The organism is Caulobacter sp. CCUG 60055, assembly GCF_022750545.1.
Lineage (GTDB): Bacteria > Pseudomonadota > Alphaproteobacteria > Caulobacterales > Caulobacteraceae > PUIC01.
The window spans coordinates 337,197-449,494 of the sequence record NZ_PUIC01000001.1; the positions used below are offsets into that span (position 1 = coordinate 337,197).

Genomic DNA, 112,298 nt, shown 5'->3' on the forward strand with positions numbered 1-112,298 from the left:
TGGCCTTGATGGTCCCGTTCGGCAGGCCGAGCGCCTGCTGGGCGTGGACGAAGACGTCGTTCCACAGCCGCGCTTCCAGGCGGCTCTCCAGCTTGGGCAGGTAGAAATAGGGGCCCGAGCCGCGCTCCAGCGTCGCGCGGGCGTTGTGGAACAGGTAGAGGCCGAAATCGAACAGCGCCCCGCCGACCGTGCGGCCGTCGACCTCCATGTGCCGCTCGGGCAGGTGCCAGCCGCGCGGGCGGATCTTCAGCACCGCCGGCCGCTCGCCCAGGGCGTAGCGCTTGCCCGACTTGGGGTCGACATGGGTCAGTTCGCCCGACCAGCGGTCCTTCAGATTGACCTGGCCCTCGACCAGATTGGCCCAGGTCGGCGCGTTGGCGTCCTCGAAGTCGGCCATGAACACCTTGGCCCCGCTGTTGAGGGCGTTGATGATCATCTTGCGGTCGACCGGGCCGGTGATTTCGACGCGGCGGTCCTGAAGGTCGGCGGGGATCGGCGCGACCGTCCAGTCGCCCTCGCGGATGTCGGCGGTCTCGGCCAGGAAGTCGGGAAGCTCGCCGGCGTCGAAACGGGCCTGGCGGGCCTGACGGGCGGCCAGCAGCTCCAGGCGGCGGGCGTCGAAGCGCCGGTGCAGGTCGGCGACGAAGGCCAGGGCCTCCGGCGTCAGTATCTCCGCGGCGCGGCCCTCGACGGGGCCGGTGATCTGGATGTTGGCGGCGACGTCGAGGGGCATGTCGAAATCCTGTCGTGCTTTCCCCAGCCTAGCGCAAGGCGGGCGAGGGGAGGAGCGAAGCGTTGTCGGCGAGAACGCGCCCCGCCGATGGGGGACTGTTCGGCGGGGCGCGTTGCGTCTGTCGATCCGAAGGACCGTCAGGCGTTCTTGACGGCGCCGTTGGGCCGGACGCTCGGGACGATCTGGTCGCCCCAGTTCCCGGCGCCGTCGTGGAAGCGGGAGGAGCGGACCAGCTCGACCGAATAGCCCGCGTCGATGGCCCGACGCACGGCTTCGTTCAGGCGGTGGGCGGCCTCGGCCACCCGGCCCACGGCCCGTTCCTCGGCGGAGGGATTGGGCATGGCGGCGGGGGTGAAGTCTGGCGCGGGCATGGCGGTGCTCCTCTGGTCGAATGGGGAAGGAAGCGGCCTATTCGGCCGCGAACTGGCTCATGGTGTTGGCATGGCCGCCGGCCTTCAGGGCGCGTTCGCCGGCGACCATCTCCTTGAAGGCATCACCGAGGTCGGAGCCGACCTCGTGCTGGTGCTTCACCGCCGAGACGCCGCGGCGGATTTCCTCGCGCTGGACCGAGTTGACATAGGCCTTCATGCGGTCGGCGCCGAAGTAGCCGCGCGACAGCTCGTCCATGCTCTTGGCGGTCAGGTGGAAGGTCGGCAGGGTGATCAGGTTATGGAACACCCCGGCGCGGGTGGAGATGTCGGCCTGGAAGCGGGCCAGGCGCGCGTCGGTCTCGACGCCCAGTTCGCTGTCGTCCAGTTCGGCCGACATCAGGCCGGGGCCGTCCGGATAGGCGTCCTCGGCGATCTTGCCCTCGGCGATCCACTGGGCGCGGACCTGCTTGCGCAGGTTCAGGGTCCAGTTGAACGACGGCGAGTTGTTGTAGGTCAGCTTGGCGTTAGGCACGACCTTGCGGATCTCGGCCACCATCGAGGCGATCTCGTCGACGTTCGGGGTGTCGGTCTCGATCCACAGCAGGTCGGCGCCGCCCTGGGTCAGCGAGGCGATGCAGTCCTCGACGACGCGGGCCCGTCCGGTGCCTTCCTTGAAGGCGAACAGGCCGTTGGGCATGCGCACCGGCTTGACGAACTGGCCGTCGTGATAGAGCGCCAGCTCGCCGCTGCGGATGGGGTTGTCCGAGGTGATCGGCTCGGTCTTCAGCCACTTGATGTATTCGCTGGCCAGGTCGCCCGCGTGCTGGCTGACCGGGACCTTCTGGGTCAGGCCCGCGCCCAGGCTGTCGGTGCGGGCGACGATGACGCCGTCGTCGACGCCCAGCTCCTCGAAAGCCAGGCGGCAGGCGCGCAGCTTCTCGATGAAGTCTTCGCGCGGAACCGTGACCTTGCCGTCCTGGTGGCCGCACTGCTTGGCGTCGGAGACCTGGTTCTCGATCTGCAGGCAGCAGGCGCCGGCCTTGATCATCTCCTTGGCCAGCAGATAGGTGGCGTTCTCGTTGCCGAAGCCGGCGTCGATGTCGGCGATGATCGGAACGACGTGGGTCTCGAAGTTGTCGATCGCGGAGATCGCCGCCGCCTCGGCCTTGGCGTCGCCGGCCTTGCGGGCCTCGCGCAGGGTCTTGAACAGGTCGTTGATCGCGACTTCGTCGGCCTGGCGCAGCGAGACGTAGATTTCCTCGATCAGGTCGACGACCGAGGTCTTCTCGTGCATCGACTGATCGGGCAGGTGGCCGAAGCGGTTGCGCAGGCCAGCGACCATCCAGCCGGACAGGTACACGTAGGCGCCCTTGGTGGTGCCGCGCAGGCGCTTGACCGACTTGATCATCTGCTGGGCGTGGAAGCCCGACCAGCAGCCCAGCGACTGGGTGAACTGGTTGGCGTCGCGGTCGTAGGCGGCCATGTCGGCGCGCATGACGCTGGCCATGGCGCGGGCGACGTCCAGATGGGTCGAGAAGGTGTTCTGCAGCTTGAGCTGGATGATGTCGTCGACGGCGACCCCGCCCGGCGTCACGCCCTGGGGATAGCGGGCGAGCAGGTCTTGGCGGTGTTCGGCGTAGGTCTTGCGCTGCGTCATCGGTCCTTGGTCCCCATCGTCGGCTCGCCGGCCACTGCGGCGGAGCGGGAAAAGCCTATGGAGCCGAGCTAACGCCGTGTCCCGGCGGCGGTCGAACCTATTGAAGGCAATTTGTCACAAATCGACTTTGTGAAATTTGTAAATTGATGACATCATGACTTCATGGCGACGAACGACAAGAAGCTGTTCCTCGGCGGCCGGCTCAAGCGGCTGCGGCGCGACCTGGGCGTCACCCAGAGCCGCATGGCCGCCGAACTGGGCGTGTCGCCGAGCTACCTCAATCTCCTGGAACGCAACCAGCGGCCGGTCACCGCCCAGATCCTGCTGCGGCTGGCCGACGCCTACGACCTCGACCTGCGCAGCCTGTCGGCCGACGATCCCGGCGGCGGGGCCGGCCTGGAGGAGGTCCTGGCCGACAAGATGTTCGCCGATCTCGGCGTCGGCCGGCACGAGGCGGCCGAGGTCGCCGAACTGTCGCCGGGATTGGCCGAGGCCATGATGCGCCTCTACCGCGCCTATATCGACCGCGAACGCCTGATCGACCTGGGCGCCTTCGAGCGGCCCGAGCGGGGCGGCCCGATTTCGGCCCACAGCCCGACCGACTGGGTGCGCGACCTCGTCGGCGCGCAGCGCAACCATTTCGCCGAGCTGGAGGCCTTCGCCGAGACCATCCTCGGCGACCTCAAGGCCGATCCCCAGGACCTGGGACCCGCCGTCCGGCAGAGGCTGCTGGACCGGCACGGCGTCCAGTCGCGGGTGATGCCGGTCGAGGTGATGGCCGGTTCGCTGCGCCGCTACGACCATCACCGCAAGCGCCTGATGATCTCCGAGACCCTGGCCCCGGCCAGCCGCATCTTCGCTATGTGCTACCAGCTGAGCCTGCTGGAAGGCGACGCGCTGCTGTCTGGCCTCGCCGACCGCTTCAACGCCCCCGACCGCGCGACCCGGCGGCTGCTCAAGGTGTTCCTGGTCAACTATCTGGCCGCCGCCCTGATGATGCCCTACGAGCCGTTCCTGGCGGCGCTGGAGGCGTCGGGCTACGACATCGAGCGGGTGCGGCCGCGGTTCGGGATCAGCTACGAACAGGCCGCCCAGCGCCTGACCACGCTCAGCCGGCCCGGCGCGCGCGGCGTTCCGTTCTTCATGATGCGCGTGGACGGGGCGGGGAACATCTCCAAGCGGTTCGCCGCGGGGCCGTTCCCGTTCTCGCGCTTCGGCGGCGCCTGCCCGCGCTGGAACGTCCACGACAGCTTCAAGACCCCCGGACGGATCATCACCCAGGTGATCGAGACCCCTGATGGCGAACGCTACTTCACCCTGTCCCGCACCGTGCGGCGGGTGTCCGGGCTGCAGGCGGGCCAGGAGGACGAGCTGGTGGTGGGGCTGGGCTGCGAGCTGAAGTTCGCAAGCAAGCTGGTCTACGCCCGCGGCCTCGACATCGGCGCGCCGCTGGTGACCGAGATCGGGCCGTCCTGCCGCATCTGCGAGCGTCCGGCCTGTCCGCAGCGGGCCGCCGCGCCGATCAACCGCACGCTGCTGGTCGACGAGGCCAGCAAGGCGGTGTCGCCGTTCCCATTCGTCGCCTAGGCCCCGGGGAGCCCGGCGTCGCGCGCGTTCAGAGCCGCTCGTGATAGCGGGTGTGGCTGGCCGGCCGCTATACGGCCGGCCAGGTCGAATCCCGTCTAGGCGTTGTCGTCGGTCTGGCCGGAGTCCTGCGCCGCTTCCTCGGCCTGCGGCTGGCCTTCGGCGTGTTCGCCGCCGCCCAGGTGGTCCTTCAGGACCTTGACGCCTTCGAAGCCGGCGACGGCGGCGGCGGCCTTCTCAAGCAGGTTGGCGTTGGGGTCTACGGCTTCGAGCGCCTTATCGGCGGCGAAGGCGCCGGCGGCTTCTTCGGCGATGTCGAGAATGCCCATGATCAGATCCTCTTTGAATGGACCCCCCAGGCAGTATTGCTCCAGGCGCGCGTCCGCTGACAAGACGGGAACACGGGGCGAGGCGCTGTAAAGCGATCAAGAAGACGTGGGCGCGCGTCCCGTCTTGCGCTACGCCTTGGCGTGCGGGGGCGATCCGAGGGGGGCGAACGTGGCGCGTCGAGGACTGGCGATAGGCGCTTTGGCGTTGGCCGCGCTGATCGGCGCGCCGCTGGCGGCGGCCGCGAAGGACATGCGTCCGCCCGCCCATCAGGCCCAGGTCGAGGCGCGGGTCATCGAAGCCCCGCAGCCGGTCGAAGGTAGCGACGGCATTGGGCATCTGGCCTACGAACTGCAGGTGACCAGCTTCTTTTCCGGAGAAGCGCCGCTCAAGCTCACGCGCGTCGCTGTCTTCGCCGACGAGGGGACGGCGCCGCTGGCCGTGTTCGAGGGCGCCCAGGTCGAAGCCCTGCTGTCGCAGCCGTCGAAGGCGGACGGCCCGAGCGACGGCGTTCCGATCGCGTCGGGCCGAAGCCGGACCCTGTACTTCTGGCTGTCGCCGCCTTCCGGCGCGGCGCCGAAATCCCTGCGGCACGAGCTGGAGTTCGCCACCCCCGACGGCGGGCTGGAGCGGGCGAGCGACGTGCGCGCGCCGGTGACGGCGATCCCGCCGATCAGGATCGGGCCGCCCCTGCGCGACGGGCGCTGGATGGCGGTCGAGGGACCAGGCGACCATCGTTCACACCATTGGGGCGGCCTGACCGCCATCGACGGCGCGCTCACCATTCCGCAGCGCTTCGCGATCGACTGGTTCGGCCTGGACGAGGCCAACCACTCGCTGCCGAAGCAGCACGACTCGCTGGCGGCGACCGTCGACGGCGACTGGGCGGGCTTCGGCCGCGAGGTGCTGGCGGTCGCCGACGGCGTGGTGGTCGACGCCCGCGACGGAGCGCCCGACGGCAAGCCGCTGGCCCCGCAGCCGGAACCGGACGACCTCACCGCCCGGACGCTCTATGGCGACTTCGTGGTCCTCCAGATCGGGCCGAACCTGTTCGCCCACTACGCCCACCTGCGGGCGGGCAGCGTCGCCGTGCGACCGGGGGAGCGCATCAGGCGCGGCGCGGTGATCGGACGTGTCGGCCAGACCGGCGCGGCCGGCGCTCCGCACCTGCACTTCCATGTCAGCGACAAGCCGACGTTCGAGCGGTCGGAAGGCGCGCCGTTCGTGATCGACGCCTTCCTGCTGCACGGTCGGGGAACCATCGAGCAGACGTTCGATCCGTCGAAGCCCGCGCCTCCCGGCGCGGCGCCGGGCCGGCCGCGCGCGAACGAGATGCCGCTCAACGGCGACGTGGTGACGTTCCGCTAGCCGGACCGGCGCATGCTCATGATCGGTACGGCGGGCTTCAGCCACTGGCCGCGCTGGTCGGCGTACTTGGTCTTGCCGTTGGTCGGCAGCGACAGGATCTTTTGTACGACCGCCATGCCGGAGACCACCTGGCCGAAGGCGGCGTAGCCGAGATTGTCGCCCGGCGCGCCGGGGTGCGCGTCCAGATAGGGCTGCGGGCTGGCGCAGATGAAGAAGTTGTTCGTCGCCGTTCCCGGCGCGAAGCGGCCGAGCGAGAGCGTGCCGGCCAGATGCTTGAGGCCGGTCTTGGTCGTGCTCTCGTGGCGGATTGGCGGGAAGGGGTGCATCTTCGGGTTCGGGCCGCCGACGATCACGCCCTCGGTCGGCGTGACCGGGTCGCGCGCGGCGCGATAGAAGGTCCCGCCGTCATAGGCCTGGGCGTCGACATAGCGCAGGAAGTTGGCCGAGGTGAGGGGGGCCTTCTCGGCCTCCAGCTCGACCACGATGGTCCCGTGGTTGGTCTTGATCTGGACCCTGGGCTTGGCCTGGGCGGCGAACGCCGCGCCCGCGTCGCTCATCAACAGCCCGGCGCCCACCACAAAGCTCCGCCGCGCGACCTTGACGCCCGTCATCCGCATTCGCTCCCAGCAAACTTCACACAGCAAGTTCCGCAGCCACCGTAGCGGTTTGCATGGCGATGTGCATGCGCCGCCGGATCGGCCGCAGCAAGTCCGTCAGGCCGGGCGCTCGGCGAGAACCGCCTCGGCGCGCGCTAGGGCGCGGCGTCCGGCCGCACGAGGGCCTCGGTCAGGGTGCGGGAGAGCCAGTCCTGGTGCTGGTCGGGGCTCCAGCCGCCATCGTGGACGAGCATGCGATAGACGTCCCGGCTGGTGTACATCCACATCACGCGGCGGCCCTGGGCGAGGTCCAGCCCGGCCCTCTGCCGGCCGGCGGCGAACAGGGCGCCGGCGGCTGACCAGGTTCAGGCGTCAGCGGCCGGCGTAGGCGTCCAGCCCGGCGCGCAGGTCGCCGATCAGGTCGTCCGGCCGCTCCAGGCCGATGTGCAGGCGCACGACCGGGCCGCCGCGATCGGCGCGGAAGCGGCGCTTGTCGAATTGCGGGTCGCAATGGATGGCCAGGCTTTCGAATCCGCCCCAGGAAAAGCCGAGGCCGAACAGCCGCAGCCGGTCGAGCATGGCGTGGACAGCCGCCGTCGGGGCCGGCCTCAGCACCACGCCGAACAGGCCGCAGCATCCGGAATAGTCGCGGGCCCAGAGCGCGTGTCCAGGCGCGCCGGGCAGCGCGGGGTGCAGGACCTCGATCACCTCCGGCTGCTCGCGCAGCCAGGAGGCCACGGCCAGGCCGCTTTCCTGGTGGCGCGCCATGCGGACGGGCAGGGTGCGCAGGCCGCGCAGCATGTCGTAGGCGGCCTCGGGCGCCACCGACCAGCCGATGTCCCAGGCCGAATCGCTGAGCGTGGCCGCCAGGGCCGGGTCGGCGACGGCGGCGGCCCCCATGAACAGGTCCGAGTGGCCGCCGACATATTTGGTCAGGGCCTGGATGCTGATGTCGACGCCGTGGGCCAGCGGCTTGAAGACGAGGCCCGCGCCCCAGGTGTTGTCCATCGCCGTCGTCACCCCGCGCCGGCGGGCGCCGGAGACGATCGCGGCGACGTCCTGCATCTCGAAGGTCAGCGAGGCCGGCGATTCCATGAGGATCAGGCGGGTTGCGGGAGAGATCATCGCCAGCACGTCTTCGGCCGCGGCGTCGGGCCGGAAGTAGCGCGGCTCCACGCCGAACCGGCGCAGCACCACGTCGCAGAACCGGCGGGTCGGGTTGTAGACCCCGTCCGACACCATCAGCTCGTCGCCCGACTTGAGCAGCGCCAGCAACACGCCGCTGATCGCCGCCAGGCCGGAAGGGTAGAGCAGGGCGTCGCAACCGCCCTCCATCTGGGCCAGGGCCTCGCGCAGGGCCGCCTGGGCCTCCAGCCCCGCACGGCCGTAGGTGGGGGCGGAGGAATGGTCGTAGAGGTCGGCCGCGCGCGCGATCAGCACGGTCGAGCCGCGCTGGATGGCCGGGCCGACGGTGCGCGGCAGGGGGCGAGGGCCGCCGCCCGCCCGGATCAGCCGGGTGGAATCGTCGCCGGAAGGCGGCGTGTCGTCTTTTCCGGCCATGTCGCTTGACGCTCCGAGGCGAATGAGGGCGAAACTTGAAGCGCTCAATTAGGGCGGTCGCCAGCCGCGAATCAAGGAGACGGGCGTGTCGAGCCGCATCCTGGCCGCCATGGCGGCGCTGACGATTCTGGCCGGGTGCGGCAAGCCGAGCGCGCCGCCCGAACCCGCGCCGCTGCTCAATGTCGGCGCGCCCAGGACCATGCATATCGACAGCCCGACCCTGAAGGCGGTCAAGGCGCGCGGGCGGCTGAACTGCGGCGTTCACCAGGGCCTGCCGGGCTTCGCCTGGCCCGACAATCACGGCGAGATCCAGGGCTTCGACGCCGACTTCTGCCGGGCCCTCGCCGCGGCGGTGCTGGGCGACGCCGACGCCGTGTATTTCATCCGGCTCGACACCAAGAGCCGCTTCACCGCGCTGCAGGCCAAGCAGGTCGACGTGCTGGTGCGCAACACCTCGTGGACCTTCACCCGCGACGCCGGCCTCGGCCTCGATTTCGCGGGGGTCAACTACTACGACGGCCAGGGTTTCCTCGCCCCGAAGTCGCTGAACCTGCAGAGCGCCGTCGAGCTGAACGGCGCCAAGATCTGCGTCGAGGCCGGCACGACGACGGAGCAGACCCTGGCCGAATTCTTCCGCAGCCGCGGCCTGAAGTACCAGCCGGTCGTGCTCGACACCGAGGAGAAGGCGAGGGATGCCTATCAGCGCGAGGCGTGCGACGCCTTCAGCGCCGACGTCTCGGCCCTGGCGGCGGCGCGGTCGATCTTCAACAATCCCCAGGCGCACGTCATCCTGCCGGACGTGATCTCCAAGGAGCCGCTGGGGCCGGCGGTGCGCCAGGGCGACGACGCCTGGGCCGACATCGTGCGCTGGACCCTGAACGCCCTGATCCTGGCCGAGGAGCTGAAGATCACCGCCAAGACGGTGGACGCGGCCCGCAAGGACGGCGACGCCGAGACGCGGCGCCTGCTCGGCGAGGACGACTACGGGGCCATGCTGGGCCTCAAGGCCGATTGGGCCTACCAGGCGATCAGCCAGGTCGGCAATTACGGCGAGATCTTCGAGCGCAACCTCGGCCCCAAGTCGCCGCTGCGGCTGGAGCGCGGGTTGAACGCCCAGTGGAACGCCGAGAAGCCCGGTCTGATCTACGCCCCGCCGATGCGCTGATCAGGCGCCGGTGACGACGGGGGTGTCGTCGCGACCGCCCCATTCGGCCCACGAGCCGTCATAGACCGGCGCGCGCCAGCGGCCGAGCCGGGCCAGGGCCAGGGCCAGCATCGCCGCCGTGATGCCCGAGCCGCACGAGGTGATGATCGGCCTGTCCAGGTCGACGCCGGCGCTGGTGAACAGCGCCTCCAGCCGGTCCTTGTCCAGCACCGTGCCGTCAGGCGCCAGCAGGGCCGACGAAGGCACGCTGAACGCGCCGGGCATGTGGCCGCCGCGCAGGCCGGCGCGGGGCTCGGGCGCCTCGCCGCTGAAGCGCGCCGCCGGGCGGGCGTCGACGATCTGGGCCTCGCCGGTCTCGATCGCCTTGCGCACCTGGTCGACGCCGCGCACCAGCCCGCCGTCGAAGCGGGCGGTGAAGTGGCGCTCGCGGGGCGGCGGCGGGATATCCTCGACGCGCCGGCCCTCGGCGATCCACTTGGGCAGGCCGCCGTCCAGCACGAAGACGTCCTGATGGCCCATCACCCGGAACGTCCACCAGACGCGGGCGGCCGAGCGCAGGCCGAGCTGGTCGTAGACCACGATGCGCGAGCCGTCGCCCAGGCCCAGCCGGCGGACCCGCGCCGAGAACTTGACGGCGTCGGGCAGCATGTGGGGCAGGTCGGTCGTGTCGTCGGCGATGTCGTCGATGTCGAAGAACACCGCGCCAGGAATGTGGGCGGCGGCGTATTCCGCCTGGGCGTCGCGCTGTTCCTGCGGGAAGTACCAGCTGGCGTCGACCACCTTGAGGTCGGGGGCGTCCAGGTTGTCGGCGAGCCAGGCGGTCGTGACGAGGGGATCGGCGATCATGGACGCGCTCACAGCCAGGATGGGACCGGCAGTCCCCGCTCGCGCAGGAACGCCGGATTGAACAGCTTGCTCTGGTAGCGCGATCCGTAGTCGCACAACACCGTCACGATGGTCTTGCCCGGGCCGAGGTCCCGCGCCAGGCGGATCGCCCCGGCGATGTTGACCCCGCTGGAGCCGCCCAGGCACAGCCCCTCGTGGCGGGCGAGGTCGAACACCTGCTCCAGGGCCTCGGCGTCGGGGATCTGATAGGCCCTGTCGACGCTCAGGCCTTCGAGGTTGGCGGTGATGCGGCCCTGGCCGATGCCTTCGGTGATCGAGGTCCCTTCGGCCTTCAGCTCGCCGTGGACGTACCAGTTGTAGAGCGAGGCCCCGAACGGATCGGCCAGGCCGACGGCGACGCCCGGATTGCGCTCGCGCAGGGCGTCGGCCACGCCGGCCAGGGTGCCGCCCGAGCCGACGGCGCAGACGAAACCGTCGACGCGGCCGCCGGTCTGCTCCCAGATCTCCGGCCCGGTCGTCTCGTAATGGGCCTGACGGTTGGCGACATTGTCGAACTGGTTGGCCCAGATCGCCCCGTTCGGCTCGCTCCGCGCCCGCTCCTCGGCCAGGCGGCCGGAATAGCGGACGTAGTTGTCGGGATTGGCGTAGGGGACCGCGTCCACTTCGACCAGTTCGGCGCCGGCCAGGCGGATGGCGTCCTTCTTCTCCTGGCTCTGGGTGCGGGGGATGACGATGCAGGTGCGATAGCCGAGCGCCGCGCCGACCATGGCCAGGCCGATGCCGGTGTTGCCGGCCGTGCCCTCGACGATCAGGCCGCCGGGCTTCAAGGCGCCGCGCCGCTCGGCGTCGCGGATGATGTAGAGCGCCGCCCGGTCCTTGATCGACTGGCCCGGATTGAGGAACTCGGCCTTGCCCCAGATTTCACAGCCGGTGGCGGCGCTGGCCCGGTTGAGCCGGATCAGGGGGGTGTTCCCGATGGCGTCGACGACGCTGCGGCAGACGATCATGGACTCGCTCGCGAAGATGGCCGGCGGACGCTAATGCGCGCCGGGCCGAGGGGGAAGCCCGCGAAGGCCGGCCGGTCGGATCGACTTGGGGCGCGGCGGCGGCGGCCGCAAGGCCCGGCGCCTTAGGTCCGCGCCAGGCTGAGCTGAATGACGTTGGTGCGTTCGGTGCGGAAGCCCGCCTCGCAATAGCTCAGATAGAATCGCCACAGGCGGCGGAACCGCTCGTCGAAGCCCAGCTTGCGGATGTCGTCCCAGGCGCCCTGGAACCGATCGGCCCATTCGGCCAGGGTGTCGGCGTAGTTCTGGCCGAAGCGGACCAGGCCCGCCCATTCCAGTCCGACGCGGCTGGTCTCCTGGCGCAGGCGCTCCTCGCTCGGCAGCATGCCCCCCGGGAAGATGTACTTCTGGATGAAGTCGGCGCGGCCGCGATAGTGCTCGAACAGCTCGTCGCGGATGGTGATGATCTGCAGTCCGGCCCGGCCGCCGGGGGACAGCACGTCGCGGATCTTGCCGAAATAGGTGGGCCAGTATTCCTCGCCCACGGCCTCGAACATCTCGATGGAGGCGACGCGGTCGAACTGGCCCTCGACGTCGCGATAGTCGACTAGGCGGATGTCGGTCTTCTCGGACAGCCCCTGTTTGAACAGCCGCGCCTTGGCGAAATCGTACTGGGCCTGGGAGATGGTGATGCCGGTGACCCGGGCGCCGATCTCGCCGGCGGCGAATTCGGCGAAGCCGCCCCAGCCGCAGCCGATTTCGAGCACGTGGTGGTCAGGACCGAGCTGCATCGACTTGGCCAGGGTGGCGTACTTGTTGCGTTGGGCCGCCGTCAGCGCCTGGCCGGGCTGCTCGTACTTGGCCGACGAATAGGTCATGCTGGAGTCCAGCCAGCGGCTGTAGAAGGCGTTGCCGAGGTCGTAGTGGGCGTGGATGTTCTTGCGCGAGCCGGACCGGCTGTTGCGATGGAGCAGGTGGGCGACATAGTTGACGAAACGCGTCACCGGGTTGCCGTCGACCAGGCGGGCCAGCCGGTCGAAGTTGCGGGTGAACGCCTCCAGCAGGGCCGACAGGTCGGGGGTGTCCCACTCCTCGGCCATGTAGCCTTCGGCGAAGCCGATGTCGCCGGCCGACAGCACGCGTGCGACGAACCGATAGTCCTTCACGATCAGCTCGGCCTGAGGGCCGGGCTGGGCGCCGACGATCGGCACGCGCCGTCCGCCGGGCAGCACGAAGGTGATCGATCCGTAGAGCCAGTTTTCCGCCGCCAGCCGGACGGCGGTGCGGAAGGCGCCGGGCGCCTGGCGCAGTTCAGGCGCGGCCTTGGTCAACCTGGCCATATCGCCGGACAGGTGGGTTCCATCGTTCATAACGGCCTCCCCAGGCAACAGCGAAGCTTAACACCGGATACGTCCGGAGCGAGAGCTTAGATAGGAAGCTCATTCGTCCGCGCCCGTACGTATCCGCTCGAAAGCCTCCAAAGCCCTCCGGCGGGCGGCGGCGTGGTCGACGATGGGGCGCGGGTAGGTCCGGCCCAGCTCGACGCCGGCCGCGGCCAGCACGGCGGCCGGCGCTTCCCAGGGACGATGCAGGAAACGGTCGGGCAGCCGCGCCAGTTCCGGCGCCCAGCGCCGGACGTAGCGGCCGTCGGCGTCGAACTTCTCGCCCTGGAGCACCGGGTTGAAGATGCGGAAGTACGGGGCGGCGTCGGCGCCGCAACCGGCGACCCACTGCCAGTTTGCGGCGTTCTGGGCGATGTCGGCGTCGACCAGCGTGTCCCAGAACCAGGCCTCGCCCGCCCGCCAGTCGAGCAACAGGTGCTTGGTCAGGAACGAGGCGACGATCATCCGCACGCGATTGTGCATCCAGCCCGTGACCCAAAGCTCGCGCATGCCGGCGTCGACGATCGGATACCCCGTGCGGCCCCGCGACCACGCCGCCAGGGCGGCTGGGTCCGCGCGCCAGGGAAAGGCGTCGAACGCCGGCTTGAAGGCGTCGGTCGGCAGCGTCGGGCGATGATAGAGGACGTGGTGGTTGAACTCGCGCCAGCCGAGTTCCGACCGGAACTTTTCGGCGGCGACGCCGTCGGCGCCATGATCGGCCAGGGCCCGCCATATCTGACGCGGGCCGATCTCGCCCCAGTGCAGGTGCGGCGACAGGCGCGAGGTCGCCGGCTCGGCCGGGCGGTCGCGGCCTTCAGGATAGTCCGCCAGTCCGCCATCGAGGAAGCGCCGCAGCGCCGACCAGGCGCCGGCCTCGCCCGGGGTCCAGGCCGCAAAGCCGCCCGACCAGTCGGGCCCGTGCGGATGCAGCGCCCAATCGTCGAGCGTGTCCGAATCCGGATGGGCGGCGGGCGGGGGCAGGGCGCCCGGGGCCGGCTCGGGCTCGACCAGGCCGACCTGGCCAAGGGCCGCGCGCCAGTAGGGGGTGAAGACCTTGTAGTCGCCGCCGGTCCCGGTCTTGACCGTCCACGGCTCGTTCAACAGGGCGGCGGAGCCAGAGGCCGCCTCTACGCCGACGGATTTCAGCGCCGCCTTCAGGTCGCCGTCGCGTTCGATCGCCGCCGGGTCGTACAGCCGGTTCCAATAGACCCCGCTTGCTCCGGTCTCGGCGGCGAGGGTTTCGACGATGCGGGCGGCGTCGCCCCGCCGCAGGATCAGCCGGCCGCCGCGCGCGGCGAGGTCGGCCGAAAGGGCGCGCAGCGATTTGTCCAGCCACCAGCGCGCCGCCCCGCCCAAGGGGCGGAAGGCCGGATTCTCCTCCAGCACGTAGAGCGGGATCACCGGCCTGCCGCTCCGTGCGGCGGCCGCCAGGGCGGGATTGTCCGCCAGCCGCAGGTCCTGTCGAAACCAGACGATCACCGGGCCTGTGGTCACGCTTCCTCGCTCCGTGGGCGGCCGGCGGCCGCTTCGCTCTTGTGTCCGACGGCCCGCCGCGCCACTTGTGGGCGGCTCCCGCCTTTCAGAAACACGGACGCTTCGACCTTGACCCAGCCTAACGCCGTCGTGGATGTCTCAACTACGGACGGAATCGCCGTTCGGATCGGCAACCGCGAAAAACTCTCGATCATCGCGGGGCCCTGCCAGCTCGAAAGCCGCCAGCACGCGCTGGAGACCGCCCACGCGTTGAAGGAGATCGCCGGCCGGCTGAAGATCGGGCTGATCTACAAGACCTCCTTCGACAAGGCCAACCGCACCTCGGTCAACACCGCCCGCGGCATCGGCCTGGCCGAGGCCCTGCCGATCTTCGCCGAGATTCGCGAAGTCACCGGCCTGCCGGTGATCACCGACGTGCACGAACCCGAGCAATGCGCCCAGGCGGCGCAGGCGGTCGACGTCCTGCAGATCCCGGCCTTCCTGTGCCGCCAGACCGATCTGCTGCTCGCCGCCGGTCGCACCGGCAAGGCGGTCAACGTCAAGAAGGGGCAGTTCCTGGCCCCGTGGGACATGAAGAACGTGGTCTCGAAGATCACCAGCGTCGGCAATCCCAACGTGATGGCCTGCGAGCGCGGCGTCTCCTTCGGCTACAACACCTTGGTGTCGGACATGCGCGCCCTGCCGATCATGGCCGAGATCGGCTGCCCGGTCGTGTTCGACGCCACCCATTCGGTGCAGCAGCCGGGCGGGCAGGGCGCCACCAGCGGCGGCCAGCGCGAGTTCGTCCCGGTGCTGGCTCGCGCGGCGGTGGCCATCGGCGTGGCGGCGGTGTTCATGGAGACCCACCCCGATCCGGATCACGCCCCGTCGGACGGTCCGAACATGGTGCCGCTCGGCCAGTTCGAGGCCCTGGTCGCCGAACTGCTCGACTACGACGCCCTGGCCAAGCGGCGGCTGGCCGCCTGAGCCTGTTTTGCCGACGCCGCTCAAACGTTATAGCCGGGCCTTGACCGCCTCTGGGTCAAGCCGGACAGACTGACACGTCATGGACCTCTCGACCCTGCAATCCCTGCTGGGCGCCGTCGCGGGCGTCCGCGTCGCCTGCATCGGCGACCTGATGCTCGACCGCTATGTCTATGGCGAGGTGGCGCGCATTTCTCCGGAAGCGCCCATCCCGGTCCTGGCCCGCAAGCGCGAGACGACGATGCTGGGCGGGGCGGGCAACGTCGCCCGCAACGTCGCGGCCCTCGGCGGCTGCGCGCCGCTGACCGGCCTGGTCGGCGACGACCCGGCGGCGCGCGAGGTCCTCGGCCTCATCGGCGCCGAACGGGGCGTCGAAAGCCATGTGGTCGTCGAAGGCGCGCGGCCGACCACGGTCAAGATCCGTTTCGTCGCCGGCGGCCAGCAACTGCTGCGCGTCGATTCCGAGGACGCCACGGCCGTCCAGCCAGACGGCGCCGCGCGGCTGGAGCGCAGCGCCCGGGGATGCGGCGACGGGGCCCGGGCGATCCTGTTGTCGGATTACGGCAAGGGGGTGGTCACGCCGGCGGTGATCAAGGCCTGCCTCGCCATGGCGGCCGAGACGGGCGCCGCGTTGATCGTCGATTCCAAGGCGCGCGACTTCGCCAAGTACGGCGCGGCAGACATCATCAAGCCCAACGCCGCCGAACTGTCGCGGGCGACCGACCTGCCCACCGACACCGACGCCGAGATCGAGGCCGCCCTGACGCGGGCGCTGACCCTTTGCGAATGCAAGGCCATCCTGGTCACCCGCGCCGCCAAGGGCATGTCTTTGGCCGCGCGGGGCGAGCCGGTCCGCCATTTCGCCGGCGCCCCGCGCGAGGTGTTCGACGTTTCCGGAGCCGGCGACACCGCCCTGGCCGCCCTGGGGCTGGCCCTCGCCGCCGGCCGTCCGATCGCCGAGGCGGTACAGTTCGCCATCCTCGCTTCCGGCGTGGCGGTGGAGAAGGCCGGCACGGCCGTGGTCACGCCGCCCGAACTGGTCGAGGCCGAACTGTCCGCCCATCGGGCCCCGGCCGACGCCAAGATCGCCACGCCTGAACGCATGGTCGAGGAGGTCGCGCAGTGGCGGGCCGCCGGCTTGCGCGTCGGCTTCACCAACGGCTGTTTCGACATCCTGCATCGCGGCCACGTCGCCTATCTGGCTCAGGCTCGCGGCTGGTGCGACCGGCTGATCGTCGGCCTGAACAGCGACCGCTCGGTGCGGGCGCTGAAAGGGGACGGCCGCCCGGTCAACGACCTCGAATCGCGGGCCCTCGTGCTGGCCGGCCTCTCGCATGTCGATCTGGTCGTGCCGTTCGACGAGGACACCCCGCTGGCCCTGATCGAGGCGGCCCGGCCCGACGTCCTGGTCAAGGGCGCCGACTACACGGTCGAGGGCGTCGTCGGCCACGACATCGTCCAGGCCTATGGCGGCGAGGTGAAACTGGCGCGGCTGGTCGACGGTTATTCGACCACGGCGGCCATCAAGAGGATGTCGGAGAAAGCTCGATGACGCGGCGCATCATCTTCGTGACCGGCGGCGCCGGTTTCATCGGCTCGAACATCGTGGCCAGGCTGGCCGAGGATCGTTCGCTGGACCTCGTGGTCTGCGACCGGCTCCACGAAGCCGACAAGGGCAAGTGGCGCAACATCGCCAAGCATCCGATCGGCGACTTCGTCCATCCCGATTCCATGTTCGACTGGCTTGAGAAGCGCTGGCGCGACGTCGAGGTGGTGGTCCACATGGGCGCGATCTCGTCGACGACCGAACCGGACGCCGACAAGATCATCGACACCAACTTCCGCCTGTCGCGCGACCTGTTCCGCTGGTGCGCCGATCGCCAGCGCCGCTTCGTCTACGCCTCGTCCGCCGCCACCTATGGCGACGGATCGCAAGGGTTCGCCGACCGTGACGATCTGGAATCCCTCGCCGCCCTGCGGCCGTTGAACGCCTACGGGTGGTCCAAGGCGCTGTTCGACCTGTTCGCCGCGCGGCAGGCGGCGCGCGACTACCATCCCCCGCAGTGGGTGGGCCTCAAGTTCTTCAACGTCTATGGCCCCAACGAGGAGCACAAGGACTCGATGAAGTCGGTCGTCGCCCAGATCTGGCCCAAGGTGGCGCAGGGGCGGGGGGTTCAGCTGTTCAAGTCGCACAACCCGGACTATTCCGACGGCGGCCAGCTGCGCGACTTCGTCTATGTCCGCGACGTGGCCGAGGTGGTGGCCTGGCTGGTCGCCGCCGAGAACGTCAACGGGGTCTACAACCTCGGCTCGGGCCAGGCCCGTTCGTTCGCCGACCTGGCCAGCGCCACGTTCCGCGCGGCCGGCCGCGAGCCGGACATCGAGTATTTCGACATGCCGCCGTCGCTGAGGGAGAAGTACCAGTACTTCACCCAGGCCGAGATGGGCCGCCTGCAGGCCGCCGGCTACAACCAGCCCTTCACCCCGCTGGAAGAAGGCGTCACCGACTACGTCCAGCGCTATCTGGCGCAGCCCGACCCCTATCGCTGACGTGGCGTAGCCTGACCTTGGGTCACGCTTGCCCGGCCTCGTCAGGCGCTTAAAGTGACCTGACATCGAGGTCAGGGAGAGCGGCCGTGGTCGGCATTTCCGCCTGGGGCGCCTATGCGCCCCGCTTGCGCCTGAGCCGCCGCGCGGCGGCTTCGGCCAACGCCTGGATCGCGCCGGGGCTGGCGGCCAAGGCCAAGGGCGAGCGCGCCATGGCCAACTGGGACGAGGACTCCCTGACCATGGCCGTCGAGGCGGCGCGCGACGCCCTGGGACCGGGCGACGACCGCAGCCATGTCGACGCGCTCTATTTCGCCAGCACCACCGCGCCCTTCGCCGACCGCCTGAACGCCGGCGTCGTCGCCGCCGCCCTGACCCTGGAGAAGACGGTGGCGGCCGCCGACGTCAGCGGCTCGCAGCGGGCCGGGCTGACCGCCCTGGCCCAGGCCCTGGCGGCGGTGAAGGCCGGCGCGGCCGAAACGGCGCTGGTGGTCGCGGGCGAGCACCGCCAGGCCAGGGCCGCCTCCTCGCAGGAGCTCGATTTCGGCGACGGGGCGGCGGCCTTCCTCGTCTCTGAAGACGCGGGCGCGGCCGAGTTCCTGGGCGGGGCTTCGATCACCGACGATTTCGTCGACCACTTCCGCGCCGCCGACGGCGACTTCGACTATGGCTGGGAGGAGCGCTGGATCCGCGACGAAGGGGTCGTGAAGCTCGCGCCGCCGGCTATCCGCAAGGCGCTTGAAAATTCTGGCGTAAGACCAGAACAAGTCACGCATTTCTGCTTTCCCACGACGTTCTCGGGGCTGGGGGCGACCTTGGCCAAGACCTGTGGTCTGCGGGCCGAGGCGGTGCGCGACGTCCTGGGCGCCCAGATGGGCGAGGCGGGAGCGGCGCACGGCCTGATCCTGCTCGCCCACACGCTGGAGAACGCCAGACCGGGCGACGTCGTGCTGGTGGTTCAGTTCGGCCAGGGCGCCGAAGCCCTGGTGTTCAGGGTTGGCGAGCAGGTCGAGGCCCGACGCCCGGAACGCGGCGTGACGGGCTCGCTGGCCGATAGAAAAGAAGAGAATAACTATCTGAAATTTCTATTTTTTAATGGCCTCGTCGAATGGGACAAGGGCATGCGGGCCGAAAAGGACAACAAGACGGCCCTGACCACCCTCTATCGCAACTCGGACATGATCCTGGGGCTGGTGGGCGGCCGCTGCCGCGAGACGGGCGTGGCGCAGTTTCCGCGCACGCGCATTTCGGTCGCGCCGAACAATCCGGCGGTCGACACCCAGGAGCCCTACAAGTTCGCCGAGCGCAAGGCGCGGGTGTTGTCCTGGTCGGCCGACTACCTGACCTTCTCGATGGCGCCGCCCAACCACTACGGAATGATCGTCTTCGACGGCGGCGGCCGGATCATGATGGACATCACCGACGTCGAGCCGGGCGACGTCGACGCCGGCCTGCCGGTGAAGATGGTCTTCCGCCTGAAGGAGGTCGACGAAAGGCGCGGGTTCCGTCGCTACTTCTGGAAGGCGGCGCCGGACCGGTCGGCGTCGGCCAAGGCTGCGGCGGTCGCGGCGGAGTAGTCCCATGAAGTTCGTCGATCCCCGCGACTTCACCGGATCGCGCGCCTGGGAGGCGCTCGACATCGCCGAGATCGACGGCGCGACGGTGCGGCTGCACTGGGCCGACCGTCCTTATGACTGGCACGCCAACGACGGCGACGAGGTGTTCGTCGTCCTTGACGGCGCCGTCGACATGCATTTTCGCGACGCCGACGGCGAGCATGTCCGCGCCATGGCCGCCGGGGACATCTTCTACGCCGGGGCCGGCGTGGAGCATGTCGCCCACCCCGCGCCCGAGGCGCGCATCCTGGTCATCGAAAGAAAGGGAAGCGTCTAGCTTCCAGGAGGAAACCCATGCCCGCCGGAATCAAGGACAAGGTCGCCGTCATCGGCATGGGCTGCTCGAAGTTCGGCGAGCGATGGGATTGCGGGCCCGACGAACTGATGGTCGAGGCCTATGTCGAGGCGCTCCAGGACGCGGGGATCGAGCCGAGCCAGCTCGACGCCGCCTGGTTCTCGACGCACATCGACGAGATCGGCACGGGCAAGGGCGGCACGCCGCTGTCGGTGGCGCTGCGTCTGCCGAACATCGCGGTGACGCGGGTGGAGAATTTCTGCGCCTCGGGCTCGGAGGCGTTCCGGGGCGCGGTCTACGCCGTCGCGGCCGGGGCCGCCGACATCGCCCTGGCCGTCGGCGTCGAGAAGCTGAAGGACACCGGCTATGGCGGCCTGCCGGTCGGAGCGCCCGGCACCCTGATCCCGCAGATCTCGCCCAACGGCTCGGCTCCCGGCAACTTCGCCCAGTTGGCCAGCGCCTATCGGGCCAAGCACGGGGTCTCCAGGGAGGACCTCAAGCGCGCCATCGCCCACGTTTCGGTCAAGAGCCACGCCAACGGCGCCAAGAACGCCAAGGCCCACCTGCGCAAGCCGATCACCGAGGAGCAGGCCCTGAACGCGCCGATGATCGCCGAGCCGCTGGGCCTGTTCGACTGCTGCGGCGTGTCGGACGGTGCGGCGGCGGCCATCGTCACCACGCCCGAGATCGCCCGGGCGCTGGGCAAGCGCGACCTCGTCATGGTCAAGGCGCTGCAACTGTCCGTCTCCAACGGTTCGGAGGCGCAGTACAACGGCTGGGACGGCAGCTATTTCCACACCGCCCGCATCGCCGCCGGCAAGGCCTATCGCGAGGCCGGCGTCGAGCGGCCGCGCGAACAGATCTCGATGATGGAGGTGCACGACTGCTTCTCGATCACCGAACTGGTGACCATGGAGGACCTGTTCATCAGCGCCGAGGGCCAGGGCTGGCGCGACGTGATGGACGGCTTCTACGACGCCGACGGCGGGGTGCCGTGCCAGATCGACGGCGGCCTGAAATGCTTCGGCCACCCGATCGGCGCCTCGGGCCTGCGCATGCTCTACGAGATGTACCTGCAACTGCAGGGCCGCGCCGGCGAGCGGCAGCTGCGCGACCCGGTCCTGGGCATGACGCACAATCTCGGCGGCTCGCCCTCGACCAATGTCTGCTCGGTGGCCATCGTCGGCCGCGAAGGCGCCTAGACCCTCTGAGAAAGGACGTCGCACCGCTCTCGCGGTTCGTGTATCGCTTGCGGCATGGCGGAAGGGCAGGTCGGGTTCAAGCGTTGGCTTCTGGCGGGCGGCGTCGCCATGGCGGCGATCGTCCTGACCGCGGCGTTCGTGTGGCGGGACGACATCCTGCAGGCGGCGCTCGATCCCAAGGTGCCCTATCAGACCTACCGTCCGCCGCCGCCGCCCGACTACGGCCAGCGCAAGAGCTGGGCGCTGATACCGGACCGGCCGGCCATCTGGACCGCCAACGACCTGCCGGCCGACGTCTTCTTCATCCATCCGACCACCTTCGACGGCGGCCGCGACTGGAATGCGCCGATCGGCGCCTCGCAGGCCGACCGCCTGCTCAACCGGGTGATGCTGCCCAACTACGCCGGGCCGTTCTTCCGGGTCGGGCGCCTGTTCGCCCCCAAGTACCGGCAGGCCAGCCTCTACAGCCAGCTGACCTTGCGCGACGACGCCCGCGACGCCCGGCGATTCGCCTATGGCGACGTGCGGGAGGCCTTCCGGTACTATCTGGAGCACTATAATCGCGGCCGGCCGCTCGTGCTCGTCGGGGTGGAGCAGGGCGGCCTGATGGCGCAGCGGCTGCTGCGTGACGAGATCGCGCCGGATCGCAAGCTGGTGAACCGGTTGGCGGGGGTCTATCTCGTCGATGTCGCTGCGCCGCGGACCGACTATGACGGCCCCAAGGCCGGCCCGATCCCGTCCTGCTCTCGCCGCAACCAGGCGCGCTGCGTGGTCGGCTGGATCGACGTCTGGGACAACGACCACGACGCCGCCCAGCAAGCCCTCGACCGGGCCCTGGTCTGGAAGGGCGACCAGCTGGTCAACCTGGACGGCCGCGACGCGCTCTGCGTCAACCCCCTGGTGGGCAAGGAGACCGACGAGAAGGTTCCGACCCGCGCCAACCTCGGCGCGGCCAATGTCTCGGGTCTGGAATGGGGCACGCGTCCGGCGTTCCTGGTGCGGCAGGTGTCGACCCAGTGCGTCGGCGGGGTGCTGCGGGTGTCGAAGCCGAAATCGCCGTCGCTGAAGGAATCCGGCGGCTGGGCCGACCGGCTGAAGGAACCGGCCTTCAACCTGTTCTACGCCGACCTTGAAGCCGACGCCCAGGCGCGGGTGGCGAGCCTGCTGAACCTTCCGGACTTCCCCAAGCCGGCCCCGCCGATCGAGAAGTCGATCGAAGTCGGGATGGCCCCGGTGCACCGCATCGACTAGCCGCCGCCGGGCTCGCCCAGCAGGGCCTTGAGGCCGGAATAGCCGGGCTGGTCGATGCCGACCTGCTCGGCGGCGCAGCGTTTCAGGTGATCCATCAGGCCCGGATGGTCGAGCGTGATCTCGCCGGCGCGCAATCCGTCGCAGAGGGCGGCGTTCAGGGTCTCGAAATCCCCGTCTCGCCCCAAGAGCCCGCGCAGGCGCTCGCGGGCCGCCGTCTCGGCCGCCGCGCCGGCCTCCAGCTCGCGCCGGACCACTCCGAGAGCGTTGACCGCCACCCGGGCGTGAAAGGCGTCGCGGTCCTTGAGCGCAGGCGCGGCCCGCTCCTCGATGAAGCGGGCGACGGCGTCGATCAATTCCAGGGCGGTGGGGTGGCGGATCATGCGGCCCGTTCCAGCAAGGCGACGAGGTCGATCTCGGTTTCACTGGCCCGGCGGCCGATCATCGCCCGTTCGACCGACAGGTCGGCGCCGGCGGCGTAGCTGGCGTACATCATCAGGCACATGACTCCCCATTTCAGCGAACCGAGCATCTGCCAGTAGAGCAGCCGCTCCAGCGACGGCGGCTCGCCGCCGGCGGCCGCGTAGCCTTCCAGCAGGTCCTCGTAGGTCCCGAAGCCGCCGACGGGCTTGCGGTGCTCGCCGAAGCGCCAGGAGTTGACGCAGATCCAGCCGAGATCCTCGGCCGGGTCGCCCCGGTGCGCCAGCTCCCAGTCGAGCACGGCGGCCAGCCCGCGTTCAGGGTCGACGATCAGGTTGCCGTTCCTGAAATCGCCATGGGCCAGGACCGGGCGGACCAGGGGCGGAGCGTGGGCCTTCAGGTGCGCGAAGGCGGCCTCGAACACCGGACGCCGGGCGTCGAGGCCGCGATAGACCGCCTCGTAACGGGCCAGCTCGCTGGCGGCGTCGGACATCGGCAGCTCGGCCAGCGGATCGAGGGGCGTGGCGTGGATGCGGGCCAGGACCTCGCCGCATCGTCGCGCCAGGCCGGGGCGGACCTTGGCGAAGGCCTCGTTGCGCACGATGCGGCTTCCCAGGGTCTCGCCGGCGACGCGCGCCATCACATAGGCCTCGCCGAGGCCGTCTTCCACCGCGCAGACATGGACCACGTCCGGCGTCGGGGCGCCCTGGGCCGCGGCGGCGCGGATCAGCCGGGCCTCCATGGCGAGCGGGAGCGCGCGGCCTTCGGCCTCGCCCAGCGCATGGGCGGGGCGCCGGCGCAGGATCAACGGCGTCGGCCGGGCGCCGTCATTGACGACGAAGGCCCAGGTCTCCTGGCTGGCCCCGCCGGACAGGCGGCGCAGGTCGCCGATCTCTCCGCCGCCGGGAACCAGGCGCGGCGCCAGGGCTTGCAGGGCGGCGTGCATCGCTTGCGGGTCCAACTCGACCTCCCGGGATCGGGCCATGTTGGCCCGGCGCGAGGATGTCGCCAAGCCTCACCCGGCGTCAGTCAACGGCCCGCCCGGACGCCAGTCGAACAGTTGCTGCAACAGGCGGACGGCCTGGCCGCGCGGGCTGGTCAGGCCAGGGTCCCTGGCCAGGATCAGCCGGGCGTCGTCGGCCGCCGTGGCGATCAGGCCGCGATGGGCGACCGGATCGACCAGCCGGTAGGCCGGAAAACCGCTCTGCTTCAGGCCCAGGGGGTCGCCGCCGCCGCGCAGCTCGAGGTCCTTCTCGGCGATGACGAAGCCGTCCTCGGTCTTGCGCAGGATGTCGAGCCTCGCCTCGCCGGCGGCCGACAGCGGCGGATCGTAGAGCAGCACGCAGCTGGATTCGCGCACGCCCCGCCCGACGCGGCCGCGCAGCTGGTGCAGCTGGGCGAGGCCGAACCGCTCGGCCTGCTCGATGACCATGATCGAGGCGTTGGGGACGTTGACGCCGACCTCGACGACCGTCGTGGCCACCAGCAGGGCGATCTCGCCGTCGGCGAAGCCGGCCATCACCGCGTCCTTTTCGGCCGGAGCCATGCGGCCGTGCACCAGGCCGACGCGCGGCCCGAGGGCGCGACGCAGGTCCTCGGCGCGGCCTTCGGCGGCGGCGAGGTCGACGGTTTCGGATTCGGCCACCAGCGGACAGATCCAGAACGCCTGCGCGCCGCCCTTCAGCGCCTCGGACAGCCGGCCGACCACCTCGCCGATGCGCGGCGCCGGCACGGCCCTGGTCGCCACGGGCTTTCGGCCCGGCGGCTTTTCATCGATGCGGGAGACGTCGAGGTCGCCGAACATCGTCAGTTCGAGCGTGCGCGGGATCGGCGTCGCCGACATGGCCAGAAGGTGGGTGGAGGGGCCCTTGTCCTGCAGGCGGCTGCGCTCGTTGACGCCGAAGCGGTGCTGTTCGTCGATCACCGCGAGGGCCAAGGCCTTGAAGACGACGTCGTCCTGGAACAGGGCGTGGGTGCCGATGGCGACCGCGACCTCGCCGCCGGCCAGGGCCCGCAGTTTCTCGGCCCGCGCCGCGCCCTTGTCGCGCCCGGTGAGCAGCAGGCAGCGCACGCCCTGGGCTTCCAGCGGGCCGACCACGGTCTCATAGTGCTGCCGGGCCAGGATCTCGGTCGGGGCCATCAGCACCGACTGCAGGCCGGCGTCGGCGGCGTCGGCCATGGCCAGCATGGCCACCACCGTCTTGCCGGCGCCGACGTCGCCCTGGAGCAGGCGGCTCATGCGTTCGCCCGATTGCAGGTCGCCGCGAACCTCGGACAGCGCCCGGCTCTGGGCGCCGGTCAGCCGGAAGGGCAGGGCGGCTTCCAGGGCGGCCGCCGTCGGGCCCCCAGGGACGCGGACGGCGGGCTGGGCCCGGCGGGAGGCCTTGCGCTGGGCCATGGCCAGCTGGTGGGCCAGCAGTTCGTCATAGGCCAGCCGGCGGCGGGCCGGATGCTCCGGGCCAAGGTCGGCGTCGGACTTCGGCGCGTGCAACGCCTCCAGCGCGGCGCGCCAGCCGGGAAGCCCCTCGCGCGCGCGCCAGGCCTCGTCCAGCCATTCGGGCAGCTCCGGCGCGCGGGCGACCGCCTCGGCGACCAGCTTGCGCACCGTGCGCGGCGCGAGCCCGGCCGTGGCCGGATAGATCGCCTCGTCCTGGGGGATCTCGTCGATGCGCTCCACCGGCAGCAGGTAGTCCGGATGGGCCATCTGCAGTTCGGCGCCGAAGCGCTCGACCTTGCCGCTGGCCGCCCGCCGTTCGCCGACGGGGTGCTGCCGCGCCAGGTGCGGGCCGTGCCCCTTGAACCAGGTCAGGGTGATGAAGGCCGAGCCGTCGAACAGCCGCATCCGCCACGGCAGGCTGGGTCGGGGCGGCGGCGTGTGCGCCTCGACGACGCCGACCACGGTCTGGACCTGCCCCTCGGCGGCGTCGGCGATCGCCGTCAGCGGCCGCTTGACCAGGCCCTGGGGCGCCAGGAAGGCCAGGTCGCGCACCAGCGGCCCGGCCAATTTCTCGACCAGGGGCGCAACCTTGGGCCCCACGCCCTTGAGCGTGGTGGCGGGTGAAAACAGCGAATAGAGAATCTCCGGCCGCATCGCGGCACCATAGCGCGGGTGGCGGGCGGTCGCTTGGCGTTCTATATGCCCGCCTTCACCTCATGCTTTCGCCGGATCCCATGGACGACACCCGCCTCAAGAAGATTCGATTCCGCGCCTGGCATCGGGGGTTCAGAGAGGCCGACCTCATCCTCGGACCGTTCGCCGACAAGCATCTGGCCGAGCTGACGCCGACCCAGGTCGACGCCTTCGAAGTGCTGCTCGACCAACCGGACCAGGACCTCTACGCCTGGATCGTGGGGCGCGAGCCGACGCCGGAAGCCTATGACGGCGAAGTGCTGGACCTGATCAAGAGCTTCCGCTTCTTCGCCCACGCCGCCCGCGACGGCGACCTGGGAGCCTGAGGGCATGGCGCGCGATTCCGAAGCCAAACGCATCGCTACGGACCCGGGCCGGCTCGACCTGGGCAGCGCCCCCGAGGGTTTCGACGCCCTGGTGATGGCCGACATCGTGCGGGCCCGGGGCGGCCTGAACGTCTTCGTCGCCCGCGACGGCGCCAGGGCCTCGGCCTTCATCGACGCCCTGGCGTTCTTCGCGCCCGAGATCGAGATCTTGCGGTTCCCGTCCTGGGACTGCCTGCCCTATGACCGCATCGGGCCGTCCGCCGGGGTTGCGGCCCAGCGCATGGCCACGCTGAGCCTGTTGGCGCGCGGACTGGACGCCAAGCCACGCCTGCTGGTCACCCAGACGCCGGCGCTGCTGCAGCGCACGCCGCCGCGCGAGGCCGTCGGCCGCGCCGCCTATCTGGCCCGCCACGGCCAGGACGTGAACATCGCCGACCTAGAACGCTATTTCGCCGTCAACGGCTATGTGCGGGCCTCGACGGTGTCGGAGCGCGGCGAGTTCGCCATCCGCGGCGGCGTCATCGACGTCTTCCCGTCGGCGGCCGACGAGCCGGTCCGCCTGGACCTGTTCGGCGACACGCTCGATTCGATCCGGGCCTTCGATCCCGAGACCCAGCGCTCGACGCGGCAGCTCAAGGCTGTCGACCTGCTGCCGGTCAGCGAGGCCCTGCTCGACGCCGAGGCGGTGTCGCGGTTCCGCAAGGGCTATCTCGCCACCTTCGGCGCGCCCGGCGACGACGCCATGTACGCCGCGATCAGCGAGGGCCACCGCCGCGCCGGGCTGGAGCATTTCCTGCCGCTGTTCTACGAGCGGCTCGAGACCTTGTTCGACTACCTGCCGCCGGGCTGCCTGATCGGGGTCGATCACCTCGCCGCCGAAGCCCGCGACGAGCGTCTGGCCATGATCGCCGACGCCTTCGACGCGCGGTCCGAGGCGGCGCAGAAGGGACGCTATCGCGCCCTTCCGGCCACGGCGCTCTACCTCTCGGAACAGGAATGGGAGCAGCGGCTGGCGCTGCACCCCAACCGCCGGTTCTCGCCCTTCGCTAGCGAAGGCGCGGTGGACATGGGCGCGCGCCTGGGCCGCACCTTCGCAGCCGAACGGGCCCAGGACAGCGTCAACCTGTTCGAAGCCGCCGCCGAACACGCCCGCAAGCTGGCCGGCGAGGGGCGGCGGGTGCTGTTCGCCTCGTGGTCGGAAGGCTCGTCCGAACGCCTGGGGACCATGCTGGCCGACCACGGGCTGAAGGGCATCGCCTTCGCGCCGTACTGGCAGGCGGCCAAGGCCAACGACCCCAAGAAGCCGCAACGGGTGGTGCTGCCGCTCGACGCCGGCTTCGAAACCGATAACCTGGCGGTCATCTCCGAGACCGACATCCTCGGCGACCGGCTGGCGCGGCCCAAGAAGCGGCGGCGCGCCCAGAACTTCCTGGCCGAGGCCTCGGCCCTGACCCCCGGCGATCTGGTGGTGCACATCGACCACGGCATCGGCCGCTATGAGGGACTGAAGACGCTGGAGGTGCAGGAGGCGCCCCACGACTGCCTCGAACTGCACTACGCCGGCGAAGCCAAGCTCTACCTGCCGGTCGAGAACATCGACCTCCTGACCCGCTACGGCGCCGAGAGCGACGGGGTTCAGCTCGACCGGCTGGGCGGCGCCGCCTGGCAGGCGCGCAAGGCCCGGGCCAAGGAACGGCTGCGCGAGATGGCCGACGGTCTGATCCAGATCGCCGCCGCCCGCCAGCTCAAGCACACCGACGAGGTCGACCCGCCGCACGGCCTGTTCGACGAGTTCTGCGCCCGCTTCCCCTACGAGGAGACCGACGACCAGCTCAACGCCATCGGCGACGTGCTGACCGACCTTTCGGCCGGCAAGCCGATGGACCGGCTGATCTGCGGCGACGTCGGCTTCGGCAAGACCGAGGTGGCGCTGCGCGCGGCCTTCGTGACGGCGATGAGCGGCCATCAGGTCGCCGTGGTCTGCCCGACCACCCTGCTGGCGCGCCAGCACTACAAGACCTTCGTCGACCGCTTCCAGGGCTGGCCGGTCAAGGTCCGCCGCCTGTCGCGGCTGGTCCCGGCCAAGGAAGCGAGCGAGACCCGCGACGGGCTCAAGGCCGGCGAGATCGAGATCGTCATCGGCACCCACGCCGTCCTGTCCAAGCAGGTCGAGTTCAAGAACCTCGGCCTGGTCATCGTCGACGAGGAGCAGCACTTCGGCGTCAAGCACAAGGAAGCGCTGAAGGCCCTGCGCGCCGACGTGCACATGCTGACCCTGACGGCGACGCCGATCCCGCGCACCTTGCAGATGGCGCTGTCGGGCATCCGCGAGATGTCGATCATCGCCACGCCGCCGGTCGACCGCCTGGCGGTGCGGACCTACATCACCCCGTTCGACCCCGTGGTGGTGCGCGAGGCGCTGCTGCGCGAGAAGTATCGCGGCGGCCAGGCCTACTATGTCGCGCCGCGCCTGAAGGACCTGCCGGACATCGAGAAGTTCCTGCGCGAGCAGGTGCCGGAAGTGAAGTTCGTCGTCGGCCACGGCCAGATGGCGCCGACCCAGCTCGAAGACGTCATGACCGCCTTCTACGAGGGCCAGTACGACGTCTTGCTATCGACCACCATCGTCGAGTCCGGGCTGGACATCCCGACCGCCAACACCCTGGTCATCCATCGCGCCGACATGTTCGGCCTGGCCCAGCTCTACCAGATCCGCGGGCGCGTCGGCCGCTCCAAGGCCCGCGCCTACGCCTACATGACCACCCCGGCCGAGCGGCAGATCACCCTGTCGGCCGAGAAGCGCCTGAAGGTGCTGCAGTCGCTCGACAGCCTGGGCGCCGGCTTCCAGCTGGCCAGCCACGACCTCGACATCCGCGGCGGCGGCAACCTGCTCGGCGACGAGCAGTCGGGCCACATCAAGGAGATCGGCGTCGAGCTGTACCAGCAGATGCTGGAGGACGCCGTGGCCGAGCTGAAGGCCAGGGGCGGCCCCGACGCCCTGGTGGTCGATCGCGGCTGGTCGCCGCAGATCAACACCGGCGCGGCCGTGCTGATCCCCGAGAACTACGTGCCGGACCTCAATGTCCGGCTGGCGCTCTATCGCCGCCTGTCCGAGGCCGAGAAGGCCCAGGACCGCGAAGCCCTGGCCGCCGAGCTGATCGACCGCTTCGGGCCCCTGCCGGCCGAGGCCGGCCAGCTGCTGAAGGTGGTGGCGATCAAGGGCCTGTGCCGCCAGGCCAATGTCGGCAAGATCGACGTCGGCCCCAAGGGGGCGGTGATCGCCTTCCGCGACGATCACTTCGCCAACCCGGCGGCCCTGGTCCTCTTCATCCAGAAGAACGGGGCGGTGTGGCGGTTGCGGCCGGATCAGAAGGTGGTGGTCAAGGGCGAGTGGGACGAGCCCGAAGCGCGCCTCAACGCCGCCGAGAAGATCCTCGTCCAGCTGGCCAAGCTGGCCGGCGGCTGATCAGGCCCCGGCCGCCCGCGCGGCCCGGGCCTCGCTCAGCAGGCGCCGGCCGCGGATCGCCATCTCCAGCCGTTGCACGCCCAGCATGCCGACGGCGAAAACCACGAAGGCGTCGGTGATCAGCGCCACGCTCAGGTGCCAGGCCTGGGCCTCCTGCAGCATCACCGAGCGCAGGCCGAAGCGGACGGCGAACAGGGCGACCAGGAAATACAGCGCCCATGGCGAGGCCTGGACGTTCATGGCGTGGGTCTGCGGATCGACGGTGATGTTCATCATCCGGCCGCGGAACCAGCCGGCCACGGCGCCGACCGTGAAGATCAGGCCGAGCCAGAACCAGTCGAGGCCCTTGGGAGGCATCTGGCTCAGCATGGCCGCCGCCGAGGCGAGCATGATCGCCGGCATGATCCACAGCCATTCGAGCTTGAGCGGCCGCGACTGGCTCATCCGCCGCAGGCGAAGGATGACCACCAGCAGGATGAGCGGCGTGATGACGAAGGGCAGCAGCCTGGCGGAGTTGTGGTCCATCGTACGGAAATCCTCACAGGACCGGCGCGCCGGCCGGCTATCGGGGGTCAGCCGCCGGCGGGCGGGGCGGCGGCGAGCGAGTCGATGGCCTGAAGCAGGCGGTCGGGGGGCTCGGCCCCGGCCACCGCCACGCGGCCGGCGAATATCGTGAACGGCACGCCGCTGACGCCGGCGCGCACCGCCAGTTCGTGCTCGCGCGTCACGGTTTCGCGATCGGCGTCCTCGGACAGCAGCTTGAGGATCAGCAGGCGGTCCATTCCGGCCGCCGCGCCGATGGCCGCCAGCTCCTCGGGCGCGCCTATGTCGCGTCCCTCGACGAAATAGGCCCGGAGCAGCCCCTCGACCACGGCGTCCTGGACGCCTTGCCCGTGGGCCCAGCGGATCAGCCGATGCGCCGCATTGGTGTTGGGCGACCGCTCGATCCGCGCGAAGTCGAAGGCGACGCCGTCCTCGGCCCCGAGGGCGACCAGATGGTCGTGCACGGTCTTGAGCCGTGCCGGGTCGGGGAACTTGGCGGCCATGTAGGCGGCGCGGTCCACGCCTTCCTCGGGCAAGGTCGGATCGAGCTGGTAGGGGCGCCAGACCACATGCGGCTCGATGTCCGGCCGCAGGGCCAGCGCCTGGTGCAGCCGTCGCCATCCCAGATAGCACCAGGGGCAGACCACGTCGGCGATGAAGTCGATTTGCAGGGGCTCGGCCATGGCCGCAGACTGGCTCAGCCCGCCTCGCGCTGCAACGCCTTGGCGGCGGCCCGCTCAAGCGCGCGCGCAGGATTCTCGCCCGGCTCCAGCTGCGAGACCCCGATATCGAATTCGCAGACGAACGGCGGATGGTCCTCGCCGGCGTCGAAGGCGGTGCAGCCGATGACGGCGGCGATCCGCTCGCCCGCCGCCAGGGCGGCGACGTGCGGGGTGGCGGGCAGGGCGAGGGCGAAGATCTCGGGGCCCAGGCGGGCGGCGGTGTCCTCGGTGCGCACCAGGCGGCCGATCATCGAGCCGATCTGCGGGATGGCCCGGTCGACCCAGCCGCCGGCGCGGGCGCGGGCGGTCTCGGCCCGGTCGGCCACACGCAGCACGCAGACCGACAGCGAACGGCCGCGCTTGACCGCCGACTGCGACAGCCGCGCCAAATGGGCGGCGAACAGGTCGCGGGTGAACAGCCCCGTGGCGGCGTCCATCAGGCCCGAACCGCGGGCCTTCTCCAGGGCCCGGCGGATGGCGCTCTGCCGGCGATAGGCGCGGGCCAGCTCGATCACGCGGCGGGCGGATTCGGTTTCGGGCGTTTCGGGCGAGGCCACGTCCGAGACCCCGCGATGGAAGGCCTCGGACAGGGTGATCATCGACTGAGCCCGCAGATAGAGCAGGGCGGGGATATGATAGAGGCGGGTGTTGCGGCGCATGCCGGCGGCGATGGACAACGCCTCGTTCTGGTTGTCGCCCGCCCACAGCACCACGGCGTCGAAGGCGCGCTCGTGTAGATAATCGAAGGCGGTGTAGGCGGTGAAGGCGCCCACCACCTCGGCCCCGCTGCGGGCGAGGGCGTTGGACAGGGCCAGGAACTGCGGGGCCGGCTCGCCCACCGCCAGGACGCGGAAGGGCGCGGCCTCGTCCTCGACCACGGCCAGCGGCTGGCCGCGATCGGCGAAGGTCTCGCGCCGCAGGTCGTATTCCTCCTCGGCGATGGCCATGCGCACCAGGGATTCCAGGCGCAGCACGGCCTGGGCGGGATGCAGCGGCGGGGCCAGCGTCAGGTCGAAACCGTCGCCCTCCTGGTCCGGCTCGCCGATGGCGATGATCGGCGCGCGCCGCGGCGCCAGCGCCGAGCGCAGCCGTTGCAGCACCAGGGCGACGTCGGGCTCGATGGCCGCGCGATCGACGATCACCGCCTCGACCTGCAAGTCGGCGGCGGCGCTGGCGGCGGCGTAGAGCCCGCGCGCCGTGACCGTCCGCCAGCCCAGCCGGTCCAGCCCTTCGGAGAGCGGGCCGGCCAGCGTGTCGTCTTTCGCGATGATCAGGACGCGCGCGTGAACCGACACTCAAAACCCCTTCGCACCTGCCCCATGTCGCGTTTCGGGGCCTATCGAACCCGCGATAGGGTCCATCGCCGGGAATCGCAACCGCCTTCAGGATATCAGAGGCCCGGCGTTCGGACAGAGGCGGGACGTCGCGGCCGTGGGAGGAGATCATGGATAAGCCCTTGACCGGACAGGTCGCCTTCGTAACCGGGGCGTCGAGCGGCCTTGGCCGGCGCTTCGCCCACGTTCTGGCCGACGCCGGGGCGGCCGTCGCCCTGGCCGCCCGGCGGACCGAGCGCCTGGACAAGGAGGCGGCCGCCATCGCCGGGCGCGGCGGCCGCGCCATGGCGGTGGCGCTGGACGTGGCCGACGTCGGCGCGATCGGCCCCGCCCTCGACCGGGTCCAGGCCGAGCTCGGCCCGCTGTCGATCCTGATCAACAACGCCGGCGTCGGCGGGGAGGGCATGGCCCTGGACCTCAGCCCCGAAGCCTTCGACCAGACCTTCGCCGTCAATGTGCGGGGCGTCTACTTCGCGGCCCGCGAGGCGGCCCGACGCATGATCGACAGCGGCGTCGCCGGCGAGGGCCGGGCCCGCATCGTCAACATCGCCTCGATCGCGGCCGAGACGGTGCTGCCCGGCCTGACCGCCTACTGCGCCTCCAAGGCGGCGGTCGCCATGATGACCAAGGGACTGGCGCGCGAATGGGCGCGCAGCGGCGTGGCGGTGAACGCCATCTGCCCGGGCTATATCGAGACCGAGATCAACAGCGACTGGTTCCACACCGAGGGCGGCCAGAAGCAGATCAAGGGCTTTCCCCGCCGCCGGCTGATGGACGAGAACGCGCTGGACGCCGCGCTGACGATGCTGGCCGGACCGGCGGCGCGGTTCATCACCGGGACCCTGGTCACCGTCGACGACGGCCAGTCGCTCTAGAAGGTCTGGCCGGCCTTGCCTGACCGAACGTCAGCGCGCCTAGCTTGGCGGATCGGGACCGTCGGGGTCAGGGAGAGACATCATGGCGCAAGGGCCGCTCGCGGGACTGAAGATCGTCGAGTTCGCCGGCATCGGGCCGGGGCCGTTCTGCGGCATGCTGCTGTCCGACCTCGGCGCCGACGTGGTGCGCATCGACCGCAAGGGCCATGGCCGCGCCTCGCCGGCGGACGTGACCAGCCGGGGGCGCCAGTCGGTGGCGCTCGATCTCAAGAAGCCGGAGGCCGTCGAGGCCTGCCTCAAGCTGATGGAGAGGGCCGACGCGGTGTTCGAGGGGTTCCGGCCGGGCGTGATGGAGCGCCTCGGCCTCGGTCCCGACGTCGCCCTGGCCCGCAATCCCAAGCTGGTCTACGGCCGCATGACCGGCTGGGGGCAGTTCGGCCCCTACGCCCAGGCCGCCGGCCACGACATGAACTACATCGCCATCACCGGCGCGCTGCACGCCATCGGCGCCGAGGACAAGCCCGTCCCGCCGCTGAACCTGGTCGGCGATTTCGGCGGCGGGGCGCTCTATCTGGCCTTCGGGTTGCTGGCCGGCGTGATCCACGCCCGCGCCACGGGACGCGGCCAGGTGGTGGACTGCGCGATGAGCGACGGCGCGGCCTCCCTGATGGCCATGTTCTACGGCTTCAAGGCCATGGGAATCTGGAAGGAAGAGCGGCGCAGCAACCTGCTGGACGGCGGCGCGCACTTCTACGACACCTACCAATGCGCCGACGGCGGATGGGTGTCGATCGGCTCCATCGAACCGCAATTCTATGCGCTTCTTCTTGAAAAGACGGGGATATCCGACCCTGAATTCAGCGGGCAGATGAACCGCGAGGCCTGGCCGGCCCTGCGCGAGAAGCTGGCGGCGGTAATCCGCACCCGCACCCGTGCGGAGTGGACCGAGATCATGGGCGGCACGGACGTCTGCTTCGCGCCGGTGCTGAACATGGACGAGGCGCCCGAGCATCCGCACAACAAGGCGCGCGAGACCTTCGTCGAGATCGCCGGCGTGATGCAGCCGGCGCCGGCGCCTCGCTTCTCGGCCACGCCGGGCGCGGTGCAGGGGCCGCCGCCGGCCATCGGCGCCGACAACGACGGCGCGCTGTCGCGGTGGGGCTTCGCCGAGGCCGAGATCGCCGCCCTGAAAACCGACGGCGCCCTGTAGGCTTCATTCAGGCTGGGTTCAGCGCGGCGGGGCCAGGATGCGCGGCATGGACGGCCGTCGCGCTCTCCCGTCCCTCGAAGCGGCGGCCGTCCATCAGGACGAAGACACGGTCATCCTGGCGACGCGCCACCCGAAACGGTGGCGCGTCGTTTTCATTTGCACATATCGCCGCGCGAGGCGAAACACCTCGTCTTGCGAGCGAGGGAGCGCCAGGGCCTGCGCATTCTAGAACTCACCCCCCTGCGTTGGGGCTGGGCCGTCCTCAAGGTGGCCGGCAAGGCCCTGACGCGCCTGTGGGGACGCGACGTCATGCTCTATGTCGGCGGGGTGTCCTTCTTCGCCCTGCTGGCGGTGTTTCCGGCCCTGGCCCTGTCGATCGGCATCTACAGCCTGCTGTCGACGCCTGAGCAGGCCGCCGCCCAGGCCGACGCCTTCGCCGAGATCCTGCCCGCCGGGGCCCAGGGCCTGTTCGAGGCCCAGCTGACCCGGCTGGCTCACACGCCCAGCGGGGCGGCGTCCACCCAGAGCGTGCTGGCCATCGTGATCGGCCTCTACGCCGCCCATCGCGGCTTCAAGGCGCTGCTGGCCGGCCTGTCGTTCATCCACGGCGAGGAGAATCCACGCGGCTTCTTCGGCTTCAACCTGATGGCCCTGATCGTCGCCGTCGCCGCCTTCGGCCTGCTGGCCGTGGTGTCGGCGGCGTTCCTGACGGTGCGGGTCGTGGTCGCGGCCGCGGAGCTGAACCCGATGAAGGGCGTCAACTGGGTCTTCTCGGAATGGACCTGGGCCTCGTTCGGCCTGACCCTCGGCCTGATGCTGATCTACCGCTACGCCATGTCGCGCACGCCGGTGGGCTGGCGCGCCTCGGCGCTCGGCGGCGCCGTGGCCGCCCTGATGTTCATCGCGGCCTCCTGGGCCAGCGCCTACTATGTCGAGCAGATCGCCCATCTGGGCGCCACCTACGGCTCGGTGGCGGCGGTCGTGGTGTTCCTGATCTGGCTGTCCTGGAACGTCAACGCCATCTTCTTCGGCGGCGCCGTGGCCACCGAGGCGGCCATCGCCCTCGGCGACGAGAGCGACGCCGTCTACGAAGCGGGGCGGGCCGAAGTCGGCGAGCGTCCGACTAGCGCGGCCTGACCACCAGGAAGCTCGAGGTCGCGCCGTCGCTGGACTGTTCGAGCAGCTCAAAGCCGTTCTGGGCGGCGAAATGCGGCACGTCGATGCGGGCCATCGGGTCGTCGGCCAGGAGGCGCACGGCCTGGCCGGGGGCGGCCGACGCCAGCGCCTTGCGCAGCTTGAGGGTCGGCACCGGGCATTGGTGGCCCCGCGCGTCGACGATGGGTATGGCGGCGTTCGGCGAGGACATGCCACGCCTTTCATCACGACTGCGTCGATGCGTCCATGCCGCATTGGCTTCCGGCGCGAAGCGGGCTCAGATCGGCGCAAGGTTCGATCAGGAGGGCGTCGCCGGTTGCCGGCGGCGGGAATCGGGCGGCGCATGACCGGGTGGATCAAGTTCTGGGCGACGACGGCCTGCGCCGTCACGCTGTCCCTGACGCTGGCGGCTTGCGGCGGCGGCGGCGGCGGAGGTCCTGGCGGAGGCGTCACCACGCCGGCCCCGCCGTCGCCGCCGCCGTCCAACCCGCCGCCTGCGCCGCCGCCGGCCAACACGCCCAGCACCACCAGCGACGAGTTCCTCCGCAACTATGCGGTCGGGGCGATCAAGGCCGACAAGGCCTGGGCCCAGGGCGCCACCGGCAAGGGCGTCGTCATCGGCGTCATCGACACCGGCATCGACTTCGCCCAACCCGACCTGCAGGGCAACATCTCGTCGGACTCGACGGACGTCATCGCGGGCCGCCAGTCGAGCGCCCTGGCCTCGCGGCACGGCACGCGGGTGGCGGGGGTCGCCGCCGCCGCCTTCAACGGCATGGGCACCATCGGCGTCGCCTATCAGTCGACCATCCTGTCGGTGCGGGCCGAGACCGACGGCAGCTGCGCCACCGAGTGTTCGTTCAACGACGTCAACACGGCGCGGGGGATCGACTACGCCGTGGCGCACGGGGCGCGGGTCATCAACCTGTCGCTGGGCGGCCCGGACCCCAGCAGCGCCGCCTTCATCGCCGCCATGCAGCGCGCCGTCGGCGCCGGCGTGGTGTTCGCCATCTCGGCCGGCAACGATTCGGCGGCCAATCCGTCCAATCCGGCGATGCTGGCCGTGGACCCGCGCTTCCAGGGCTCGGTGATCGCCGTCGGCGCCACCACCCAGGCCGGGACCCTGGCCAGCTTCTCGAACAAGGCTGGCGCGGCGGCGCAGGACTACATCACCGCCCCAGGGGTCAACATCGTCTCGGACTGCGATGCGAGCGGCTGCTGGTCGATGTCGGGCACCTCGTTCTCGGCGCCTCAGGTGGCCGGCGCCCTGGCCTTGCTGCTGCAGGCCTTTCCCAACCTGACCGGCGCCCAGGCGGCCGACATCCTGCTGCGCACGGCCGACGACCTGGGCGACCCCGGGACCGACGCCGTCTATGGGCGCGGCGGGCTGAACCTGCAGCGGGCCTTCCAGCCGGTCGGGACCACCAGCGTGCCCACGGCGGCGGGCGCGGCCATCGCCCTGCCCGAAGGCAAGGGCGGCGGGACGATGGGCGCGGCGTTCGGCGGCGCCGTGCGCGTCGGCGCCGGCCTGACCACCATCGGCTACGACGACTACAGGCGTCTGTTCGTCGTCGACCTGGGGGCGGTCTTCCATGGCGCGGCCCGCCAGAGTCTGCGCCCCGGCCCGGCCTCGTCAGTCGTCTCCAGCAGCACGATCCAGACCGCCGGCGGCGCCCGTCTCAGCCTGACCGTCAGCCGGCCGGCGTTCGCCGACGCCGCGCCGGCCGCCCTGACCAGCCTGACCCAGGCCCAGCCGCAGCCCGAGATGCTGGCGTCGTTCCGCCAGGGCGCGCTGCTGCTCGACGCCTGGCGGGGCCAGCCGGGAGCCGCGCCCGGGTTCGAGGCGGCGCCGACCGACGCCTTCACCCTGATGGCCGGGGCCGACCATGCCGTGCGCGCCGGCTACGCCCTCGGCCCGTGGACCCTGTCGGCCGAGGAGGGCGGCGGGCCCCGCCGCGCCTTCCTCGATCCCACCATCGCCCCCACGGACCAGGGCGGCTCGCGCTACGTGCGGGCGACCGCCGGTTTCGCGCGCGGGCCCTGGCGGGCGGCCGCGTCGTTCGGGACGCTGACCGAGGACGACGGCCCCCTGGGCTCGCTGCTGTCGGCGCGGGCGGGCTTCCAGATGCCGGCGCGGACCCAGTTCGCCACCTTGTCCGGCGACTGGGACGCCGCCGACGGCGTGACGCTGTCGGCCGAGGCGTCGATGGGCCGCAGCCAGGCCGACGGCCGCGTGCTGCAACTGGCGGCCGGGGCGCTCAGCTCCAGCTGGCGGGTGGGGGCGAGGGCGGACTGCGCCCTGCTGAATCTTGGCTGCACGGGGCTGTCGCTCGACCTGTCGCAGCCTGTGCGGGTCGAGCGGGGCGCCTTCACCGCCCGCCTGGCCGACGTCCCGGCCGGCTATTTCGACCCGGTGACCTTCTCCGACCGCCGCGTCGACGCCGCGCCGACGGCGCGTGAGCTGGATCTCGGCCTCAACGCCTGGCGCGATCTCGACGCCTGGGGCGTGGTGCAGCTGCGCGGGGTGGTGCTGTTCAACGAGAACCACGACGCCGCCAACGCGCCCAACCTGGGCCTGTTCGCCACCTGGCGGGCTTCGTTCTGAGCGGGGATCGACGCGACGGGCGCTGGAGCCCGCCGCCGACGGCTGGTAAGAGGCGCGACGCAAGCTCGCCGACGGCCGATTCCGCCGGCGGCCGCGTCTGCGGACGGGTGGCCGAGTGGTTTAAGGCAGCGGTCTTGAAAACCGCCGTGGGTTCACGCCCACCGTGGGTTCGAATCCCACCCCGTCCGCCACAGGAGTACGCGGCCACATCGTAGGCCCTAGGCTGCGTGCGCCGTCGCGGGCGACGGCGGCTGGCGGTGCTCAAGCATGAAGTCCACGAACGCGCGTACGCGCGACGGCAACAGCCGCCCGTGGGGGTAGATCAAGCTGACCGGCCGTGAGCGGCCGGCGAAGGGTTGCAGCACCTCGACGAGCGAGCCGTCGGCCAGGTCCTTCTCGACCACGAACCGGTAGGTCTGGAACAGGCCCGCGCCCGCCCTGGCCAGCGTCACGCCGGCCAGCACATCCTCGGAGCAGCTGTAGTGGCTGGTCAGGAGCAGTTCCTTGTCACGGCCGTCCAGCCTGAACAGCCACGGGATCCGCCGTCCGCTGCTCGGCAGGGCGAACTGGACGCACTCATGCCGTTCCAGATCCGGCAAGGTCTCGGGCCGCCCCGCGCCCCTAAGGTATTCGGGGCTGGCGACGACGACGAGCTCGGCGTCCTCCAGGTGGCGCGCCACCACGGTTGAGTCCGGCAACGCGCGAAAACGGATCGCGACGTCGAAGTTCTCCTCATGCATGTCGATGTTGCGATTGCTGATCTGGGCCTCGACCGTGATCAGCGGATGCCGCGCGCGGAACGCGGGCAGTAGGGGCAGGAGCCTGTAGTGCCCATAGGTCGTGGGCGCGCTGACGCGGATCACGCCGCTGGGCTGCGCCTGCTCGCCGGTCACCCTGCGCTCGGCCTCGACCAGCTGGTTGAGCGCCGTGCGGCAGTGTTCGAAATATTCGCGACCGCCTTCCGTGAGGCGGATGCTGCGGGTGGAGCGCACGAACAGGCGCACGCCCAGCCGCTTTTCCAGGCGGGCGATGGACCGGCTGACGGCGGCGGGGGTGACCCCGGCGGCATGGGCGGCGGCCGTGAAGCTTCCGGCCTCGGCGGCCAGGCAGAACAGCTCGATGCTGCCCAAGACGATGTCGTCAAACTGGCGTTGCGCATTCATTACATCATGTATCCATAGAAGTGCGTCAGCCTACATTTATCAGCGCGTTGGTCATTAATAAGTTTCCTCGGTCGGCGCGCCCTGGCCATCAGCCAGGCCGTCCAAACGGACCCATCCGAGGGCCACCATGAGCAAGTCTGAAAACACCATCGTCATCACCGGCGCCGGCGGCGGCATCGGCCTGGGCCTCGCCGAGGCCTTTCTGCGCGAGGGCTACAACGTGGTCGGCACGGGCCGCTCCGCCCAGCGCCTGCAGGCCGCGGCCGACCGCCTGAAGGCCGGCGAGCGCTTCCTGGCGTCGCGGGCGACGTCGGCGCGCCCGGAACCGCCCGCGACGTGTTCGCGCAGGCGATCTCGCGCTACGGGCAGGTCGACGTGCTGGTGAACAACGCCGGCATCTTTGCGGTCAAGCCGTTCGTGGACTTCACGCCGCAGGAGATCGAGGAGCAAATCTCGACCAACCTCAAGGGCGTGCTCTACATGTCGCAGGAAGCCGCCCGCCACATGGGCGAGCGCGGGCGCGGCAGGATCGTCAACATCACCGCCGCGCTGGCGCTGCAACCGCACGCGAGCGTGCCGGCGCTGCTCGCCGTGGCGCTCAAGGGCGGCGTCAACCAGGCCACGCGCGCCCTGGCGCTGGAGTTGGCGCCGCGAGGGGTGACCGTGAACGCCGTCGCGCCAGGCGTCGTGGACACGCCCATGCATCCGGCCGAGAGCCACGCCGCCCTCGGCGATCTGCACCCGCTGGGCCGCATCGCCCGCGCCGACGAGATCGCGGCGGCGGTGCGTTACCTTGTCGGGGCCGAGTTCGTCACCGGCGCCGTCGTGCCGGTGGACGGCGGCTTCAGCGCCGGGCGCTGAGGCGCCGAACGAGCCGAGGAAAGCCCATGGAATACCTTGTGACGATGACCACCCACGTCCCGACCGGAACCTCGGAGGCGGCTGTCGAGGACATGCGCGTCCGAGAGGCGCGCAGCGCCGCCGAACTGGCGCGTGCGGGCCGGCTGCTGCGTCTATGGCGCCCGCCGCTGCGGCCGGGCGAGTGGCGGAGCCTGGGCCTGTTCTCGGCCCCGGACGAGGCCAGCCTCGAAAGGGCGCTGGCCTCGATGCCGCTGCGGGTCTGGCGCACCGACCAGCCGTCGCCGCTGTCGGCCCATCCGAACGATCCGGGAGCGCGCGCGGCCGTCCCGACCCTGGCGGCGGGCCGGGAGTTCCTGATCGTCATGACGGTCACGCCGCCGCCAGGAACGCCGCGCGCGCAGGTCGACGACGTCCTGTCGCGCGAGGCCGAACGCGCGCGGGATCTGGCGGCCCGGGGGAACCTGCTGCGGCTATGGTCGCTTCCGGCCCCGTCGGGCGAACGGCGCGCCCTCGGCCTTTGGCGCGCGGGCGACGACGCCGAAATCGCCGCGATCGTCGACGCCTTGCCCCTGCGTCCCTGGATGACCGTGGAGACCACCCCGTTGACCCCGCATCCCAACGACCCGACGGGCCGCTGATCGCCCGGGCGAGAACAAGGAGAGAGCCATGCCTTTCGTCAGCATCCGCATCACCCGCGAGGGCGTCAGCGCCGGGCAGAAGGCCCAAGTCATCCGCGAGGTCACCGACACCCTGGAGCGCGTGCTGCGCAAGCCGCCGGAATGGACGCACGTGGTGATCGAGGAGGTCGACACCGACAACTGGGGTTTCGGCGGACACACCACCACCGCCATCCGCGAAGGGCGAGCGCCGGCGCCTGGTTCCGAGCCGCGGAACAGCCGCCGAGGGCCTTAGCGCAGGGCCAGGCGGTCACGCCGGGGCGGGGCCTCCGAACCATCGCGAGGCGGCTCGGGCCGCTTCGTCTGGGTTGGGGGCTCCGTCGCTGGCCCAGGCGACGAAGCCGTCGGGGCGCACGAGAACGGCGCTCAGGCCCAGCCGCTCCTTGGGGGCGCCGGCGACATAGGCGATGCGGTCTCGCCAGCCGTCCGCCAGCGCCTGAAGCGGCGCGCGCGGGTCGAAATCCAGCAGCAGGCCGGCGCCCGTCCGGAGGAGGTCGCCGGCCCTGGTCCCGTCGCCCAGTTCGAAGTCGGGAACGCTGCGTCCCGCCAGCGCATGGCCTTCGCCGAGATCGTAGCGAAGGCAAACGCCCCAGACGCGCTCGGCGAAATAGGTCGCGCCGTCGCCGGTGGCGATGAGGTCGCGGATGATGGCTTCTAGGGCCCGCGAACTCCGGCTCGGCCGCATGATCGCCACCTGGGCCCGCGACCAGTCTAGGACGTCGGCCCCCACCGGATGGCGTTCGCTCCCATAGCTGTCGAGCAGACCGTCCGGCGCGTGGCCGCGGACGGTGGACGCCAGTTTCCAACCCAGGTTCATGGCGTCGCCAAGCCCGAGGTTGAGCCCCTGACCGCCCAAGGGGGAGTGGATGTGCGCGGCGTCGCCGGCCAGCAGCACCCGGCCCCGGCGGTAGGCGGTCGCCTGATAGGCGCGATCCGTCCAGGTGGTGGCCATTCGCAGGTCGGTCAGGACGACGTCGACGCCGGAGACGCGGCGCAGGACCGCCTGCACGTGCTCGAGCGTGATCGGCGAGCTTCGGTGGAAAGCCCCGCCGTCGAACTCGACCATCGCGATGGTCCCGGGCCGGGCGTAGGTGAACATCCCCGTGGCGGTGTAGTGGCGGCCCTCGCGAAGCTCGTCCGGATCGGCCATCTCGACCTCGACGGAATAGCCGGTGAATTCGGGGTCGGCGCCCGCGAACTCGAAGCCGCCGGCCTTGCGGACGGTGCTGCGGCCGCCGTCGCATCCGACCAGCCAGCCTCCGCGAAAGGTCTCGCCGCCGGCGCTGACGGCCACCCCGTCGTCCGACGCGGCGAGCCCCTCGACGCCAAGGCCGCGCCTGATCTCAACGCCCATGGCGACGGCGCGGGCGGCCAGGATGGATTCGATGGACTCCAGATCGACCGCCATGCGGGCGCCGGCCGGGCTCGGAAGGCGGTACGGCCATTTCGAGGCGTCGACGTCGTCGTCGTAGAACTGGATGCCGGCGAAGTGACCGCCGGGCCGGCGCGTCTGCCGCGTCCAGTGCGCCGCGGCTGAAACGCCGCCGCCCGAGGCGTCCTTGGCCTGTTGCTGCGCGGTGATGTCGTCGAGCAAGCCGCGACGGTGGAAGGCCTCGATGGTGGGCGCCGAAAGGCCGCGCAGCCCGAAGGGGAGGCGCTTCAAGGGGGAGGCTGGGTCTTCGGCTTGCTCCAGCACCAGGACCGAGAGTCCCGCGAGGCGCAGCTCGCACGCCAGGAACAAGCCGACCGGGCCGGCCCCGGCGATCACGACGTCATAGAACATGGGCGAATTCCTGGGCTTCCTTAATGGGTGGAGGCGGGCGCGCCGGCGAAGAAATCGGCGAGGCTGTAGGGCGCGCGGCCGTCGAGACAAAGCGCCAGCATCCGGTGCGAGTCCTCGGCGGCCGACCGGCTGCGCGGGAACATCGCCGCCTCATAGACGCCGAGCGCGGCCTCGATGTCGTCGGGGCGGGCGGCGATGGCTGCCCCCAGTTCGGCGCCGTCGAGCATGGCCAGGTTCGCGCCCTCGCCAGCCGGCGGCGCCAGATGGGCCGCGTCCCCGAGCAGCGTCACCCCCGGCCTGCGCCCCCATCGATGGTCGGTCGGCAGGGCATGCAGCATGCGCAGCACGGGGGCGGCCTCGCCGCCGGTGATCAGCGCGGTGAGCGCCGGCGCCCATCCGTCGAACTCGGCCGCCACTTTCGCGATCGCGGCGGCCGAGGCGAAATCGAGCCCGGCGAACCACGCGGCGGGACGGCTCAGCGCGACATAGGCGTGTAGAACGCCGCCGGCTTCGCGGTGGGTGAAAACCCCCTGGCCCGGGGCGAGCGCGAAGAGGGCGCCGCCGCCGGCCGCTTCCGCCGTCGCGGGGAACCGCGTGTCGACGTCATGCAGGTAGGTCTCGACGAACGACGTGCCGATGTATTCGGGAACCGCCTGGGACAGCAGCGGCCTGACCTTCGACCAGGCGCCGTCGGCGCCGACGAGCAGGCGGCTGGTCACGGTCGATCCGTCGGCGAAGGTCAGCGCGTGACGGCCGTCGCCCAGCGCGACGACGCGGTCGAGCTTCCTGCCCCACCGGATCGTCTCCGGGGGCAGGGATCGCAGGAGAATTCGGCGCAGATCGCCGCGAAGGACCTCGGGCCGCCCGCCGGCGCCGTCGTCGGGCTGTTCGAACACCACGCCGCCGCGCCGATCGAGCACGCGCGCGGCCTCGCCGCCCCGGTGAATGATCGCGCGGAACTCGTCGATGAGGCCGGCGGCCTTGAGCGCGACCTGACCGTCGTGCTCGTGAATGTCGAGTTGACCGCCCTGCGTCCGGGCTTCGGCCGAAGCATCGGCCTCGTAGACGGTCGCTGGGACGCCGTGCAGGTGGAGGACGCGGGCGAGGACAAGACCGCCTAGGCCCGCGCCGATGATGGTGACGGGTGTCGTCATCGCCTTCCTTCCGGATTCAATGGAACGTTGTTCCAGATGCCTTATTGGAACGACGTTCCATTCATGTCAAGATCACGCTCATGGCCACACTGACTCAACGGACCGAACGGCGGGCGAACGCGCTTTCGAAGGAACGCATCGTCGAAGCCGCCATCGAAATTCTCGACGCCGACGGGGAGGGCGCCCTGACCTTCCGGGCGCTCGCGGCGCGCCTGAAGACCGGGAGCGGCGCGATCTACTGGCACGTCGCCGACAAGAGCGAGCTGCTCGCGGCGGCCGCGGACCAACTCGTCGCCGGCCTGACGACCGGCGCGAAGACGGATTTACCGCCGCGCGAGGTGATCCGCGCGTTGGCCCTCGGGGTCTTCGACGTCATCGACGCCCACCCTTGGATAGGCGGGCAGCTTTCCCGCGACCCCTGGCAGCACGCAGTCCTGCGGATACTGGAGGGGGTGGGCGCGCAGGTTCAGGCGCTCGGCGTTCCAAGGCCTATCCAGTTCAACGCCACGACCGCGATCTTGAGCTTCATTCTCGGCCTGGCCGGTCAGTATGCGGCCGGTGCCCGCTTTTTCGCGAGCGGCTCGGATCGGGCGACGCTCCTCGGGGCCATCGCCGACAAATGGGAGCGGCTCGACCCCGTGGCCTATCCGTTCGTGCGACAGGTGGCGGCGCAGTTGCCCGAGCACGACGACCGCGAGCAATTCCTCGCCGGCGTCGACCTCATCCTCGCCGGCATCGAGACCGTCAGATAGGCGGCCGTCCGGCGCGAACGGGGCGGGGCCCTAGCCGCGGTAGATCGAGAACCCGCCGTCGACCAGGACCGCCGTTCCGGTCATGAAGCTTGAGGCCTCGGAGACCAGGTGCAGGGCAGAGCGGGCGATCTCCTCGGGGGTGGCCAGCCGTCGCAGGGCGTGCAGCCCTTCGATATAGGCCCGGCTCTCGGGCGTGTTGGCCACTTGACGCCCCATCGGGGTGTCCGTGCCGCCCGGCAGCAGGGCGTTGGCCCGGACGCCCGCGCCGCCGAATTCGGCGGCGATGACCTGGGTCAGGCCGATCAGCCCGGCCTTGGCGGCGGCGTAGGCGGCCAGTCCCTGGAAGCCGACCGTATGGCCGACGAAGGTCGAGGTGAACAGCAAGGCGCCGCCGCCGCGTTCGATCATGGCCGGAATCTGCCGGCGGGCGCAGAGGAAGGCGCTGGTGAGGTTGGTCTCTATGGTCTCGCGCCAGGCGTCCGCGTCGATCTCCGGCGTCGGGGCGACGGCGCCCGTGGCGCCGGCGTTGTTGAAGGCGATGTCGAGGCCGCCGAACCGCTCGACGGCCAGATCGACCAGCGCCGCTGAGAGGGCCTCATTGCGGATGTCGCCGGCGATGGCCGCGGCTTCGCCGCCGGCCGACCGGATTTCGGCCAGCAGAGCGTCCAGCTCGGCCTGACGCCGGCCGGTCGCCACCACCTTGGCGCCTTCGGCCGCGAACAGCCTGGCCGCCGCCCGACCGATCCCCGAGGTGGCGCCGGTGACGATCGCCACCTTCCGCTCCAACTGTCCCATGATGCGCGCTCCGTTGTTGACCGGAGGGCTTAGTGACGTCCGCGACGCCGATCCGACACCCGTATCTTGCGGTTCGCCGGCCGCTCATAATTCTACCCTGAGGGGAATTTCACCCTTTATAGTTTAAGGCAATGGTGGAGACTGCCCGTTGCGGGCGTCGGCCCGCGCAGAAGGGCGAACCATCATGAAACACCTGCTCCTGGCCGCGGCCGTCCTGGCCGGCGGCGTCGCGACCGCCCAGGCCGCCTCGGCGTCCCCCATCGTTTCGCTGATCCTGAAGAACCAGGGCGCGGCGTCGATCAGCGCCACGGACGATCTGGGAATCTTCTCCACCCAGCCCAAGGTCGTCGCGGCCATGGGGCAGGGAACAGGCTCAAAGAACTTCTCGGGCGACGTCTACAGCAACGTCACGGTGTTCGACACGTTGTCCAACGCCAGCTGCACGTTCCACACCCAGTCGGTGTACAGCAGCTTCTACGGTCACTACCAGATCACCGCGACGACGCCGGTTTCGCGCAACGCCACCGACGGCAGCGGCCGCGCCGCGACCTGCGGTCAGACCTTCACCTATCGCTACGCCCTGTCGGGGGATTACGATTCGACGATGACCGTCTCGTTCCACTGAGGCGATCCTGGCGGAGCGGGCGGTCCGCTGCGCCAGGGCCTTCAGCGCGTGGGCGGCCGCGCCAGCAGGCGCTCGGCCAGTCGCTCCATGTCGGCGACGAACCAGACGACACGTCCGCGATCGGCCTCGCGGACGAAATCGGCGAGCGCGCCGCTGGCGGCGGTCCATCGCGAGACGTCGCCGACCACGGCCAGCAGGAAGCCGTAGTTGGCGAATTTCTGGGTGATGGCTCCCGCCAGCCCGGTCCTCAGCTGGAAGAACGCCGGCGGCAGGCGGATCGCCGGCACGGCGACCGCGGCCACGTCCAGTCCGAACGCGTCGCCGATCAGGTCGGTCGCCCGGCTCTCGGCGTCTATCAGCGGCCCGTCATCCGGGCAGACCATCACCCGAACCCCGGCGAGGACCGCCACGCCGTCGGAGACCGCATGCCGGGCGGCGGTCACGACAGGGCTTCCAGCAGGGCGGCCAGGGTCTGCAACACCGCCGCCGCGTCGGCCGGGGCGGCGATGACCACCACCTTCAGTCGCCGCCGCGCCGGATCGAATGCGGTTTCGAGCCGCACGGCCTCCGGCCGCGCTTCGCGACCGACCAAGGTCGCGGTCAGCGCCGTCGCCAGGCGGTCGGCCTTGTCGGCGGGGATGTCCGGAACATCGACGATGCTGGTCGACAGCGCCTGGAGGGGAGTGCGCGCGCGGTCCTGACCGATCAGGGCCTCGAAATCGCTCCTCAGGATGCGATAGGCCTTGCCGAAGCGGACCGCACGCAGGCGGCCGTCGTGAATGAAACGCAGCACGGTCTTGGGATGCAGGTCCAGCCGGGCGGCGACCTGTTCGACCGTATAGACCTCGTCCGACATCGCTTGTCAGGCTATAATTATCCACATTAGTCTCTATATATCGCAAAATGCGGAATAATAAAGGCGATCTCGCTAGGCGATGCGGACGCCATCGCGGCGCAAGCTTCGCTTAACCAATCCTAAAAACTCCTTGTTCACCCTTCGGCGTGCCGGCGGCGGCGGTTCGCCGCCCGATGGGAGGCGCGAGTGCTCGCTGCGACCTCGAAGCGATCCAGCCTGACGCTCGCCGTCGCCTGCCTGGGCGCATTGGCTCTGGCGGCCTGCGCGACGACATCGCCGCCGCCGCGATCGACCGCCCAGCAAGCCAAGACCAAGGCCAAGCGCGTCGCCAACCCGCAGTCGGGCGGACGCTATATGGTGGGCTCGCCGTACCAGGTCGGCGGCGTCTGGTACGTGCCCTCCGAGCAGCCGAACTACGACAAGACCGGCGTCGCGTCCTGGTATGGCGAGCCGTTCCACAATCGCCGCACCGCCAACGGCGAGACGTTCGACATGTTCACGCCGTCGGCCGCCCACACCACCTTGCCGCTGCCGAGCATCGTCGAGGTGACCAATCTCGACAACGGCCGCCGGATTCAGGTGCGGGTCAACGACCGGGGCCCCTTCTACGGCGGACGCATCATCGACCTGTCCAGGGCCGCCGCCGACGAGCTCGGCTTCTTCAACAAGGGCACGGCGCGGGTTCGGGTGCGCTATGTCGGCCCGGCGCCGCTGATCCCGTCGACCGCGCGGCCGCAGCTGGCGATGAACGAGCGCCGCCCGCCCGCCGCCGCTCCCCCGCCGCCGCCTCAACCCGCGCCCCAGCCGACCCAGATCGTGTCTGGGCCGCCGCCCGCGCCCGTCCCCGCGCCTTCGCCAGCCGCGCCGGCGGGAGCCTTCGCCATCCAGGCCGGCTCCTTCTCCAGTCGCGACAACGCCGAGCGGGCGGTCGCCCAGCTTTCGGTGGCGGGGCAGGCGGTGATCCGCCCCATCGTGCGCGGGGGCTCGACGCTCTATCGCGTGGTGGTGATGGGCGGCTGGGCCGACGAGGCCAAGGCCGCCGCCGCCTTGCCGGGCGTCGCGGCGGCCGGCTTCGCCGACGCCCGGGTGGTTCCCGGCTTCTGACCGCCGGCTTTGACGCGTCGGGCCTTGCGCGCCAGACCTTGCACGAACGCGCGAACCAGCCAATGTGAGGCCCGTGGCGCGCGGTCGGTTCATAACATTCGAGGGCGGGGAAGGGGGTGGCAAGTCCACCCAGGTCCGGCTGCTGGCCGAACGTCTCGCCAGCCTCGTCTCCGAGGTGACGACAACCCGCGAGCCGGGCGGCTCGCCCGGGGCGGAAAGCATCCGCGCCCTGCTGGTCGACGGTCCGCCGGAACGTTGGTCGTCCCTGACCGAGACCTTGCTGATGTACGCCGCCCGCGCCGACCACGTCGAACGGGTCATCCGTCCAGCCTTGGCGCGCGGCGCCTGGGTGGTCTGCGACCGCTTCCATGACTCCACCCGCGCCTATCAGGGCGCCGGCGGCGGCGCGCCCCAGGATCTGATCGGCCAGTTGGAGACCTCGGTGCTGGGCTCCACGCGGCCCGATCTCACCCTGATCCTGGACCTTCCGGTGGAGGCCGGCCTCGCCCGCGCCGCCGCGCGGGGCGGCGGGGAGGCCCGTTTCGAGGCCAAGGGCCTGGCTTTCCATCAAAGGCTGCGCGAGGGCTTCCTGGCCATAGCCGCCGCCGAACCCGAGCGGTGCGTGGTCCTCGACGCCTCGGCCGCGCCCGACCACGTCGCCGATCTGGTCTGGGAGACGGTGCGCGCGCGGCTGGACCCGCCGCGATGACCGCCACGGCCGAGACCCCGCATCCCCGCGACGTGTTCGACTACAAGGACGGCTCCGGCGCCGAGCAGGCCTTCCTCGACGCTCAGGCGCGCGGACGCCTGCACCACGCCTGGCTGCTGTGCGGCCCCGAAGGCGTCGGCAAGGCCACCTTCGCCTACCGCGCCGCCCGCCGCCTGCTCGGCGCCGCGCCGGACCCGGCCCGGGGCTTGCTGGGCGCCGCCCCGAACGATCCGGTCTGCCGGCAGGTGGCCTCGCAGTCGCACCCCGACCTGCTGGTGCTGGAGCGCGCGGTCGAGGACGGCAAGACCAAGAAGTTCATCGCCGTCGACGACGCCCGCCGCATGCCGGAGTTCTTCTCCAAGGCGCCCGGCTCGGCGCCGTTCCGGGTAGCCATTATCGACTCCGTAGACGAGATGAACATCAACGCCGCCAACGCGGTGTTGAAGACTCTTGAGGAGCCGCCCGAACGCGGCGTCATCTTCCTGGTCTCCCACGCGCCGGGAAAGCTGCTGCCCACCATACGCTCGCGCTGCCGCCGGCTGACCTTCGCCAGTTGGAGCGAGGAGCGCGCCGCCGCCTTCGTGATCGACCGCACAGGTCTCGACGCCGACCGCGCCGCCAGGCTGGCTCAAATGGCGCGTGGCGCGCCGGGAAGGGCGCTGGCCCTCGCCCAACGCGGGGCGCTGGAGGTCGACCAGACCGTCGCCGACCTTTTGGGGAACCTGCCGGCGACGGACGAGGCGGCCTTGCTGGCCCTCGCCGACACCTTCCGAGGGGCGGAGGGCGCCGAACGGTTCGCCACCGTGCTCGAACGGCTGGCCGAACAGGTTCGCGAGCGCGCCCTGGCCGCCGCCACCGCGTCCGCCGGCGTGGCGGTTGATCGCTGGGCCGCCCTGTGGGAGAGGCTGACGGCGCTGCCGGCCGAGGTCGACGCGGTCAATCTGGACCGCGCCGACGCGTTCTGGAGCGTGATCGCCGACCTCAAAGCCGCCGCACGGCTCTAGCCGCCCCGGATCGCCATGCTCATCGACAGCCACGTCAACCTGCACGCGCCGCAGTTCGCCGAAGACCAGGCGGAGGTCATCGCGCGGGCGCGCCAGGCGGGCGTGGCCCTGATGGTCACCATCTGCGACCGCGTCTCGGCCTTCGAGGCCGTGCACCAGATCGCCATGGCCCACGACGACATCTGGTGCACCGTCGGAACACACCCGCACGAAGCCAAGGAAAATCCGGGCCTTATGGCCGAAAACCTGATCGCCCTGGCGCAACGCCCCAAGGTGGTCGGCATCGGCGAGGCCGGGCTCGATCTCTATTACAACCACAGCCCGATCGCCGTGCAGGAAGCGGTGTTCCGCCAGCACGTCGCCGCGGCCCGCGCCACCGGTCTGCCGCTGGTGGTCCACACCCGCGACGCCGACGCGATGATGGCCGACATCCTGGAGGAGGAGCACGCCCGCGGCGCCTTCAAGATCCTGTTGCACTGCTATACCGGCGGGGCGGAGCTGGCCGCCCGCGCGGCGGCGCTGGGGGCCTGGTTCTCGGTGTCCGGCATCGCCTCGTTCAAGGCGGCCGAGGACGTCCGGGCGGTGATTCGCGACATGCCGGCCGACAGGATCATCGTCGAGACAGACTGTCCCTACCTCGCCCCGGTTCCGATGCGCGGCCGACGCAACGAACCGGCGTTCCTGCCGCACGTGCTGGCCAAGCTCGCCGAAATTCGCGGCTGGAGCGCCGCCGAGGCCGAGGCCCGGACGGAGAGCGCGTTCTTCGCCCTGTTCGACCGAGTCGCCCGGCCATGAGCGGCGTGCTGGAGTTCACCATCCTGGGCAGCGGCTCGTCCGGCGGCGTCCCGCGCGCCGACGGCGACTGGGGGGCGTGCGACCCGGCCGATTCGCGCAACCGGCGCAGCCGATGCTCGCTGCTGGTCCGCCGGCTGTCGCCGGACGGCCCGGAGGAGGCGACCACGGTCCTGGTCGACACCGCGCCCGACCTGCGCCTGCAGACCGCCGAGGCGGGCGCCAGGCGCATCGACGCGGTGCTGTTCACCCACGACCACGCCGACCAGGCGCACGGGATCGACGACCTGCGCGCCTTCGCCCAACGGCGGCGGCGGCGGATTCCCTGCTACATGGACGCGCCTACCCACCAGTCGCTCACCCGGCGCTTCAGCTACATCTTCGAGGGGGAAGGGGGCTATCCGGCCATCTGCGACGCCTGCGCCCTTCCGCCGCTCGGCCAGGCCTGGCGCATCGAGGGGCCGTCGGGCGCCGTTCCGGTGATCGGATTCGACCAGGATCATGGCGGGGTGCGCTCGGTCGGCTACCGCTTCGGCGACCTGGCCTATTCCAGCGACGTCGTCGACCTGCCCGATTCGGCGTTCGAGGTCCTGGCCGGCGTCGACGTCTGGATCGTCGACGCCTTGCGCGAGACGCCGCATCCGACCCACGCGCATGTCGACAAGGCCTTGCAGTGGATCGAGCGGGTGCGGCCGCGTCGCGCCATCCTGACCAATCTCCACATCGATCTCGACTACGCCCGGCTCGCCGCCCGGCTGCCGCCGGGGGTCGAGCCGGCCTTCGACGGGTTGCGCCTGGAGTCGCCCGGCTAAAAAGGCGGTTTCCAGAGCCCCCGCAACCTGAAAGCGACAGGTTGTCACAGAAGCGAAACACCGGCCCAGCCCCTTCAATGAGCGATAGAATTGCCTTGAGGCGTGAGCTATTCGGTGGCGTCATCACCAAGGGGCAGGGCGCAGGCCCTCCTCGTTTGCGTACGGAAGGTTGCGGATGACCGACGACGAACTGCTGGATATTTTTGCGAGCGAAGCGCTGGTCGATCGGGCGTCGCTTGTCCGCGAAGCTTCCCTCGCCGATATCGGAATCTCGTCCCTGGACCTGATGAGCGTCCTGTTCGAGGTCGAAGAGAAGTACAATGTCCGCGTCGAAGAGGCGGACCTGGAAAACTGCAAGAATCTCGGCGATGTGCTGGACTATCTTAAGTCGCGCATCAACTCGCCGGCGGCGTCCTGAAAGACGAAATGATCTCTCCAGGCGGCAAGCGGATCGTGGTGACGGGCTATGGCGCGGTGTCCGCGCTGGGACGGTCCGTGCCTGAAACCTGGGCTTCGGTGCGGGAAGGGCGGGGCGGCATCGCCATCCGCACCATCGGCGGCGGCGAATACGGCCCCCCCAGCCAGGACGCGCCCGTCGCCCAGATCGTCGACGGCTACCAGGCCGGTCTCGACGCCCACTTCGGACCGCAGACGGCGGCCGCTCTCGACCCCTTCGCCCGCATGGCCCTGGCCGCGTCGCTGGAGGCGCTGCAGATGGCCGGCCTGGTCGGCGCGTCCGTGCTGGACGAGCAGACCGCCGTGGTCGTCGGCCACGGGCTGGTCGGGCTGGAGACCCTTGAGAAGGGCTATGAGCGCTTCTACGGCATGCGGTCGCCGCGGCTGCACCCGGCCACCATCCCCAAGGTGATGATCAGCGCCGCCGCCAGCGCGGTGGCCATGGCCTTCCAGATCCACGGACCGGTGTTCGCCACCTCCAGCGCCTGCGCGTCGTCGGCGCACGCCATCGCCCAGGGCGCCGGCCTGATCGCCAGCGGCCAGGTCCGGGCGGCGATCGTCGGCGGCAGCGAGGCCGTCGCCACGCCCGGCTCGCTGCGTTCCTGGGAGGCGATCCACGCCCTGTCGGCGACCACCTGCCGGCCGTTTTCGGCCGACCGCGACGGCATGGTCCTGGGCGAGGGCGGCGCCGTCATGATCATCGAGGATTTCGAGCACGCCCGGGCTCGGGGCGCGACCATCCTGGGCGAGCTGATCGGCGTCGGCATGACCTCCGACGCGTTCCACATCACCCAGCCGGCGCTGGCGGGCCCGGTGCGGGCCATGCGGGCGGCGATGACCCAGGCCGGGGCCCTGGACGCCGAGACGGTGCTGATCTCGGCGCACGGCACCGGAACGCCGCTCAACGATCTCACCGAAAGCCAGGCCATCCGCGAGGTCTTCGGCGAACGGGCCGCGTCGCATCCCGTGATCGCCACCAAGAGCGCGCACGGCCACTTGCTGGGCGGCGCCGCCGCGCTGCAGGCCATCATCGGCCTGGTCGCGCTGCATGAAGGCCTGGCGCCGCCGATCCTCAACTACACCACGCCGGACCCGGCCTGCGCCGGCATCGACCTGGTGCTCGGGGAAAGCCGCGCCATCGACACCAAGCTGCTGCTGCAGAACGCCTTCGCGTTCGGCGGCCTGAACGTCAGTCTGGCCTTCACCACGGCCTAGCCCATATTTCCGATAATATTCCTTAGGCGACATTCAGAGCGCCGCCGATTTGCGCGACCTCGCCGCGCACCGGCTTCAATTTCGGTTCGCCCCCCTCCTGGACTGACCGCAGAGACCTAGCGGGCGCGCAGCATGCGTGGGAAGCTTACCGTTAGAGCCCGGCCATGCTTGACCAGTTGATGATACCCGACCTCACCGCCTCTGAAAGAGAAGAGCTGGCCCACGCGGCGGCTAGCCTGCGCGCTGACGGTTGGGCCGACTTCATCACCGTTGAACGGCTGTTGACCGAATGGATCGAACTATCGCGCACGGTGGATACCTACTTGATGATCGTAGACGATTACACAAATGATGTGACGTCCCGAGATGGACTAGAACTCGCCGTCGCCAAGTGTTCACCAACGCTTAGAGCTAAGCTCGTCGCTTGCATTGAACCTGCCGATCAAACCTTCAAAAGCCGTACGAAGCTCGACACGGAAGGGGTGCTCGCTTACTTCTTCAGGATTGACGATCTGCCTGGGTGGTGGTGGAGGCGAGTCCCGGAAACCGGCCCCCTCGCCGAGGCCCTGAAGAGCGCGAATAGGGTCCGCTAACCCCCTACCCGAATTTCCGAACGTCGCTTCCCGGCAACGACCTACGTGCCTCGCGCGCCTAAAGGCGCACCCGGAAAAACTAGCTCCGAAATTGATGTCGAATGAGGATTTGCGCACCGCGAATTACGGCTGCGCAGATTCCAGCAAATATTGGAAAGAACTGCCTATATTTCAATCCGATTATTGCGGGGGCAAAGTGATCGTAGGCCAGCCCCGCGGCCAGCATCAGAAAAAATAAAATAATTATATCAAAAGCGAGCGATTTCATAAAAACCTCTGACTTGGCGGCCTCGGCCTGAAGCTTAGTTGAACGCTGCGCCTTTCACAGCGTTCACATAGCCGGGGCCGATCGCCGTGCTGCTAGGCCCCCGCCTTCGCGAGCATCGCCTCAAGTCGGAAGAGCGTCACGTATTGAGCGATTCATTCAGGTCCGCGAGACGGACTGCGAGGGCGAGCTGTCGCGCGAATTGCTCTTTGGTCGGGACATGGCGGGGGGATATGTCGTCAGTATAGGTGAGTTTCTTCTGGGCGTGACCGTAATTCACGGTCACATAGGTTTGCGTCGCGGCGCTTACGCGGCCCACCTCTTCGAGGATGGAACTGGCCTTGAGCCGCGCCTCAAGCTCAGGGGCGCGCGCGGCCATGAGTTTCAGTTTGTTGGGACCGAACCCGAGCCCGGTGGCTTCAAACCTGACGTCCCAGCTTCCCCGGCCGGGCAGGTCCATGATCTCGATCTTCAGGGCCTTGAGGCTGTAGCAGTTTTCACTGTTGTTGTTGACGCCTTCCCCCCCAACCGTAACGCGAAGCTTGCGGCCTTGACAGGTTCCGTCGAGCCATCCGTTTCTCCGGTCCACTGCGCCGTTCACCATAGGCGCCAGGGCAGACAGCAGAGATGCGCTCCGCAGGTTTCGCCATCTGTGCATGGCGCTTCCCACAAAGTAGCAGGCGACCAGGAAGGCCGCGAGACAGATGAAGCCGAGGACCATATCCGACACTCCGGCCTCCCTTCCGCTTAGAAATTAAATCTGACCGCCACTTAATTTGGCCGAGGCGCGGCGCTGCAGCCTGCACACGGCAGCAACAACCCAAGAGCCAGCCTAGCCATTGCCGCAGCATCTGGCACGTTTAGGATGAGGTCAAATCTATCGTTTGCGGTCGTCTTCGCGCCTCGCGCGCCTGTTGGAGGGCTCCGCGCCCGCCTGCTCCCCTCACCTAATTCCCTGGTGACATTTCTAACTGACCATCGGGATTCTCGCTGTCCCCGCGTTGCTGACAGTCCACGTTCGGTGTCAGCGACAGCCGAAAGGCCTTCTAGGCCGCGATGCTGATCGGCCTATGGGTCAGGTATCGGTCGACGGCGGCGTCATCCAGCTCCACGCCCCATCCAGGCCCCGTGGGCACGTGGGCGAAGCCGTCCTCGTAGACGATGCGCTCGCGGATCAGGTCGTCCTCCAGCATGATGTGGCCCTGCAGTTCGGTGGCGTGGCGGATGTCGCGCGCGCGGGCGGCGTGCATGTGCAGGACGATGGCGCTGCCGATCCCCGAGGGCTGGTTGTGCAGCACGACGTCCAGCCCGCGCGCCGCGGCGTAGTCGATCGCCTTGAGCGCGCGGCTCATGCCGCCCGGCCGCTCCGCGTTGAGGCCGAAGGTGCGCACCGCGTCCATCTCGGCCAGGGTATGGAGATCGCGCAGGCCGAACGCCCCTTCGTGGGCCATCAGCGGAATGCGGCTGCGCGACTGCAGGCGCGCCATCCCAGCGAAGTCGTCGGCGCGAACGGGCTGCTCGGCGAAATCGACCCGAAAGGGGGCGATCGCGTCAAGCACGGCCAAGGCCTCGTTCGGCCCATAGGCCTGGTTGAAGTCGACCCGCAGCGCCACCTCCGGCCCCACGAGGTCGCGCATGGCGGCCATGATCGCCACGTCCTTGACGATCCCGTCGCCGAGCTTGCAGCGGAAGGCGCGAACCCCGAGTTCGAGCCCCTGTTTCGCCAGGGCGCACACCACCGGGCCCGGCGCCAGCGGCAGCACCATGCACAGCGGAACCCGGTCGATCTGCCGCCCGCCGCAGAGGTCGTGGACCGGCCTTGAGACGCTGCGCGCCGCGACCTCGTGAAGCGCGAGGTCGAGCACGCCCTTGGCCATCTCATTGCGGGCGACGTTGTCGTCGAACTTGGCGTTGATCGCCTCGATGTCGAAGGCCGACCGGCCCAGGACGAAACGCGCGAGATGGTCGCGGATGAGGTCGGCCATCAGCATCGGCGAAACGCCGCTCTCCACCAGCCAGACGAAGGCCTCCCCTACCCCCGTGACGCCGCCCTCGGTCGTCATCCGGCAGATCAGGAAGTCGCCGCCCAGCCAGTGATCGTCGACGTTCAGGCTCATCGCCACCTTGCCGCTGCCGCCCTGCAGCGCGGCGCGGACCTCCTCGCGGAACGGCACGTGCAGCGGATAGAGGTCGATGCGGACGATCGGATCGTGTGCGCTCATGGGGTCAGTCTTTCCTCGAGATCGGGCGCGCCGAGGCCGCTCAGGGCCTGGGCGAACACCTCGCGTCCGCGCGCCAGGACGGCGGCGCGCCAGGACGGGTCGGCGGGATAGAAGGCGCGCAGCAGCCGCGCCTTGATCCGCCGCCCCCGCTCGCCGGCGGGGTCGCCGTGATGAACCAGCCAGTTGTCTTCGATCATGGCCGCCAGCACGACCTCGCTCGGCTCGGTGCCGTATTCGAGGGTCATCGGCGCGACGCGGACGCCGGCCAACTGCGTCTCCATGGCCTGGTTCATGTAGCCGCCTAGGATGGTGTCGGCGCGCGAGCGCGGCCGCGGCGTCACCAGCATCGGGCCGAACCATTCGGCGGTCAGCGCCTTGTGCGGCTCGCCCTCGTCCGCCGCCATCATCAACATCCCGACGCCGGAGGCGCCGAGCCCGCTGTGCAGATCGATCTGGACCACGACGCGGCGGTCGGCGAGCCGCCGCGCCCACAGCGCCTCGACCGTGCGTCGCGACCAGGCCGGGGCCGAGCCGCCGTACTGGACGCCGCGCGGAAAGGCGTACTGCCCGCCCGAGACCGCCTTGAGCATGCTCAGATAGTCGGTCGTCGCCCGCATCCGATCCAGCTCGGCGGTGATCGCGGCCATCGCGCCGTCGGGCAGCTCGGCCGGATTGAGCAGCGCGTCGATCGCGGCGTAGGCGTCGTTCTCCGGCGTATCGGCGGTGAAATCGACGAAGTTGCGGTTGAGGTCGACATTGTCTTCGTTCACCCGCCGCAGATGCGAGAAGCCGTAGGGATTGACGGCGTGGACCAGCATCAACGCCATGTCGGGCGGGAGAGCCGGCGCGTCCTCGACGAGCTGCAGCTGCAGGGCCGACCCGCAGAAGCCCTCGACGCCGTGGGTTCCGCTGGAGATCGTCAGGACGCGGGTCGCGTCCTGCGGCCCGCGCCATAGGACGTCCATGTAGAGCGGCCCGCCGTCGGCGCCGGCCAGCGGATGAGCGATGGCCTCGTGCGTCCAGCCGCCCAGCGCCTGAGCCGCCGAAAGCAGGCGCGTGCGCGCGGTGCGGTAGTCTTCCGAATAGCAGGTCATGGTCATCCGGCCTGTTCCGCCGTGGCGTCATCAGCGGTCTGGACAAAGGATCCGGCGATCATCGTGCGCAGCACCTTGATCTCGCCGATACGATCGGCCGGGACGTCCAGGGGACTGGCGCTGAGGATCACCAGGTCGGCGGCCTTGCCGGCCTCCAGGGCGCCCTTCTCGGCCTCCTCGAACTGGATGAAGGCGGCGTTGCGCGTGAACATCGCCACCGCCTGCTCCGGCTCCACGCCCTGCTCGGGATGGAAGCCGCCGCGATTGACCGCGTAGTCGATCGCGGCGATCACGTCGGGGTGCTCGATCGGCGCGTCCGACGAGCCCGCCAGGGGAATGCCGGCGGCGAAGAAGTCCCGGAACGGATAGACATGGCGCGTCCGCTCGGCCCCCAGCCGCGCCGGCAGCCAGTCCTTTTCCGAGCGGATGAACAACGGCTGGGTGCAGATCTGCAGTCCGATCCGCGCGATCCGCGCGATCAGATCGGGGGCGGCGATCGAGGCGTGCTCGATCCGGTGGCGATGGTCGTCCCTGGGGTGCTCCGCCAGCAGCCGCTCGAACAGCCGCACGCAGTTGGCGACGCCCTGGTCGCCGATCGCGTGGATGCAGATCTGGTATCCGGCGATGTGCGCCGCCTCCATACGGCGATAGATCTCGTCGTCGGGCAGCGTCATGTAGCCATGCGTGCAGGTCTTGTCGGCGTAGGGCTCGCTCATGCAGGCCGTGCACGAGCCGAACGTGCCGTCGGCGAAGATCTTGATCGCCCGCGCCCGGGTGGGATTTCCCGGATCGTTGAGGGGCGAGTCCACCAGCGCGCGCACGCCGTCCAGCGTCTTGCCGATGACGATGGCGTAGATGGATTGCGGCATCCGCTCCCGCACCGCCTGGACGACCAGGCTTTCCATCCGCGCGGAAGCGCCGCCGGGCCCCTCCTCGTCGCTCTGCATCATGGCCCCGATCGAGGTGACGCCGGCGGCGGCCAGCGCGGCGAAACAGGTCCGGCTCGCTTCGAGCATGCGCGCGGGGTCCGGCCCCGGCATGTGGGCCAGCGGCAGGCCGGTCGCCGCCTCGTAGAACAGGCCGTCCAGCCGCCCGTCCGCGTCACGGCCGAGCGCGCCGCCGGCCGGCGCGACCGCGTCCTCGGCGACGCCCGCCGCGCGCAGCGTCGCGGAATTGACGATCACCGCATGACCATCGCGCGTGTAGATCAGCGTCGGGCGCTCCGGAAACCAGGCGTCGAGCGTCCGGCGGTCGAGCCGCTCGGGCCCGGCCAGGCGCTTGGATTCGAACTGGACGCCGATGAGCCACTCGGCCTCGGTCAGCCGCGGCGCCAACGCGTCGAGCCTCCTCCGGACGTCCGCCAGCGAAGCCGCGGTTTCGAGATCGGCGTTGGCCGCGAAGAACATCATCGGCAGCGGGTGCAGGTGCGGGTCTATGAAGCCCGGCAGGAGCGCGCCGCCGTCGAGGTCGATCTCCTCCGGCGCCGCGCCCGTCCGCCGGGCCCGGTCGCGGGCCTCGCCCAGCGCGCCGACGAAGACGATGCGGTCCCCGGCCGTGAGCACGGCCTCGGCCCGCAGCGCCCCGTCCGCCATCGTCAGGATCGGACCGCCGTGAAACAGGTAGGAGGTAGCCACGAGCGTCCGTCTCCCCGTACATCGCAATATAGTAATTGCTATATGCGAGATCGGGACCGGTCAACCGGCGTCCATGGCGGGTTCAAGTCAGAAGAGATCGAGCACGCCGGCCAGCGCCTCGGCCGTCCGGTCCAGCACCACGGCTTCGTTGGCGAAACCGGTCTCGAACAGCATCTCGACGGCCGCGTAGCCGAGATGCAGGGCCAGCCCGGCGCGGATCGACAGCGCGTCCCGGTCCTCGGTCAGGCCCTGTTCGGCGAAATAGTCGACCAGCAGGACGGCCATGCGCTCCTGGTGGCGCAGGCGGATGTCGCGCAGCTCGGGAATGGCGCGCAGGGCCACGAGCAGTTCGAAGCCTCCGGTGAACGCCCGGCTCATCCGCAGCGACTCGCTCAGCATGTCGCGGCAGATGTCGCGCAGGTCGGCCGCCGTCTCCACGCGGCGGCCGGTGTCGGTGCGGATGGCCGCGCTCTGCGCGCTCAGCATCCGCTCGCCCAGCTCGCGCAGCAGCGCGTGCTTGTTCGGGAAGTAATGATAGAAGGTCGGCGGGGTCAGGCCCGCCCGCACCACCACGGCGTTCGAATTGACGCCCTCGACGCCCGCCTCGGCGAGAATCGCCTGCGCGGCCTCGACAAGGCGCTCGACCCCGCTGGTCTTCGCGCCGGGGCGCGCTTTCTGCTTCGAGCTCATAAGCCGATCTACGGCGGCCAGCCCGGGCGGGCAAGGCGGCGGTCAGATCGAACTGGAGTCGAGATCGCCAAACGCCGCGGTCCGGGATCGGGCCGACCATTCGACGCAAGCCCTCGCCAGGGCCAGCGTCGAATCCACAAAGCATCCGTCAAACCGCGCATAGGTCAGCAGGGGCAATTCCGTACAGCCCAGGATGCAGGTTCGCGCGCCGCGCGCCGCCAGATTCCGGACCACCCCGTCCAAAGCATGACGAACGGATGCGATGCGGCCCGCCTTGACGGCTTGGATCACCTCGACCACCCGCGCCTGGTCGGCTGGGACCGGAACGATCAGATCAAGACCCGCCGCCGCCATGGCCGAGTGATAGATGTCGGCCTGCATGGTGGCGCTGGTTCCGATCAGCCCCACGGCGGCCCCGCCGCCCACCTTCCGAACCTGATCGATGACGGCGTCGATCATGCTGATCATCGGCGTGCGAACCGAAGCCTGCAACGCGTCGAACCAGAAGTGGGCGGTGTTGCACGGCACGACGATGGCCGCCGCGCCGGCGCTTTCAAGAACCTGCGCCGCGTCGCGCATGGCCGCGAACGGAGACTCGGTTCCATGCAGGATCGCGCCGGCCCTGTCCGGAATCTGCGGCAGGACGTAGGTCAGGACCGGGATGTGCTCCTGATCGACGCTGGCGGGCGTCAGGTCCTGCAGCTTGTTGAGGAAATCGGTGGTGGCCCGCGGGCCCATCCCCCCGACGACGCCCAGAAGGCCGGAACCCCGCCTGCGATCCTGATTTCTGGAGACGGCCGACCCCATGTCAGGCCGCCCTCGCCTCGGCTTGCTGTTCTTCGCGTCCCTCGGCCTCCAGCCGCCTGACCGGCCGATCGAGCAACACGAGCACCGCGCTGGTCAGTCCCGTGGGAACCGCCATCAGCAGGAAGAACTGGGCGTGGGAGATATGGCTCCACAGAGTCCCGAGCGCGCCGGCGAACAGGTTTCCCGCGAAACAGGCGAAGAACCAGGCTGCGATCATCGTGGCCTGCATGCCCTTGGGCGCGAGGCGGCCGAACAGCCCAAGCCCCACCGGCAGGATGTAGAGCTCGCCCACGGTCAGGACCAGGAAGAAGGCGGCGAGCCAGAGCCAGTGGGCCTGCCTCGCCCCGCTGCACCAACTCACGACCGCGAGCATCACGAACGACAGCCCGACGAGGCCGGCGCCCATGGCCATCTTCGCCAGCGGCGACGGCTCGCGACCACGCGTCGCGGCTCGCGCCCATCGCATGATCAGCAGGGGGGTGATCAGGAACACGAGCAACGGGTTCAGCGACTGGAACCAGGTCATCGGAATGCTCCAGTCGCCCAGGCCGATGGCGCGATTGACCCCGTCGTCGGCCCACAAGGCCACGGTGTTGCCGGTCTGCTCGTAGGCGCCGCGGAAGACCATGACCGTGACGGCGACGCCGGCAAGCAACGCGAACCGGTTGAAACGCCTGGCTCCAGACCCCGCGCTCCGCGCCGCCGCCGCTCCCCCGGTCCGGGCCGGTTCAGGCGGCAGATGGCGCCGACCGAGGACGTAGATCGCCAGGCCGGAGACCATGCCGATCCCCGCGGCCGCGAAACCCCAGTGCCAGCCGTAGAGTTCGCCCAGCGTGCCGCAGATCAGCGGGGCCAGGAATCCCCCGAGATTCACCCCCACATAATAGACGTTGTAGGCGGACGACCGGCGCGGATCGGCGGGGCTGTACAGATCGCGGATCTGGCTGGGCAGGCTGGGCAGGAAGAGGCCGTTGCCGATCGTGATGACCACCAGGGCCAGATAGAACAGCGGCTCGAACGCCATCATGAAATGGCCGGCGGCCATGATCACGCCGCCGATGATGACCGAGGCCCGTCGCCCCAGCCAGCGATCGGAGATGACCCCGCCGAGCACCGGGGTGAAGTAGACGAAGGCGGTGTATAGCCCGTAGATGAGCGAGGCGTTTTCCTGGCCGATCAGCAGACGCTTGGTCATGTAGTAGATCAGCAGCGTTCTCATTCCGTAGAACGAGAATTTTTCCCACATCTCCGTCAGGAACAGGACCGTGAGGCCTCTGGGTTGCCCGAACCAGTCGGATGTTTGCTTGGCGGGCCTGGCCCGCAACGCGCTGATGTTCGCCATGGCTTGAACCGTTTCCGGGGGGCGAGCCCCCTCCCCTGGGTCGTCTTGTTGAAGCTGGAAATCTCGCGAACCTTCGCCGGGCGGGATCGCTGCCGAGGGCGACGAAGGGGCGACGGCGGCGTCTGTCGCCGGGGCGGGATGTCCCCACAGCTCGGGCGGGCACCAGACCGTCCCGCCGCGATAGACGGCCGGGACCGGCCTGTCGGCGGCGAGAAGAAGCGGTCCGTTCAGGGAAACGCCGTCGCACAGCTGGCCGAGCATGAAAGCCGGAGCCATGGCCAGGCTGTCGCCTCGCGCGCCGTCGACCCTCGCCTTGAGGCCCAGGCGGCGCGCCTCGAAAAGGATCGCCAGGCCCTCGGTGAGCCCCCCGCACAGATCCAGGTCGATGATGACCGCGTCCACCCGGCCCGCCAGTTTCGCCACGTCGGCGGCCTCCCGCACGGCCTGTCCCACGATCAGGGGCGTCGACGGGGCGGGTCGTCCGGGCGGGGCGTCGCGGGCTTCCGAGGCGGGCTGTTCGGACCAGAGCACGCCGGCCGCCTGCAGGCTGGACATCTGCCGGTGCAGGGCCTCATGCCTGGGCGCGACGGCCCATCTGACGCCCAGCAGGACGTCCGGTCGCGCGGCCCGGACCATTCGCAGCCGTTCGCCATCGAGAAGATCGCCGCCCAGGACGACGCTCAGCGAGCGCGCCGACGCATGGACCTGGGCCATGGTCGCCATCGTCTCGGGCCGGTCGACGTCTAGGACGTAGGTGTTGACCAGGGGCTCCGGCTGCGGGAGGCCGGCGAGCCGCCAGACGGGCTTGCCGGATCTCCTGGCCTCCAGGTCCCAGAACGCGCAGTCGAGGGCGTTGCGCGCGACGCCCGGCGGCGTCAGCCTGTTGAGCGTGGGCCGGTCCAGGCCGCCCTTGAGGTCGGTTCGCACGGCCTCGATCTGCGCCAGGACCGTGGCGACGGCGTCTGGCTGGGCCGGGATCGCGGCCTCGCCCCGGCCCGAGAACGGGCCGTCTCGCAAGGTGACGGCGACGACCTGCATTTGCGAGCCGCCGCAAGGGCCCGTCCGCGGCGAGGACCTCAGGGGCCAGGCCTCCACCGCCGCCTCGAGCGTAGGGCGGGCTTTGCGGGCGGTGTTCATGCGGCGTCTCCCGCAGCAGCAGCCTGGTACTGGACGAAGAGGCGCAGCGCGGCGGCTCCGGCTCGGGCGAGCGCGGACATGCCGGCATGCGGGCGAAGGCGTTCCCCGAGGTCGTCAGTCGACCTTCTTGAAACTCAGGTCCTTGAAGTCGAAGCTGGTGTCGGTGGACGGCGAGATGGCCTGCATCGTCATGCCTTCGACCCGGCGATCGTAGCTCTGGGTGAACCGGACAAAGGCGTCGGCGTCGAGCGCCCTGTCCTTCCAGCGCACGACGAAGATGTCGCCGCTGTAGGGCAGAAGCCGCCCTTCCAGGGCCTCGGTCCTGCTGAACTTCAGAACCAGGTGGTCGCCCTCGACCCGGACGCCGGCGTCGCCGCGCCAGGGGTCGCGATAGACGCCGGCGTAGGTCTGCAACGGCAGGGTCGGCTTGACGTCGCCGCGTTTGAGGACCGCCTCGACCTCGGTCTCCTTGGCGCTGACCTGCTCGCGCTCCTCGTCGACGGCCTCTTTGAACACCTTGACCCAGTCATGATCGGATCGGCCGAGCTGGGCGTCGACAATCTGCAGCATCAGGGCCAGCTTCGCGGCCTCGTGCTGCTGGTTGGTCAGGACGATGACGCCGAACTTTTCTTCCGGCAGCATGGACACGACCGAGCTCATGCCGGTGATCTCACCGTCGTGATAGACCAATGTGCGGCCGGCGACGTCGGCGACGCCCCATCCCAGCGCATAGGACTGGAACTTCAGCCCCGCCTCGGCGCTCAGTCCTTCACGGGCTGGCGGCAGCAAGGTCTGGGGCGTGGACAACTCCAGCGTCTGGGCCTTGCTGAGCAGCCGCTTCCCATCGGGCGCCACGCCTTCCGCCAGCAGCGTGCTCACCCATTTCGCCATGCCGGGCAGGTTGCACTGCATCGAGCCGGCCGGCCCGACCAGTTCGAGATTGTCGGCCTTGACCGCCTGCATGACGCCCGCGACCGGCACGTGGGGAGAAGCCAGATTGGCCGTGCTCTTCACGCGCCGCAGATTGACGGCGCAGGGCTCCATGGCGAGCGGGGCCAGGATGCGAGCCTGAACGAAGTCTTCCCAGCTCTGGCCGGTGACCGCCGGTATGATCTGGCCGGCGACGACATAGAGCAGGTTGTCGTAATTGTACTTGGTCCTGAAGCTGGAAGACGGCTTCAGGTTCCGCAGGCTGCGGATGATCTCGTCGCGGGTGAAGTCGCTCGACGGGACGAACATCAGGTCGCCCGCGTAGGAAGGCAGCCCGCTGCGGTGGGTCAGCAGGTCGCGGATCGTGAATTCCCGGGTGACGTAAGGATCGTACATCCGGAAGTCCGGAAGGTGATCGATGACCTTGTCATCCCATTTGATCTTCTTCTCATCGACCAGGATGGCCAGGGCCGCCGCCGTGAACGCCTTGCTGTTCGAGCCGATGCCGAAGATGGTGTCGGGATCGACCTTGTCGCCGCCGCCCAGTTGGCGGACGCCGTAACCCTTGGCGAAGACGAGCTTCCCATCCTTGACGATCCCGACCGAAACGCCCGGGACGTCGAAGGATTTCATCGCCCTGGCGACGAGTGCGTCGATCTTCGCCGGCGTCATCGGCGGAGAAGCCGAACGCCCCTCCCCCGCCGACGCAGCCCCGACGAACATCAAGACCGTCGACATCGCCAGCATCGACGCTGACGCCCAGTGCTTCCGCAGCATGATCCCTCCCAGCGCCCAGGGCGCGCTCGCCGCGTTGTGCGGTCGTCGATAGGTTTGATGCCGGAAGAAGCGAAATCATCACGCCGCAATGTTCATACATGAAAACATGGACATTATTTAATAATGACGGAGACGAGTTCTGATCTTCCGGTTATTCGAATCGATTTTAACTTGAGCTTGATCGGCCGATCATTTGCCCGTTTCGCTATCTGGGCGTCTCGGCCAGCCGGTCGAACTGCACGTTCCTCACACGGTCGCCGGTCAGGCGCAGCCCTGTGACCTTTCCACCGGAGCCCCTGACGAAGCGAACCAGCAGCCCTTCGAGGTCGAAGGCGTCGGCGTAGGATGAAGCCAGGTCGAAAGCCGCCTCCGGATGCCCCTTGATCGCCAAGGTCAGGTGATCGTCCTTCACGCCGATCAGGTAGGTCGCCCCCGCCTCATCGCTGGCGTAGGCGCCGGCGTAGGCGGCGAGCGACTGCGCGGTTGCGGGCGAAACGGCGCCTCCCCGGTGGAACGAGGCCAGGCCGCCATAGGCGTCGGCCAGGGTGAACCTGTCCTTGTTTTCGAAGCTTAGGACCGAACCCGCCGATTCAAACCGAGCGGCGGACGCGAGGGCCAGTTGCATGCCGCCCCCCACCTGCAAGGCCCCCTCCGCCAGTTTCAGCTTTACGGGAGCGCCGGTCGTCTCGTTGATGAAGACGCCCTCGATCCCCGCCATGGGCTGGATCGGAGCCTTGGGTTTCGGCGTCGCCGGCGATTTGGAGAGGAAGACGTCGGCCACGGCGTGGGCCAGGGCTTCGTTGTCCGCATCCGCCCGATTGCACAGCAGGGCGATGGACAGGCCGTCTTTGGGATACCGGCCGAGCCACGCCGTGTAGCCGGCCGTCGCCCCCGGATGGGCGATCTCGGGATGGCCCCGGTAGTCGGCCCAGATTAGTCCGCGCGCATAGTTGATCCGCCGTCCTGACGCCAGGACGCCATGCTCGGCGAGGCCGCCCGCGACATAGGCGCTGATCCGTCCATCGGTCAGCGCCGCGTTCCAGATCAGCATGTCGCCAGCCGTCGTCAGCAGGCCCGCATGACCGTAGGTGTCCTCGAAGGGCATGGCTTGGGCGAAGCCGGTCTCGGTCGGCGAATAGGCGATCGCTCGCCCCTTCTCCACCCGCCGGAAATTGTCCCGCCAGCGGGTGTTCCGCATGCCCAGGGGGGTGAAGAACTCGGCGGCCGTATAGTCCGGCAGGCTCTTTCCGCTCACCCGCTCGGCGACGATGGCCAGCAGGTTGTAACCGGTGTTGGTGTAGGAGAACTCGTCGCCGGGCGTGAAGTTCAGCGCCTTCTGCCGAACCGCGAGGTCCAGGACGTCCCGCATCGAATAGACGCGGGCGCCGCGCGGCTCGCCGGCGAAAGAGGCAAGCTCTCCCCAGTCCCGAACGCCGCCGGTGTGGTTCAGCAGGTTGAGGATGGTGACGACGTGGCCATAGTCAGGCAGTTCGGGGATGTATTTCCGCACGTCGTCGGTGAGCGACAGCTTGTGCTGCTCCGCCAGGCGCAGAACGGCCGCGGCGGTGAATTGCTTGGACGTCGACCCCGCCTCGAACACGGTCGCCGGGGTGTTGGGCGCATCGTGCTCGAGGTCGGCCACGCCATAGGCCCGGATGATCGAGGCGTTGCCCTTCTGGTCCACGCCCACGACGCAGCCAGGCGTCTGGCCCGGCTTCCATTGCGCGAAGACCTTGTCGATCCTCCCGACGACGGAAGGGAGCGCGGCGGGCCGGACGCCGACCGCCGGCTTGGCCGCGAGGGCCGGGCCGGCCGTTGTCGAACAGATCGACAGCGCGACCGCGGCGACGTTGACGATGAATGCTCGCTTCTGATTGTCGGGCATCTGATGGGGTCCTGCTTCCGGCGAGCCGGGTTTTCCGTTCGATGGGGTGATTGTCGGGTTTGCGGTTCGCTGGCCGCCACGGTCGCGGGGGCGCCTCGGCGGGCCCCATCTCCCTGCGGATGGGGCCGTGAACCGGACGGACCTCATCCGAACCTCCAGCCCAGCAGGTTCCATTGAGCAAAGAAGGCGACGACGCCGAGCGCCGCCAGCGCGATCGCGGAATGATAGAGCCGCAGCCGCAAGGTCAGGCCCTTCCGCATCCAGACCCGCACGACGGCGACCAGGGACGCCGCGGTCAGCCCGATGAAGACGATAGGCATGCCCAAGGCGAGCTTCAGGTTCAGCGGCACGCTGCTCTGCCGGGCGACCACGTCGGTCAGGATCAGGAAGACGAACAGCGCCGCGAGGGTCAGAGGCCCCCACAGGGAGACGGCGGTCGAGATCAGGATCAAGCGCCTGTCGGCGCGGGGCGCCGCCCAGATTTCACGTCGCCGATAGAGGAAGCCCAGCAACGCGCTGCCGAACAGCAGGAGGGCGACGACGAGCACGGGATACCAGAGCGCCGTATCGTCGAGCAGCGAGGCCCGTTCCAGCGGGATCGGCGACAGGAAGTCCATGAACATGTGGGTGACCGCGCCCGACCCATCGACGCGGAAGGCGATGCGGCGCTGTCCGCCGATCTCCTGGAACAGGTCCGGGCCCGTAGGCGCGAACTGGACCGCGTCATTGCCCTGGCCGACGCTCAGGCCCTCTCCAGACACCTTGACCGGCATCCGGGACAGCAGGTCGTAGACCTTGTCGACCTTGGTGTGGTTGCGGCGGGTGAACTGGTAGGAGCCGGCGTACTTCTCGAGGGAGGCCGCCTTGTAGGACGCCGGCGCGCCGCCCTGGGGCGGATAGTAACGCGCCAGCAGAGCCTTCTCGACGTTCTCGGCGGCCACGCCGCCCTCGCCGCCGCTGAACGAGATGAAGACGCCCAGATTGTGGGCCGGCAGCAGGGACAGCTCGGTGTTGAAGGCCGGATCCGATCCGCCATGGCCCACCAGCATCTGACCGCCCATCGCGGTCTCGTAGAAACCGAGGTCCATCGCTGGGAGGCGCTTGTCGTAATAGAAGGCCGGCGTTCGCATCAGGCGGGCCGTGGCCGGCAGCAGTATCCGCTTGCCCTCGTACTCGCCGTCCTGAAGCTGGGCGATCATGAACCGGGCCATGTCGGCGCCCGAGACCGCGCCGGAACCGGCGGGGCGGAAGCCCCCCTCGAAGGTCTGCTTCTGGAAGACGAAGGCTCCGTTCTCCCAGGCGTAGCCGTTGACCTTGTAAGGGACCAGCGCCGCGGGGACCGGCTCGCGCACGGTGGCGTACTTCATGCCCAAGGGGTCGAAGATGTTCCTCTGGACGTAGTCCTCGTAAGGAACGCCGGTCACCTCCTGAACGATCAGGCCGGCCAGCGCGGCGCCGTAGTTGGAGTAGGAAAGCATCTCGCCCGGCGGGCGCACCCGCGCCGGAATATGAGCGCCGAGCACCTTGGCGATCGAGGGTTCAGGTTGCAGGGCGATGCCGTAGCCGACGCTGCCTTCCTCGAACCCCGCCGTGTGGGTCAGCAGGCTCCGCAGCGTGACGGGCTTGGCGTAGGTGGCTGGAATTTTGAACGATTTCAGATAGGTGTTGACGTCCGCATCGAGATTTAGCCTGCCCTGTTCGACCAACTGCATGACCGCTGTCCAGGTGAACAGCTTGGTCGTGGAGGCGATGCGGAACAGGCTCTTGTCGGGGTCCACCCGCGCGCCCTTCTCGACGTCGGCGTAGCCGTAGCCCTTGGCGAGCAGGGTCTTGCCGTCCTTCACGATGACGATGACCGCGCCGGGTATCTTCCATTGCTCCATCTGGGCGGTCATGACGCCGTCGACGAACGGCGCCAGCGTCGTGACGTCGTCCAGGATCGGCGAGGCCGGCGCGGCGGAGGCGACCTGCGGGGCGGGCGGCGGGACGGCGGCGTCCGCCGCCCCGCCGCTGAGCGCCAATCCCGCCATCAGGCAGGCGGCGATCTTCTTCACGTTCATCATCAAGCGGACCTCTTGCAGCCCTCGGGCGGTCCGCCGCCGACTGGCGGCGGCCGCTTGCGGGGTATGCGTTGTGGGAAAATTGCGGCCAGCGAGGGCTAGAAGGCGGCGTCCAGACTCACGCCGATCGTGCGAGGCTGCAGAACCACGCCCTGGAAGTAGGAACCTACAACGCCGCCGTTCGGATAGACTCGGCGATCAGCGGCGTTGCGGACGAAGAAGCCCAAGGTCCAGCGACTGTTCGAAAGGCTGGCGTTCAGGTCGAGCGCCCCATATTCGGGAAGGCGCACCGTATTCACCCCGCCCTCGACGTCGTTGAACCGCGCGCCGATGTAGCGGTAGCCGCCCCCCAGCCGCAGCATCCAGTCGTCCGTCACCCGGGTCTCGTAGTTGGCGGTGACCGAGGCCGTCCAACGCGGCGCCGACGGCATCCGGGCCTTGTCGGCCCACCCCATCGAAGGCACCGCCTCAGTAAGGACGGCGTCGGTGTAGGCGGTGTTGAAACCGAGCTGGACGCCCTTGACCGGGATGAAGAGCGTGGAGAGTTCGACGCCCTGGCTGCGCGCGGTGCCGCCGTTGGCGCCGAAGCTGACGCTGCCGTCCGGCGTATGCGCTTCAAGCTGGATATCCTTCCAGTCGATGCGGAACACGGACAGGTCGAGCTGGAGCCTGTGCTCCAGCAGGTCCCCCTTCAGGCCGCCTTCGTAATTGATGATGGTGTCGGCGTTGACCTGGGACGGCACCCCCGGAAAGACCGGATTGGGACCGCCGGGGCGATAACCGCGGGCGACGCGCAGATAGGCGATGTAGTCGGCTCCAAGCCGATACCTGGAGCTGATGGCGTAGGTGAGGACGTCGTCCTCCGACTTGCCGGTGACGGGCCCCGTCGGCCCATTTTCGAGCAGCGCGCCGACGGCGTCCTGCTTGAGGGTTTGCCGATTGCGCGCCCACCGCAACCCCGCCGTCACGTCGAAGGCGTCCGTGAAATGATAGGTCGCGTTGCCGAATACCGCCCCTTCGCGGTACGCGCTGCGCAGGCTGCTGCGCAGCAAGGGATCGAGATCGGGAACGGGCGTCCGCGTCGCCGGGTCAAGCGCGGACAGGTACTGACCCGCCTTGGTGAACTCGTCGTCGTAATAGAGGCCCGCCAGCCACTCGAACTTGCCGGGCCTGGACGCCAGCCGGAACTCCTGGGTGTATCGCCGCAGGTCCGCCGCGTTGCGGAGGTCGGAGAGGCCCACGCTCGCATAGACGTCGGAATAGTCCGTGGTCGATCGCAGCCGCCCCTTCGAATAGCTGGTCGCGGAAATGAAATCGGCCCAGCCAAGGTCCCAGTTCACCGACGTCGCCAACAGCAGGGTGCGTTTCTTGAAGGGCTGGGCGAGGATGTTGCCGTTGGTCAGGTCTCCCCCCACCGGGCCGAGCGGGGTCGTCCCGCCCCTGGCCAGCCGCACGATGCCGTTGCCCTTCGACGCGCCGTCCTGGTAGGTCGCCGAGGCCTTGACGCTGAGCGCGTCGGTCGGCTGCCAGAGCAACGCCAGCCGCGCGCCGTCCTGGCGGCCGCTGTTCTCGCCCTTGCCGCCCGTCACGTAGTTGTCGATGTAGCCCGGCGTCTGTTCGTGAAAGACGCTCGCCCGCACGGCGAGCTCCCCCGGGATCAGCGGCGCATTGATGCCCACGCGGCCGATATAGCCCAGCTTCCCGGCCCCTTCGGTCGTGGAGACCTCGGCGCCGGCTCGGACCTCGTAGTCGTTCAGGTGCGGAGCCCGTGTGACGTACTTGAGCAGCCCGCCCATGCTGTTGGCGCCGTAGAGGGTTCCCTGCGGCCCGCGCAGCACTTCGACCCGCTCCAGGTCGTACGGCATCATGTCGAAGGAGGTCGAGGCCTCGGCCGAGTAGCCGTTGCTCGACCCCAGCGGGGCCTCGTCGACATAGGTGGCCACCATCGTGGTGTCCCCGCGCGGGTTCAGCCCGCGCATGGTGATCGTGCTCTCCCCCGGCTGGCCGCCGCTGTCGACGATGAGGCCCGGCACATAGGCGGCGTAGTCCTTGAGGTTGCCGGCGTGCAGGTCCTCGAGCTGCCGCCGCCCGAGAACGCTCACCGAGGCCGGCACGTCCTTGGCCCGCTCGGCGCGCTTCTGCGCGGTGACGATGACCTCGGCGATGCCGGTGAACTCTTCCGCGGCGCCGGCGGGCGCGGAGATGGCGGCGACGGGTTCGCCGCCCGCCTGGCTTCGCTTCTCCACCATGAAGGTGTCGGGATTGACCGTGCGCGACACCAGGCCGGTCTCGGCCAGCAGGCCTTGCAACGCCTTGCCCGGCTCGATCGTCCCGCGAACCGGGAAAGACAGCTTGCCCTGGGTTTGACGGCTGTCGAAGACGATTTCCTTGCCGCTCTGCTTGCCGAACAGCTCCAAGGCTAGGGCGAGCTCCTGGCGAGGAATGTCAAATCTGCGCTGCTGCTGCGCCTGAGCCGAAGTCGCCACCGCGGCGATGGCGACCCCCGCCATCGCCCACGACCGCGCGCCGCCGAATCTGTTGTGGTTCACAATCTTCCCTCCCGGCGCCTTTGCGACGCGCTTGCCACCTTCAGGCGGCCTCTGGAGGAAAGATGTCGGATTCAGAAAACTCCTTACTTATAATAAAATTTTCTCGAAATTCTCTCAGCCGGCCTTGCGCCAGTCCAGCACCACGGCCCCCTTGGACCTGGGCCGCTCCTCCAGCGGATAGAACGCCGTCACGGCCGCGAGGAAGTTTTCGGGGCGTGAAACATTGAAAACCCCGCTGATCCTCAGATCGCCGATCCGGGGATCCTCGATCAGGATCTGGGTTCGCGAATAGCGGTTCATCTCCTTGATGGCCTCGGACAGCAGGTCGTCCCGGAAGATGAGCCGCCCCCGGTCCCAGCTGGTGAGGCGCTCGACGTCGGCGGCGGCGATGACCAGCGGCCGATAGGGGTCGGCGATCAGCTGCTCTCCGGGCTGAAGCTCCTGGCGGTCCAGGCTCGGAACCAGTCTCGCCATTCCCTTGTGACGAAGCGGGTCGACCGTCACCCGCCCTTCGGCAAGCACGACACGCACGCCGCCGTCGCCCACGCGGACGTCGAAGGCGGTGCCGACCGCGGTGACGCGCCGGTCGCCGGCCAGCACCACGAACGGCCGATTTCTGTTCTTGGCGACCTCGAACAGCGCCTGCCCCTGCAACAGCCGGACGCTCCGCTCGTCGCGCGAATAGGCCACTTCAAGGACCGTATTGGTGTTGAGCGAGACGATCGAGCCGTCCTCAAGCGTGTATTTCGACCGCTCCCCGACCGCCGTGGCGTATCGCCTGGCTGAGGGCCCGGGCGCGGGCGCCGCCGGAGCCGCGCCCTGGATGGTCGCGTCGAGCCCGGGAACAGTTCGCTCCGAGGGGCGCGGCGCTATGGACCATGTCCCGACGCCGAGCAGAACGATGGCGGCGGCGGCGGCGGCCCGCCAGAAAATCGTGATCCGTCGGGCTTGCAGCGGCGCCGCCAGCGCCGCGTCGCGCATCCTGCGCACCTCCGGGCTCGCGGCGACGGCGCCAAAGCTCGCGATGGACGCCTCGGCCTCGTCATAGGCGGCCGCGTTGGCCGCCTCGCCCAACCAGTTCTCGAAGGCGGCCTGGTCCCGAGAGGTCATCAGCCCGAGCTGGCGGCGCGCCAGCCAGTAGGCGGCCGCTTCCCGCGCCTCGTCGATGTCCAGCACGGCCCGGTTCATCGCAGCCTCGCCCGCAGGTGCGCAATGGCCCGCATCATGTCCTTCTCGACCGTGCTGACGGCGACGCCCAGGCGGCGCGCGATCTCCACGCCCGTCAGATCCTCGAACCGGTTGAGAATGAACACCGTGCGGGCGCGCTCAGGCAGCTCCTGGAGGCTTCGCACCATGAGGTCATAGGCCTCGCGGCCCAGCAGGATCCGTTCCGGCGACATGTCGTCATAGGTTTCGGCGAAGTCGTCATCCAGCGGCTGCTGGACGTCGCGCCGACGCCGCAGCCGACGCCGCCCCCGCTCGCGCAGGAGATTGGCCGCGATCTGGAAAAGATAGCCTTCGATGTTCTCGATATCGCCCAGCCGCGCCCGGCGCAGCAGCCTGATGAAGACCTCCTGGGTGAGGTCCTCGATGTCCGAGGCTCCCGGCAACCGTCGCGAGAAATAGCGGCGCACCGCCTCGGCGTACCGGGCCGAAAGGTCGGCGACCTGCCGCGCGTCAGCCGTCGGAAGCCTTTCGGACGCTTCGCTGCTCATGGACGTTTCGACACCTGAACGGCATGGCTGGGCAAGGCGTGGAGGTCGCCTCCCGCCGGCCTTCGTCGCGACCTGTAAGCCCAAAGCGTCAACGGCCCGCCTCGCCTCTGAATCTGCGCCCGTACCTACAGATGACGGAAAGCGGCCTTACCTCATGGAATTCCACCCCAGGCTGTTATCAGCCTCGCAGCATCTCCTGACGCGCAGCTCCCGTTCCCTCGGCGAGCATAGGGCTAGTCGTCGCAGCGATGGCGAAGAATCTGCCCGGCCTTGGCTCCCGTGGCGCGGCCGGCGTTGACAGCAAGGACGCCGTTGACCAGCACATAGTCGACGCCCTCCGGAGCCGCCATGGGCGCTTCCCAGGTCGCCGCGTCCTTCACCCTGTCCAGGTCGAACACGACAAGATCCGCCTTCAGTCCTTCACGGATCATGCCTCTGTCATTCAGGCCCATGCGCGTGGCGGGCCATCCGGTCATCTTCCGAACGGCGTCCTCCACGGTCAGGACCTGACGCTTCCGGACATACTCGGACAGCACCCGCGGGAAGGTTCCATAGCTTCGGGGATGCGGCAGGTCCTCCGCGTCCAGCTGGCCGAAGACCTCGGTCGCGCCGGCGTCGCTGCCGATGCTCGTCCACGGCTGCTTCATGGCCAGTTCGATGTCCGGCTCGCTCATCATGAAGAAGAGGGCCATGGCCCGGTTTGGCAGCGCGTCCAGGACGATGTCCCAGGCGAGGTCGGCCGGGTCCTCGCCCATGGCCTTGGCGATGAAGGCGATGCTCTTGTAGCGGTAGCGGTCGTATTTCGGGTTGTAGGCGTTGGCCAGAACGATCCTGTCCCAGCCGCCCGCCGCCTGGACGAGGTTGGACCACCCGGGGACCGATCCGGCGGCGACCTCTTTCTTCAGGCGCGCCCGGATCGCCGGATCGCGCAGCCGTTCCCATCCCTTGGCCTCGCCGTCGGCGAAAATCCAGTTGGGGGCGGTGATGCTGAGCCCCGTGCCGCCGGCCGTATAGGGATACATGTCCGCCGCCACGTCCACGCCCCGCGCCCGTGCGGCCGAAATCGTCGCGACGGCCTTGGGCATCAGCTCGCCCCAGCCTGGCGCATAGCCGGCCTTGAGGTGGAAAATCTCGACCTTGGCGCCCGAACGCTCGCCGATGGCCACCGCCTCCTCGATCGCGCCGACCAGGCCGGCCGCCTCGTCGCGCATGTGCGTCACGTAGAAGCCGTCGCACCGGCCCGCCACCTTGGCCAGTTCGACCAGTTCGTCGGTTCCCTGGAAACTCATCGGCGGATAGATCAGCGCGGTGGAGACGCCGAATGCCCCGGCTTTCATGGCCTTGCGGACTTCGGCCTTCATCGGCTCGAGCTGAGCCGGGGTGGCGACGCCTTCCTTGTCGCCCATGACCGGCAGCCGGGCCTGCATGGCGTTGTAGTAGACGCCGATATTGACCCCGATCCCCTGGCGCGCGAGCTGGTCGAAATAGCCGCCGATCCCATCGGCGGCGACCGGGACGCCCGCCTCTCCGGCGATGACCGTGGTCACGCCCATCCGCAGCTTGTTCTCGGCGCGGCCGGCCTTGAGGAGCACCTCCTGCGACTGGTCCATCATGTCGATGAACCCCGGCGACACGTAGCGTCCCCGGGCGTCGATCTCTCGCGCCCCGCGCCCGCGGACCGTTCCCACGCGGGCGATCAGGCCGTCCTTGACGGCGACATCGGCGCGGACCCACGGGTCGCCGCCGCCGTCCAGGACGCGGCCGTTGCGGATCACGACATCGTAGTCGGCCGCCGGCGCCGACCAGGCCGGGGCGGCGACCAACGCCGCCAAAGCCAGCGCGGCGCTTCGAAACAGCTTCATGACGGTTCGTCCTGTCGAGAAAGGAACACGAAATGCGGGCGGCGGCGTCAGCGCGACGTCGCGGACGCCTCGCGGCGAATGGGTCGGCCGGGCTTCGTCGTCGGATCGAGCCGTCCTTCGGCGATCAGGACCTGGCCATTGACCAGGACGTAGTCCATCCCGGCCGACAGGGCGGCCGGCTGCTCGAGCGTGGCCCGCACCCTTATCCGATCGGGATCGAAGACGATCAGGTCAGCGTCGGCGCCGACCTTCAGCCGCCCCTTGTTCCGGAACTGCGGCGCGGCGGCCTCCAGTTCCCGGGCGGGAAAGTACGAGCCGGCGCGCAGGACATCCATCAGCCCGACGAGCTTCCACTTGCCGACGTAGTTCTCGATGATCCGGGTATAGGTCGCCGCGCTTCGCGGGTGGGACCAGGCGTCGGCGGGCAGAGGCCAAGTCTGCTCGGGGATGTAATGTGTCGGCGCCTGCGTCCAGGGCATGGCGTCGGAGGCCAGGACCCAGCCGGGCGTCGCCAGGCGACGGGCGGTCTCCGTGCGAAGCGACAGGTCGGCGTCGTCCGTGGCGGGGTCGAGGTTGATGATGAACGCTCTCGGGTCACGCGCTCTCAGGTCGGCCAGTTCGGCGTACGAGCCGACATGGCGGCCATAGTAGATGATGCTGTCCGGCTTCTGTCCCGCCGCCTTCAAGGCCTCCGGCGCGAGGAAGGTCGCCCCGATATAGGTGGCCCCGTGGAACCAGCCCTTGGTTTCGGGCGTGACGCGACCGCCCTGGGCGCGCACGGCCTCCAGAAGGTCGCGCTGCTCCACGCTGTCCCAATAGACGTGCATGATGTGCCATTGGGCCCCGGTCGCGGCGGCGTCGGCGACGACTTCCTGCGTCGCCGCGAAGTCTCCGACCGTGCTGCGCATGTGCACGAACACCGGAACGCCCCGGGCCGCCGCCAGCCTGGAGATCTTGAAGACCTCCTCCTCGCCGGCCCCGGGCATGTAGCCGAGCGCCAGGCCGATCCCGACGGCGCCCTCGTCGAGACCCTGGCCGACCAGTTTGAGGATGTCGCGGGTCTGCGCCGCGCTCGCTTGCGCCGTCGTGGCCGCGTGGCCCTTTTCGAGCGCCTCGGGGATGGCTTCGGCGGTCCCGTCAGGCGTCGCGCCGCCCAGCACGGTCGCCCTGGCCAGGGCCCAGGACGACGAGAAGCCGTAGTTGATGGCCCGTCCGCTCCTGGCCGCCCGGTCGTAGGCGGCGGCCACGGGCAGTTGCCCGACCTCGTCCTCCATCGCCGTCGTGACCCCGTCGAAGGCCTGGACCCGGCCGCCGAGGAGGTTCTGGGCATGGGAGTGCAGATCGACGAAGCCGGGGGCCACCACCCTGCCCCTCGCATCGATGATCCTCGTCCCCGACAGCGGAGCTTCCGAGATCGCGGCGATCCGGCCGTCTCGCACGCCGATGTCCCGCACGGCCTGCAGGCCCGTCTCCGGGTCCATCGCCAGGCCGCCCTTGAGGACGATGTCGAACGGTTCCGCCGCCAGGCTCGCCGAGAAGGGCGTCAGGCCGGCCAGCGCCAGCAAGGCCCCCCGCTTCAACAGCTTCAGGACGATCCTGGACGGGATGGCGGCGTCGGTCGAAGGCGGACGGTCCGGGCGAAAAGGCTGAGAACGCTCAGATCGATTCATGGCGGCCCTCCCGGCGCGGCCATGAAGGCTTATTTTCCAAATCCATATTTCACAATCGGAAATTCAATTCCACTCATCCGACAATCCATCCTGACTGAGAGTCTTGAATCGGCGGAGGTGATCGCGGCGGTTCGGCGGCGTTAAAGATAGTCCTTATTTAACAATGGCATGATCTCGACCTCTTCCGCCCCATCCCATTCCGATGGAAAATTTTAGCTTCGGAAAAATTTTCCATCTATGAAAAGTGACTTTGCGAAACCATTGTTCTGCGTGTTCGACCACCAGATTGAAGCGCCGCAGAGCGTGCGTGGAGCTCGATGAATCAGGGCCCTGCCCACACCGCCCAAGGCACCGACGCATTCGGCCGCCGGGTTGAGGCCGATGCCCCGGGGAGATGTTGATGAAGGTATTTGCCGCCGCCTTCGGCACGGAAACCAACACGTTCAGCGCCTGGCCGACGGGAAGACGCGATTTCGAGGAGGCCGGCGTCAGCAGAGGTCAGGCCCGCCTCGACCCCGATCGGATGGAGTCCATGGTGCTCGGCCGGTTCGAGGACCTGGCGCGCGCCGACGGCTACGCGTTTTCAGAGGGACTGCTCGCCTTCGCGCATCCGTCCGGCCCCACTCTGCAGTCCGTGTACGAAAGCTATCGCGACGAAATCCTCGCGATGCTGACGTCGGAAGGCCCCTTCGACATCGTGCTGCTGTTGCTGCACGGCGCGATGGTCTCGACGGAGTGCGACGACTGCGAGGGCGACCTGATCCGGCGCATCCGGGCGGTGGTGGGGCCCCAGGCCGCCATCGGCGCGGAACTGGACCCGCACTGCCACCTGACGCCGATGATGGTGGAGAACGCCGACGCGCTGGTGCTGATGAAGGAATATCCGCACGACGACTTCATCCCGGCGGCCGACGCCCTCTACGACATCTGCGCCCGGAAGGCGCGCGGCGAGGTCAAACCCGCATCGGCGGTGTTCGATTGCCGGATGGTCGGCTTTTACCCGACCACGGCCGAGCCCATGGCCGGGCTGCTGCGCCAAATGCGTGAAGCCGAACGGCGGCCGGGCGTGCTTTCCGTCAGTTTCGCCCATGGCTTTCCCTGGGGCGACACCCCCGAAACGGGATCGAAGGTGCTGGTCATCGCCGACGACGATCCGGCGCTCGCCAAGGAGGTGGCGCAGGAAATCGGCCTGGCGATCTACGATCGGCGGGACGCCCTGCTGCCCCGCTATCCCGATATCGAGACCGCATTGGACATCGCCGCGCGCTGCGACGGCCTTTGCGTGCTGGCGGACACGGCCGACAACCCCGGGGGCGGCGCGCCCAGCGACAACACCTCGCTGCTGCGGGCCATGCTCGACCGCGACCTGGACAACGCCGCCATCGGGCCGATCTGGGACCCGATCGCCGCGGGCGTCTGCGCCGGCGCCGGCGTGGGCGCCCGTTTCGCCCTGCGCCTGGGCGGCAAGAGCGGCCCGACCTCGGCGGACCCGCTCGACCTGCTGGCGACGGTGAAGGCGATCGCGCCGAACCACGCCCAAACCGGACTGGGCGGCTCCAGCGACCCCCTCGGCCTGACGGTCTGGGTGCAGGTCGGACGGGGCGTGGACGTCGTCATCTCCAGCATACGGACCCAAGGGTTTCACGCCGATCTCTTCACCGGGCTGGGCATCGACCTGACCGGCCGACGGACGGTCGGGGTCAAGTCGTCGCACCATTTCCACACCGGCTTCGCCCCGATCGCGGACCAGATCGTTTCGGTAGCGACGCCGGGCGCCATCGGCATGGATTTCGCCTCCCTCGCCTACCGCCGCAAGCGAGACGGAGATTTTCACCCGCGCGTCGCCGACCCCCTGAACCGAGACCTGAACCGGGACGCGAAACCGCACACGCCTTCGAATTGAGACGAGGACATAGGCAATGACCCCTTCCCCCATCCCCACCGCCGGGCGCAAACTCTCGCGGGCGGCCTTGCGCATGGCTTTCGCGGGCCTGCTGGCGGCGGCGGCCCTGGCGCCCCTGGGCGCGCACGCCGCCTCCGCGCCGGCGCCCGTCCCCGCCGAACGCGCCAAGGCGCGCGCCGCCATCGAGGCTCAGATCTTGCGGCTGTCCGAACTGTCCGGCGGCGAGGTCGGCGTGATGGCCCGCCACCTCGAAACCGGCCTCACCGTCGCCTCGAAGAGCCGCGACCACTTCCCCATGGCCAGCACCTTCAAGATCGCCGTGGCCGGCGCCGTGCTGGCCCAGGTGGACGCCAAGCGCCTGTCTCTTGATCAGATGGTGCCGGTGGACCCGGCGCTGATCGTGCCGTCGGAGGGCATCGCCGAGGTCTTTCCGTTTCCGGGAATCTCGCTGTCGGTGCGCAACCTCATCGAAACCATGATGACCAAGAGCGACAACACCGCCACCGACCTCCTCACCAGGCTGGCGGGCGGCCCCGGCGCGGTCACGGCCTGGGTCAGAAGCGTCGGGGTCGAGGACCTGCGCGTCGACGGCGACACCGCCGGCATCATCGGCCGCTTCTACATGGTTCCCCCCGGCGAAGCGGTGGTTCCCTACGTGACCAAGGCGCTGGCCGCGGACCCCGGGCTGGAGGATCGGGCCTCCGCGCCGGATGCGAAGTATGGCGACGACCCGCGCGACACCACCACGCCCGAGGCCATGGTGAAGCTGCTCTCCCGCATTGTCGACGACCACGTCCTGTCCGCCGGCAGCACCGACGTGTTGCTGGGCGCGATGGAGCGCTGCTCCACCGGTCCCAAGCGCATCAAGGGCATGCTGCCGGCCGCCACGGTCGTCAAACACAAGACCGGGACCTTGGGCGCCAGCGTCAACGACACGGGCGTCATCTACCTTCCCGGCGGCGCAGGCCGCGTGGCCATCGCGGTGTACGTCAAGAAGAGCAAGCTGCCCGAGGAGGCGCGGGAACGCGCGATCGCCGAGATCAGCCGCTCGATCTACGACTACATGCTGATCGAAAGCGCCAGCCGTTAGGTCTTGAGCCGTCCGCCCGGCGTTGCGGGGCGGACGGCCCCCCTCTTGTCACCAGGCGTAGCCGACCTGCACGCGTCCTCCCAATCGGGCGCCGCCCCCGTCGGCGGCGCCGGACACGGCCGCGCCGAGGCTCAGCGCCTCGCTGGCCTGATAGCTCCACGCCACGCCGAGCGCGGTGGCCGAGCCATATTGGCCGACGGCCGCCCCCAGCCACTGCCGCCCCGCCGCCAGGGTCGGCAGGCTGGGCATGGCCATGGCGGCGGCCACCCCCTTGGCCGCGAAGTCCTGGGCTCGCTGGCCCATCGCCCCCATCGCCTGCTGCATCTGGCCCAGGTTGACGGCGTCGCCGGGCATGACGCCGGGCGCGACATTGGTGATCTGGCGCGCGAGGCCGGTCTGGGCGTTGCCGACCGACACCGTGTTGGCGCGGTCCGCCAGCGAGCCCTGGCCCAGGGCCACGGCGTTGGCGGCGCTGGCCACGGCGTTGGCGCCCAGGGCGACGCTGTTGTCGCCGCCGGCTACGGCGTTGGCGCCCACCGCCGTGGCGGGATCGGCCAGCGCCCGTGCGCCCGCGCCGATGGCGACCGAGCCGTTGCGCGCCTGCGCGCCCGCGCCCAAGGCGGTGGTGTTGTCGCCCGTCGCCTGCGCGCCGGCCCCGATGGCCGTCGCGCCGGAGCCTTGCGCCGCCGCCCCGGCGCCGCAGCTGACGCCGCCGCCGGCGAAACTGCACAGCCCGTTGGCGAAGGCCTGGTTCATCAGCGTCTGCAGCGCCGCCACCTGCTGGGTGGTGAAGTTGTTGGCGCTGGCCAGGGCGGCCTGGCCGCTCTGCTGCACCTGGCCGACATTGGCCGCATCGGTGGCGGCTTGGCCGGCGCGCAGGTTGGTGATGGTCGCGCCGCCGGCGCCTTGCAGCGCGAGCGACTGCCCGTCGGCGCTGTATTGCGCCGAGTTCTGCGCCAGCCCCAGCGCGGTGTTGGCCGTCCCCTGGGCGGCGTTGGCGGCGCCCTGCGCGGTGTTGGCCGCGCCCTGGGCCGCCGTCGCGGCGGCCTGGATACGATACGCCTGCGCGCCGTTGACCGCGTCGGTGCTGGTCGCGGACACCGCCCCCTCGCCCAGGTTGGTGATGGTGCGCTGCTGCGTCGCCGACCCCACCGAGACGGTGTTGGTCCCCGAGGCCACCGAGCCCTGCCCCAGGGCCACCGAGTTGGCGGCGCCGGCCTGGACCACGGCGCCGGCGCCCAGGGCCGTGGCGTTGTCGGCCAGCGCCTGCGCCGCCTGCATCCCGGCGTTGGAGCCGCCGACAGCCGTGCTGTAATTCCCGCTGGCCACGGCGCCGGAGCCGCCCGCCTGGCCGGGGCTGGTCGCATTGGCGCCGCCGCCGATGGCTGTGCTGGCGACGCCGCTGGCCACCGCGCCGGCGCCGCCGTTCCCAGCATGCCCGCCGCCGGCGTTGGCGCCGGAGCCGCCGCTGCCGATGGCGGTGGCGCCGCTGTTGCTGGCCGAGGCGCCCGCGCCGCCCGTTCCGCCGGTGGCGCCGCCGCCGAAGGACGCGCCGCCGCCGCCGCCGCCGCCCAAAGCCAGCGCGCCGCCGGCCGAGGCGTTGGCCCCGCCCCCGCCGCCGCCCGCGGCGGCTGCGGGGGCGCCAGCTCCCGCCGCGCCCGCGCCGATGGCCACCGCGCCGTCGACCGCCGAACTGCCGCCGCCGCCGCCGCCGCCGCCCGCGAAGGTGTGCGCCGGATAGCCCTGGCCGCCCGCCCCCGGAGCCCCGCCGGCGGGATTGCCGTCAGCGCCGCCGCCGGCGGCGCCGGCCGATCCCGCAGTTCCGCCAGCGCCGGCGACCGTGTTGGCGCCGCCCCCGCCACCGCTTCCGCCGCCGCCGATCTGCACGCCCTGCGCCCAGGCCATGGCGGGGCCGGCCAGCACCCCCGCCAGCACCGCCCCGGCCGTCAAGGCGCGCCTGAGGTTCCTCGCCCGCCCTGCCTTCCGGCCGCCGTCGATCCGCGCCATGCCCTGCCTCAACCCAAGCCGATCCCTGATTCCGGCAGAGTAGGAAACGCGTCGGACGAGCGGTAACGACCGCGTCTCAATCGGATTGCGTCAGCGTCTCACCAGGGCGATTTTCATCGCCTCGCGGCGCAGTTCGCCCGGGCTGACGCCGAACCGGCGGCGGAAGGTCTGGTTGAAGGTCGGCGGATCGAAGAAGCCGCAGCGCGCCGCCAGCGCGGCGATGGTGGCGTCCGGTCCCGCCACGCGCAGCAGCCGCATGAACCGCTGCAGCCGCCGATCGCGGACATAGCCCGCCACCGTCAGTTCGCGGCGGGCGAACAGCCTGTAGAGCGTGGCGCGCGAGCAGCCCGCCGACCTGGCGATCCGGACGGGATCGAGATCGGGGTCGGCGAGATTGGCCTCGATGAACCGGCAGGCGGCGGCGAACTGGCCCGCCCCGACGGCCTCGCTTCCCTCGGCGCTCGCCGAACCCAGCACGCCGGCCAGGGCCGCCAGCAGCAGGTCGAGCGCGGCGTCGAACACGACCATCTGGTCGCGCTCGGGCGTTCGCCTCCATCGCCGCGCCATCAGGTCGAGCTGCCCCTTGAGGAAGGGAGCCAGGCCGGAAGCCTGAAGCGCCGTCCGAAGCTGCTCGGCGGGCGGCGGGTCGCCGCCGAAGGTCGAGCGGAGCAGGTCCCGGGGGACGGCGAGATAGATGCTTTCGTGGGCCGTCCATTCGAGCCGGCACGGCATGGCGGCGTCATAGACATAGAAGTCGCCCGCCTCGGACGAGCTTACGGTCCCGTCGGGGCCGACCGTCCGCCGCCGCCCCTTGCGCACCAGGCCGAAGCTGACCTCGTCGCAACCGTCCGCCCGGCTCTGCGCGCGCGTCCGCTCGCCGCTCAGCGGCCCCAGCCGACAGGTGAATATGGAGCCTCGCGGAGCGGCCAAGACTTCCCCCGCGCCCCGAAATTCCCTTTTCGCTTCGGCGTCCATGCGGCCGGCCGCGAAGTCATAAATGACCACCTCGCGCCAGAACTCGTAGGCGTCGTCGGGACCGAGGCTTCCGGTCGAGGCGGAAAGGCGGGCTCCGCTGGTCTTGGGGCGGCCGTGCGCCGGCGACCAGGGCCCGTCCGCGGGCGACCAGCTCCACACCTCGGAGGTATAGTCCCAGGTGAGGAGCGCCTCATGCTCGGGGTCGGCAGTCATCCCGCAACGTCGCCTCAGCCTTCATCCGTCCGATCCCCCGATCGCGCCGACATTGCTCTACTTCTGAGATATATCAAGACGGGCGCGAGGCCTGGACGACGCTGCCCGGCCCGTCAGGGGGCGGATCATGGCCTATGTCGTCAAGGCGCATATCGTCGATCCGGGGTCAGAGGTGTTCATCCTCGAGGCCCAGAAGACCATGTACGGCGGCAAGCTCATCGCCGAGGGCGACACGGTCTTCATTTTCGCCAGCGAGAACGAAGGCGGACGGGGTCTGTTGGCCCGCGGCGTCGTCACCACCGCGAAGGTCGTCCCGAGAAAGCCAGGCGTCGCGCGGCAGACGCCCAGGGTCAGCCTCTCGATCCGGCGAACGGCGCTGGCCAAGCGGCCCCTGGGGCGAAGCCAGCTCAAGTCCTACGCCGATTGGGGCGACGGCCAGCCCGGTTCCGAGCTGAACTTCAAGTTCTACCGGCAGGCCACGAACAAGATCGCCGGCGTGTCGGAGGAAGCCGCCGCGTTCCTGGCCGGGTTCTTCTGACCTGCCGGCCTTGGCCGCACCCATTCCGGCGTAGCGCTTCGACGGGCTTGAATGTTATAATATAACACTTCATAACCAGCCGGGGCTCGGGCGGATGTTCCGGTGCACGCGGATCAGGACCGTCGATCCGGGCCTCCAACCATCGAACCTGGAGACGCCCGATGGACCCTCGCCTCCCCGTCGCCGTGTTGTCGGGCTTCCTGGGCGCCGGCAAGACCACCCTGCTCAACCACGTGCTGAACAACCGCGACGGGCGGCGCGTGGCGGTGATCGTCAACGACATGAGCGAGGTGAACATCGACGCCGCCCTCGTCGGCCAGGGCGGCGGCGGCCTTTCGCGCACCGACGAGAAGTTGGTCGAGATGTCCAACGGCTGCATCTGCTGCACCCTGCGCGACGACCTGCTGATCGAGGTCCGCCGGTTGGCGGCGGAACGGCGGTTCGACTACCTGCTGATCGAATCCACCGGCGTCTCCGAACCCATGCCGGTGGCGGCCACCTTCGATTTCCGCGACGAGGCCGGCGAAAGCCTGGCCGACCTCGCCCGGCTCGACGCCATGGTCACCGTGGTCGACGCCTTCAATTTCCTGCGCGACTACGGCTCCAGGGACCATCTGGCCGACCGGGGCGAGGCCGCGGACCAGGGCGACGACCGCACCGTCGTCGATCTCCTGGTCGAGCAGGTCGAGTTCGCCGACGTGATCGTGCTCAACAAGGCCGATCTGGTTTCGGCCCAGGAGATGGGCCGTCTGCGCGGCGTCCTCGCCGCGCTCAATCCCCAGGCCCGTCTGGTCGAGGCGGCCTATGGGGCCGTGCCGTTGAACGAGATCTTCGACACCGGGCTCTACGATCCCGAGCGCGCCGAGCTCGCGCCGGGCTGGCGCAAGGCCCTGGTCGGCGAGGTCGTGCCCGAGACCGAGGAATACGGCATCTCCCACTTCGTCTATCGGGCCGACCGCCCGTTCGACCCGGCGAAGCTCGACGCATGGTTTCGATCGGAATGGCCGGGCGTCATCCGGTCGAAGGGCTTCTTCTGGCTCGCCACCCGCAACGACCGCGTCGGCTCATGGAGCCAGGCCGGCCCCGCCACCCAGGTCGAGCTCGGCGGCCGTTGGTGGGCGACCGCGCCCAAGGCGATGTGGCCCGACGATCCGCGCTGGCGGGCGAGCATGCAGAAAATCTGGCGGCCCCGGTACGGCGACCGCCGGCAGGAGATCGTGCTGATAGGCCAGGATATGGACCGTCGGGCGCTGGAAGCGGGTTTCGACGCCTGCCTGCTGTCCAAGGCCCAGTTCGCCCTCGGGCCCCAGGCCTGGTCGCGGCTGCCCGATCCCTTCCCCGCCTGGTCGTCGAACTAAGGCCGCGCCGGACCCGCCTTCACGTCCAGGCGCCCGTCGGCGTCGACCTCGCCGCGGGAGTGGCGCGCCCTGCAGGACTCGAACCTGCGACCGTCCGCTTAGAAGGCGGATGCTCTATCCAGCTGAGCTAAGGGCGCGAAAAGGGGTCAATGGGTCCAGGGCTGCTTGCGGCCGAAAGCGAAATTGTCGGCGTAGGCCTTGAGGATGCGCTTGGGTTCCTTGGCCTCGGCGATCTGGAAGGCGATGCCGTGCGCCTGGGCGTAGGCCACCGCCTCCTCGCGGGTCTCGAAGGTCAGGCGCACCTGGCCGTTCATGTCGCTCGACTGCTGCCAGCCCATCAGGGGGTCGGGCAGCCGGGCCGAGGCCGGGGCGAAGTCGAGCACCCAGTCCTTGGTCTTGGCCTTGCCGGACTGCATGGCGTTCTTGGCGGGGCGATAGATGCGCGCGAGCATGACGGTCAGCCTCTGAAATCCCTCCGATGGTCGGGGCGGCAGGATTTGAACCTGCGACCCTCTGCTCCCAAAGCAGATGCGCTACCAGACTGCGCTACGCCCCGTGGCCCTCGGAAGCGCGGTTCTTGCCATGAGCCGCGCCCCGCCGCAACGCATCAGCGACGTCAACCGACCCGTTCGCGCGCCCGACGGGGCATCAGCTTGAACACGCCGCTGGCCCGCACGACGTCGCGGCCGGCGATCATCGCCCGTCCCTCGGCGAAGGCGGTGTCGCGGGCGGCGCGGGTGAGGCGCGCCTCGCCGATCACCCATTCGCCGGCGCGCGCCATGCTGAGGAAGTCGACGGACAGGTGGATGGTCACGCAGGCCGCGCCGGTGGCGCGATGCACGGCGGCGGCCAGCAGGCTGTCCAGAAAGCTGGTGAGCATGCCGCCGTGCACCAGCCCCAGGCCGTTGCAGTGTCGCTTCAGCGCATAGAAGGCGCGCTGGAACCCTTCGTCGGCCTCGCGGTCGAAGAACGGCCCGTTGTGGGCGCTGAACGGGCCGCGCGACGGCGACGGCAGGAAGCCCGGCGGCGGGGCCGGAACCTCCGCCGCGTCAGCCACCCGTGAAAATCCGCTGACGCACCCGGTCGCCGGGGCTCAGGCCCAGCTCGGCCGCCCTGCCCCCCTTCAACTCCAGGACGCCCAGCACCGGCCCGCCGGAGGGGATCGGCGTCTCGTCCAGCGGCGCGGCGTTGCGGGCGATGGTGATGATGCGCCCGTCACGGGCGACGAACAGGATGTCGAGCGGGATGAGCGTGTTGCGCATCCAGAACGCCGTCTCCTGCGGGGTCTTGAAGTCGAACAGCATGCCCCGGTCCGGGGCCAGCGCCTTGCGGAACATCAGGCCGCGCTCGCGGCTGGCCGGCGTGTCGGCCATCTCGACCTGGAACTTGGCGACCCCCTTCGCCGAGACCACCTCCAGGGGCTCGACGCGCAGCTTCACGGCGGGCGGCGCCGGGGCCGCGGCCGCGGCGAACAGGCCGGCGAGCAGCGCCAAGGCCGCCCGCCGCGTGGAGGTCTTCAAGGACAAGACGAAACTCCCTGTGGGGAGGCGTCAGGTCGGGCTGATCTCGGCGACCACCAGACCCTTCGGCCCCTCGGCGAAACGGACCATCACGTCGTCGCCAGGCTGGAGGTCGTCCAGCCCGCTGCGGCGCAAGGTCTCGATGTGCACGAAGATATCGCCGGGCTGGCTGTCGCGCACCACGAAACCGTAGCCCTTGGTGCGATTGAACCACTTGACCTTGGCCCGCTCCAGCGGACCTTCCGCGGCCAGGGCCGGACGGCGTCCGCGGTCGGTCGGGCTGCGGAAACTGCGCGGCTCGTAACTGTCGCGCCGGCCGCCGTCGCGCTCGAAATGTCGTTGCGGTCGCTCGGAAGCCGGCGGCGCGGCGGTCTCGTCCAGTTCGACCACTTCGGCGACCTGCCAGCCCTTAGGCCTTCGGATCACGTCGCAGACGATGGAGGAGCCCTCAAGCGCGCTCTCGTGTCCGCACTGTCGCAGACTGGTGACGTGAAGAAGAACATCCTTAAGTCCGGTCTGACCGGGATCGTCAGGCACGATGAAACCGTACCCCTTCCCGGCATCAAACCATTTGACCCGCCCGCTGATGCGCACCGCCTCTTCGTGCGCATCCGCCCCATTGTAATCGAAACCAGACATGCAGCCCCTCTGGCCCGCCCGAAAACCTTAGAGGCGGGCAACACAGCATAACACTGTTCTTGGAACGGAGGGTGCGTCAACGCCGATTTTACGCGTATAGGCTGCATCGCCGCGCGCTAAGTTGTCGCAGGCTTGCAGGCCGATGGCAGTCCCTAGGGGAGTCGAACCCCTCTCTTCAGATTGAAAATCTGACGTCCTAACCGATAGACGAAGGGACCGCAGCGGCGAGGAAGGGCGATATAGCCGCGTCGGCCGGGGTGCGCAACCCCCCTCTGGAACTGTCCACAGACGATTTCAGATCGAGCGCATTCTGGGATCGGCGGCGTCCTCGATCTCGAACTGCACGCCGTTGCGGCCCTGCCAGTCGTCGGCTTTCAGTTTCCCGACCACGTGCAGCGCGCCGGGAGCCGCCAGCAGGGCGCGGCCCAGTTCGGTCTCGCCCGCCCGCCAGGCGACGGCGCGGATGCGCCCGCCGGCGCTGGTCAGCTGACAACGGATGTGGCCGCCGCGCAGGGCGCTGGCCTGCTCGACGCGGACATCGGCCAGGGCGAACACCGGTTCGGGGTTGCCCGGCCCGAACGGCGTCAGCCGCTGGAAATCCTCGTAAAGCCCCCGGTTCGCGCCGGCCGGCGTCACCAGGGCGTCGATCTCCACCGCGTCCAGCTCGGCCGCCGCCGCGCTTTCCTCGGCGAGCCGCTCCTCGATGAAGGCCCGGAAAGCCGGTATGGCCTCGGGGCGCATGGTCAGGCCCGCCGCCATGGCGTGCCCGCCGCCGGCGAGCAGATGCCCGGCCTCGTAGGCGGCCTGCACCGCCCGGCCGAGATTGACGCCGGGCTGCGAGCGTCCCGACCCCTTAGCGACGCCGGCGGCCGAATCGACGCCGATGACGATCACCGGCTTGCGATAGCGTTCGCGCAGCCGGCCGGCGACGATGCCGATGACGCCAGGGTGCCACCCCTCCCCCGCCACCACGAGGGCCGGCAGGTCGGGATCGAGATTCGAGCCGCGCTCGATCATCGCCGCCGCGGCCTCGACGACCTCGCGCTCGACCTCCTTGCGCTCGGCGTTCAGCGCGTCGAGCTGGCCGGCGATCTCGGCCGCCTCCTGCGCGTCGTCGGTGGACAACAGCCGCGCGCCCAGGTCGGCGCGCCCGATGCGGCCGCCGGCGTTGATCCGGGGGCCGAGAATGAACCCGGCGTGGAAGGCGCTGGCCGGTCCCGACGACTGGGCCACGTCGAGCAGGGCCTTGAGGCCTGGATTGCGCCAGGCCGACATCACCTTCAGCCCCTGGGCGGTGAGCGCCCGGTTGAAGCCGACGAGCTGGGTGACGTCGCAGATCGCCCCGAGGGCGGCCAGGTCGAGCCACTGCCGCAGGTCGGGCTCGGCGCGCGCCTCGAACAGGCCCCTGCGGCGCGCTTCACGATTGAGCGCGGCCAGCAGCACGAAAGTCACCCCGGCGGCGGCGAGGACGCCTTGCCCCGACCGGCAGCCCGGACGGTTGGGATTGACCACGGCGGCGGCGCGCGGCGGGTCCTCGCGCATCAGGTGGTGGTCGATCACCACCACCTCCAGGCCGATCTCGGCGGCGGCGTTGACGGCGTCATAGGCCGCCGCCCCGCAGTCGACCGTGACCACGAGGTCGGCGCCCTGCTCACGGATATGGCGGAAGGCGGTCGGGCTGGGGCCATAGCCCTCGGTCAGCCGGTCGGGAACATAGATCGGCAGCGCCTTGCCCATGGCGCGGAACCAGCGCACGAGCTGGGCGGCGCTGGAGGCGCCGTCGACGTCGTAGTCGGCGAACACCACCATCGGGCGGTCGCGCTGCAGGGCGTCGACCAGGATTTCGGCGGCCCGGTCCATGTCGGTGAAGGCCGACGGGTCCGGAAACAGGGCCTTGAGCGTCGGCGTCAGATAGTCGTCGGCGGCGGCCTCGTCGACGCCGCGCGCCGCCAGGGCCCTCGCCAGGGGCTCGGAAAGCCCCAGGCGCAGGGCGTGGCTGCGCGCCACTGCGGGGTCGGCCGGGCGCTCGCGCCAGACCCGGCCGCTGAGCGACCGCGTGACCCCGAGGAACGGCTCGGGCGCCGCCGGGCCGGTCATCAGACCGGCCGCTTCATCCGCACTTCGCGCACCGTGCGGGTGGCCGAATTCATCACCAGGCTGTGGGTGTGCACGAACCCGTTCTTGTAGCTGACGCCGTCAAGCAGCGCGCCCTTGGTCACACCGGTGGCCGCGAAGATGGCGTCGGCGCGGATGATGTCGTCGAGGTCGTACTTCTTGTCGAGGTCGGTGATGCCCCAGCGTTCGGCGCGGGCGCGCTCGTCGTTGTTGCGGAACACCAGACGGCCCTGGAACTGGCCGCCGACGCACTTGAGCGCGGCGCAGGCCAGCACGCCCTCCGGCGCGCCGCCCTGGCCGACATAGAGGTCGATGCCGGTGGCCGGATCGGCGGTGTGGATCACGCCGGCGACGTCGCCGTCGGTGATCAGGTAGACGCGGGCGCCCACGGCCCGCAGGTTGGCGATGATTTCGGCGTGACGCGGCCGGTCCATGACGCAGACGGTGATCTCCGACGGCTCGACGCCCTTGGCCTTGGCCAGGGCCCGGACGTTGTCGGCGGGCTTGGCGTCCAGATCGATGATCCCGGCCGGATAGCCAGGGCCGCAGGCGATCTTGTCCATATAGGTGTCGGGCGCGTTGAGCAGCGTGCCCTTGGGCGCCCAGGCCATCACCGCCAGGGCGTTGGCCATGGCCTTGGCGGTCAGGGTGGTGCCTTCCAGCGGGTCGAGGGCGATGTCGATCGCCGGACCGCGGCCCTGGCCGACCTTCTCGCCGATATAAAGCATCGGCGCCTCGTCGCGCTCGCCCTCGCCGATGACGATCTCGCCGTCTATGGCCAGTTCGTTGAGGGCGGTGCGCATGGCGTCGACGGCGGCCTGGTCGGCGGCCTTCTCATCGCCCCGGCCCACCATCGTCCAGCTGGCGACGGCGGCGGCCTCCGTCACGCGGACGGCGTCGAGGACCAGGCCGCGATCGAGGATCTCAGAACTCATATATGGCGTCTCCAGCCCGTTCAGGGCGCATCGTCAGGGGTCAGGGCCCAGGGTTCAGACGCGGGCGATCCGCAGCATCCGCGGCCGCTCGATGACGGCGGGCAAGGCGGCGATGCGTTCGACGGCGTCCAGAAGCACGGACTCCGGTGTTGCGTGGGTGGTTAGCACGATCGGCACCCCGCCTGCATCCTCAACCGGCTTTTGCAGGAAGCTGTCGATCGAGACGCCGGTTTCGGCGAGGGTTTCGGACACGGCGGCGATCACCCCTGGCTGATCCTTGACCAGCAGGCGCAGATAGGCCTTGCCGACGGCGCGGCTGGGATCGACGGCGACGAACGGCTCGAGCGTGCCGGCGGGGGCCTGGAACACCGGCCGCACCGCCCCGGTCATCACGTCGGCGATGTCGGCCGCCACGGCCGCCGCCGTCGGCCCGGCCCCGGCTCCGGGGCCCTGGATGAAGATGCGCCCGATGCGCCGCCCCTCGATGAACAGGGCGTTGAGCGCGCCCGTGGTCTGGGCCAGGGGATGGCTCTTGGGGGCCAGCGCCGGGTGCACGCTGACCGAGACGCCGTCGGCGGTCTTGACCGCCGAGGCGGTGAGCCGGATGCGATAGCCGAGGTCGCCGGCCAGCTTGATGTCCAGGAGGTCGACCTGATCGACGCCCTCGATCTCGGCGGCGGCGTAGTTCGGGGCGCAGCCGAAGGCCAGCGCGGCCAGGATGGTGATCTTGTGCGCGGCGTCGAAGCCGCCGACGTCCATGGTCGGGTCCGCCTCGGCGTAGCCCAGCCGCTGCGCCTCGCCCAGCACGTCGGCGAAGGTGCGGCCGGCGGCCTCCATCTCGGTCAGGATGTAGTTGCAGGTGCCGTTGAGAATGCCGGCGACGCCGACGACGTCGTCGCCGACCATGGCTTCGCGCAGCATCTTCACCGCCGGCGTGCCGCCCATCACCGCCGCCTCGAACAGCAGCGGCGCGCCCTTGGCCTCGGCCAGGCGCGCCAGCTCGGTTCCATGCTCGGCGATCAGCGCCTTGTTGGCGGTGACCACGGGCTTGCCCAGGGCCAGCGCCGCCTCGACGGCGGCCTTGGCCGGCCCGTCGGAGCCGCCGATCAGCTCTACAAACAGGTCGATGTCCGGCGAGGCGGCCAGGGCCACCGGGTCGTCGAACCAGGGATAGGGCGAGATGTCGATCTCACGCGGGCGCGAGCGCGAGCGCGCCGAGACGCCCCCGATCTCGACCTTGCCGCCGGCCGGCGCGAAGCCGGGCCGCTCGGCCAGGAACTTCAGGAGGCCGGTCCCCACCGTGCCGAGCCCGGCGACGCCGACGCGCCATACATCCTTCGCCATCACCGCCCCTATTGCGCAGCCGTCGGGACCTGGTCCCGCACGCGGCTGAGGATCTGCCCCGACTGGTCGAGGAATTTCTTCACGTTGCGCGCCGCCTGACGGATGCGCTGCTCGTTCTCGACCAGGCCGATGCGGACATAGCCCTCGCCATACTCGCCAAAGCCCAGGCCGGGCGCCACGGCGACGCCGGCCTCCTCGACCAGCAGCTTGGCGAACAGCATCGAGCCGGCTTCGCGGTACTGTTCCGGGATCGGCGCCCAGGCGAACATCGAGGCCGGCGGCGCCGGGATGTCCCAGCCCGCGCGCTTCATCGACGAGACCAGGGTGTCGCGACGGGCCTTGTAGATGCCGCGGATCTCGTCGACGCAGTCCTGCGGCCCGTTGAGCGCCGTGGCGGCGGCTACCTGGATCGGCGTGAAGGCGCCGTAGTCGAGATAGGACTTCACCCTGGCCAGGGCCGCGCACATCCGCTCGTTGCCGACCACCATGCCGACGCGCCATCCGGCCATGGCGTAGGTCTTCGACAGCGAATTGACCTCGACCGCGATGTCCTTGGCCCCGTCGACCTGAAGGATGGACGGCGGCGGGTTGTCGTCGAAATAGATCTCGGAATAGGCGACGTCGGACAGCACGAGGAGGTCGTGCTTCTTCGCCAGGGCGACCACGTCCTTGTAGAATTCCAGGTCTACCCACTGGGCCGTCGGATTGGACGGATAGCTGACGATCAGCACGTTGGGCGGCGGCACCGAGTGCTTCACCGCCCGGCTGATGCCGGACAGGTAGTCTTCAGGCGACAGGGCCGGCACGTGGCGGATCACGCCGCCGGCCATGATGAAGCCGTAGGCGTGGATCGGATAGGCCGGGTTCGGGCAGATGACCACGTCGCCGGGGGCGGTGATCGCCTGGGCGAGGTTGGCGAAGCCCTCCTTCGACCCCATGGTGGCGATGACCTCGGTGTCGGGGTTCAGCTTCACGCCGTAGCGGCGGTCGTAATAGCCGGCCATGGCCTTGCGCAGGCCCGGAATGCCCTTGGAGGCGGAATAGCGGCCGGACTTGGGGTCGCGGGCGGTCTCGACCAGCTTGTCGACGATGTGCTTGGGCGTGGGCATGTCCGGATTGCCCATGCCGAAGTCGATGATGTCGACGCCCTTGGCGCGCAGCCCCGCCTTGATGCGGTTGACCTGTTCGAAGACGTAGGGCGGCAGGCGCCGGATGCGATGGAAATCGTGCGTCATGGATGAAACGCCCCTTTCGGGGCCCAAAGAGGGACTGGCGGCGCATGGATAGCCCCCTTGCGGCGCCAAATCCACGCGAGCGAAGGCATTTTTCGCCCCCGACGCGCTTTATTTGGGCGGCGGGGGCGGTGTAGCTCGTTCCCTCAGGGCCTTGGCGAAAGCTTCAGCGTCGGCGGCGGAGCTTGCGCCGGGCGCCGGACCGACGGCGTCGAGGCCCGACTGGGCGCGCACGCGCTTGGCCCACAGCTCTGGGTCGGTCTGGTCGATAGGCGTGGCCGCGATGTTGCGGTCGAGCGCGGCCTTCTCGGCGGTCATGGCGAGGACGGAGGCGCGCCAGGCCGTGACCGGGCGCACGTCGGTCGGAACCGCGGGAATCTGCCGGAAGGTCGGGAACGGCCCCTTGGCCTTGGACGCGGCCAGCACGTCCTGCGCCACCGCCGAGGTCGGATCGACCGGCGCCGGCCCCAGCCCCTTGGGCAGATCGACGCAGCCGCCCGTCAATCCGGCGACGCCCAGGCAGAGCGCCAACCGGGCCGACGTCGACAGACGCTGAAGGGAGGCCCAAGCCATCGAAAATTCCGCAGGTTCGCCGTTCAATTCTCTTCCGGTCTTATGCGATGATCGCGCAAAGAGGAAGGGCGGGCTCGACATATGAGCGCCTGCGGAGGAAGCGATGACGGATCTGCCGACCAGCGCCCGAGCCAAGTCTCGTTCCAAGACCCCGCCCGCGCCGTCGGCCAAGCCGCCTCGCGCCCGGAAGACCGCCCAGACGACGCCCCCTTCCCCGCCGCCCGAGCCGCCGCCTGAGGCCAAGGCGCAACCCGGCCCCGCGCCGGCCGGCGACTTCATCGACGCCTTCGGCCTGCTCTCCGGCGAACAGCGGGCGGCGATCGAGGCGATGTCCGCCAATCTGGCCCGGGCGGCGATGACCGCCCAGGGTGCCATCGCCGAGGCGGCCCTGCGCCAGGCCGACCGCCCCGCCGCCCTCAGCGCCGACCCTTTCCACGTCACGCCCGCCCTCACCGAAGTGATGGGGCGGCTGGCGGCCCAGCCCGACCGCCTCCTGCGCGCCCAGGCCGACCTGTTCACCCGCTACATGGACCTGTGGCAGGCGGCGGCCCGGCGGCTGGGCGGCGAATCGCCGAAGCCCGTGGTCGAGCCGGCCAAGGGCGACAAGCGGTTCAACGACCCCGAATGGGCGTCCAATCCGATGTTCGACGTGATGAAGCAGTCCTATCTGCTGACGTCGAACTGGCTGAACGGCCTGGTCGCCGAGGTCGAGGGCGTCGATCCGGTCGCCAAGCGGCGGGTGGAGTTTTTCACCCGCATGCTCACCGACGCCTTCGCGCCGTCAAACTTCCTGCTGTCGAACCCGGCGGCGCTGCGCGAGATCCGCGAAAGCCGCGGCGAGAGCCTGGTGCGCGGCATGACCAATTTCGCCGCCGATCTCGAACGGGGCGGCGGCCAATTGGCCATCAGCCAGACCGACGTCTCGCGATTCGAGGTCGGCGAGAACGTCGCCACCGCGCCGGGCAAGGTGGTGTTCCAGAACGACATCATCCAGCTGCTGCAGTTCGCGCCGTCGACGCCGCAGGTGCACGAGACGCCGCTGCTGATCTTCCCGCCGTGGATCAACAAGTTCTACATCCTCGACCTGCGCCCCGAGAACTCGATGATCCGCTGGCTGACCGGCCAGGGCTTCACGGTGTTCGTCGTCTCCTGGGTCAATCCCGATGCCCGCCTGGCCGGCAAGACCTTCGAGGACTACATGGTCGAGGGCGTCTACGCCGCGTGCCAGGCGGCCTGCCGCCAGGCCGGGGTGAAGCAGGTCAACACCGTGGGCTACTGCATCGGCGGCACGCTGCTCTCCTGCGCCCTGGCCTATATGGCGGCCCGGGGCGATGCGATGATCGCCTCGGCGACCTTCTTCGCCGCCCAGCAGGATTTCACCGAGGCGGGCGACCTGCGACTGTTCACCGACGACGCCTGGCTGCGCGACCTCGAACAGCGGATGGACGCCGAGGGCGGCTTCCTGTCCAGCCAGTCGATGGCCGACACCTTCAACGCCCTGCGCGGCAACGACCTGATCTGGTCGTTCTTCGTCAACAACTACCTTCTGGGCAAGGAGCCCAAGCCCTTCGACCTGCTGTTCTGGAATTCGGACCAGACGCGGATGCCCAAGGCCCTGCACCTTTTCTATCTGCGCGAATTCTACAAGGACAACCGCCTGGCCGCCGGCGACCTCGTCGTCGGGGGCGAGCGCCTGGACCTCGGGGCGGTGAAGATCCCGATCTACGTGCAGTCGTCGCGGGACGACCACATCGCCCCCTACCGCAGCGTCTATCGCGGCGCGCGCCTGTTCGGCGGGCCGGTCACCTTCACCATGGCCGGTTCGGGCCACATCGCCGGCGTCATCAACCATCCGGACGCGCGCAAGTACCAGCACTGGACCAACCCCGCCCTGCCCGCCTCCGTCGAGGACTGGATGACCGGGGCCGTCGAAAGTCCCGGGTCGTGGTGGCCGCACTGGGCGGCCTGGCTGGCTGAGCGTTCCGGCGGCATGACGGCCGCGCGGGACCCGGCCAAGGGACCGCTGAAGCCGATCGAGGACGCCCCCGGCTCCTATGTGAAGATCAAGTCCTGAAACCTCAGGCCGGGACGAAGGTCAGGGCGACGCCGTTGTTGCAATAGCGCAGGCCGGTCGGCCTGGGGCCGTCGTCGAACACGTGCCCCTGGTGGCCCAGGCAGCGGGCGCAGTGATATTCGGTGCGCACCTCGCCAAACAGCTGGGTGTCGCGCTTCTCGCCCACGGCGCCGTCGATCACGCGCCAGAAGCTGGGCCAGCCCGTGCCGGAATCGAACTTCCACTCCGAACGGAACAACGGCAGCCCACAGCCAAGGCAGACGAAGGCCCCGCGGCGATGCTCGCGGTTCAACGGGCTGCTGAACGGCCGCTCGGTGTCCTCGTGGCGGAGCACGCCATAGGACGCGGCGGGCAGCCGACGTCGCCATTCCGCGTCGGCGATCTTGCGGAACGGAGACGAGGCGTAGGCCTGTTCGGCGGGAGCGGCGGCCAGGGCGCGGCCGCCAGGAAGGGCCAGCGCCGCGCCGCCAAGCAGCACGGCGCGCCGTTGCAGGAAGGGGATCGAGGCGCTCATGTCCAGATATACGGACGAGCGGCGGAAAGGTTACGCGGCGGGGCCGATTTCGCCCCCGCCGACGCCCTCAGAGCCCGGCGGCCTCGTCGAGCCCCAGCATGATGTTGAGGTTCTGCACCGCCGCGCCCGACGCCCCCTTGCCCAGGTTGTCGAGCAGGGCGACGAGCCGGGCCTGGCCGGACGTGTCCGAGCCGAAAACATAGAGCTTCATGCGATTGGTGCCGTTCAGGCCCTCAGGGTCCAGGGTCTTGAGCGCCTTGCCCTCGTCCAGGCCGACCACCTCGACGAAGCGGGCGCCGGCATAGGCCTCGGACAGGGCCGCATGAAGGCTCTCCAGGCTGGCCGCGCCCAGCAGCAGCGACAGGTGCAGCGGCAGTTCGACGATCATGCCCTGGGCGTAGCGGCCGACCGCCGGCGCGAAGATCGGCCGGCTCAGCAGGCCGCCATGAACCTGGATCTCGGGCACGTGCTTGTGTTGCAGGCCCATGGCGTAGATGCGGTAGGGCGCGGTCGTATAGGTCTCGGCCGCGGGATCTTCGAACTCGGCGATCATCGCCTTGCCGCCGCCGCTGTAGCCCGACACGGCGTTGATCGAGATCGGATAGTCCTGCGGCAGCACGCCGGCCGCGACCAGCGGCCGGATGAGGGCGATGGCGCCGGTCGAATAGCAGCCCGGGTTCGACACCCGCCTCGCGGCCGCGATCAGCCCGCGCTGTTCGGACGCCATCTCGGGAAAGCCGTAGGTCCAGCCGTCGGCCGTGCGGTGGGCGGTCGAGGCGTCGATGACCTTCACCTTCTCGTTCTCGATCAGCGAGACCGCCTCGCGCGCGGCGTCGTCGGGCAGGCACAGGATCACCGCATCGGCGCCGTTGAGCCGTTCGGCGCGCGCGCCGGCGTCCTTGCGCAGCGCCGGGTCGATCGACAGCAGTTCGATGTCGCGACGACCTTCGAGCCGCTCGCGGATCTGCAAGCCCGTGGTGCCGGCTTCGCCGTCGATGAAGACCTTGGCGGTCATGCGCGTCTCCGATGCAGGTTGAAAAGAGAAAGGGCGCCTCGGTTGCCCGAAGCGCCCCTCGTTCGCGAAATAGCTCTCGCGACTTAGCGCTTCGAGAACTGGAAGCTGCGGCGGGCCTTCGCCTTGCCGTACTTCTTACGCTCGACGACGCGGCTGTCGCGGGTCAGGAAGCCGTGCGGCTTCAGGACCGTGCGCAGGCCCGGCTCGTAATAGGTCAGCGCCTTGGCGAGGCCGTGACGCACGGCGCCGGCCTGGCCCGACAGGCCCGAGCCTTCGACGGTGACGACGACGTCGAACTGGCCGAGGCGGTCGGCGACCTGCAGCGGCTGGGCGATCATCATGCGCAGCACCGGACGGGCGAAGTAGATTTCCTGGTCGCGGCCGTTGATGGTGATCTGGCCCTTGCCCGGCTTGATCCAGACGCGGGCGATGGCGTTCTTGCGCTTGCCGGTCGCGTAGGCGCGGCCCTGGGCGTCGATTTGCGGTTCACGAACCACGGCTTCCGGAGCCGGGTTCGAGGAGAGGCTTTGCAGAGCCTCGAGACCTTGGGATTCGGCCATCGGTTATTGGCTCCGGGCGTTCTTGGCGTTCAGAGCCTTGAAGTCGACGACTTCCGGGTTCTGAGCTTCGTGCGGATGTTCGGCGCTGTTGTAGATGCGCAGGTGCGTCATCTGCTTGCGGGCCAGCGGGCTTTCTTTCGGCAGCATGCGCTCGACCGCCTTTTCGAGCACGCGCTCGGGGAAGCGGCCGTCGAGGATCTGGCCGGCGGTGCGTTGCTTGACGCCGCCCGGGTGGCCGGTGTGCCAGTAGTAGATCTTGTCGGCCAGCTTCTTGCCGGTGAACTTGACCTTGTCCGCGTTGATGACCACGACGAAATCGCCGCAGTCGACGTGGGGGGTGTAGTCCGGACGGTGCTTGCCGCGAAGACGCATGGCGATGAACGACGCCAGACGGCCGACAACGGCGTCCTGGGCGTCGACCACGATCCACTTCTTCTCGACGTCCGCCGGCTTCAGCGAAGCCGTGATCTTGGTCGTCATCAAAAATGATCCTTGTCGGCGGACGACATGGAAGCGTCGTTCCGCGGTGAGGTGGCGCTGATACAGGAGCGAACCGGGCGCGTCAACAAGCTTTGCGACGCGCTGAAACCATCATCTAATTGTATTATATAGGTATTTTTATACTGGTATTATGATACCGTGCATTTCTTGGCTCAAATCCGCCGCGAGCGCCAGGCCAGGACCATCGCGGCCGCCAGGACGAGCGTGGCGCCGAACTGGTGCGCGACGCCGAGGGCCAGCGGAACGTGGGTCATCAGGGTGGCGATCCCCAGCCCGGCCTGCAGCGTCACCAGCAGGGCGAGCAGCGCGCCCAGGCTGCGGACCGCCGCCGGCGCCGTGCGCGAGCGGACGGCGCAGACGGTGAAGGCCAGCGCCCCCGCGAACAGCAGATAGGCGGCCAGCCGGTGGTTGAACTGCACCGCCGCCTGGCTGTGGGCCAGGGTGCCCCAAAGGCCGCGGCCGGCGTACTCGACCGGGAACAGCGCCCCGTTCATCAGCGGCCAGTCGTTGTAGACCTGTCCGGCGGCGTTGCCGGCGACCAGGCCGCCCAGCAGGCTCTGGACATAGACCAGCACGGCCAGGGCCGCCGCGGCCGGCGCCCAGGGCCCCTTGGCGGTCGCCCGCGCCTTGCCGCTCCAGGCCTCCAGCCCCGTCCACACCAGGGCGCAGAACAGGATCAGGGCGAGGCCGAGGTGGATGGTCAGGCGCTCGGGCGCGACCGTCACCCGCTCGACCAGGCCGCTGGCCACCATCCACCAGCCGACGACGCCCTGGAGCCCGCCCAGCGCGAACAGGGCGGCGCAACGCCAGATCAGCCGCGAGGGAATCCGCCGCAGGGCCAGGAAGACCACGAACGGCGCGGCGAAGGCGAAGCCGACCAGCCGGCCGAGCAGCCGGTGCGCCCACTCCCACCAGAAGATGGTCTTGAACGTCTCGACGGTCATGTCGGGATTGACGAGGTGAAACTGCGGAATGCGCTGGTAGTTGCGGAACTCCGCCGCCCAGGCCTCTTGCGACAGGGGAGGAATGACGCCGCTGATCGGCTTCCATTCGGTGATCGACAGGCCCGAGCCGGTGAGACGGGTGGCGCCGCCGACGACGACCATGGCCAGCACCAGGAAGGCGACCGCGAACAGCCAGACCGCGACCGGGCGCGAGCGATCCGATCTCAAGAACGACGTCATGTTGCGGCTGATCCCGTACGGCGCCGGCCCGACCGGCGAGGAGGCCGATTTAGCCCCTGCCGAACCATCCGTCCACGTCGCCGGCCGCCCACGCGCCGCCGCAAGGCTGACAAGCCCGCCGAAGGCCGGTAGTTGAACGGGCCTGTCCCTGTTCGAGGTCCGACCATGAACCCCCGCCTGCGCAAGGCCATCGGCGGCGTGCTGATCCTGATCTTCCTGCCGGCCTATGTGTGGCTGGCCGCCACGCTGGCCGCGCACCTTCCGGGCAACAAGGCCGTGCAGCTGCTGTTCTATGTCGTGGCTGGGGTGGCGTGGGGAGCGCCGCTTCTGCCTCTCCTCTCCTGGATGGATCGCGGCCGCTAGGGCCAGTCCAGGAGAATGGTCGGAGCGGCGGGATTCGAACCCACGACCCCTTGACCCCCAGTCAAGTGCGCTACCAGGCTGCGCTACGCTCCGACGCGAGAGGAGCGCCCTTATAGGCAGGCGCCCCGACCGCCGCAATCGGGAATTTTCCCTCTCAGCGAGGCTTCAGCAATTCGTCCAGCCGCGCCTTGGCGGCCTGGAGTTCGTCGAGCGAAGCCTCCAGGCGGATTCGGGCCGCCGGGTCCAGATCGCGGCCCGCGGCGGGCGAATCGGCGTCGACGGGATCGGCCGGTTCGATCGCTTCCCCGCGCCCGGCGGCGGCCAGCCGCTTGACGCCGTGCTCACGGTGCAGCCGCTGCACGCCCTTGATGGTGTAGCCGTGTTCGTAGAGCAGCGCCCGCACGCCGTTCAGCACGGCGATGTCCTGCGGCCGGTAGAAACGCCGGCCGCCGGCCCGCTTCATCGGGCGGATGAAGGAGAACTTGGTCTCCCAGAAACGCAGCACGTGTTGAGGAACGCCGAGCTCGTCCGCCGCCTCGGAGATGGTGCGGAAAGCGTCGGGTCCCTTGGCCACGGCCCGGTCCCTGGCGCCTATTCGCTCAGCGCGCTGTCGATGCGCGCCTTCATGACCTGCGAGGCGCGAAAGCCGATCACGCGTCGCGGCTCGATCGCCGCCGGCTCGCCGGTCTTGGGGTTGCGCCCCATGCGTTCGCGCTTGGCGCGCACCTGGAACACGCCGAATCCCGACAGCTTCACCGTCGCGCCGTTCTCGAGCGCCTCGGCGACCAGATCCAAGGTGCGTTCGACCAGGCCGGCGCAGTCCTGCCGCGTCAGCCCCACCTCTTCATGCACGGCTTCGCACAGATCCGCGCGTGTCAGCGTTTGTCCTTTCATGGACGACGCCCCCAAAATGCCTAAGCGACACCACCGCGTTCTCAATGCCGCGATTATCGCGCCAAGTCAAAGGGTTCCCGGTAGAGCCTCAGAGTCTGAGAACGCAGGCGCCCCAGGTCAGGCCGCCGCCCATCGCCTCGAGCAGCAGCAGCTGGCCGGGCTGAATGCGTCCATCCTCGACCGCCTGGGCCAGGGCCAGGGGAATCGAGGCCGCCGAGGTGTTGGCGTGCTCGGCGACCGTGGAGATCACCTTGGTCTCGTCGATGCCCAGACGGTGGGCCACGCCCAGCAGGATGCGCTGGTTGGCCTGGTGGGGAATGAACCAGTCGACCGCGGAGGTCTCGACGCCGGCGGCCTTGGCCGCGGCGACCACGGCCTCGGATATGTTGACGACCGCGTGGCGGAACACCTGGTTGCCCTGCATGCGCAGGTGGCCGACCGTGCCGGTGGTCGACGGCCCGCCGTCGACATAGAGCAGGTCCTGCTTGGTCCCGTCGCAGCGCAGGGCGAAGCCCAGCAGGCCCTGGTCCTCCGTGGTCCCCTCGCCTTCCCGCGCCTCGACCACGACCGCCCCGGCCCCGTCGGCGAACAGCACGCAGGTGCCGCGGTCGGTCCAGTCCATCAGCTTGGTCATGGCTTCGGCGCCGATGACCAGGGCGCATCTGGAGTGGCCGCGCGCCACGAAGCCGTCGGCGACGCTCAAGGCGTAGACGAAGCCGGAACACACCGCCTGGACGTCGAAGGCCACGCCGACCGGCGCGCCCAGCTTGCGCTGGACGATGGCGGCGACGGCCGGAAAGGTCAGGTCGGGCGTGGTGGTGGCCACGATGATCATGTCGACCTCGGCGGCCGTCCGGCCGGCGGCGGCCAGGGCCTTGCGGGCCGCCTCGACCGCCATGTCCGAGACCGTCTGGCCCTCGGCCATGCGATGCCGCTGACGGATGCCCGTCCGCTCGACGATCCAGGCGTCGCTGGTGTCGACCACCTTGGCCAGGTCGTCGTTGGTGACGATCTCGTCGGGCAGATAGCCGCCGACGCCGGTAACCACGCTACGCAGAACTGATGTCACTTGGCGCTCTCCGGCTCCCCGCCCGCGGCTTCGGCGGCCTCGCGGGCGCGCCCGAGCACCGCCGTCACCTGTTGCAGGTTGCGGTGGATTTCAGAATTGAAGTTGCTTTGGGCCAGGTCGGCGGCGACCTTGACGGCGTTGGCGAACCCCTTGGCGTCGGCTCCGCCGTGGCTCTTGACCACGGCGCCGTTCAGCCCGAGCAGCGGGGCGCCGTTGAGCGAGCTGGGATCGAGGCGCGCGCGCAGCGTCTTCAGCGCGCCGGACGCCACCAGCGCCCCGAGCTTGGACAGCCAGCTCGACATGAACGCCGCCCGCATCTGGGTGGAGATGAACCGGGCCGTGCCCTCGGCGGTCTTCAGGGCGATGTTGCCGGTGAAGCCGTCGGTGACGACCACGTCGACCGCCCCCTTGCCGATGTCGTCGCCCTCGACGAAGCCGCGATAGTCGATGTCGAGACCGCCGTCGCGCAGCAGGCGATGCGCCTCGCGCACCTCCTCATGGCCCTTCTGGTCCTCGGAGCCGACGTTCAGCAGGCCGACCGTCGGCCGCTCCACCCGGTGGACGGCGCGGTGGAAGGCCTCGCCCATGATGGCGAAGTCGACCAACCGTTCGGCGTCGCACTCGATGTTGGCGCCCACGTCCAGCACGGTGGAGACGCCGCGCAGGGTCGGCCAGCCGGCGACAATCGCGGGCCGGTCCAGGTCAGCGGCCATGCGCAGGATCAGCTTGGACATCGCCATCAGCGCGCCGGTGTTGCCGGCCGACACCGCCGCGTCGGCCTGGCCCTCGCGGATGGCCTCGATGGCGTTCCAGAGGCTGGTGCCCTTGCCCCGGCGCAATGCCTGGGCCGGCTTCTCGTCCATGGCCACCACGCGCTCGGCGTGGCGGACCTCGCAGATCGCCCTCAGGGATGGGACCCGCGCCAGCTCGGCGGCCAGGCGGTCCTCGTCGCCGTGCAGCAGGAAGCGCACCGCCCGCCCGGCCAGGGCCTCGGCGGCGATGGCCAAGCCTGGAACCACGACCGAAGGCCCATGGTCGCCGCCCATGGCGTCGATCGAAATGACGGTGGTTTCGGACACGTCGGCGCCAGCGCCCCTCGATGAAAGTCCCTGGGCTCGGCCGGCTCGCGAGAACCGTCGGCCCCAAATCCGCACCTTGCAGCGCGGCCGTCGGCGGTCTCGGCCGATCCCCGCGCGTCAGATCCTCGACGTCGCGACCGAGGCGGCGGGACGATACATGCCCCCGCTCACGGCGCAAGCAGCGAGAAAAGACCCCGTTTCAGGCCCAAATCACTCCTTCGGAGGCGAGTCCGTCAAGCGTTTCAGCACAGCGAAGGGCGAGCGCTCTTCGGTGTCCGCGGGCGGCTCGAATACAACCCCGGGCTTGCGGGGGAAAGGGTCAATCTCAAGCGCGAGGTGCTCGACCACGTAGCCGCCGAGATCGATCTCATCGCCTTCGAGCAGTTCGGGCGGGTCGTCCGCCTCCAGGTCGAGCGGGATTTCGGCCTCCGGGTCGGGCAAAAGGTCGCTGCCCTGCGGCGCCAGGCGAACCCGAAACGCGCCGCCGAGATCCGACGCGAAGTCCTCCAGGCTGACGCCGCAGGTCTGCACGACCCTGGCCCGCCACCGGCCCTCGATCTGCACCCCGTCGAACCATGGCGTCGCGGAGAGCTCGGCCTCCAGCATGTCCAGCGACACCAGCTCGAACGCCTTGGCGATTCGCGCCCGCGCCGCCTCGTCGGCGGCCAGGGTCCGCCGCAGGCCGGACTGGGCGACCTCGACGAGGCGGACCGGCTGCGGCCACAGGGACAGTTGCGCGCTCATGCGGAAATCTCCGGCCAATGGACCTCGCCCTGCAACAGGGCCTCAAGGGGGGCCTCGCCAAGCCCGGCGACGGCGCGGCCGGCGTAGTCGGCGAGCCCGGCCGCCGGGGCGGCCCCTTCGTCGTCGTAAAGGATGCGCCCGATCAGCCGGGTCAACGCCGCCGTGTCCGGCAGGGCGGCGAAGGCCTCCTCGTAGGCCCTGGCCCGGCCGTAGAACGCCTGTCCCAGCTTCTTCATCTTCTTGGCCACCGACAGGTCGCTGGCGCCCAGTTCCCGGAAGGCGTCGTCGAGCCCGCGCAAATAGGCGTCGAACAGGGCCTGCGACGTTTCAGCCGCCTGTTCGCCCTCCCCCTTCAGCCGGCGGACAAGCAGCACGACGTGCAGGGTGTAGAGGTCGAAGCGGCCCTCGCGCGTGTCGGGCGCGGCGAAATCGGTATAGAATCGGGGCTGCCGCGCCTGGGCGACCGCCGCCGCATAGAGCTTTCGCCCGGCCTCCACGGCGGGTCGGACCTTGAACAATCGCCGCAATAACACCGGTCCGCCTCACTTCCGCCGCTTGGCGCCGTCATTGCGGCCGCCTTTCGGGCATTGAACTAAGGTCCTTAGGGCGATAGGTCAAAGGCTAGCCAAATGTCGCTTGTGAGATCGCTATCCATGTTCCGTCGCGTCGCCGTCTCCATGGCGGTTCTGACAGCCGCAGCCGTCCTGACGAGCGCGTGCACGCCGACCATCGCCTATGAAGGCTTCCAGGCGATCGAGGCCAAGCCGGCCGACGTGCGGGTGGGCGCCGACACCAAGTCGACGGTCCTGACCTCGCTGGGCTCGCCGTCGACCGTGTCGACCTTCGATCCCAACACCTGGTTCTACATTTCACAGATCACCGAGAAGGTGTCGTTCTACCGGCCGCACGTGCGCCAGCGCGACATCGTCGCCATCGCCTTCGACAAGGAGAGCGAAAAGGTGACGTCGGTGAACACCTATTCCCTGAAGGACGGCAAGATCGTCGCCTTCAACGGCCGCGAGACGCCGACCCGCGGCCGCGAGATGACCATCCTCGAACAACTGCTCGGCAACATCGGGCGCGGCGGCCTGCTGCCGCAGGACTACGACCCGGGCAACCGTCCGGGCCAGGGCCGCAACTAGGCCCCTCGCCCGCCGCGACGCCAAAAGAGAACGCCCCGGACCTTGCGGTCCGGGGCGTCTTCGTTTGCAGTTCCGCTCGCCCGGCTAGGCGGCGGCGTGGGCCAGCACCGCCAGCAGCAGCAGCGCCACGATATTGGTGATCTTGATCATCGGGTTGACCGCCGGGCCGGCGGTGTCCTTGTAGGGATCGCCGACGGTGTCGCCGGTGACCGCCGCCTTGTGCGCGTCTGACCCCTTGCCGCCATAGGCGCCCTCCTCGATGAACTTCTTGGCGTTGTCCCAGGCGCCGCCGCCGGAGGTCATCGAGATGGCCACGAACAGGCCGGTGACGATGACGCCCATCAACATCGCGCCCAGGGCGGCGAAGGCCTCGGCCTTGCCGGCGATGGCCTTGATCACGAAGAACAGCACGATCGGCGAGGCCACCGGCAACAGCGACGGGATGATCATCTCGCGGATGGCCGCCTTGGTCAGGATGTCCACGGCCTTGCCGTATTCGGGCTTGGCCTTGAACTCCATGATGCCGGGGATCTCGCGGAACTGCCGGCGCACCTCGGCCACCACGGATTCGGCGGCGCGGCCGACGGCGGTCATCGACAGCCCCCCGAACAGGAACGGCAGCAGGCCGCCGAAGAACAGCCCGACGACGACATAGGGGTTGGACAGGTCGAAGGCCACCTGCCCCACCGAGGCGAAGAAGGGGAACTTGTCGCCGTTGGCCGCGAAGTAGTGCAGGTCCTGGGTGTAGGCGGCGAACAGCACCAGGGCCCCGAGGCCGGCCGAGCCGATGGCGTAGCCCTTGGTGACGGCCTTGGTGGTGTTGCCGACGGCGTCCAGCGCGTCGGTGGAGACGCGGACCTCGCTGGGCAGGCCGGCCATCTCGGCGATGCCGCCGGCGTTGTCGGTCACCGGCCCGAAGGCGTCGAGGGCCACGATGAACCCGGCCAGGGACAGCATGGTGGTGGTGGCGATGGCCACGCCGAACAGCCCGGCGAAGGTGTAGGTCAGGATGATGCCGACGATGATGACCAGCGCCGGCGCGGCCGTGGACTCCAGCGAGACGGCGAGCCCCTGGATGACGTTGGTGCCGTGGCCGGACACCGAGGCCTTGGCGATGGACTTGACCGGGTTGAAGTTGGTGCCGGTGTAGAACTCGGTGATGATCACGATCGCCGCCGTCACCGCCAGCCCGACCAGCCCGCAATAGAACAGCGCGTTGGCGTCGACGCTCTTGTCGCCGACCATGACGGGCTTCCGGACCAGCTGGTGAATCACCCACCAGACCGCGCCGATGGACAGCACGCCGGTGACGATCAGGCCCTGGTAGAGGGCCCCCATGATGTTGCCGCTCTTGCCGAGACGGACGAAGAACGCGCCGATGATCGAGGTGACGATGCAGACGCCGCAGATCGCCAGGGGCAGCAGCATCATGGTCGACACCGCCTCGCCGCCCCGGAAGAAGATGGCGGCGAGCACCATCGTCGCCACGGTCGTGACCGCATAGGTCTCGAACAGGTCGGCGGCCATGCCGGCGCAGTCGCCGACGTTGTCGCCGACGTTGTCGGCGATGGTGGCGGCGTTGCGGGGGTCGTCCTCGGGGATGCCGGCCTCGACCTTGCCGACCATGTCGCCGCCGACGTCGGCGCCCTTGGTGAAGATGCCGCCGCCCAGCCGGGCGAAGATCGAGATCAGCGAAGCGCCGAAGCCCAGGGCCACCAGGGCGTCGACCACGTCGCGGCTGGTCGCCTCGAGGCCCAGCCCTTCGGTGAGGAAGGCGTAGTAGCCCGCCACCCCGATCAGGGCGAAGCCGGCGACCAGCATGCCGGTCACCGCGCCGGAGGTGAAGGCCAGGGACAGCCCCTTGGCCAGGCTCTCGCTGGCGGCCTGGGCGGTGCGCACATTGGCCCGCACCGAGATCAGCATGCCGGCGAAGCCGGCCGCGCCCGACAGCACCGCGCCCAGCAGGAAGCCGAGCGCCGCCCATTTGCCGATGAGGAAGTAGACCGCGACCAGGATGACCAGGCCGACCACGCCGATGGTGGCGTATTGGCGGCGCAGATAGGCCTGCGCGCCCTCCTGGATGGCGGCGGCGATCTCGCGCATGCGCTCGCTGCCGGCCGGTTTCCGCATCAGGGACGCGGTCTGGACGACGCCATAGAGCACCGCCAGCAAGCCGGCCGCCAGGACCGACCAAAGATTAATCAAACCCATATGTGAAGCGCCCCTTTTAATCCCTAAGACCCGGAGCCGCCGGTTGTTCCGGCTTGCGGCGTGACAGCCTGCTCCTTGTGCGCCCCCACGACCGCAAGGATTGCGTTCTTCAACAGGGGTGAAGCGAGCGTGCCAAAACTGAGGGAGGCGCGCAACTCCGCCTAACGGCGTTATCGCGGCGGTTGCGGTCCGGCGGGGCGCGGATTGGCGACGCGGTGCTGGGCTTGCTGGCTGACGACGACCACGGCCTTGGCCGCTCCGGGCCCGGCGATCCGCACCGCCTCAGGCCAGAGGGCGGCCTTGAGCTTGGCCTCGTCGATCCGGTTGTGGTCGGAGGCCAGGGTGAACGGCGTCCGGTGCGCGGCCCGGACCAGGGCGTCGCGGAAGTATGGCTCCTTGTCGCGGACCTTGGCGGCGTCGACATTGGCGTCGAGGTCGATGCGGACGGTGACGAAGACGTAGTTCACCACCCGGCCGCCGACCACGACCGGCAAGGCGACCGGGGCGAGATTGACCAGGTGCTCCTCGGTCGCCGGCCGGCCTTCGGCGGCCCGCGCGGAGGCGGCGACGGCGGACAGGCCCAGGACGAGGAAGGCGCGGCGATCCATGCCCGCCAGTTAGCGCGATTCCCTTAGCGATCGTTGTCGCCGGCGCCGTGGCGATAGCCCAGCCGGTCGACGGCCAAGGGGCGTCCCTCGAACGACGCGGCGACGCCCCGGCCTTGGCGAAAGACGCCGACGCGCGCGACGGGGACGCCGACGGCGCGGGCCGCCTCGATAAAGGCCGACGCTTCTTCCGGGGCGACCGCGCAAGCGATTTCGTAGTCGTCGCCGCCGGCGGCCAGGGCGGCCAGGGCGGCGGCGCGATCCGACTGGAGCTCGGCCCAGGCGGCGGCGGCGGCCGACAACGGAACCTGCTCGAGGGCGAGGTCGAGCCCGAGGCCGCTGGCCTCGGCGACGCGGCCGGCGTCGGCCAGCAGACCGTCGGAGACGTCCGCCGCGGCGCGGGCATGGCCCAGCAACGCCGCCCGCAGGCCGAGCCTCGGCCGCGGCAGACGGTAGCGGTCGGCCAGGGCCTCGATCTCGGCCGGCGACATCGCCGCCAGCCGCCCCTGCGCGGCGCGCAGGCCCAGCACCCCGTCGCCGATCTCGCCGCTGACCAGCAGGTGGTCGCCGGGCTGGGCGCCGGAGCGGCGAACCATGCGCCCCTGCGGAACCCAGCCGATGATGGTGACGCTGAGGGTCAACGGACCGGGCGTGGCCACCGTGTCGCCGCCGAACAGGCGCAGGCCGAACAGGTCCTGGTCCTTCGCCAGCCCGGCGGCGAACCGCTCGCGCTCCGGCCAGCCGGTGTTTTCAGGCCAGGCGACGGCGAGGAAGTAGCCATAGGGCTCGGCCGCCTTGGCGGCGAGGTCCGACAGGTTCACCCGCAGCAGTTTGCGCGCCACCAGGTCCAGCGGGTCGTCGGGCAGGAAATGAACCCCGCAGACCAGGGCGTCCTTGGACACCACCAGGTCGAAGCCGGGACGCGACGGGATGACCGCCGCGTCGTCGGCGAGGTTCAACGCCTCCGGCGCGCCGCCGGTCAGCGGCCGCAGCAGGCGTGCGATCGTCTCGAATTCGTCGGCGGCTCCGCCGACCGGCGCGCCAGGGGCGTCAGGCCCGCTCATCGCGCGCGATGGCGTCGAGGGCGCCGTTGACGAAGCCGGCTTCCGGGCCGTCGAAGAAGGACTTGGCGATCTCGACATACTCGTCGATCACCACCTCGACCGGCACGTCGGAGCGACGGCTCAGCTCGAAGGTCGCCGCCCGGAAGATGGCGCGTAGGGTGGCGTCGATCCGCTCCAGCCGCCAGCCCTGGGCCAGCCGGCGGGCGATCGCCTTGTCGATGGTCGCCTGGTCGCCGACGACGCCGCGGACGATCTCGCCGAAAAAGGCTTCGTCGGCTTCGGCCAGGGGCTGGCCCTCGATGTCGCCGTCGAACCTGTGGTCGGAGAACTCGCGCACCACGATCTCGGCCCCGGCGCCGGAGACCTCCATCTGGTAGAGCGCCTGCACGGCGGCGAGCCGCGCGACCGAACGCGCCTGGCGCTTCTTGGGCGCGATGCTCATCGCGCCTGGCCCAGCAGGCGACGCTTCAGCGCCACCACGTCGAGGCAGGCGCGGGCGGCGAACCCGCCCTTGTCGCCCTTGGAGACGCGGGCGCGTTCCCAGGCCTGGGACTCGTCCTCGACGGTGAGCACGCCGTTGCCGATGGCGATCTTGCGCGAGACCGCCAGGTCGGTGAGGCCGCGCGCCGATTCATTGGCGACGATCTCGAAGTGATAGGTCTCGCCGCGGATCACCGCGCCGAGCGCGACATAGCCGTCGTAGCGCACGCCGGCGGGGCGATGGCCGCCCTCCTCGGCCAGGGCGACCACGGCCGGGATCTCCAGAGCGCCCGGAACGGTCACCACGTCGTATTCCGCGCCCAGGGCCTCGAGGGCGTCGGTCGCGCCCTTGAGCAGTTCGTCGGCGAGATCGGAATAGAACCGCGCCTCGACGACCAGGATGCGGATTTTCTCTTCTTGAGCGGGCATCAATCTATTCCTTGCCGGCCGGCGCGGGGATCGGCCGCCGTTCGACGATCTTGAGGCCGTAGCCTTCCAGCGCGGCGAGCTTGGCCTGGCTGGACGTCAGCAGGACCATGTCGCGGACGCCGAGATCAAGCAGGATTTGCGCGCCGACGCCATAGTCGCGCAACGCGTTGGTGCGCACGGCGTGGCTTTCCATGCCGCCATAGCGTTCCGACAGCCAGGCCGGGTTGGGGTCGCGGATGAACACCGCCACCCCCGCGCCGTCGTGCGCCGACAGGGTGCGCAGGGCCTGGGGGATATAGTCGCGCCGGGCCTCGACATGGCCCAGCATGTCGGCGGCGAAGTCGACCTGATGCATGCGGACCAGGGTCGGACGCCCCGCGTCGACCTTGCCCTTGACCAGAGCCACGTGCTCGGTGCGGTCGAGGGTGTTGCGATAGACCAGCATGCGGAAGTGGCCGCCGTAGGCGCTTTCGAACGGCGTTTCGAGCACGCGCTCCACCTGGCGTTCGGTGCGCCGCCGATAGGCGATAAGGTCGGCGATGGTGCCGATCTTCAGGCCGTGCAACTGGGCGAAAGCGACCAGGTCCGGCAGGCGGGCCATGGTGCCGTCGTCGTTCATCACCTCGCAAATGACGCCGGCCGGCTGCAGACCGGCCAGTCGCGAGATGTCGACCGCCGCCTCGGTATGGCCGGCGCGGACCAGTACACCGCCGTCCTTGGCCACCAGCGGGAAGATGTGGCCGGGCGCGACGATGTCGTCCGGCCCCCGGGTCGGGTCGATGGCGACGGCGACGGTGCGGGCGCGGTCGTGCGCCGAAATGCCGGTGGTCACCCCTTCCTTGGCCTCGATCGAGACGGTGAAGGCGGTGCCGTGCTCGGCGCGGTTCTCGGCCGCCATCGGCGGCAGGCGCAGCTGCCGCGCCCGCTCGGCCGTGATCGACAGGCAGATCAGCCCGCGCGCGTGCTTGGCCATGAAGTTGATCTGGTCCGGCGTGGCGAACTGCGCCGGGATGATGACGTCGCCTTCGTTCTCGCGGTCCTCGGCGTCGACCAGGATGTAGGGGCGGCCCTGACGGGCGTCCTCGATGATGTCCTCGATCGGCGAGATGGGGGTGTCTTCGCTCATGCGGCTGTCTCCTGCCAGCGGGCGACGTAACGGGCCAGCACGTCGATCTCCAGGTTCACCTTGGCTCCGGCGCGCAGCCGCCCCAGAGTGGTGACCTCCCAGGTGTGCGGAATGAGGTTGACGCCGAACTCGTCGCCCTCGACCTCGTTGACGGTCAGCGAAACCCCGTCGATGGCGACGGAGCCCTTGGGCGCGATGAAACGGTGCAAGGGCGCCGGCGCCTTGAAGCGCACCCGGTGCGAGCCGCCTTCCGGCGTCACCGAGACCACCTCGCCCACCCCGTCGACATGCCCGGAGACGATGTGGCCGCCCAGTTCGTCGCCGACCCGCGCCGCCCGCTCCAGATTGACCGGGTCGCCCTCGCCCCAGGCCTCCAGCGTGGTCTTCGAAAGCGTCTCGTTGGAGACCTCGACGGCGAACCAGTCCGCGCCCTTGTCCACCACGGTCAGGCAGCAGCCCCCGTGCGAGATGGAGGCGCCGATGTCGACGCCGGAGAGGTCATAGCGGGTCTCGATCTCGAAGCGCCGGTCGCGGTTGGTGTCGCGGACGGCGCGCACGCGGCCTACGTCGGTGATGATGCCTGTGAACATTCAGAGCCTCTCGTAACGCTCCCACAGATCGTCGCCGACCGTGCGAAGATCAATGCGCCTGAATCGGGGCGCGGCGGCCAAGGCCGAGATTTCCATGCCGCCGACGGCGGGGCGGCCCTCGCCGCCCAGGATCATCGGGGCGCGGAACCACTCGATCTCGTCCACCAGCCCGGCGCGCAGGAAGCTCGCCGCCACCTGGCCGCCGCCCTCGACGAACAGGCGCGCGAACCCCTCCTCGGCCAGCCGCCCGACGACGGCCGCCGGATCGGGACGACCGTCCTGCGCCGCCTCGACCTGGACCACGCGGGCCCCGACGTCAGTCAAGCGCCTTTCCGGCGCGCCCGTGGCGACCACGAAAAGCGGGACGTCGGCGGCCGAGCGCGCCAGCCTGCCGTCAGCCGGCAGGCGCTGACGGCTGTCCAGCACCACCCGCGCCGGCTGGCGGCCGTTGAAATCGGCCAGTCGGACCGTCAGTTCGGGATCGTCGGCCAGGGCGGTCTCCACCCCGATCAGCACGGCGTCGTGTCCGGCCCGGAGGCGATGCACCGCCTCTCGCGCCGCCGGCCCGGTGATCCACCGGCTTTCGCCAGCCGCGGTGGCGATACGGCCGTCGAGCGAGGTGGCGAGCTTCAGGGTGACGCGCGGCGCGCCGCGGGCCGTCATTCCTCGGTCTCTTCGCCTTCCTTCAGGCCCTCGGCGTTGAGGAACTTGGCGAAATCGTCGGTCTCGCGGAAATCGCGATAGACCGAGGCGTAGCGGACATAGGCCACGTCATCGAGCGACTTGAGCGCCTTCATCACCATCTCGCCGACGACATGGGACGACAGCTCGGTCTCGCCCTGGCTTTCGAGCTGGCGGACGATGCCGTTGACCATCCGCTCGACGCGCTCGGCGTCGACGGGCCGCTTGCGCATGGCCACGGCGATCGACCGGACCAGCTTCTCGCGGTCGAACGGCGTGCGCCGCCCGGACCGCTTGATGATGGTCAGCTCGCGCAGCTGCACGCGCTCGAAGGTGGTGAAGCGCCCGCCGCATTCGGGGCAGGAGCGCCGGCGACGGATCGCCGCGCCGTCCTCGGACGGGCGGGAATCCTTCACCTGGCTTTCGGCATGGCCGCAGAATGGACAACGCATCTAGATCGCGGCCCTCCCCGACCGTGTGGCGCCTTGCAAGCTCAGCTATAGATGGGGAACCTGGCGCACAGCGCCAGCACTTCCTCCCGCACCTCGGCTTCGACGGCGCTGTTGTCCTCGGGATTGGCCGCCAGGCCGTCGACGACCTTGGCGATCAGCTCGCCGATGCGGCGGAACTCGGCTTCGCCGAAGCCGCGGGTGGTGCCCGCCGGCGTGCCCAGGCGGACGCCCGAGGTGATGGTGAACGGCGTGGCGTCGAACGGGATGCCGTTCTTGTTGCAGGTGATGTGCGCACGACCCAGCGCCGCCTCGGCCGCCTTGCCGGTGACGCCCTTGGGCCGCAGGTCGACCAGCATGACGTGGCTGTCGGTGCCGCCGGAGACGATGGCCAGGCCCGCCTTGACCAGGGTCTCGGCCAGCACCTTGGCGTTGGCGACCACGGCCTGGGCGTAGGTCTTGAACTCCGGCTTCAGCGCCTCGCCGAACGCCACCGCCTTGCCGGCGATCACGTGTTCGAGCGGGCCGCCCTGCAGGCCGGGGAACACCGCCGAATTGATCTTCTTGGCGATCTCGGCGTCGTTGGTCAGCACCAGGCCGCCGCGCGGGCCGCGCAGGGTCTTGTGAGTGGTGGTGGTGACGACGTGGGCGTGCGGCACCGGGTTCGGATAGACCCCGCCGGCGACCAGGCCGGCGTAGTGGGCCATGTCGACCATCAGATAGGCGCCGATGCTGTCGGCGATCTCGCGGAACTTGGCGAAGTCGATGGCGCGGCCGTAGGCCGAGCCGCCGGCGATGATCAGCTTGGGCTTCTCGCGCTGGGCGACCTCGGCGACGTTGTCATAGTCGATGTACTGGTCCTGGGCGCGCACGGTGTAGGCCACCGGCTTGAACCACTTGCCCGACTGGTTGGCCGGGCTGCCGTGGGTCAGGTGGCCGCCCGCCGCCAGATCCATGCCCATGAAGGTGTCGCCCGGCTGCAGCAGCGCCATGAACACCGCCTGGTTGGCCTGGGCGCCCGAGTGCGGCTGGACGTTGGCGAAGCCGGCCTCGAACAGCTGCTTGGCCCGCTCGATGGCCAGGTTCTCGACGACGTCGACATATTCGCAGCCGCCATAGTAGCGACGGCCCGGATAGCCCTCGGCGTACTTGTTGGTCAGGATCGAACCCTGGGCCTCCAGCACGGCGCGCGAGACGATGTTCTCGGACGCGATCAGCTCGATCTCGTTCTGCTGCCGCTGCAGTTCGTGCTGCACGGCGTCGAAGATCGCCGGATCGGCGCCCTTGAGGCCCGCGGTGAAGAACGCGTCATGCGCGACGGCGGGGCTGGTCTCGTGAACGGTCATCA

General features: G+C 69.8%; 106 protein-coding genes, 5 tRNA genes and 1 pseudogene (1 of these 112 only partly in view). 37 read left to right on the forward strand and 75 right to left on the reverse strand.

The window, feature by feature from the left end:
• The 3 genes from aceB to C5708_RS01535 form a co-directional block, all read right to left on the reverse strand.
• Nucleotides 1-733, reverse strand: partial view of a malate synthase A gene (gene aceB, locus C5708_RS01525; protein ID WP_242917092.1) — the 5' end (the start) only. Its footprint begins 848 nt before the window's first position; 733 of the gene's 1,581 nt are visible here — the first part of the coding sequence; the start codon lies at nt 731-733; its stop codon lies beyond the left edge, outside the window.
• A gap of 137 nt (nt 734-870) precedes the next feature.
• Nucleotides 871-1,104, reverse strand: a complete 234-nt coding sequence (locus C5708_RS01530; RefSeq protein ID WP_242917094.1) for a hypothetical protein — start codon at nt 1,102-1,104, stop codon at nt 871-873.
• A gap of 37 nt (nt 1,105-1,141) precedes the next feature.
• The gene (locus tag C5708_RS01535) at nt 1,142-2,761 is read right to left on the reverse strand and encodes an isocitrate lyase (RefSeq protein WP_242917096.1); all 1,620 of its coding nucleotides are present in this window, start codon (nt 2,759-2,761) and stop codon (nt 1,142-1,144) included.
• 162 nt (nt 2,762-2,923) lie between these two features.
• Here C5708_RS01535 and C5708_RS01540 point away from each other — a divergent pair, with 162 nt between their 5' ends.
• Nucleotides 2,924-4,348: a helix-turn-helix transcriptional regulator gene (locus tag C5708_RS01540; protein WP_242917098.1), complete on the forward strand. Its 1,425-nt coding sequence runs from the start codon at nt 2,924-2,926 to the stop codon at nt 4,346-4,348.
• Between the two features lie 95 nt (nt 4,349-4,443).
• Here C5708_RS01540 and C5708_RS01545 read toward each other — a convergent pair whose 3' ends face one another.
• A complete protein-coding gene (locus C5708_RS01545; protein WP_242917100.1) occupies nt 4,444-4,674 on the reverse strand; it encodes a hypothetical protein in 231 nt (76 codons plus the stop codon).
• A gap of 205 nt (nt 4,675-4,879) precedes the next feature.
• On the opposite strand from C5708_RS01545, the gene C5708_RS01550 reads away from it, so the two are divergent.
• Nucleotides 4,880-6,040: a M23 family metallopeptidase gene (locus tag C5708_RS01550; protein WP_242917102.1), complete on the forward strand. Its 1,161-nt coding sequence runs from the start codon at nt 4,880-4,882 to the stop codon at nt 6,038-6,040.
• Here C5708_RS01550 and C5708_RS01555 read toward each other — a convergent pair.
• The 3 genes from C5708_RS01555 to metC all read right to left on the reverse strand — a co-directional run bounded on the left by C5708_RS01555 (nt 6,037) and on the right by metC (nt 8,196).
• The gene (locus tag C5708_RS01555; RefSeq protein WP_242917104.1) at nt 6,037-6,651 is read right to left on the reverse strand and encodes a peptidylprolyl isomerase; all 615 of its coding nucleotides are present in this window, start codon (nt 6,649-6,651) and stop codon (nt 6,037-6,039) included. The genes C5708_RS01550 and C5708_RS01555 overlap by 4 nt on opposite strands.
• 140 nt (nt 6,652-6,791) lie before the next feature.
• Entirely contained in the window at nt 6,792-6,926 is a 135-nt protein-coding gene (locus C5708_RS19400) for a hypothetical protein (protein ID WP_278253689.1), read from the reverse strand.
• A gap of 82 nt (nt 6,927-7,008) precedes the next feature.
• Nucleotides 7,009-8,196 (reverse strand): cystathionine beta-lyase, encoded by a 1,188-nt coding sequence (gene metC, locus C5708_RS01560; protein ID WP_242917106.1) that lies wholly within the window; start codon nt 8,194-8,196, stop codon nt 7,009-7,011.
• An 85-nt stretch (nt 8,197-8,281) separates the two neighbouring features.
• Here metC and C5708_RS01565 point away from each other — a divergent pair, with 85 nt between their 5' ends.
• Nucleotides 8,282-9,361 (forward strand): amino acid ABC transporter substrate-binding protein, encoded by a 1,080-nt coding sequence (locus C5708_RS01565; RefSeq protein ID WP_242917108.1) that lies wholly within the window; start codon nt 8,282-8,284, stop codon nt 9,359-9,361.
• Here C5708_RS01565 and sseA read toward each other — a convergent pair whose 3' ends face one another.
• From sseA to C5708_RS01585, 4 genes are all read right to left on the reverse strand, one after another.
• The gene (gene sseA / locus C5708_RS01570; RefSeq protein ID WP_242917109.1) at nt 9,362-10,207 is read right to left on the reverse strand and encodes a 3-mercaptopyruvate sulfurtransferase; all 846 of its coding nucleotides are present in this window, start codon (nt 10,205-10,207) and stop codon (nt 9,362-9,364) included. It lies immediately after the preceding gene.
• 8 nt (nt 10,208-10,215) lie between these two features.
• Entirely contained in the window at nt 10,216-11,214 is a 999-nt protein-coding gene (locus C5708_RS01575) for a cysteine synthase A (protein ID WP_242917111.1), read from the reverse strand.
• 122 nt (nt 11,215-11,336) lie between these two features.
• Nucleotides 11,337-12,581 carry a cyclopropane-fatty-acyl-phospholipid synthase family protein gene (locus tag C5708_RS01580; RefSeq protein WP_242917113.1) on the reverse strand — a complete coding sequence of 415 codons (1,245 nt, stop codon included), beginning with the start codon at nt 12,579-12,581 and terminating at the stop codon, nt 11,337-11,339.
• A gap of 69 nt (nt 12,582-12,650) precedes the next feature.
• Nucleotides 12,651-14,087: a deoxyribodipyrimidine photo-lyase gene (locus C5708_RS01585; protein ID WP_242917114.1), complete on the reverse strand. Its 1,437-nt coding sequence runs from the start codon at nt 14,085-14,087 to the stop codon at nt 12,651-12,653.
• Between the two features lie 108 nt (nt 14,088-14,195).
• Between C5708_RS01585 and kdsA the strand changes: the two genes are divergently transcribed.
• From kdsA to C5708_RS01620, 7 genes are all read left to right on the forward strand, one after another.
• Nucleotides 14,196-15,053, forward strand: a complete 858-nt coding sequence (gene kdsA / locus C5708_RS01590) for a 3-deoxy-8-phosphooctulonate synthase (RefSeq protein WP_242917122.1) — start codon at nt 14,196-14,198, stop codon at nt 15,051-15,053.
• Nucleotides 15,054-15,132: 79 nt separating this feature from the next.
• The gene (gene rfaE2 / locus C5708_RS01595; protein ID WP_242917124.1) at nt 15,133-16,602 is read left to right on the forward strand and encodes a D-glycero-beta-D-manno-heptose 1-phosphate adenylyltransferase; all 1,470 of its coding nucleotides are present in this window, start codon (nt 15,133-15,135) and stop codon (nt 16,600-16,602) included.
• Nucleotides 16,599-17,600 (forward strand): ADP-glyceromanno-heptose 6-epimerase, encoded by a 1,002-nt coding sequence (rfaD, locus tag C5708_RS01600; protein WP_242917126.1) that lies wholly within the window; start codon nt 16,599-16,601, stop codon nt 17,598-17,600. The genes rfaE2 and rfaD overlap by 4 nt, the downstream gene beginning before the upstream one ends.
• A gap of 86 nt (nt 17,601-17,686) precedes the next feature.
• Nucleotides 17,687-19,174, forward strand: coding sequence for an OB-fold domain-containing protein (locus C5708_RS01605; RefSeq protein ID WP_242917128.1), 1,488 nt, complete (start codon nt 17,687-17,689; stop codon nt 19,172-19,174).
• 4 nt (nt 19,175-19,178) lie between these two features.
• A complete protein-coding gene (locus C5708_RS01610; RefSeq protein WP_242917129.1) occupies nt 19,179-19,490 on the forward strand; it encodes a cupin in 312 nt (103 codons plus the stop codon).
• Between the two features lie 17 nt (nt 19,491-19,507).
• Entirely contained in the window at nt 19,508-20,710 is a 1,203-nt protein-coding gene (locus C5708_RS01615) for an acetyl-CoA acetyltransferase (RefSeq protein ID WP_242917131.1), read from the forward strand.
• Between the two features lie 54 nt (nt 20,711-20,764).
• A complete protein-coding gene (locus C5708_RS01620; RefSeq protein WP_242917133.1) occupies nt 20,765-21,961 on the forward strand; it encodes a DUF3089 domain-containing protein in 1,197 nt (398 codons plus the stop codon).
• Here the strand turns inward: C5708_RS01620 and C5708_RS01625 are convergent.
• The 3 genes from C5708_RS01625 to recG form a co-directional block, all read right to left on the reverse strand.
• Complete coding sequence (locus C5708_RS01625) at nt 21,958-22,341, reverse strand: DUF6285 domain-containing protein (RefSeq protein WP_242917135.1); 384 nt, start codon at nt 22,339-22,341, stop codon at nt 21,958-21,960. The genes C5708_RS01620 and C5708_RS01625 overlap by 4 nt on opposite strands.
• The gene (locus C5708_RS01630) at nt 22,338-23,324 is read right to left on the reverse strand and encodes a phosphotransferase family protein (protein ID WP_242918032.1); all 987 of its coding nucleotides are present in this window, start codon (nt 23,322-23,324) and stop codon (nt 22,338-22,340) included. Before C5708_RS01630 ends, C5708_RS01625 begins: the two co-directional genes overlap by 4 nt.
• A 69-nt stretch (nt 23,325-23,393) precedes the next feature.
• The gene (recG, locus tag C5708_RS01635; protein WP_242917137.1) at nt 23,394-25,469 is read right to left on the reverse strand and encodes an ATP-dependent DNA helicase RecG; all 2,076 of its coding nucleotides are present in this window, start codon (nt 25,467-25,469) and stop codon (nt 23,394-23,396) included.
• An 80-nt stretch (nt 25,470-25,549) separates the two neighbouring features.
• On the opposite strand from recG, the gene C5708_RS01640 reads away from it, so the two are divergent.
• Nucleotides 25,550-25,834, forward strand: coding sequence for a succinate dehydrogenase assembly factor 2 (locus C5708_RS01640; RefSeq protein WP_242917139.1), 285 nt, complete (start codon nt 25,550-25,552; stop codon nt 25,832-25,834).
• A 4-nt stretch (nt 25,835-25,838) separates the two neighbouring features.
• On the forward strand, nt 25,839-29,300 hold the full coding sequence (gene mfd, locus C5708_RS01645) for a transcription-repair coupling factor (RefSeq protein ID WP_242917140.1): 3,462 nt from the start codon (nt 25,839-25,841) through the stop codon (nt 29,298-29,300).
• On the opposite strand, the gene C5708_RS01650 is transcribed toward mfd, so the two are convergent.
• The 3 genes from C5708_RS01650 to C5708_RS01660 are packed head-to-tail and all read right to left on the reverse strand — an operon-like array spanning nt 29,301 to nt 31,860.
• Entirely contained in the window at nt 29,301-29,825 is a 525-nt protein-coding gene (locus C5708_RS01650) for a CcdC protein domain-containing protein (protein ID WP_242917142.1), read from the reverse strand.
• Between the two features lie 47 nt (nt 29,826-29,872).
• Nucleotides 29,873-30,526 carry a DsbA family oxidoreductase gene (locus C5708_RS01655; RefSeq protein WP_242917144.1) on the reverse strand — a complete coding sequence of 218 codons (654 nt, stop codon included), beginning with the start codon at nt 30,524-30,526 and terminating at the stop codon, nt 29,873-29,875.
• Between the two features lie 14 nt (nt 30,527-30,540).
• On the reverse strand, nt 30,541-31,860 hold the full coding sequence (locus tag C5708_RS01660; protein WP_242917156.1) for a diguanylate cyclase: 1,320 nt from the start codon (nt 31,858-31,860) through the stop codon (nt 30,541-30,543).
• Between the two features lie 149 nt (nt 31,861-32,009).
• On the opposite strand from C5708_RS01660, the gene C5708_RS01665 reads away from it, so the two are divergent.
• From C5708_RS01665 to C5708_RS01675, 3 genes are all read left to right on the forward strand, one after another.
• The gene (locus C5708_RS01665; RefSeq protein ID WP_242917157.1) at nt 32,010-32,774 is read left to right on the forward strand and encodes an SDR family NAD(P)-dependent oxidoreductase; all 765 of its coding nucleotides are present in this window, start codon (nt 32,010-32,012) and stop codon (nt 32,772-32,774) included.
• An 82-nt stretch (nt 32,775-32,856) separates the two neighbouring features.
• On the forward strand, nt 32,857-33,984 hold the full coding sequence (locus C5708_RS01670; RefSeq protein WP_242917160.1) for a CaiB/BaiF CoA-transferase family protein: 1,128 nt from the start codon (nt 32,857-32,859) through the stop codon (nt 33,982-33,984).
• A 192-nt stretch (nt 33,985-34,176) separates the two neighbouring features.
• Entirely contained in the window at nt 34,177-35,121 is a 945-nt protein-coding gene (locus tag C5708_RS01675) for a YihY/virulence factor BrkB family protein (protein WP_242917162.1), read from the forward strand.
• Here the strand turns inward: C5708_RS01675 and C5708_RS01680 are convergent.
• On the reverse strand, nt 35,108-35,350 hold the full coding sequence (locus C5708_RS01680) for a sulfurtransferase TusA family protein (RefSeq protein WP_242917164.1): 243 nt from the start codon (nt 35,348-35,350) through the stop codon (nt 35,108-35,110). The genes C5708_RS01675 and C5708_RS01680 overlap by 14 nt on opposite strands.
• A 132-nt stretch (nt 35,351-35,482) precedes the next feature.
• Here C5708_RS01680 and C5708_RS01685 point away from each other — a divergent pair, with 132 nt between their 5' ends.
• Nucleotides 35,483-37,744 (forward strand): S8 family peptidase, encoded by a 2,262-nt coding sequence (locus C5708_RS01685; RefSeq protein ID WP_242917166.1) that lies wholly within the window; start codon nt 35,483-35,485, stop codon nt 37,742-37,744.
• Between the two features lie 101 nt (nt 37,745-37,845).
• Nucleotides 37,846-37,935: transfer RNA gene (locus C5708_RS01690), tRNA-Ser, on the forward strand.
• Between the two features lie 27 nt (nt 37,936-37,962).
• Here C5708_RS01690 and C5708_RS01695 read toward each other — a convergent pair.
• Complete coding sequence (locus C5708_RS01695; RefSeq protein ID WP_242917168.1) at nt 37,963-38,907, reverse strand: LysR family transcriptional regulator; 945 nt, start codon at nt 38,905-38,907, stop codon at nt 37,963-37,965.
• Between the two features lie 127 nt (nt 38,908-39,034).
• Here C5708_RS01695 and C5708_RS01700 point away from each other — a divergent pair.
• From C5708_RS01700 to C5708_RS01710, 3 genes and pseudogenes are all read left to right on the forward strand, one after another.
• Nucleotides 39,035-39,768 (forward strand): annotated as a pseudogene (locus tag C5708_RS01700) (SDR family oxidoreductase).
• A 26-nt stretch (nt 39,769-39,794) separates the two neighbouring features.
• A complete protein-coding gene (locus C5708_RS01705) occupies nt 39,795-40,406 on the forward strand; it encodes a muconolactone Delta-isomerase family protein (RefSeq protein ID WP_242917170.1) in 612 nt (203 codons plus the stop codon).
• A 28-nt stretch (nt 40,407-40,434) separates the two neighbouring features.
• Nucleotides 40,435-40,680 (forward strand): 4-oxalocrotonate tautomerase family protein, encoded by a 246-nt coding sequence (locus C5708_RS01710; RefSeq protein WP_242917172.1) that lies wholly within the window; start codon nt 40,435-40,437, stop codon nt 40,678-40,680.
• Between the two features lie 15 nt (nt 40,681-40,695).
• On the opposite strand, the gene C5708_RS01715 is transcribed toward C5708_RS01710, so the two are convergent.
• Entirely contained in the window at nt 40,696-42,228 is a 1,533-nt protein-coding gene (locus C5708_RS01715; RefSeq protein WP_242917174.1) for an FAD-dependent monooxygenase, read from the reverse strand.
• Nucleotides 42,229-42,248: 20 nt separating this feature from the next.
• Nucleotides 42,249-43,382, reverse strand: a complete 1,134-nt coding sequence (locus C5708_RS01720; RefSeq protein WP_242917176.1) for an NAD(P)/FAD-dependent oxidoreductase — start codon at nt 43,380-43,382, stop codon at nt 42,249-42,251.
• A gap of 80 nt (nt 43,383-43,462) precedes the next feature.
• Between C5708_RS01720 and C5708_RS01725 the strand changes: the two genes are divergently transcribed.
• On the forward strand, nt 43,463-44,134 hold the full coding sequence (locus C5708_RS01725) for a TetR family transcriptional regulator (protein ID WP_242917178.1): 672 nt from the start codon (nt 43,463-43,465) through the stop codon (nt 44,132-44,134).
• A 30-nt stretch (nt 44,135-44,164) separates the two neighbouring features.
• Here C5708_RS01725 and C5708_RS01730 read toward each other — a convergent pair whose 3' ends face one another.
• Nucleotides 44,165-44,929 (reverse strand): SDR family oxidoreductase, encoded by a 765-nt coding sequence (locus C5708_RS01730; RefSeq protein WP_242917180.1) that lies wholly within the window; start codon nt 44,927-44,929, stop codon nt 44,165-44,167.
• 184 nt (nt 44,930-45,113) lie between these two features.
• On the opposite strand from C5708_RS01730, the gene C5708_RS01735 reads away from it, so the two are divergent.
• The gene (locus tag C5708_RS01735; protein ID WP_242917182.1) at nt 45,114-45,554 is read left to right on the forward strand and encodes a hypothetical protein; all 441 of its coding nucleotides are present in this window, start codon (nt 45,114-45,116) and stop codon (nt 45,552-45,554) included.
• A gap of 41 nt (nt 45,555-45,595) precedes the next feature.
• On the opposite strand, the gene C5708_RS01740 is transcribed toward C5708_RS01735, so the two are convergent.
• Both C5708_RS01740 and C5708_RS01745 read right to left on the reverse strand, forming a co-directional pair.
• On the reverse strand, nt 45,596-45,997 hold the full coding sequence (locus C5708_RS01740; RefSeq protein ID WP_242917184.1) for a DUF4180 domain-containing protein: 402 nt from the start codon (nt 45,995-45,997) through the stop codon (nt 45,596-45,598).
• A complete protein-coding gene (locus C5708_RS01745; protein ID WP_242917186.1) occupies nt 45,994-46,410 on the reverse strand; it encodes a helix-turn-helix domain-containing protein in 417 nt (138 codons plus the stop codon). The genes C5708_RS01740 and C5708_RS01745 overlap by 4 nt, the downstream gene beginning before the upstream one ends.
• 186 nt (nt 46,411-46,596) lie before the next feature.
• Between C5708_RS01745 and C5708_RS19405 the strand changes: the two genes are divergently transcribed.
• The 8 genes from C5708_RS19405 (at nt 46,597) to C5708_RS01795 (ending at nt 53,095) form a co-directional block, all read left to right on the forward strand.
• A complete protein-coding gene (locus C5708_RS19405) occupies nt 46,597-47,514 on the forward strand; it encodes a septal ring lytic transglycosylase RlpA family protein (protein WP_347566987.1) in 918 nt (305 codons plus the stop codon).
• A gap of 73 nt (nt 47,515-47,587) precedes the next feature.
• A complete protein-coding gene (gene tmk, locus C5708_RS01765) occupies nt 47,588-48,223 on the forward strand; it encodes a dTMP kinase (protein WP_242917188.1) in 636 nt (211 codons plus the stop codon).
• On the forward strand, nt 48,220-49,227 hold the full coding sequence (locus tag C5708_RS01770; protein ID WP_242917190.1) for a DNA polymerase III subunit delta': 1,008 nt from the start codon (nt 48,220-48,222) through the stop codon (nt 49,225-49,227). Before tmk ends, C5708_RS01770 begins: the two co-directional genes overlap by 4 nt.
• Nucleotides 49,228-49,242: 15 nt before the next feature.
• Nucleotides 49,243-50,022, forward strand: a complete 780-nt coding sequence (locus C5708_RS01775) for a TatD family hydrolase (RefSeq protein ID WP_242917192.1) — start codon at nt 49,243-49,245, stop codon at nt 50,020-50,022.
• Nucleotides 50,019-50,831, forward strand: coding sequence for an MBL fold metallo-hydrolase (locus C5708_RS01780; RefSeq protein ID WP_242917194.1), 813 nt, complete (start codon nt 50,019-50,021; stop codon nt 50,829-50,831). Before C5708_RS01775 ends, C5708_RS01780 begins: the two co-directional genes overlap by 4 nt.
• Nucleotides 50,832-51,006: 175 nt before the next feature.
• A complete protein-coding gene (locus tag C5708_RS01785) occupies nt 51,007-51,249 on the forward strand; it encodes a phosphopantetheine-binding protein (RefSeq protein ID WP_121449744.1) in 243 nt (80 codons plus the stop codon).
• 8 nt (nt 51,250-51,257) lie between these two features.
• Nucleotides 51,258-52,502, forward strand: coding sequence for a beta-ketoacyl-[acyl-carrier-protein] synthase family protein (locus C5708_RS01790; RefSeq protein WP_242917196.1), 1,245 nt, complete (start codon nt 51,258-51,260; stop codon nt 52,500-52,502).
• Between the two features lie 164 nt (nt 52,503-52,666).
• The gene (locus tag C5708_RS01795; protein ID WP_242917198.1) at nt 52,667-53,095 is read left to right on the forward strand and encodes a hypothetical protein; all 429 of its coding nucleotides are present in this window, start codon (nt 52,667-52,669) and stop codon (nt 53,093-53,095) included.
• A gap of 404 nt (nt 53,096-53,499) precedes the next feature.
• On the opposite strand, the gene C5708_RS01800 is transcribed toward C5708_RS01795, so the two are convergent.
• The 15 genes from C5708_RS01800 to C5708_RS01870 form a co-directional block, all read right to left on the reverse strand.
• A complete protein-coding gene (locus tag C5708_RS01800; RefSeq protein ID WP_242917200.1) occupies nt 53,500-54,090 on the reverse strand; it encodes a hypothetical protein in 591 nt (196 codons plus the stop codon).
• A 316-nt stretch (nt 54,091-54,406) separates the two neighbouring features.
• Nucleotides 54,407-55,582, reverse strand: a complete 1,176-nt coding sequence (locus tag C5708_RS01805) for an enolase C-terminal domain-like protein (protein WP_242917202.1) — start codon at nt 55,580-55,582, stop codon at nt 54,407-54,409.
• Nucleotides 55,579-56,682 (reverse strand): DUF2817 domain-containing protein, encoded by a 1,104-nt coding sequence (locus C5708_RS01810; protein WP_242917204.1) that lies wholly within the window; start codon nt 56,680-56,682, stop codon nt 55,579-55,581. Before C5708_RS01810 ends, C5708_RS01805 begins: the two co-directional genes overlap by 4 nt.
• Nucleotides 56,679-58,310 (reverse strand): amidohydrolase, encoded by a 1,632-nt coding sequence (locus tag C5708_RS01815; protein WP_242917206.1) that lies wholly within the window; start codon nt 58,308-58,310, stop codon nt 56,679-56,681. The genes C5708_RS01810 and C5708_RS01815 overlap by 4 nt, the downstream gene beginning before the upstream one ends.
• An 87-nt stretch (nt 58,311-58,397) precedes the next feature.
• Nucleotides 58,398-59,000, reverse strand: a complete 603-nt coding sequence (locus tag C5708_RS01820; protein ID WP_242917207.1) for a TetR/AcrR family transcriptional regulator — start codon at nt 58,998-59,000, stop codon at nt 58,398-58,400.
• Nucleotides 59,001-59,042: 42 nt separating this feature from the next.
• A complete protein-coding gene (locus C5708_RS01825; RefSeq protein ID WP_242917209.1) occupies nt 59,043-59,807 on the reverse strand; it encodes an amino acid racemase in 765 nt (254 codons plus the stop codon).
• A gap of 1 nt (nt 59,808) precedes the next feature.
• Complete coding sequence (locus C5708_RS01830) at nt 59,809-62,187, reverse strand: oligopeptide:H+ symporter (RefSeq protein ID WP_242917211.1); 2,379 nt, start codon at nt 62,185-62,187, stop codon at nt 59,809-59,811.
• A gap of 213 nt (nt 62,188-62,400) precedes the next feature.
• The gene (locus C5708_RS01835; RefSeq protein ID WP_242917213.1) at nt 62,401-63,993 is read right to left on the reverse strand and encodes a serine hydrolase; all 1,593 of its coding nucleotides are present in this window, start codon (nt 63,991-63,993) and stop codon (nt 62,401-62,403) included.
• Nucleotides 63,994-64,198: 205 nt separating this feature from the next.
• Nucleotides 64,199-65,878 carry a serine hydrolase gene (locus tag C5708_RS01840; RefSeq protein ID WP_242917215.1) on the reverse strand — a complete coding sequence of 560 codons (1,680 nt, stop codon included), beginning with the start codon at nt 65,876-65,878 and terminating at the stop codon, nt 64,199-64,201.
• 143 nt (nt 65,879-66,021) lie between these two features.
• Nucleotides 66,022-67,941: a serine hydrolase domain-containing protein gene (locus C5708_RS01845; protein ID WP_242917217.1), complete on the reverse strand. Its 1,920-nt coding sequence runs from the start codon at nt 67,939-67,941 to the stop codon at nt 66,022-66,024.
• Nucleotides 67,942-68,036: 95 nt separating this feature from the next.
• Entirely contained in the window at nt 68,037-70,487 is a 2,451-nt protein-coding gene (locus C5708_RS01850) for a TonB-dependent receptor (RefSeq protein WP_242917219.1), read from the reverse strand.
• A 114-nt stretch (nt 70,488-70,601) separates the two neighbouring features.
• Nucleotides 70,602-71,675, reverse strand: a complete 1,074-nt coding sequence (locus C5708_RS01855) for a FecR domain-containing protein (RefSeq protein WP_242917227.1) — start codon at nt 71,673-71,675, stop codon at nt 70,602-70,604.
• Nucleotides 71,672-72,202, reverse strand: coding sequence for a sigma-70 family RNA polymerase sigma factor (locus tag C5708_RS01860; RefSeq protein WP_242917229.1), 531 nt, complete (start codon nt 72,200-72,202; stop codon nt 71,672-71,674). Before C5708_RS01860 ends, C5708_RS01855 begins: the two co-directional genes overlap by 4 nt.
• A gap of 233 nt (nt 72,203-72,435) precedes the next feature.
• Nucleotides 72,436-74,064, reverse strand: coding sequence for a D-aminoacylase (locus tag C5708_RS01865; RefSeq protein WP_242917231.1), 1,629 nt, complete (start codon nt 74,062-74,064; stop codon nt 72,436-72,438).
• 47 nt (nt 74,065-74,111) lie between these two features.
• A complete protein-coding gene (locus C5708_RS01870) occupies nt 74,112-75,734 on the reverse strand; it encodes an amidohydrolase family protein (RefSeq protein ID WP_242917233.1) in 1,623 nt (540 codons plus the stop codon).
• 394 nt (nt 75,735-76,128) lie between these two features.
• Here C5708_RS01870 and C5708_RS01875 point away from each other — a divergent pair, with 394 nt between their 5' ends.
• Together C5708_RS01875 and bla are read left to right on the forward strand one after the other, a co-directional pair.
• The gene (locus C5708_RS01875; protein WP_242917235.1) at nt 76,129-77,637 is read left to right on the forward strand and encodes a M81 family metallopeptidase; all 1,509 of its coding nucleotides are present in this window, start codon (nt 76,129-76,131) and stop codon (nt 77,635-77,637) included.
• A 16-nt stretch (nt 77,638-77,653) separates the two neighbouring features.
• Entirely contained in the window at nt 77,654-78,727 is a 1,074-nt protein-coding gene (gene bla, locus C5708_RS01880) for a class A beta-lactamase (RefSeq protein ID WP_242917237.1), read from the forward strand.
• Between the two features lie 48 nt (nt 78,728-78,775).
• On the opposite strand, the gene C5708_RS01885 is transcribed toward bla, so the two are convergent.
• Both C5708_RS01885 and C5708_RS01890 read right to left on the reverse strand, forming a co-directional pair.
• Nucleotides 78,776-80,734: a hypothetical protein gene (locus tag C5708_RS01885; protein WP_242917239.1), complete on the reverse strand. Its 1,959-nt coding sequence runs from the start codon at nt 80,732-80,734 to the stop codon at nt 78,776-78,778.
• Between the two features lie 90 nt (nt 80,735-80,824).
• Nucleotides 80,825-81,922, reverse strand: a complete 1,098-nt coding sequence (locus C5708_RS01890; protein WP_242917241.1) for a helix-turn-helix domain-containing protein — start codon at nt 81,920-81,922, stop codon at nt 80,825-80,827.
• Nucleotides 81,923-82,049: 127 nt separating this feature from the next.
• Here C5708_RS01890 and C5708_RS01895 point away from each other — a divergent pair, with 127 nt between their 5' ends.
• Together C5708_RS01895 and zigA are read left to right on the forward strand one after the other, a co-directional pair.
• On the forward strand, nt 82,050-82,460 hold the full coding sequence (locus C5708_RS01895) for a hypothetical protein (RefSeq protein WP_242917243.1): 411 nt from the start codon (nt 82,050-82,052) through the stop codon (nt 82,458-82,460).
• Between the two features lie 161 nt (nt 82,461-82,621).
• Entirely contained in the window at nt 82,622-83,818 is a 1,197-nt protein-coding gene (zigA, locus tag C5708_RS01900) for a zinc metallochaperone GTPase ZigA (protein WP_242917252.1), read from the forward strand.
• A 60-nt stretch (nt 83,819-83,878) separates the two neighbouring features.
• Here the strand turns inward: zigA and C5708_RS01905 are convergent.
• The 12 genes from C5708_RS01905 to C5708_RS01960 form a co-directional block, all read right to left on the reverse strand.
• A tRNA-Arg gene (locus C5708_RS01905) sits at nt 83,879-83,955 on the reverse strand.
• A gap of 9 nt (nt 83,956-83,964) precedes the next feature.
• Nucleotides 83,965-84,270 carry an ETC complex I subunit gene (locus tag C5708_RS01910; RefSeq protein ID WP_242917254.1) on the reverse strand — a complete coding sequence of 102 codons (306 nt, stop codon included), beginning with the start codon at nt 84,268-84,270 and terminating at the stop codon, nt 83,965-83,967.
• Nucleotides 84,271-84,297: 27 nt separating this feature from the next.
• Nucleotides 84,298-84,374, reverse strand: a tRNA-Pro gene (locus C5708_RS01915).
• 60 nt (nt 84,375-84,434) lie between these two features.
• Nucleotides 84,435-84,875 (reverse strand): PaaI family thioesterase, encoded by a 441-nt coding sequence (locus C5708_RS01920; RefSeq protein ID WP_242917256.1) that lies wholly within the window; start codon nt 84,873-84,875, stop codon nt 84,435-84,437.
• Nucleotides 84,868-85,344, reverse strand: a complete 477-nt coding sequence (locus C5708_RS01925; RefSeq protein ID WP_242917258.1) for a DUF192 domain-containing protein — start codon at nt 85,342-85,344, stop codon at nt 84,868-84,870. Before C5708_RS01925 ends, C5708_RS01920 begins: the two co-directional genes overlap by 8 nt.
• A gap of 24 nt (nt 85,345-85,368) precedes the next feature.
• Nucleotides 85,369-85,977 (reverse strand): cold-shock protein, encoded by a 609-nt coding sequence (locus tag C5708_RS01930; RefSeq protein ID WP_242917260.1) that lies wholly within the window; start codon nt 85,975-85,977, stop codon nt 85,369-85,371.
• A 143-nt stretch (nt 85,978-86,120) separates the two neighbouring features.
• Nucleotides 86,121-86,195, reverse strand: a tRNA-Glu gene (locus C5708_RS01935).
• Nucleotides 86,196-86,271: 76 nt separating this feature from the next.
• Nucleotides 86,272-88,074: a single-stranded-DNA-specific exonuclease RecJ gene (gene recJ / locus C5708_RS01940; protein ID WP_242917262.1), complete on the reverse strand. Its 1,803-nt coding sequence runs from the start codon at nt 88,072-88,074 to the stop codon at nt 86,272-86,274.
• Nucleotides 88,074-89,027 (reverse strand): class II fructose-bisphosphatase, encoded by a 954-nt coding sequence (glpX, locus tag C5708_RS01945; RefSeq protein ID WP_242917271.1) that lies wholly within the window; start codon nt 89,025-89,027, stop codon nt 88,074-88,076. The genes recJ and glpX overlap by 1 nt, the downstream gene beginning before the upstream one ends.
• Before the next feature lie 54 nt (nt 89,028-89,081).
• Nucleotides 89,082-90,371 carry a homoserine dehydrogenase gene (locus C5708_RS01950; RefSeq protein WP_242917273.1) on the reverse strand — a complete coding sequence of 430 codons (1,290 nt, stop codon included), beginning with the start codon at nt 90,369-90,371 and terminating at the stop codon, nt 89,082-89,084.
• Between the two features lie 8 nt (nt 90,372-90,379).
• Nucleotides 90,380-91,606, reverse strand: a complete 1,227-nt coding sequence (locus C5708_RS01955) for an LL-diaminopimelate aminotransferase (protein WP_242917275.1) — start codon at nt 91,604-91,606, stop codon at nt 90,380-90,382.
• Between the two features lie 108 nt (nt 91,607-91,714).
• Nucleotides 91,715-92,176 carry a hypothetical protein gene (locus C5708_RS01960; RefSeq protein ID WP_242917277.1) on the reverse strand — a complete coding sequence of 154 codons (462 nt, stop codon included), beginning with the start codon at nt 92,174-92,176 and terminating at the stop codon, nt 91,715-91,717.
• A 103-nt stretch (nt 92,177-92,279) separates the two neighbouring features.
• On the opposite strand from C5708_RS01960, the gene phaC reads away from it, so the two are divergent.
• Complete coding sequence (gene phaC, locus C5708_RS01965; RefSeq protein WP_242917279.1) at nt 92,280-94,250, forward strand: class I poly(R)-hydroxyalkanoic acid synthase; 1,971 nt, start codon at nt 92,280-92,282, stop codon at nt 94,248-94,250.
• Nucleotides 94,251-94,254: 4 nt separating this feature from the next.
• Here phaC and msrB read toward each other — a convergent pair whose 3' ends face one another.
• From msrB to C5708_RS01990, 5 genes are all read right to left on the reverse strand, one after another.
• Nucleotides 94,255-94,764, reverse strand: a complete 510-nt coding sequence (msrB, locus tag C5708_RS01970; RefSeq protein WP_242917281.1) for a peptide-methionine (R)-S-oxide reductase MsrB — start codon at nt 94,762-94,764, stop codon at nt 94,255-94,257.
• A gap of 67 nt (nt 94,765-94,831) precedes the next feature.
• On the reverse strand, nt 94,832-95,779 hold the full coding sequence (gene argC, locus C5708_RS01975; RefSeq protein WP_242917283.1) for an N-acetyl-gamma-glutamyl-phosphate reductase: 948 nt from the start codon (nt 95,777-95,779) through the stop codon (nt 94,832-94,834).
• An 83-nt stretch (nt 95,780-95,862) separates the two neighbouring features.
• Nucleotides 95,863-96,339, reverse strand: coding sequence for a 30S ribosomal protein S9 (gene rpsI, locus C5708_RS01980; RefSeq protein WP_242917285.1), 477 nt, complete (start codon nt 96,337-96,339; stop codon nt 95,863-95,865).
• Between the two features lie 3 nt (nt 96,340-96,342).
• On the reverse strand, nt 96,343-96,819 hold the full coding sequence (gene rplM, locus C5708_RS01985; protein ID WP_242917286.1) for a 50S ribosomal protein L13: 477 nt from the start codon (nt 96,817-96,819) through the stop codon (nt 96,343-96,345).
• A 173-nt stretch (nt 96,820-96,992) separates the two neighbouring features.
• The gene (locus tag C5708_RS01990) at nt 96,993-98,024 is read right to left on the reverse strand and encodes a COX15/CtaA family protein (RefSeq protein ID WP_242917288.1); all 1,032 of its coding nucleotides are present in this window, start codon (nt 98,022-98,024) and stop codon (nt 96,993-96,995) included.
• 165 nt (nt 98,025-98,189) lie between these two features.
• On the opposite strand from C5708_RS01990, the gene C5708_RS01995 reads away from it, so the two are divergent.
• Entirely contained in the window at nt 98,190-98,387 is a 198-nt protein-coding gene (locus C5708_RS01995) for a DUF2842 domain-containing protein (RefSeq protein WP_242917290.1), read from the forward strand.
• Between the two features lie 16 nt (nt 98,388-98,403).
• On the opposite strand, the gene C5708_RS02000 is transcribed toward C5708_RS01995, so the two are convergent.
• The 7 genes from C5708_RS02000 to C5708_RS02030 form a co-directional block, all read right to left on the reverse strand.
• Nucleotides 98,404-98,480: transfer RNA gene (locus C5708_RS02000), tRNA-Pro, on the reverse strand.
• Between the two features lie 61 nt (nt 98,481-98,541).
• On the reverse strand, nt 98,542-98,961 hold the full coding sequence (locus C5708_RS02005; protein ID WP_242917292.1) for a MerR family transcriptional regulator: 420 nt from the start codon (nt 98,959-98,961) through the stop codon (nt 98,542-98,544).
• Nucleotides 98,962-98,978: 17 nt separating this feature from the next.
• Nucleotides 98,979-99,281, reverse strand: a complete 303-nt coding sequence (locus C5708_RS02010; protein ID WP_242917294.1) for an integration host factor subunit alpha — start codon at nt 99,279-99,281, stop codon at nt 98,979-98,981.
• 88 nt (nt 99,282-99,369) lie between these two features.
• Complete coding sequence (locus tag C5708_RS02015) at nt 99,370-100,350, reverse strand: beta-ketoacyl-ACP synthase III (RefSeq protein ID WP_242917296.1); 981 nt, start codon at nt 100,348-100,350, stop codon at nt 99,370-99,372.
• Nucleotides 100,347-101,429, reverse strand: coding sequence for a phosphate acyltransferase PlsX (plsX, locus tag C5708_RS02020; RefSeq protein ID WP_347566988.1), 1,083 nt, complete (start codon nt 101,427-101,429; stop codon nt 100,347-100,349). The genes C5708_RS02015 and plsX overlap by 4 nt, the downstream gene beginning before the upstream one ends.
• 210 nt (nt 101,430-101,639) lie before the next feature.
• Nucleotides 101,640-102,173 (reverse strand): DUF177 domain-containing protein, encoded by a 534-nt coding sequence (locus tag C5708_RS02025; RefSeq protein WP_242917298.1) that lies wholly within the window; start codon nt 102,171-102,173, stop codon nt 101,640-101,642.
• Nucleotides 102,170-102,670, reverse strand: coding sequence for a ubiquinol-cytochrome C chaperone family protein (locus tag C5708_RS02030; protein WP_242917300.1), 501 nt, complete (start codon nt 102,668-102,670; stop codon nt 102,170-102,172). Before C5708_RS02030 ends, C5708_RS02025 begins: the two co-directional genes overlap by 4 nt.
• A gap of 156 nt (nt 102,671-102,826) precedes the next feature.
• Between C5708_RS02030 and bamE the strand changes: the two genes are divergently transcribed.
• Nucleotides 102,827-103,315, forward strand: a complete 489-nt coding sequence (gene bamE / locus C5708_RS02035) for an outer membrane protein assembly factor BamE (RefSeq protein ID WP_242917302.1) — start codon at nt 102,827-102,829, stop codon at nt 103,313-103,315.
• 84 nt (nt 103,316-103,399) lie between these two features.
• Here bamE and C5708_RS02040 read toward each other — a convergent pair whose 3' ends face one another.
• The 10 genes from C5708_RS02040 to glyA all read right to left on the reverse strand — a co-directional run bounded on the left by C5708_RS02040 (nt 103,400) and on the right by glyA (nt 112,296).
• Nucleotides 103,400-105,517 (reverse strand): sodium-translocating pyrophosphatase, encoded by a 2,118-nt coding sequence (locus C5708_RS02040; RefSeq protein ID WP_242918037.1) that lies wholly within the window; start codon nt 105,515-105,517, stop codon nt 103,400-103,402.
• Between the two features lie 179 nt (nt 105,518-105,696).
• Entirely contained in the window at nt 105,697-106,134 is a 438-nt protein-coding gene (locus C5708_RS02045) for a hypothetical protein (protein ID WP_242917304.1), read from the reverse strand.
• A 23-nt stretch (nt 106,135-106,157) separates the two neighbouring features.
• A complete protein-coding gene (thiL, locus tag C5708_RS02050) occupies nt 106,158-107,195 on the reverse strand; it encodes a thiamine-phosphate kinase (protein WP_242917306.1) in 1,038 nt (345 codons plus the stop codon).
• Nucleotides 107,182-107,631, reverse strand: a complete 450-nt coding sequence (nusB, locus tag C5708_RS02055; RefSeq protein WP_242918039.1) for a transcription antitermination factor NusB — start codon at nt 107,629-107,631, stop codon at nt 107,182-107,184. The genes thiL and nusB overlap by 14 nt, the downstream gene beginning before the upstream one ends.
• Nucleotides 107,632-107,633: 2 nt before the next feature.
• Entirely contained in the window at nt 107,634-108,104 is a 471-nt protein-coding gene (gene ribH / locus C5708_RS02060; RefSeq protein ID WP_242917308.1) for a 6,7-dimethyl-8-ribityllumazine synthase, read from the reverse strand.
• 4 nt (nt 108,105-108,108) lie between these two features.
• Nucleotides 108,109-109,230, reverse strand: a complete 1,122-nt coding sequence (gene ribB, locus C5708_RS02065) for a 3,4-dihydroxy-2-butanone-4-phosphate synthase (protein ID WP_242917311.1) — start codon at nt 109,228-109,230, stop codon at nt 108,109-108,111.
• A complete protein-coding gene (locus C5708_RS02070) occupies nt 109,227-109,820 on the reverse strand; it encodes a riboflavin synthase (RefSeq protein WP_242917313.1) in 594 nt (197 codons plus the stop codon). The genes ribB and C5708_RS02070 overlap by 4 nt, the downstream gene beginning before the upstream one ends.
• Complete coding sequence (locus tag C5708_RS02075; protein WP_242917315.1) at nt 109,821-110,483, reverse strand: RibD family protein; 663 nt, start codon at nt 110,481-110,483, stop codon at nt 109,821-109,823. It abuts the gene before it with no gap.
• Nucleotides 110,480-110,953, reverse strand: a complete 474-nt coding sequence (gene nrdR / locus C5708_RS02080; protein ID WP_242917317.1) for a transcriptional regulator NrdR — start codon at nt 110,951-110,953, stop codon at nt 110,480-110,482. Before nrdR ends, C5708_RS02075 begins: the two co-directional genes overlap by 4 nt.
• Nucleotides 110,954-110,994: 41 nt before the next feature.
• Nucleotides 110,995-112,296, reverse strand: a complete 1,302-nt coding sequence (gene glyA, locus C5708_RS02085; protein ID WP_242917318.1) for a serine hydroxymethyltransferase — start codon at nt 112,294-112,296, stop codon at nt 110,995-110,997.
• Nucleotides 112,297-112,298 lie beyond the last annotated feature (2 nt).

Bases quoted from the DNA above. Each gene is read 5' to 3' on its own strand.
- C5708_RS01530 (WP_242917094.1), bottom strand. From the start codon at position 1,104: ATGCCCGCGCCAGACTTCACCCCCGCCGCCATGCCCAATCCCTCCGCC.
- C5708_RS01535 (WP_242917096.1), bottom strand. From the start codon at position 2,761: ATGACGCAGCGCAAGACCTACGCCGAACACCGCCAAGACCTGCTCGCC.
- C5708_RS01540 (WP_242917098.1), top strand. From the start codon at position 2,924: ATGGCGACGAACGACAAGAAGCTGTTCCTCGGCGGCCGGCTCAAGCGG.
- C5708_RS01545 (WP_242917100.1), bottom strand. From the start codon at position 4,674: ATGGGCATTCTCGACATCGCCGAAGAAGCCGCCGGCGCCTTCGCCGCC.
- C5708_RS01555 (WP_242917104.1), bottom strand. From the start codon at position 6,651: ATGACGGGCGTCAAGGTCGCGCGGCGGAGCTTTGTGGTGGGCGCCGGG.
- metC (WP_242917106.1), bottom strand. From the start codon at position 8,196: ATGGCCGGAAAAGACGACACGCCGCCTTCCGGCGACGATTCCACCCGG.
- sseA (WP_242917109.1), bottom strand. From the start codon at position 10,207: ATGATCGCCGATCCCCTCGTCACGACCGCCTGGCTCGCCGACAACCTG.
- C5708_RS01575 (WP_242917111.1), bottom strand. From the start codon at position 11,214: ATGATCGTCTGCCGCAGCGTCGTCGACGCCATCGGGAACACCCCCCTG.
- C5708_RS01580 (WP_242917113.1), bottom strand. From the start codon at position 12,581: ATGAACGATGGAACCCACCTGTCCGGCGATATGGCCAGGTTGACCAAG.
- rfaE2 (WP_242917124.1), top strand. From the start codon at position 15,133: ATGGACCTCTCGACCCTGCAATCCCTGCTGGGCGCCGTCGCGGGCGTC.
- rfaD (WP_242917126.1), top strand. From the start codon at position 16,599: ATGACGCGGCGCATCATCTTCGTGACCGGCGGCGCCGGTTTCATCGGC.
- C5708_RS01610 (WP_242917129.1), top strand. From the start codon at position 19,179: ATGAAGTTCGTCGATCCCCGCGACTTCACCGGATCGCGCGCCTGGGAG.
- C5708_RS01615 (WP_242917131.1), top strand. From the start codon at position 19,508: ATGCCCGCCGGAATCAAGGACAAGGTCGCCGTCATCGGCATGGGCTGC.
- C5708_RS01620 (WP_242917133.1), top strand. From the start codon at position 20,765: ATGGCGGAAGGGCAGGTCGGGTTCAAGCGTTGGCTTCTGGCGGGCGGC.
- C5708_RS01625 (WP_242917135.1), bottom strand. From the start codon at position 22,341: ATGATCCGCCACCCCACCGCCCTGGAATTGATCGACGCCGTCGCCCGC.
- C5708_RS01630 (WP_242918032.1), bottom strand. From the start codon at position 23,324: ATGCACGCCGCCCTGCAAGCCCTGGCGCCGCGCCTGGTTCCCGGCGGC.
- recG (WP_242917137.1), bottom strand. From the start codon at position 25,469: ATGCGGCCGGAGATTCTCTATTCGCTGTTTTCACCCGCCACCACGCTC.
- C5708_RS01640 (WP_242917139.1), top strand. From the start codon at position 25,550: ATGGACGACACCCGCCTCAAGAAGATTCGATTCCGCGCCTGGCATCGG.
- mfd (WP_242917140.1), top strand. From the start codon at position 25,839: ATGGCGCGCGATTCCGAAGCCAAACGCATCGCTACGGACCCGGGCCGG.
- C5708_RS01650 (WP_242917142.1), bottom strand. From the start codon at position 29,825: ATGGACCACAACTCCGCCAGGCTGCTGCCCTTCGTCATCACGCCGCTC.
- C5708_RS01655 (WP_242917144.1), bottom strand. From the start codon at position 30,526: ATGGCCGAGCCCCTGCAAATCGACTTCATCGCCGACGTGGTCTGCCCC.
- C5708_RS01665 (WP_242917157.1), top strand. From the start codon at position 32,010: ATGGATAAGCCCTTGACCGGACAGGTCGCCTTCGTAACCGGGGCGTCG.
- C5708_RS01670 (WP_242917160.1), top strand. From the start codon at position 32,857: ATGGCGCAAGGGCCGCTCGCGGGACTGAAGATCGTCGAGTTCGCCGGC.
- C5708_RS01680 (WP_242917164.1), bottom strand. From the start codon at position 35,350: ATGTCCTCGCCGAACGCCGCCATACCCATCGTCGACGCGCGGGGCCAC.
- C5708_RS01685 (WP_242917166.1), top strand. From the start codon at position 35,483: ATGACCGGGTGGATCAAGTTCTGGGCGACGACGGCCTGCGCCGTCACG.
- C5708_RS01695 (WP_242917168.1), bottom strand. From the start codon at position 38,907: ATGAATGCGCAACGCCAGTTTGACGACATCGTCTTGGGCAGCATCGAG.
- C5708_RS01705 (WP_242917170.1), top strand. From the start codon at position 39,795: ATGGAATACCTTGTGACGATGACCACCCACGTCCCGACCGGAACCTCG.
- C5708_RS01710 (WP_242917172.1), top strand. From the start codon at position 40,435: ATGCCTTTCGTCAGCATCCGCATCACCCGCGAGGGCGTCAGCGCCGGG.
- C5708_RS01715 (WP_242917174.1), bottom strand. From the start codon at position 42,228: ATGTTCTATGACGTCGTGATCGCCGGGGCCGGCCCGGTCGGCTTGTTC.
- C5708_RS01720 (WP_242917176.1), bottom strand. From the start codon at position 43,382: ATGACGACACCCGTCACCATCATCGGCGCGGGCCTAGGCGGTCTTGTC.
- C5708_RS01725 (WP_242917178.1), top strand. From the start codon at position 43,463: ATGGCCACACTGACTCAACGGACCGAACGGCGGGCGAACGCGCTTTCG.
- C5708_RS01730 (WP_242917180.1), bottom strand. From the start codon at position 44,929: ATGGGACAGTTGGAGCGGAAGGTGGCGATCGTCACCGGCGCCACCTCG.
- C5708_RS01735 (WP_242917182.1), top strand. From the start codon at position 45,114: ATGAAACACCTGCTCCTGGCCGCGGCCGTCCTGGCCGGCGGCGTCGCG.
- C5708_RS01745 (WP_242917186.1), bottom strand. From the start codon at position 46,410: ATGTCGGACGAGGTCTATACGGTCGAACAGGTCGCCGCCCGGCTGGAC.
- C5708_RS01770 (WP_242917190.1), top strand. From the start codon at position 48,220: ATGACCGCCACGGCCGAGACCCCGCATCCCCGCGACGTGTTCGACTAC.
- C5708_RS01775 (WP_242917192.1), top strand. From the start codon at position 49,243: ATGCTCATCGACAGCCACGTCAACCTGCACGCGCCGCAGTTCGCCGAA.
- C5708_RS01780 (WP_242917194.1), top strand. From the start codon at position 50,019: ATGAGCGGCGTGCTGGAGTTCACCATCCTGGGCAGCGGCTCGTCCGGC.
- C5708_RS01785 (WP_121449744.1), top strand. From the start codon at position 51,007: ATGACCGACGACGAACTGCTGGATATTTTTGCGAGCGAAGCGCTGGTC.
- C5708_RS01790 (WP_242917196.1), top strand. From the start codon at position 51,258: ATGATCTCTCCAGGCGGCAAGCGGATCGTGGTGACGGGCTATGGCGCG.
- C5708_RS01795 (WP_242917198.1), top strand. From the start codon at position 52,667: ATGCTTGACCAGTTGATGATACCCGACCTCACCGCCTCTGAAAGAGAA.
- C5708_RS01805 (WP_242917202.1), bottom strand. From the start codon at position 55,582: ATGAGCGCACACGATCCGATCGTCCGCATCGACCTCTATCCGCTGCAC.
- C5708_RS01810 (WP_242917204.1), bottom strand. From the start codon at position 56,682: ATGACCATGACCTGCTATTCGGAAGACTACCGCACCGCGCGCACGCGC.
- C5708_RS01820 (WP_242917207.1), bottom strand. From the start codon at position 59,000: ATGAGCTCGAAGCAGAAAGCGCGCCCCGGCGCGAAGACCAGCGGGGTC.
- C5708_RS01825 (WP_242917209.1), bottom strand. From the start codon at position 59,807: ATGGGGTCGGCCGTCTCCAGAAATCAGGATCGCAGGCGGGGTTCCGGC.
- C5708_RS01830 (WP_242917211.1), bottom strand. From the start codon at position 62,187: ATGCAGGTCGTCGCCGTCACCTTGCGAGACGGCCCGTTCTCGGGCCGG.
- C5708_RS01835 (WP_242917213.1), bottom strand. From the start codon at position 63,993: ATGCTGCGGAAGCACTGGGCGTCAGCGTCGATGCTGGCGATGTCGACG.
- C5708_RS01840 (WP_242917215.1), bottom strand. From the start codon at position 65,878: ATGCCCGACAATCAGAAGCGAGCATTCATCGTCAACGTCGCCGCGGTC.
- C5708_RS01845 (WP_242917217.1), bottom strand. From the start codon at position 67,941: ATGATGAACGTGAAGAAGATCGCCGCCTGCCTGATGGCGGGATTGGCG.
- C5708_RS01855 (WP_242917227.1), bottom strand. From the start codon at position 71,675: ATGAACCGGGCCGTGCTGGACATCGACGAGGCGCGGGAAGCGGCCGCC.
- C5708_RS01860 (WP_242917229.1), bottom strand. From the start codon at position 72,202: ATGAGCAGCGAAGCGTCCGAAAGGCTTCCGACGGCTGACGCGCGGCAG.
- C5708_RS01865 (WP_242917231.1), bottom strand. From the start codon at position 74,064: ATGAAGCTGTTTCGAAGCGCCGCGCTGGCTTTGGCGGCGTTGGTCGCC.
- C5708_RS01870 (WP_242917233.1), bottom strand. From the start codon at position 75,734: ATGAATCGATCTGAGCGTTCTCAGCCTTTTCGCCCGGACCGTCCGCCT.
- C5708_RS01875 (WP_242917235.1), top strand. From the start codon at position 76,129: ATGTTGATGAAGGTATTTGCCGCCGCCTTCGGCACGGAAACCAACACG.
- bla (WP_242917237.1), top strand. From the start codon at position 77,654: ATGACCCCTTCCCCCATCCCCACCGCCGGGCGCAAACTCTCGCGGGCG.
- C5708_RS01885 (WP_242917239.1), bottom strand. From the start codon at position 80,734: ATGGCGCGGATCGACGGCGGCCGGAAGGCAGGGCGGGCGAGGAACCTC.
- C5708_RS01890 (WP_242917241.1), bottom strand. From the start codon at position 81,922: ATGACTGCCGACCCCGAGCATGAGGCGCTCCTCACCTGGGACTATACC.
- C5708_RS01895 (WP_242917243.1), top strand. From the start codon at position 82,050: ATGGCCTATGTCGTCAAGGCGCATATCGTCGATCCGGGGTCAGAGGTG.
- zigA (WP_242917252.1), top strand. From the start codon at position 82,622: ATGGACCCTCGCCTCCCCGTCGCCGTGTTGTCGGGCTTCCTGGGCGCC.
- C5708_RS01910 (WP_242917254.1), bottom strand. From the start codon at position 84,270: ATGCTCGCGCGCATCTATCGCCCCGCCAAGAACGCCATGCAGTCCGGC.
- C5708_RS01930 (WP_242917260.1), bottom strand. From the start codon at position 85,977: ATGTCTGGTTTCGATTACAATGGGGCGGATGCGCACGAAGAGGCGGTG.
- recJ (WP_242917262.1), bottom strand. From the start codon at position 88,074: ATGACCGGCCCGGCGGCGCCCGAGCCGTTCCTCGGGGTCACGCGGTCG.
- glpX (WP_242917271.1), bottom strand. From the start codon at position 89,027: ATGAGTTCTGAGATCCTCGATCGCGGCCTGGTCCTCGACGCCGTCCGC.
- C5708_RS01950 (WP_242917273.1), bottom strand. From the start codon at position 90,371: ATGGCGAAGGATGTATGGCGCGTCGGCGTCGCCGGGCTCGGCACGGTG.
- C5708_RS01955 (WP_242917275.1), bottom strand. From the start codon at position 91,606: ATGACGCACGATTTCCATCGCATCCGGCGCCTGCCGCCCTACGTCTTC.
- C5708_RS01960 (WP_242917277.1), bottom strand. From the start codon at position 92,176: ATGGCTTGGGCCTCCCTTCAGCGTCTGTCGACGTCGGCCCGGTTGGCG.
- phaC (WP_242917279.1), top strand. From the start codon at position 92,280: ATGACGGATCTGCCGACCAGCGCCCGAGCCAAGTCTCGTTCCAAGACC.
- msrB (WP_242917281.1), bottom strand. From the start codon at position 94,764: ATGAGCGCCTCGATCCCCTTCCTGCAACGGCGCGCCGTGCTGCTTGGC.
- argC (WP_242917283.1), bottom strand. From the start codon at position 95,779: ATGACCGCCAAGGTCTTCATCGACGGCGAAGCCGGCACCACGGGCTTG.
- rpsI (WP_242917285.1), bottom strand. From the start codon at position 96,339: ATGGCCGAATCCCAAGGTCTCGAGGCTCTGCAAAGCCTCTCCTCGAAC.
- rplM (WP_242917286.1), bottom strand. From the start codon at position 96,819: ATGACGACCAAGATCACGGCTTCGCTGAAGCCGGCGGACGTCGAGAAG.
- C5708_RS01990 (WP_242917288.1), bottom strand. From the start codon at position 98,024: ATGACGTCGTTCTTGAGATCGGATCGCTCGCGCCCGGTCGCGGTCTGG.
- C5708_RS01995 (WP_242917290.1), top strand. From the start codon at position 98,190: ATGAACCCCCGCCTGCGCAAGGCCATCGGCGGCGTGCTGATCCTGATC.
- C5708_RS02010 (WP_242917294.1), bottom strand. From the start codon at position 99,281: ATGAAAGGACAAACGCTGACACGCGCGGATCTGTGCGAAGCCGTGCAT.
- C5708_RS02025 (WP_242917298.1), bottom strand. From the start codon at position 102,173: ATGAGCGCGCAACTGTCCCTGTGGCCGCAGCCGGTCCGCCTCGTCGAG.
- bamE (WP_242917302.1), top strand. From the start codon at position 102,827: ATGTTCCGTCGCGTCGCCGTCTCCATGGCGGTTCTGACAGCCGCAGCC.
- C5708_RS02045 (WP_242917304.1), bottom strand. From the start codon at position 106,134: ATGGATCGCCGCGCCTTCCTCGTCCTGGGCCTGTCCGCCGTCGCCGCC.
- thiL (WP_242917306.1), bottom strand. From the start codon at position 107,195: ATGAGCGGGCCTGACGCCCCTGGCGCGCCGGTCGGCGGAGCCGCCGAC.
- ribH (WP_242917308.1), bottom strand. From the start codon at position 108,104: ATGCCCGCTCAAGAAGAGAAAATCCGCATCCTGGTCGTCGAGGCGCGG.
- ribB (WP_242917311.1), bottom strand. From the start codon at position 109,230: ATGAGCGAAGACACCCCCATCTCGCCGATCGAGGACATCATCGAGGAC.
- C5708_RS02070 (WP_242917313.1), bottom strand. From the start codon at position 109,820: ATGTTCACAGGCATCATCACCGACGTAGGCCGCGTGCGCGCCGTCCGC.
- C5708_RS02075 (WP_242917315.1), bottom strand. From the start codon at position 110,483: ATGACGGCCCGCGGCGCGCCGCGCGTCACCCTGAAGCTCGCCACCTCG.
- nrdR (WP_242917317.1), bottom strand. From the start codon at position 110,953: ATGCGTTGTCCATTCTGCGGCCATGCCGAAAGCCAGGTGAAGGATTCC.
- glyA (WP_242917318.1), bottom strand. From the start codon at position 112,296: ATGACCGTTCACGAGACCAGCCCCGCCGTCGCGCATGACGCGTTCTTC.